97 protein-coding genes, 12 tRNA genes and 3 pseudogenes are annotated in these 114451 nt (G+C 63.2%); 26 read left to right on the top strand and 86 right to left on the bottom strand.

The features are described 5' to 3' along the window. Positions 1-311 precede the first annotated feature (311 nt). A complete protein-coding gene (locus VG556_RS20375; RefSeq protein WP_306463829.1) occupies positions 312-1607 on the top strand; it encodes a tyrosine-type recombinase/integrase in 1296 nt (431 codons plus the stop codon). A 531-nt stretch (positions 1608-2138) separates the two neighbouring features. Here VG556_RS20375 and VG556_RS20370 read toward each other — a convergent pair. The 4 genes and pseudogenes from VG556_RS20370 to VG556_RS20355 form a co-directional block, all read right to left on the bottom strand. After that, a pseudogene (locus VG556_RS20370) lies at positions 2139-2422 on the bottom strand (integrase core domain-containing protein); the annotation flags it as partial. Positions 2423-2547: 125 nt separating this feature from the next. Further along, positions 2548-2886: a cyclophilin-like fold protein gene (locus tag VG556_RS20365; RefSeq protein WP_004146590.1), complete on the bottom strand. Its 339-nt coding sequence runs from the start codon at positions 2884-2886 to the stop codon at positions 2548-2550. A gap of 186 nt (positions 2887-3072) precedes the next feature. Then, entirely contained in the window at positions 3073-4287 is a 1215-nt protein-coding gene (locus VG556_RS20360) for an MFS transporter (protein WP_004146589.1), read from the bottom strand. After that, positions 4284-5339, bottom strand: a complete 1056-nt coding sequence (locus VG556_RS20355) for an alpha/beta hydrolase (RefSeq protein ID WP_004146588.1) — start codon at positions 5337-5339, stop codon at positions 4284-4286. The genes VG556_RS20360 and VG556_RS20355 overlap by 4 nt, the downstream gene beginning before the upstream one ends. Positions 5340-5474: 135 nt before the next feature. Between VG556_RS20355 and VG556_RS20350 the strand changes: the two genes are divergently transcribed. Together VG556_RS20350 and VG556_RS20345 are read left to right on the top strand one after the other, a co-directional pair. Next, on the top strand, positions 5475-6362 hold the full coding sequence (locus VG556_RS20350; protein ID WP_032969003.1) for a LysR family transcriptional regulator: 888 nt from the start codon (positions 5475-5477) through the stop codon (positions 6360-6362). 75 nt (positions 6363-6437) lie between these two features. Continuing rightward, the gene (locus tag VG556_RS20345; RefSeq protein ID WP_004146585.1) at positions 6438-7112 is read left to right on the top strand and encodes a tyrosine-type recombinase/integrase; all 675 of its coding nucleotides are present in this window, start codon (positions 6438-6440) and stop codon (positions 7110-7112) included. On the opposite strand, the gene VG556_RS20340 is transcribed toward VG556_RS20345, so the two are convergent. After that, positions 7057-8213, bottom strand: a protein-coding gene (locus VG556_RS20340; RefSeq protein WP_087986235.1) for an IS3 family transposase whose coding sequence is annotated in 2 segments (ribosomal slippage) — positions 7057-7973 and positions 7973-8213 — 1158 coding nt in all. Because the reading frame shifts where the segments join, the coding sequence is not laid out codon by codon here. The genes VG556_RS20345 and VG556_RS20340 overlap by 56 nt on opposite strands. Positions 8214-8222: 9 nt before the next feature. Then, on the bottom strand, positions 8223-9677 hold the full coding sequence (locus VG556_RS20335; protein WP_158230173.1) for a mechanosensitive ion channel family protein: 1455 nt from the start codon (positions 9675-9677) through the stop codon (positions 8223-8225). A 691-nt stretch (positions 9678-10368) separates the two neighbouring features. Here VG556_RS20335 and VG556_RS20330 point away from each other — a divergent pair. Beyond that, positions 10369-11577 carry an NnrS family protein gene (locus VG556_RS20330; RefSeq protein WP_032968996.1) on the top strand — a complete coding sequence of 403 codons (1209 nt, stop codon included), beginning with the start codon at positions 10369-10371 and terminating at the stop codon, positions 11575-11577. 15 nt (positions 11578-11592) lie between these two features. Here the strand turns inward: VG556_RS20330 and VG556_RS20325 are convergent, their stop codons facing one another. From VG556_RS20325 to moaA, 19 genes are all read right to left on the bottom strand, one after another. Next, on the bottom strand, positions 11593-12258 hold the full coding sequence (locus VG556_RS20325) for a sulfate/molybdate ABC transporter ATP-binding protein (RefSeq protein ID WP_004146558.1): 666 nt from the start codon (positions 12256-12258) through the stop codon (positions 11593-11595). Next, positions 12248-12931, bottom strand: coding sequence for a molybdate ABC transporter permease subunit (gene modB, locus VG556_RS20320; protein ID WP_032968995.1), 684 nt, complete (start codon positions 12929-12931; stop codon positions 12248-12250). Before modB ends, VG556_RS20325 begins: the two co-directional genes overlap by 11 nt. Positions 12932-12933: 2 nt before the next feature. Next, positions 12934-13674, bottom strand: a complete 741-nt coding sequence (modA, locus tag VG556_RS20315; RefSeq protein ID WP_049450922.1) for a molybdate ABC transporter substrate-binding protein — start codon at positions 13672-13674, stop codon at positions 12934-12936. 21 nt (positions 13675-13695) lie between these two features. Further along, positions 13696-14472: a helix-turn-helix domain-containing protein gene (locus VG556_RS20310; RefSeq protein WP_099482037.1), complete on the bottom strand. Its 777-nt coding sequence runs from the start codon at positions 14470-14472 to the stop codon at positions 13696-13698. Positions 14473-14479: 7 nt separating this feature from the next. Further along, complete coding sequence (locus VG556_RS20305; RefSeq protein WP_049450920.1) at positions 14480-15691, bottom strand: coproporphyrinogen III oxidase; 1212 nt, start codon at positions 15689-15691, stop codon at positions 14480-14482. A gap of 44 nt (positions 15692-15735) precedes the next feature. Continuing rightward, positions 15736-17067, bottom strand: coding sequence for an MFS transporter (locus VG556_RS20300; RefSeq protein WP_004146542.1), 1332 nt, complete (start codon positions 17065-17067; stop codon positions 15736-15738). Between the two features lie 23 nt (positions 17068-17090). Further along, positions 17091-17981 (bottom strand): peptidylprolyl isomerase, encoded by an 891-nt coding sequence (locus VG556_RS20295; RefSeq protein WP_004146541.1) that lies wholly within the window; start codon positions 17979-17981, stop codon positions 17091-17093. Positions 17982-17984: 3 nt separating this feature from the next. Then, a complete protein-coding gene (gene narI, locus VG556_RS20290) occupies positions 17985-18689 on the bottom strand; it encodes a respiratory nitrate reductase subunit gamma (RefSeq protein WP_004146540.1) in 705 nt (234 codons plus the stop codon). Continuing rightward, positions 18686-19366 carry a nitrate reductase molybdenum cofactor assembly chaperone gene (gene narJ / locus VG556_RS20285; RefSeq protein ID WP_004146539.1) on the bottom strand — a complete coding sequence of 227 codons (681 nt, stop codon included), beginning with the start codon at positions 19364-19366 and terminating at the stop codon, positions 18686-18688. The genes narI and narJ overlap by 4 nt, the downstream gene beginning before the upstream one ends. Further along, positions 19363-20907 carry a nitrate reductase subunit beta gene (gene narH, locus VG556_RS20280; protein ID WP_049450918.1) on the bottom strand — a complete coding sequence of 515 codons (1545 nt, stop codon included), beginning with the start codon at positions 20905-20907 and terminating at the stop codon, positions 19363-19365. Before narH ends, narJ begins: the two co-directional genes overlap by 4 nt. After that, complete coding sequence (locus VG556_RS20275) at positions 20907-24662, bottom strand: nitrate reductase subunit alpha (protein ID WP_049450915.1); 3756 nt, start codon at positions 24660-24662, stop codon at positions 20907-20909. The genes narH and VG556_RS20275 overlap by 1 nt, the downstream gene beginning before the upstream one ends. A gap of 69 nt (positions 24663-24731) precedes the next feature. Then, positions 24732-26150 (bottom strand): NarK family nitrate/nitrite MFS transporter, encoded by a 1419-nt coding sequence (locus tag VG556_RS20270; protein WP_004146505.1) that lies wholly within the window; start codon positions 26148-26150, stop codon positions 24732-24734. 148 nt (positions 26151-26298) lie between these two features. Next, positions 26299-26670, bottom strand: coding sequence for a DUF7009 family protein (locus VG556_RS20265; RefSeq protein WP_004146504.1), 372 nt, complete (start codon positions 26668-26670; stop codon positions 26299-26301). Further along, positions 26627-27244, bottom strand: coding sequence for a molybdenum cofactor guanylyltransferase (locus VG556_RS20260; protein ID WP_049450912.1), 618 nt, complete (start codon positions 27242-27244; stop codon positions 26627-26629). Before VG556_RS20260 ends, VG556_RS20265 begins: the two co-directional genes overlap by 44 nt. Beyond that, on the bottom strand, positions 27222-27719 hold the full coding sequence (locus VG556_RS20255; protein ID WP_004146494.1) for a molybdenum cofactor biosynthesis protein MoaE: 498 nt from the start codon (positions 27717-27719) through the stop codon (positions 27222-27224). The genes VG556_RS20260 and VG556_RS20255 overlap by 23 nt, the downstream gene beginning before the upstream one ends. Before the next feature lies 1 nt (position 27720). After that, on the bottom strand, positions 27721-27981 hold the full coding sequence (locus VG556_RS20250; protein ID WP_004146493.1) for a molybdopterin converting factor subunit 1: 261 nt from the start codon (positions 27979-27981) through the stop codon (positions 27721-27723). Continuing rightward, the gene (gene glp, locus VG556_RS20245; protein ID WP_004146491.1) at positions 27978-29237 is read right to left on the bottom strand and encodes a gephyrin-like molybdotransferase Glp; all 1260 of its coding nucleotides are present in this window, start codon (positions 29235-29237) and stop codon (positions 27978-27980) included. The genes VG556_RS20250 and glp overlap by 4 nt, the downstream gene beginning before the upstream one ends. Further along, positions 29234-30232 carry a bifunctional molybdenum cofactor biosynthesis protein MoaC/MoaB gene (moaCB, locus tag VG556_RS20240; protein ID WP_004146489.1) on the bottom strand — a complete coding sequence of 333 codons (999 nt, stop codon included), beginning with the start codon at positions 30230-30232 and terminating at the stop codon, positions 29234-29236. The genes glp and moaCB overlap by 4 nt, the downstream gene beginning before the upstream one ends. 8 nt (positions 30233-30240) lie before the next feature. Beyond that, positions 30241-31221, bottom strand: a complete 981-nt coding sequence (moaA, locus tag VG556_RS20235; protein WP_032968965.1) for a GTP 3',8-cyclase MoaA — start codon at positions 31219-31221, stop codon at positions 30241-30243. A 196-nt stretch (positions 31222-31417) separates the two neighbouring features. Here moaA and VG556_RS20230 point away from each other — a divergent pair, with 196 nt between their 5' ends. Continuing rightward, entirely contained in the window at positions 31418-31822 is a 405-nt protein-coding gene (locus tag VG556_RS20230; protein ID WP_004146485.1) for a hypothetical protein, read from the top strand. Here the strand turns inward: VG556_RS20230 and VG556_RS20225 are convergent. From VG556_RS20225 to VG556_RS20205, 5 genes and pseudogenes are all read right to left on the bottom strand, one after another. Then, a complete protein-coding gene (locus tag VG556_RS20225) occupies positions 31816-32145 on the bottom strand; it encodes a hypothetical protein (RefSeq protein WP_004146483.1) in 330 nt (109 codons plus the stop codon). The genes VG556_RS20230 and VG556_RS20225 overlap by 7 nt on opposite strands. Before the next feature lie 136 nt (positions 32146-32281). Next, positions 32282-32845: a flavin reductase family protein gene (locus tag VG556_RS20220; protein WP_004146482.1), complete on the bottom strand. Its 564-nt coding sequence runs from the start codon at positions 32843-32845 to the stop codon at positions 32282-32284. 275 nt (positions 32846-33120) lie between these two features. Beyond that, a pseudogene (locus tag VG556_RS20215) lies at positions 33121-34026 on the bottom strand (IS3 family transposase). Positions 34027-34251: 225 nt separating this feature from the next. Further along, positions 34252-34839: a DUF488 family protein gene (locus VG556_RS20210; protein ID WP_004146479.1), complete on the bottom strand. Its 588-nt coding sequence runs from the start codon at positions 34837-34839 to the stop codon at positions 34252-34254. Then, entirely contained in the window at positions 34836-35075 is a 240-nt protein-coding gene (locus tag VG556_RS20205) for a lipocalin family protein (protein WP_141650940.1), read from the bottom strand. Before VG556_RS20205 ends, VG556_RS20210 begins: the two co-directional genes overlap by 4 nt. Between VG556_RS20205 and VG556_RS20200 the strand changes: the two genes are divergently transcribed. After that, entirely contained in the window at positions 35026-35499 is a 474-nt protein-coding gene (locus VG556_RS20200; protein ID WP_080103005.1) for a transposase, read from the top strand. The genes VG556_RS20205 and VG556_RS20200 overlap by 50 nt on opposite strands. A gap of 257 nt (positions 35500-35756) precedes the next feature. On the opposite strand, the gene VG556_RS20195 is transcribed toward VG556_RS20200, so the two are convergent. Next, positions 35757-37532 carry an oleate hydratase gene (locus tag VG556_RS20195; protein ID WP_004146476.1) on the bottom strand — a complete coding sequence of 592 codons (1776 nt, stop codon included), beginning with the start codon at positions 37530-37532 and terminating at the stop codon, positions 35757-35759. Between the two features lie 489 nt (positions 37533-38021). Here VG556_RS20195 and VG556_RS20190 point away from each other — a divergent pair, with 489 nt between their 5' ends. The 4 genes from VG556_RS20190 (at position 38022) to VG556_RS20175 (ending at position 40632) form a co-directional block, all read left to right on the top strand. Continuing rightward, positions 38022-38105, top strand: coding sequence for a DUF4113 domain-containing protein (locus VG556_RS20190; protein WP_111144187.1), 84 nt, complete (start codon positions 38022-38024; stop codon positions 38103-38105). 62 nt (positions 38106-38167) lie between these two features. Beyond that, a complete protein-coding gene (locus tag VG556_RS20185) occupies positions 38168-38404 on the top strand; it encodes a hypothetical protein (protein WP_146257710.1) in 237 nt (78 codons plus the stop codon). 197 nt (positions 38405-38601) lie between these two features. Then, on the top strand, positions 38602-39627 hold the full coding sequence (locus VG556_RS20180) for a hypothetical protein (RefSeq protein WP_146257711.1): 1026 nt from the start codon (positions 38602-38604) through the stop codon (positions 39625-39627). Positions 39628-39882: 255 nt separating this feature from the next. Further along, positions 39883-40632, top strand: coding sequence for a MobA/MobL family protein (locus VG556_RS20175; RefSeq protein ID WP_004146441.1), 750 nt, complete (start codon positions 39883-39885; stop codon positions 40630-40632). A gap of 102 nt (positions 40633-40734) precedes the next feature. On the opposite strand, the gene VG556_RS20170 is transcribed toward VG556_RS20175, so the two are convergent. From VG556_RS20170 to VG556_RS20075, 20 genes are all read right to left on the bottom strand, one after another. Continuing rightward, the gene (locus VG556_RS20170; protein WP_004146440.1) at positions 40735-42192 is read right to left on the bottom strand and encodes a YfjI family protein; all 1458 of its coding nucleotides are present in this window, start codon (positions 42190-42192) and stop codon (positions 40735-40737) included. Further along, positions 42189-42533, bottom strand: a complete 345-nt coding sequence (locus VG556_RS20165; RefSeq protein ID WP_070426734.1) for a hypothetical protein — start codon at positions 42531-42533, stop codon at positions 42189-42191. The genes VG556_RS20170 and VG556_RS20165 overlap by 4 nt, the downstream gene beginning before the upstream one ends. Beyond that, positions 42533-42838, bottom strand: a complete 306-nt coding sequence (locus VG556_RS20160) for a helix-turn-helix transcriptional regulator (protein ID WP_004146436.1) — start codon at positions 42836-42838, stop codon at positions 42533-42535. The genes VG556_RS20165 and VG556_RS20160 overlap by 1 nt, the downstream gene beginning before the upstream one ends. 319 nt (positions 42839-43157) lie before the next feature. Further along, positions 43158-44045 (bottom strand): hypothetical protein, encoded by an 888-nt coding sequence (locus VG556_RS20155; protein ID WP_004146434.1) that lies wholly within the window; start codon positions 44043-44045, stop codon positions 43158-43160. Then, positions 44039-45028 (bottom strand): YqaJ viral recombinase family protein, encoded by a 990-nt coding sequence (locus VG556_RS20150; RefSeq protein WP_004146432.1) that lies wholly within the window; start codon positions 45026-45028, stop codon positions 44039-44041. The genes VG556_RS20155 and VG556_RS20150 overlap by 7 nt, the downstream gene beginning before the upstream one ends. Before the next feature lie 122 nt (positions 45029-45150). Continuing rightward, positions 45151-45660, bottom strand: a complete 510-nt coding sequence (locus VG556_RS20145) for a JAB domain-containing protein (protein ID WP_004146430.1) — start codon at positions 45658-45660, stop codon at positions 45151-45153. Further along, positions 45660-46616, bottom strand: a complete 957-nt coding sequence (locus VG556_RS20140; protein ID WP_111144183.1) for a DUF932 domain-containing protein — start codon at positions 46614-46616, stop codon at positions 45660-45662. The genes VG556_RS20145 and VG556_RS20140 overlap by 1 nt, the downstream gene beginning before the upstream one ends. Positions 46617-46957: 341 nt before the next feature. Further along, complete coding sequence (gene brxL, locus VG556_RS20135) at positions 46958-49066, bottom strand: BREX system Lon protease-like protein BrxL (protein ID WP_032968948.1); 2109 nt, start codon at positions 49064-49066, stop codon at positions 46958-46960. Between the two features lie 5 nt (positions 49067-49071). Further along, entirely contained in the window at positions 49072-51597 is a 2526-nt protein-coding gene (locus VG556_RS20130; protein WP_070426727.1) for a PglZ domain-containing protein, read from the bottom strand. After that, positions 51594-53402 (bottom strand): DUF262 domain-containing protein, encoded by a 1809-nt coding sequence (locus VG556_RS20125; protein ID WP_111144184.1) that lies wholly within the window; start codon positions 53400-53402, stop codon positions 51594-51596. Before VG556_RS20125 ends, VG556_RS20130 begins: the two co-directional genes overlap by 4 nt. After that, entirely contained in the window at positions 53399-54946 is a 1548-nt protein-coding gene (locus VG556_RS20120; RefSeq protein WP_197584098.1) for a type II restriction endonuclease subunit M, read from the bottom strand. Before VG556_RS20120 ends, VG556_RS20125 begins: the two co-directional genes overlap by 4 nt. Before the next feature lie 380 nt (positions 54947-55326). Beyond that, positions 55327-57219, bottom strand: a complete 1893-nt coding sequence (locus VG556_RS20115; RefSeq protein WP_049450105.1) for an Eco57I restriction-modification methylase domain-containing protein — start codon at positions 57217-57219, stop codon at positions 55327-55329. A 13-nt stretch (positions 57220-57232) separates the two neighbouring features. Further along, entirely contained in the window at positions 57233-58672 is a 1440-nt protein-coding gene (locus tag VG556_RS20110; RefSeq protein WP_070426724.1) for a DUF7017 domain-containing protein, read from the bottom strand. Next, on the bottom strand, positions 58669-60759 hold the full coding sequence (locus tag VG556_RS20105; RefSeq protein WP_070426723.1) for an ATP-dependent DNA helicase: 2091 nt from the start codon (positions 60757-60759) through the stop codon (positions 58669-58671). Before VG556_RS20105 ends, VG556_RS20110 begins: the two co-directional genes overlap by 4 nt. A gap of 17 nt (positions 60760-60776) precedes the next feature. After that, a complete protein-coding gene (brxC, locus tag VG556_RS20100; RefSeq protein WP_070426722.1) occupies positions 60777-64406 on the bottom strand; it encodes a BREX system P-loop protein BrxC in 3630 nt (1209 codons plus the stop codon). Between the two features lie 28 nt (positions 64407-64434). Continuing rightward, complete coding sequence (locus VG556_RS20095; RefSeq protein WP_049450111.1) at positions 64435-65010, bottom strand: BREX protein BrxB domain-containing protein; 576 nt, start codon at positions 65008-65010, stop codon at positions 64435-64437. Next, entirely contained in the window at positions 64991-65779 is a 789-nt protein-coding gene (locus VG556_RS20090) for a DUF1819 family protein (RefSeq protein ID WP_049450114.1), read from the bottom strand. The genes VG556_RS20095 and VG556_RS20090 overlap by 20 nt, the downstream gene beginning before the upstream one ends. Before the next feature lie 2 nt (positions 65780-65781). Continuing rightward, positions 65782-66282 carry a BrxE family protein gene (locus VG556_RS20085; protein ID WP_032968954.1) on the bottom strand — a complete coding sequence of 167 codons (501 nt, stop codon included), beginning with the start codon at positions 66280-66282 and terminating at the stop codon, positions 65782-65784. 62 nt (positions 66283-66344) lie between these two features. Further along, positions 66345-67259 carry a WYL domain-containing protein gene (locus VG556_RS20080; protein ID WP_004146413.1) on the bottom strand — a complete coding sequence of 305 codons (915 nt, stop codon included), beginning with the start codon at positions 67257-67259 and terminating at the stop codon, positions 66345-66347. 388 nt (positions 67260-67647) lie between these two features. Then, positions 67648-67738: transfer RNA gene (locus VG556_RS20075), tRNA-Ser, on the bottom strand. A 165-nt stretch (positions 67739-67903) separates the two neighbouring features. Here VG556_RS20075 and VG556_RS20070 point away from each other — a divergent pair. Beyond that, the gene (locus VG556_RS20070) at positions 67904-68608 is read left to right on the top strand and encodes a PP2C family protein-serine/threonine phosphatase (RefSeq protein ID WP_014036153.1); all 705 of its coding nucleotides are present in this window, start codon (positions 67904-67906) and stop codon (positions 68606-68608) included. A 111-nt stretch (positions 68609-68719) separates the two neighbouring features. On the opposite strand, the gene dnaQ is transcribed toward VG556_RS20070, so the two are convergent. From dnaQ to VG556_RS20055, 3 genes are read right to left on the bottom strand one after another with little or no spacing between them, the layout of a single operon-like run. Beyond that, positions 68720-69451 (bottom strand): DNA polymerase III subunit epsilon, encoded by a 732-nt coding sequence (gene dnaQ, locus VG556_RS20065; protein WP_100449491.1) that lies wholly within the window; start codon positions 69449-69451, stop codon positions 68720-68722. Between the two features lie 4 nt (positions 69452-69455). Beyond that, entirely contained in the window at positions 69456-69908 is a 453-nt protein-coding gene (gene rnhA / locus VG556_RS20060; protein ID WP_100449489.1) for a ribonuclease HI, read from the bottom strand. A gap of 12 nt (positions 69909-69920) precedes the next feature. Next, positions 69921-70565 (bottom strand): methyltransferase domain-containing protein, encoded by a 645-nt coding sequence (locus tag VG556_RS20055; protein WP_041863105.1) that lies wholly within the window; start codon positions 70563-70565, stop codon positions 69921-69923. An 11-nt stretch (positions 70566-70576) separates the two neighbouring features. Between VG556_RS20055 and gloB the strand changes: the two genes are divergently transcribed. After that, positions 70577-71341 (top strand): hydroxyacylglutathione hydrolase, encoded by a 765-nt coding sequence (gene gloB, locus VG556_RS20050; RefSeq protein ID WP_032961823.1) that lies wholly within the window; start codon positions 70577-70579, stop codon positions 71339-71341. Beyond that, entirely contained in the window at positions 71338-72540 is a 1203-nt protein-coding gene (locus tag VG556_RS20045; protein ID WP_046429131.1) for a lytic transglycosylase domain-containing protein, read from the top strand. Before gloB ends, VG556_RS20045 begins: the two co-directional genes overlap by 4 nt. A 175-nt stretch (positions 72541-72715) precedes the next feature. Here VG556_RS20045 and VG556_RS20040 read toward each other — a convergent pair whose 3' ends face one another. The 18 genes from VG556_RS20040 to VG556_RS19955 form a co-directional block, all read right to left on the bottom strand. Beyond that, the gene (locus tag VG556_RS20040; RefSeq protein ID WP_032961821.1) at positions 72716-74671 is read right to left on the bottom strand and encodes a peptidyl-prolyl cis-trans isomerase; all 1956 of its coding nucleotides are present in this window, start codon (positions 74669-74671) and stop codon (positions 72716-72718) included. A 181-nt stretch (positions 74672-74852) separates the two neighbouring features. After that, positions 74853-74929 (bottom strand) — tRNA-Asp (locus tag VG556_RS20035). Positions 74930-75035: 106 nt separating this feature from the next. After that, a tRNA-Asp gene (locus tag VG556_RS20030) sits at positions 75036-75112 on the bottom strand. An 87-nt stretch (positions 75113-75199) separates the two neighbouring features. Beyond that, a tRNA-Asp gene (locus VG556_RS20025) sits at positions 75200-75276 on the bottom strand. An 83-nt stretch (positions 75277-75359) separates the two neighbouring features. Next, positions 75360-75436: transfer RNA gene (locus VG556_RS20020), tRNA-Asp, on the bottom strand. 26 nt (positions 75437-75462) lie between these two features. After that, positions 75463-75537: transfer RNA gene (locus VG556_RS20015), tRNA-Val, on the bottom strand. 11 nt (positions 75538-75548) lie between these two features. Further along, positions 75549-75821: an HU family DNA-binding protein gene (locus VG556_RS20010; RefSeq protein WP_004146343.1), complete on the bottom strand. Its 273-nt coding sequence runs from the start codon at positions 75819-75821 to the stop codon at positions 75549-75551. A gap of 219 nt (positions 75822-76040) precedes the next feature. Beyond that, positions 76041-78488, bottom strand: coding sequence for an endopeptidase La (gene lon / locus VG556_RS20005; RefSeq protein ID WP_014646100.1), 2448 nt, complete (start codon positions 78486-78488; stop codon positions 76041-76043). A gap of 143 nt (positions 78489-78631) precedes the next feature. After that, the gene (gene clpX, locus VG556_RS20000) at positions 78632-79921 is read right to left on the bottom strand and encodes an ATP-dependent Clp protease ATP-binding subunit ClpX (RefSeq protein ID WP_014646099.1); all 1290 of its coding nucleotides are present in this window, start codon (positions 79919-79921) and stop codon (positions 78632-78634) included. 126 nt (positions 79922-80047) lie between these two features. Beyond that, positions 80048-80674, bottom strand: coding sequence for an ATP-dependent Clp endopeptidase proteolytic subunit ClpP (clpP, locus tag VG556_RS19995; RefSeq protein WP_019659528.1), 627 nt, complete (start codon positions 80672-80674; stop codon positions 80048-80050). A gap of 74 nt (positions 80675-80748) precedes the next feature. Continuing rightward, a complete protein-coding gene (gene tig, locus VG556_RS19990; RefSeq protein WP_032961818.1) occupies positions 80749-82044 on the bottom strand; it encodes a trigger factor in 1296 nt (431 codons plus the stop codon). A 189-nt stretch (positions 82045-82233) separates the two neighbouring features. After that, positions 82234-82318, bottom strand: a tRNA-Leu gene (locus VG556_RS19985). Positions 82319-82457: 139 nt separating this feature from the next. Beyond that, entirely contained in the window at positions 82458-82826 is a 369-nt protein-coding gene (locus VG556_RS19980; protein ID WP_100449487.1) for a hypothetical protein, read from the bottom strand. A gap of 220 nt (positions 82827-83046) precedes the next feature. Then, positions 83047-83122: transfer RNA gene (locus tag VG556_RS19975), tRNA-Lys, on the bottom strand. A gap of 196 nt (positions 83123-83318) precedes the next feature. Then, a tRNA-Lys gene (locus tag VG556_RS19970) sits at positions 83319-83394 on the bottom strand. Positions 83395-83473: 79 nt separating this feature from the next. Continuing rightward, positions 83474-83550 (bottom strand) — tRNA-His (locus VG556_RS19965). Between the two features lie 174 nt (positions 83551-83724). Then, positions 83725-83801: transfer RNA gene (locus VG556_RS19960), tRNA-Arg, on the bottom strand. A gap of 39 nt (positions 83802-83840) precedes the next feature. After that, positions 83841-83917, bottom strand: a tRNA-Pro gene (locus tag VG556_RS19955). A gap of 180 nt (positions 83918-84097) precedes the next feature. On the opposite strand from VG556_RS19955, the gene VG556_RS19950 reads away from it, so the two are divergent. Both VG556_RS19950 and VG556_RS19945 read left to right on the top strand, forming a co-directional pair. Next, complete coding sequence (locus tag VG556_RS19950; protein WP_032961785.1) at positions 84098-84856, top strand: Bax inhibitor-1/YccA family protein; 759 nt, start codon at positions 84098-84100, stop codon at positions 84854-84856. 89 nt (positions 84857-84945) lie between these two features. Beyond that, the gene (locus VG556_RS19945; protein WP_014646094.1) at positions 84946-85566 is read left to right on the top strand and encodes a flavin reductase family protein; all 621 of its coding nucleotides are present in this window, start codon (positions 84946-84948) and stop codon (positions 85564-85566) included. A gap of 11 nt (positions 85567-85577) precedes the next feature. Here the strand turns inward: VG556_RS19945 and VG556_RS19940 are convergent, their stop codons facing one another. From VG556_RS19940 to grxC, 6 genes are all read right to left on the bottom strand, one after another. After that, complete coding sequence (locus tag VG556_RS19940) at positions 85578-86330, bottom strand: sulfite exporter TauE/SafE family protein (RefSeq protein ID WP_049407513.1); 753 nt, start codon at positions 86328-86330, stop codon at positions 85578-85580. Between the two features lie 25 nt (positions 86331-86355). Beyond that, positions 86356-87264 (bottom strand): LysR family transcriptional regulator, encoded by a 909-nt coding sequence (locus tag VG556_RS19935; protein ID WP_032961780.1) that lies wholly within the window; start codon positions 87262-87264, stop codon positions 86356-86358. 53 nt (positions 87265-87317) lie between these two features. After that, a complete protein-coding gene (locus tag VG556_RS19930) occupies positions 87318-88061 on the bottom strand; it encodes a cysteine hydrolase family protein (RefSeq protein ID WP_014646091.1) in 744 nt (247 codons plus the stop codon). Between the two features lie 248 nt (positions 88062-88309). Further along, the gene (locus VG556_RS19925; protein ID WP_014036138.1) at positions 88310-89314 is read right to left on the bottom strand and encodes an isocitrate dehydrogenase; all 1005 of its coding nucleotides are present in this window, start codon (positions 89312-89314) and stop codon (positions 88310-88312) included. A gap of 323 nt (positions 89315-89637) precedes the next feature. Next, positions 89638-90030: a carboxymuconolactone decarboxylase family protein gene (locus VG556_RS19920; protein WP_004154542.1), complete on the bottom strand. Its 393-nt coding sequence runs from the start codon at positions 90028-90030 to the stop codon at positions 89638-89640. Continuing rightward, the gene (gene grxC / locus VG556_RS19915; protein ID WP_004154541.1) at positions 90027-90317 is read right to left on the bottom strand and encodes a glutaredoxin 3; all 291 of its coding nucleotides are present in this window, start codon (positions 90315-90317) and stop codon (positions 90027-90029) included. The genes VG556_RS19920 and grxC overlap by 4 nt, the downstream gene beginning before the upstream one ends. A gap of 88 nt (positions 90318-90405) precedes the next feature. Between grxC and VG556_RS19910 the strand changes: the two genes are divergently transcribed. The 9 genes from VG556_RS19910 (at position 90406) to lpxH (ending at position 104062) form a co-directional block, all read left to right on the top strand. After that, entirely contained in the window at positions 90406-92106 is a 1701-nt protein-coding gene (locus VG556_RS19910) for a M48 family metalloprotease (protein ID WP_169410554.1), read from the top strand. 116 nt (positions 92107-92222) lie between these two features. Next, on the top strand, positions 92223-92912 hold the full coding sequence (gene phoB / locus VG556_RS19905) for a phosphate regulon transcriptional regulator PhoB (RefSeq protein WP_005408258.1): 690 nt from the start codon (positions 92223-92225) through the stop codon (positions 92910-92912). Positions 92913-93018: 106 nt separating this feature from the next. After that, on the top strand, positions 93019-94350 hold the full coding sequence (gene phoR / locus VG556_RS19900; protein WP_005415460.1) for a phosphate regulon sensor histidine kinase PhoR: 1332 nt from the start codon (positions 93019-93021) through the stop codon (positions 94348-94350). 4 nt (positions 94351-94354) lie between these two features. Next, positions 94355-96442 (top strand): polyphosphate kinase 1, encoded by a 2088-nt coding sequence (gene ppk1 / locus VG556_RS19895; RefSeq protein ID WP_032955925.1) that lies wholly within the window; start codon positions 94355-94357, stop codon positions 96440-96442. A gap of 175 nt (positions 96443-96617) precedes the next feature. After that, a complete protein-coding gene (gene ppx / locus VG556_RS19890; RefSeq protein ID WP_032955928.1) occupies positions 96618-98144 on the top strand; it encodes an exopolyphosphatase in 1527 nt (508 codons plus the stop codon). Positions 98145-98461: 317 nt separating this feature from the next. Further along, positions 98462-101386 carry a TonB-dependent receptor domain-containing protein gene (locus VG556_RS19885; protein ID WP_100449390.1) on the top strand — a complete coding sequence of 975 codons (2925 nt, stop codon included), beginning with the start codon at positions 98462-98464 and terminating at the stop codon, positions 101384-101386. A gap of 170 nt (positions 101387-101556) precedes the next feature. Further along, on the top strand, positions 101557-102702 hold the full coding sequence (locus VG556_RS19880; RefSeq protein ID WP_049407510.1) for a glycosyltransferase family 4 protein: 1146 nt from the start codon (positions 101557-101559) through the stop codon (positions 102700-102702). Then, positions 102683-103222, top strand: coding sequence for a phosphatase PAP2 family protein (locus VG556_RS19875; protein ID WP_100449389.1), 540 nt, complete (start codon positions 102683-102685; stop codon positions 103220-103222). The genes VG556_RS19880 and VG556_RS19875 overlap by 20 nt, the downstream gene beginning before the upstream one ends. A gap of 93 nt (positions 103223-103315) precedes the next feature. Further along, positions 103316-104062, top strand: coding sequence for a UDP-2,3-diacylglucosamine diphosphatase (gene lpxH / locus VG556_RS19870; RefSeq protein WP_032955937.1), 747 nt, complete (start codon positions 103316-103318; stop codon positions 104060-104062). Positions 104063-104151: 89 nt separating this feature from the next. Here the strand turns inward: lpxH and VG556_RS19865 are convergent, their stop codons facing one another. Next, positions 104152-105405 carry a M12 family metallo-peptidase gene (locus tag VG556_RS19865; protein ID WP_014646083.1) on the bottom strand — a complete coding sequence of 418 codons (1254 nt, stop codon included), beginning with the start codon at positions 105403-105405 and terminating at the stop codon, positions 104152-104154. A gap of 225 nt (positions 105406-105630) precedes the next feature. On the opposite strand from VG556_RS19865, the gene VG556_RS19860 reads away from it, so the two are divergent. Then, a complete protein-coding gene (locus VG556_RS19860; RefSeq protein ID WP_111144186.1) occupies positions 105631-107088 on the top strand; it encodes a DUF2235 domain-containing protein in 1458 nt (485 codons plus the stop codon). A 67-nt stretch (positions 107089-107155) separates the two neighbouring features. On the opposite strand, the gene VG556_RS19855 is transcribed toward VG556_RS19860, so the two are convergent. From VG556_RS19855 to VG556_RS19830, 6 genes are all read right to left on the bottom strand, one after another. Further along, positions 107156-107980, bottom strand: coding sequence for a ferritin-like domain-containing protein (locus VG556_RS19855; RefSeq protein WP_049407161.1), 825 nt, complete (start codon positions 107978-107980; stop codon positions 107156-107158). A gap of 9 nt (positions 107981-107989) precedes the next feature. Next, positions 107990-109456: an amidophosphoribosyltransferase gene (gene purF, locus VG556_RS19850; protein ID WP_005408246.1), complete on the bottom strand. Its 1467-nt coding sequence runs from the start codon at positions 109454-109456 to the stop codon at positions 107990-107992. Between the two features lie 30 nt (positions 109457-109486). Further along, positions 109487-110266 carry a CvpA family protein gene (locus VG556_RS19845; RefSeq protein ID WP_014036126.1) on the bottom strand — a complete coding sequence of 260 codons (780 nt, stop codon included), beginning with the start codon at positions 110264-110266 and terminating at the stop codon, positions 109487-109489. Positions 110267-110312: 46 nt separating this feature from the next. Further along, positions 110313-111341, bottom strand: coding sequence for an SPOR domain-containing protein (locus VG556_RS19840; RefSeq protein ID WP_100449388.1), 1029 nt, complete (start codon positions 111339-111341; stop codon positions 110313-110315). 80 nt (positions 111342-111421) lie between these two features. After that, a complete protein-coding gene (gene folC, locus VG556_RS19835; RefSeq protein WP_100449387.1) occupies positions 111422-112693 on the bottom strand; it encodes a bifunctional tetrahydrofolate synthase/dihydrofolate synthase in 1272 nt (423 codons plus the stop codon). Between the two features lie 41 nt (positions 112694-112734). Then, positions 112735-113379: a histidine phosphatase family protein gene (locus tag VG556_RS19830; RefSeq protein ID WP_014646078.1), complete on the bottom strand. Its 645-nt coding sequence runs from the start codon at positions 113377-113379 to the stop codon at positions 112735-112737. Between the two features lie 224 nt (positions 113380-113603). Here VG556_RS19830 and VG556_RS19825 point away from each other — a divergent pair, with 224 nt between their 5' ends. Continuing rightward, positions 113604-114227 carry a hypothetical protein gene (locus VG556_RS19825; protein WP_100449386.1) on the top strand — a complete coding sequence of 208 codons (624 nt, stop codon included), beginning with the start codon at positions 113604-113606 and terminating at the stop codon, positions 114225-114227. A gap of 66 nt (positions 114228-114293) precedes the next feature. Here the strand turns inward: VG556_RS19825 and VG556_RS19820 are convergent. Then, a pseudogene (locus VG556_RS19820) lies at positions 114294-114451 on the bottom strand (IS110 family transposase); the annotation flags it as partial.

Below are 114451 nucleotides of genomic sequence, written 5' to 3'. Positions count from 1 at the left end.
GGACCAAGCCCCTCTGTTGAGGGGCTGCCCCGACAGGGGCGGGGAGAGGCCGGCAAAGGGAGGGGCCCACGCGTTGCGCAGCAACGTGTGGGGCGACGCGCAGAGCGCGTCGCGTCCCGCGCCAGATAAAGAAAAAGGGCTGCCTTTCGGCAGCCCTTTTTCTTTATCTGGCGGAGAGGGGGACTGCCATAGATCCGTCCAAGGAAATCCAGCGGCATCGCAAATAACATATATTTGCCATTTATTTTCAATGGCTTACAAGTGACGTCATCCAGCACCGTCCAGCAACACCCATCACCACCCAACGCGAAATGGCATACCAGATGGCATACTGGATGGCATACCAGATGGCATACCAGACACCCATGGCACTGCTTACCGACATCAAAGCCAGAAGCACCACTCCCGGGAGCACAGCACTGCCACACGGCGGAGTCCCCGGCCTAAGCCTGCATCCTTCACGCACAAAGAAGGGGCAAGGTAAGTGGGTCCTACGCTACGTGAGCCCTACCACTGGCAAACGCCGCAATGCAGGCCTCGGCAGCTACCCGCATGTGAGCATCGCCCTTGCCGGCAAGCTGGCTCGCGAAATGCGCGAAGAGATTGCACTTGGGCAAGATCCCCTGGCGACCAAGGCGCCCGCAGTTGCTGCACCCGTGATGCCAACCTTCCAAGAGGCGGCAGAACAGGTACATGCCGAACTCAAGCCAGGGTGGAAGAATGCCAAGCACGCCCAGCAGTGGATCAACACGCTTACCGAGTACGCCTTCCCCAAGATCGGCTCCCTACCGATGGATCAACTTCAGCCTCGTCATATGGCCGATGTCTTGCGCCCGATCTGGCTGGAAAAAGCAGAGACCGCTTCCAGGGTAAAGCAGCGTTTGCATGCCGTGATGGCCTGGGGCTGGGCACACGGGTTCAACCAAGCCAACCCCGTGGATGTAGTCACCCATCTGCTACCGGTACAACCCAGCAAGACGGTCAGACAAGAGCATCAACCGGCCATGCCTTGGGCCGACATCCCGGCGTTTGTCAAAACCAGACTGGCGGATACAAACGAGCTAGATGTCACCAAACGTGCGCTGCTGTTTTTGATCTTGACCGCTGCGCGCTCTGGCGAAGTCAGGGGAATGACTTGGGATGAGTTCAATTTGCGCAACAAAGTCTGGATCATTCCTGCCGATCGCATGAAAGCCAGCCAGACCCATCGTGTCCCACTCTCTGAACAAGCCATCACTTTGCTGCAGGTACAGGCAGGGAAGCACGATCATCTGGTCTTCCCATCGATCCAGTCCCGAACAGTCCTCTCGGACATGACCCTAACTGCGCTATTGCGCCGCCTGAAGGCCCACAGCGATAGCGACAAGCGGACAGCCACCGCGCACGGCTTCCGGTCAAGCTTTCGCGACTGGTGCAGCGAGGAAGGCTATGCTCGGGATCTTGCTGAACGCGCGCTGGCCCACACTGTCCAAAACAAGGTCGAAGCTGCCTATCACCGCACCGATCTGCTGGAGCAACGACGCCCCATGATGCAGGCATGGGCTGATTTCATCCTCCCCAGACCTGCTCCGGACTGCTCCAGTCAGCCCATAGACCGACACGAATAGTGTTCAAGACATCCGGCCTCGACTCAATCTCTGGATCTCCCACGACAAGTTGAACAGGGCTCTACCCCCATCTCACTAGGATGGGGGTGGACAGACGGGCAGATGGGAAGTAGTAATATTACTAACACAACTCCCATCGCGCCACAGCTCACGGCTTTGGCCATCGACGCCCATGAAAACCTTGCCTGTGACAGTCTGGCCTGTCCGGGACGCCTCATCGTCCCTACCTCTACCCGTTCTCGGTAGCACTGCCGCCTGCGGCTTCCCCAGTCCTGCTGAAGACTTCTTCCGGGAAGAGGATCGCTTGGATCTCAATGCCAAGCTGGCACCCAACCCACCAGCAACGTTCCTGGTACAGGCCGACTGCGGCGGCGCTGCACCTTCGAACGGCAGGTAACGGAGCTGCAAGTACGGGACGCACTGATCAACCGCTCCAGCCAATTGGGCGGACCGAAGATGCAACAAAGCCTCACGTCGATGCAAAACAGGCATTGAACCGCCCCGACTTTCTTGGAGGCCATTTGGTTTGAGTCAGGCCGCTTTGGCCTGACCGGCTTGCTGCCGATAGTAAGCCGCTTCGGCTTCCGCTGGCGGGATGTTCCCGATCGGCCCCAGCAGTCATTGGTGGTTGTACCAGTACACCCAGTCCAGCGTGGGGCCAGCTCCACCTGATCGCGATTGCGCCACGAATGCCGATGGATCACCTCGGCCTTGTACAGCCCATTGGTCGTCTCGGCCAGCGTGCTGCCATAGCTATCGTGCACGCTGCCCGCCGACAGTTCGACCCCGGCCTCGGCTAGTGTAGCGACCCATCGGTTCCTGCTCAGGTCATGCTACTAACAACCAAGCAGTTGGACAGCGCCGCCAAACGAAGTGGTCACAGCAGCCAGCCAGTTGGACTCTTGGCATGGCACCGATGTCCGCTTTCGGCCAGAAGCGGTCATTCTGAAAAGGCCACTCGACTACTACGATGGCCAAGCACCCGTCCTAGATCATGGGGATCGTTCACGTGTCCCAGCGGGGTATAGGAATAGGATGAACGGAAGGTCTCGTAGAAGAGGACCACGGTCTTCGAGCCATAGAGCATCAGATCGCCGTTCCGGATCGTGCCGGGATGGCTTGCATCGGTGGGCAATGCTTGCGGCAAGTCGACGTGTTTCTCGTTGCCGTTGAGCTCGGCCATCTCAAATGTCAAGGGGAGCCGGGCCGCGAATGCCCGCGCGGCATCGGTATCCGCCAACGTGATAGAGAAGCGATGTTCGCCGATGGTCATCCACATGCGGGCTCTCTCCTGTGTGGCAGGTACTTCGATGACCTCTTGAACATTCCCGACAGGTTCCTTTCGCTCACTGGCATTGCAGCCTCCCAGTATCAACAGGCCGAGCACCAGCAGGCTCGCTTGCCGCAACAGCCGCAATGTGGAACGAGCATCGTTAAACGCGAGGGGCCGCCTATTAACCATTGCTCAAGCGGCCCGTCCGGCCGACGCGCGCGACGTCAGCAACGTCAGGAAGGCACCGAGCAGAAGAACCACTGCGCTCGCCACGAACGTGCTTCGGTAGCCGCTGCCGTCGAACAACATCCCGCCCACGGTGGAGCCCAATGCGATCGCCAACTGGATCACGGCGACCATCAGGCCGCCACCGGCTTCGGCATCCTCCTCCGGCATCGCATCCGCGATCCAGCTCCACCAGCCGACGGGTGCCGCAGTGGCCAGAAGTCCCCACAACGCGAAGAGAACTGCAACTGGCCACATCCAAGCACCCAAGGGGATCAACGCGAGCGCGATTGCCGCCATCAGAACAGGAATGACGATCAGGATGCGATACAGGCCCCCCTTGAGGAAGGTGCCAATCATCGCCGTACCGATGAAGCCGGCGATCCCGATCGCGAGCAGGATCAGGGACAGCGTGGACACATCCACGCGAGTCACCGTTTCCAGGAAGGGCCGCACATACGTGAACAGCGTGAACTGCCCCATGAAGAACGCACCGCAGGCGGCCATCCCAAGCACCACGGTGCGACGCTTGAACAGACGGAATACATTGCCGGAGCCGTCGGCGCGCTCGGCGGCCATGGACGGCAAGCTGATCCACTGCCAGATGAAGGCGACGGCAGCCACCGGGATCAGGCAGAAGAAGGCGCCGCGCCAGCCGACCACCGAACCCAAGTGACTGCCCAGCGGCGCCGCGATCACGGTCGCCAACGCGTTGCCGCCATTGAAGACTGCCAACGCGCGCGGCACCTGCGCGGTCGGCACCAGACGTATCGCGGTGGCGGCCGACATCGACCAGAAACCGCCGATCACCACGCCGATCAGTGCGCGTCCCGCCAGGTAGACGACATAGTTCGGCGCCAGCGCGACCACCGCACCGGACACGGCCATCAGTCCGGTCAGCGCCAGCAGCAGGGTTTTGCGGTTCATGCTGCCGGCCAGCGTGGAAATCGACAGGCTGGTGATCACTGCGAACGCGCCGGAGATGGCGATGCCATAGCCCGCCAGCCCTTCGCTGACGTGCAGGTCGGCGGCCATCGGCGTCAGCAGGCTCACGGGCATGAACTCCGACGCGATCAGCGCGAACACGCACAGCGTCATGGCGAGCACACCGCCCCAGTGGGCGGGGCGCGCCGTGGCCTCGTATTGGCCGGTGACTGCCGGAACGTCCATCAACGTGGTCATTGCGCGGCCAGGTTCTGCCGGAAGAAGGCCGTCAGCTTGTCAAACGGAATCACGTCCACGCGGTCGTACAGGTCCGTGTGGTTCGCGTCCGGGATGATCATCAGCTCCTTCGGCTGCGCCGCGGCCGCGTAGGCGGTATCGCTGAAGTAGCGAGAGTGGGCCTTTTCGCCATGGATGAATAGGATCGGGCGCGGCGCGATCTCGTTGATGTAAGTCAGCAGCGGCATGTTCATGAACGACAGCGGGTTGGTGACGGTCCACGAGCCGTTCGAATTGACGGACCGCGGATGGAAGCCGCGCGGCGTCTTGTAGTAGTCGTGGTAGTCCACCAGAAATTGCGCTTCGCCGCCTTTCAGCTCGTTCATGGCCGGACCATGCGCGGGAGCGCCTTTCTCCGCGTCCTGCCAACGCTGCCGGCTCAGCTGCTCCAGGGTTTGCGTGCGCTGCTCGAGGGTCACGCTGTCGTTGTAGCCCTTGGACATGACGCGCGTCATGTCGTACATGGTGCTGGTCGCGACGGCCTTGACGCGCTTGTCCACGGCGGCGGCATTGAGCGCCATGCCGCCCCAGCCGCAGATGCCGAGGATGCCGATGCGCTCGCGGTCGACGTTGGCTTGCAGTCCGAGGAAATCGATGGCGGCGCTGAAATCTTCGGTATTGATGTCGGGAGAGGCGACATTGCGCGGCTCACCGCCGCTTTCGCCGGTGTAGGACGGATCGAACGCCAGGGTGACGAAACCGCGTTCGGCCATCGTTTGCGCATACAGGCCGGACGACTGTTCCTTCACCGCGCCGAAGGGGCCACCCACCGCGATCGCCGCCAGCTTGCCGCTGGCGTTCTTCGGCTGGTACAGGTCGGCCGCCAGCGTGATGCCGTAGCGGTTCTTGAACGTTACCTTCCGGTGCTCGACCCGGTCGCTCTTTGGGAACACCTTGTCCCAGTCCTGGGTCAGCGCCATCGTCTTTCCTCCTGAGGTCGGGACGTCTTGGGCGCCGGCGGCAAGGGGTGACAAGGCCAACATCAGCGCGGCGGACAGTGCGAATGCTTTCATTTGAGTCTCCTGGCGGTGGTCGGAAGACCACCATTGCCCGGCCAGTCTGGCGCCGCGTCGCTTCAGCGACTAGGTACTGATTACTGAATGCATCCATTAGCTCTGCTAATTGATGTGTGTGGCACACTGGCTTCCATGGCCAGGAGCAACCTCAACGATTTGCTTGCCTTCGTCACCGTCGCGCGCGAGGGCAGCTTCACGCGTGCTGCCGCCCAATTGGGGGTCACCCAATCGGCCGTTAGCCAGGCGATCAGCGGCCTGGAGGCGCGGATGCAGATCCGCCTGCTTACCCGCACCACGCGCAGCGTGGCACCAACGCCTGCCGGCGAGCGCCTGATGCGGGCGATTGGACATCGCTTCGACGAAATCGAGGCCGAGCTCGATGCCATTACCGAACTGCGCGAGAAACCCGCCGGGACGGTACGCATCACCTGCGGCGACCACGTGCTGCGCACCACGTTGCTGCCGAAGCTCGCGCCGCTGATGCATCAGTACCCCGACATCCACATCGAGTTCGATGTCTCCTATGGCTTACGGGACATCGTGGCGGATCGTTTCGATGCCGGCGTGCGGATGGGCGAGGAGATCGACAAGGACATGATCGCCGTGCCGATCGGGCCCAGGTTACGCATGGCGGCAGTCGCATCGCCCGCATACTGGGAAAAGCATCCTCCGCCGAAGACGCCACGGGACCTGGTCGCGCATCGCTGCATCAATATCCGGTTCCCGACGCATGGCGGGCTCTACGTGTGGGAGTTCGAGCGGGCTGGTCGGCAGCAGAACGTGCGCGTGGAAGGGCAAGTCATCTTCAACGCCAGCCACCACATCGTCGCGGCCGCGCTGGGTGGCTTGGGCATCGCCTACCTGCCCGAAGACGAGTTCGCGCCGCACCTCGAATCGGGCGAACTCGTACGGGTGCTTGCGCGGTGGTGCCCGCCATTCCCTGGATACCACCTGTATTACCCCAGTCGGAGGCAGCCATCACCTGCGTTCCGGTTGGTGGTCGATGCGCTGCGTGCCTGAGTCCGCTTTGGGTCGCATCACGCCTTCCTTCTGGGTGTAGGAGAAGCCTGACCAACCCTTCATCAGGAGTTGGGCATGGCAATTCTTCACACATATCAGCACCACGAGCCCTGGAACAAGGGCAAGCTGATCGGGCAGAAGGCACCGCTCAAGCTGAAAGACATCTGGGCTATTCGCATTCGCCTTCAGCTCGGCCACAAGGTCCGTGACCTCGCCCTCTTCAACCTGGCGATCGATTCCAAGCTACGCGCCTGCGACTTGGTGAAGCTGCGGGTATCGGATGTTTCCCATAGCGGTCAAATGGCATCCCGCGCCATCGTGATGCAGCAGAAGACCGGCCGACCCGTCCAGTTCGAGATCACCCAATCGACTCGCGAGGCCGTGCAGGCTTGGATCACCCACGCTGAGCTCAAGCAGTCGGATTTTCTATTTAGAAGCCGTATTTCGGACTCGCCCCACCTGTCGACGAGGCAGTACGCCCGCATCGTCCATCGCTGGGTAGAAGATGCTGGCCTCGAGTCGGGTTCCTACGGCACGCACACGATGCGCAGGACCAAAGCTTCGTTGATCTACCGCCGGACGCGAAACCTCAGGGCGGTTCAGCTATTGCTTGGGCATACGAAGCTAGAGAGCACCGTGCGTTACCTAGGTATAGAGGTCGATGACGCCCTGGAGATCGCCGAGCAGATGGGTTCTACCCCGAAATCACGGACTGTTTGGAAAAGGCTGAAAACTTCTGATCCTGTTTGACCCGGCGCCGTCGCATCCTGGGATTGTGGCGGCGCTCGATGTATTCGAACACATCGGACCTGGCGGCATCGAGTGTTGGATACGTTGTGCGATATATCCGCTCGCGTTTGAGCAGGCCAAAGAAGCCTTCGCAGGCGGCGTTGTCACCACAATGCCCCACCGCACTCATCGAGCAGAGCAGGCCATTGGCGGCCAGGTAATCCTGGTAATCACCGCTACGAAATTGGCTGCCGCGATCGGAGTGCAGGATCAGCGGATGCCGCTCCTGCCGTTGCCAAACCGTCATCTGTACCGCTCTGATCACCATCTGCCGGTCCTGCCGATGATGCATTGACCAGCCCACAATGCGCTGATCAAACAGATCCAGCACGACACACAGATACAGTTTGGCCTGCTGGGTCTTGATCTCGGTAATGTCAGTCACCCACTTGGTTTCCGGCTCCAGGGCGCTGAAATCACGCTCCAGCAGGTTGCGCACGCACGGCGGCGTCAGTGCCGGTTGGGCGCACTGACCACGCCGTTTCGGGCGCGGCCAGCCTTGAAGGCCTGCCAACGCCATCAGCCGGGCAACCCGGTTCCGACTGGCCGTCAGCCCTTCCTCGACCAGATCTTCCTGCATGCGGCCGGCACCCAGCGTGCCCCGGCTGTCCTGATGCAGCGCATGGATACGGCCCAGCAAGCGCTCGTTATCGCATTGACGAGGGCTGGGCAGGCGCTTGCTCCAGTCGTAGTAGCCACTGGTCGATACCCGCAGGCAGCGGCACATCAGGCGAATCGGAAACTCATCGCGGCAACGTTCGATCACCTGATACCTCAGGATGATCCCTTGGCAAAGAACGTCGCCGCTGCGCGCAAAAAATCCCGCTCCTTGGTGATCCTGGCCAACTCGCGCTTGAGCCGGGCAACCTCCTCGTCACGCGGGCTCCCGGTACCCGCAAAGGCGGCTTTCCCCAACGTCTCCGCCTCCCGCTTCCAGCGGGTCAGCAGACTGTCGCGGATGCCCAGCTCACGGGCCACCTGGGCGCAGCTGACACCGGGCCGACTGGCTTGCTCCACCGCGCCACGCTTGAACTCGGCACTGAACTTGCGACGCTTTGACATGAACACTCCTCATGGCCTCGATCGGCCTTCTTGTAAGTGTCCGTGAAAACGGGGGTGAACCCCTACGTAGAAGTCGTTGAGCGCGGTCTGCAACACGTAGGCAGGCGGTGCGTGCTGCACATGCCCGGTCCTGCCAGCCGCGTCCAGCAGCAGCCGATGCACCTGCCGCCACGGCGTGTCATAGCCGATGGTCACGCCGGTTTCCAGCCACATGCCAGCCGCCTGCGGATCACGCGAATAGTTCAGCAGCTTGCCGCTGAGCACATGCATGTTGGGCAGGCTGACCTCCACCCCGGTAAGGGTGCGGATGCGGGTGGTGAACAAACCGATCTGTATCACCTGCCCTTCCACCTCCGCCACTTTGACCAGATCGCCGACCGACATCGTCCTTGAATACAGCAGGGTGAAACCCGCCGCCGCCTGGCCGACGATGCTCGATCCGCCCAGCGAGATCATCACGCCCAGCAGCACCGTCAGGCCCTTGAACGCATCACTGCCCGAGCCGGGCAGATAGGGATAGGCCATCACCAGCGCAAACAGCCAGATGCCCGCGACGATCAGTTTGCGGCTGGGTTCGGCCAACTGGCGGTCGATGCCGAACAACTGGAAACGCCCATGCTGCACGCCGCGGAACAGGATGCCGATGATCTGGCTGGCCAGGCGTGCCAGCAGGAAAATGATCAGCGCCGTCACCAGCCCCGGGATGGCCGCCACCCCCGCCCACAACCAGGCTTTGGCCTGGGCAGCGAGCCACAACGTCATCGTCGTTGCCCACGGCTGGGTGTAGTCGAACTGATGGAATACATAGCGCAGCCATTCCTCGGCCAGCACCAGCACCGCCACCAGCAGCAAGGCGCGCGACAACCAGTCGGCCAGCGCATTGGCCCCATGCAGCATCTGCCGTACCGGCACGCTACGCAACGTCCCGGCTTTTTTACCCACCCAGGCCAGCATCGCCGCCCGCAGCTGACGTGCCAGCCAGGCCATCACCCAGGCCAAGGCGGCGGCCAGTGCGGTGGCGACAAGGCTGTGCAGCACACCGCGAAGCACCCGTCCCGGCGCACGCTCGCGCTCGGCGGCGGCGACCGCCTCGCCAAGCCGGCTGCGCACCTCCTCGCGTACCTGGGCCAGACTCTGGCCCTGCGCGGTATCCACATCGGCAGGCGTGATGAGGGTGACGACTTCCCCGCCGAGCAGCAGGATCACACCGGCGGCGGTATCGTTGAAGGTGACGCCGGGCGTTCCCGGCTCGTCGACGATGCGCTTGATGTTGAATTCGGCAACCTGCGCCCGCTGCAAGGGCGAGCGCCCCATGAACGCACTGCGGAAGGTCAGGATGTCACGGTTGTAATAGCGCACCGTCGCTGGGGCCTGCGCCTGAGCGGTGCTTTCTTCGGTCGCAGCCAGCAGCGGCGCAGGTGCAAGCAGCAGCGAGGCGCACAGCACAAGCAGCAGCCATGCCATCAAGGTGAACCCGCGTGCCAGTGGTGCTGTTTCGAGGCTGCTCCGGAACATCTTTCTGCTTCCCCGCAAGAAGAGATGACTTGCCGCTGGCGTGTTGCGTCGACCCGCTGCCAATCAGCCCCCACAGGCCGCAGGGTACGCCAGCTACGCCCGTGCTCCATCATCGCACCGCGGCAGGCGGATTGCCTGCCATCACGATCTGGCCACTATCGTCCAGGGTGCACCACACTCGCCCGCAGCAACGTAGCCCGGGTAAGCGCAGCGCACCCGGGAAGAGCGGTCCGGGCATCCGTATCCGCGCCAACCGCCCCGGGTGCGCTGCGCTTACCCGGGCTACGGCTTTGGTTAAATCTCGCGATGTGTGCTGTGGCTCGCTCCTGCGTGAGCGCCACGCCGACGGATCTGGGCGTCCCTCCCACTCCGCACCAACTGCCCCGGGTGCGCTGCGCTTACCCGGGCTACGGGCTTTCGTTCAATCTCGCGATGTGTGCTGTGGCTCACTCCTGTGCGAACGCCACGCCGACGGATCTGGGCGTCCCTCCCACTCCGCACCAACCGCCCCGGGTGCGCTGCGCTTACCCGGGCTACGGCCAACCATTGATCTGGCGATGCTTGCCGCGGCTTTCTGCTGATGGCGCCGGCCTTGATATTGGTCAGTCCCGGCGGCGACGAAGGGGCGGATACTCGCTGCGTGGACACTTTCACGACCCGCGTGCAGCTATTCAATGCGCCACACCGGCTGCTGTTCTTCATCGGTGTCTGCAATCTCGGCTTGGCGATGGCTTGGTGGGCGCTCTGGCTGGCCGGGTTGCAGCTGGGCAGCCCCCTGCCCGTGCCCGCCGTGCCGCCGGCCTGGCTGCATGGGCTGTGGATGCAGTACCTAGTGCTGCCCAGTTTCATCTTCGGCTTCCTGTTGACCGTATTCCCACGCTGGATGGGATTGCCGGCACTGCCGCGGTGGCAATACGCAGGCGTTGGTAGCGGACTGTTCGGCGCGCAGATCGCGCTGCTGACCGCCAGCAGCGGTTGGCAACCCGGGATGTGGTTGGCCCTGTTGCTGGCGGCGCTGGGATGGGCATTCGGGCTGGTCGTACTCGGCCGCCTGCTGTTGCAGGAGAAAGGCCGCACCTGGCATGCGTGGTCATGCTGGTCCGGCTTGCTGGTGGGCTGGATCGGCCTGCTCGGTTTCGCCGCCGCTGCCACAGGCGCTGATATCCGCTGGCAGGCACTGAGCGTGTCGCTTGGCACCTTCGGGCTGTTGCTGCCGATCTACGCAAGCGTCGCCCACCGCATGTTTCCGTTCTTCGCCGGCAACGTGGTGCCGGGCTACCAGGCATGGCGGCCACCACAATGGTTGGCGATCCTGTGGGGACTGTGCCTGCTGCATCTGGCCGGGGAACAGCTGCAGCAGCCACTGGCGACGCTGCTGGCCGATGCGGGCCTGCTGCTGTTGTCGCTGTACTCGCTGTGGCGTTGGTGGCCGCGCGGACCCAAGCCGCCGCTGTTGAGCGTGCTTTTTTACGGACTGGCGTGGTGGCCGCTGGCGATGCTGCTGTATCTGCTGCAGGACATCGCCGCGCTTGCCGGCCATACCGGCTGGCTGGAACGCGCGCCACTACATGCCTTGGCGATCGGCCTGTTCGGCAGCCTGTTGGTGGCCATGGTCACGCGTGTGACCCAAGGCCATTCCGGGCGTGCACTGGTGATGCCGGTGGTCGCATGGGTCGCCCTGCTCGGCCTGCAACTGGTTGCGGTGCTGCGCATCCTCGCACCGTTGCTGGACGATCCTTGGCATTGGCATGCCGTCGCCGCCGCCGGCTGGCTGCTGGTGCTTGCACCGTGGTTGCTGCGGTTGGGGTGGATCTACTGGCGCCCACGTGCGGACGGCAAGCCGGACTAATCGTTACGCGGAGAATCAGGCCTGCACGCGGCCATCAGCCAGATGCACCACCTGCTGGCCGAACATGTCCACGTCCTCCGGATCATGGCTGATCAGCAGCAGCGGGATGCCGGTCTGGTCCAGCACCGTTTCAAGCTCCTGGCGCAGATGCGCACGCAGGGCGTGGTCGAGTGCGGCGAACGGCTCATCCAGCAGCAGTGCCTGCGGCTTGGTCACCAGCGCCCGCGCCAAGGCGGTGCGCTGACGTTGGCCGCCGGAGATCTGCGACGGCAGCAGGTCACCGAGGTGATCGATGCGGAAAGCCTGCAGCCATTGTTCCACTGCATCAACGCGGCGGGCGCGCGACGGATTCAACAGACCCTGCTGCAGGCCGAAGCCGACGTTCTGCCGCACCGTAAGGTGCGGGAACAAGGCGTAGTCCTGGAACACATAGCCGATACGGCGCCGCTGCGGCGACAGATTGATACCTGCCGCCGCATCAAACAGTGCCTGCGCGTGCATGCGGATCACTCCTGCATCCGGCTGCAGCAACCCGGCAATGGCTTTCAGCGTCAGACTCTTGCCAGCGCCGGACGGGCCGAACAACACAACGTTCGGCTGTGTGCAACGCAAGGTCGCCTGCAGCTGGAACTGCTGTCCAGCCGCACTCAGTTGGCGCTGAACATCAAGCTCAAGCCACATTGCGCGCTCCTTCCTGCCGCCGCCCGACCAGTCGTGCGGCAAGCAGCAGCACGCTGATGCAGACCAGAGAGGACAGCAGCACCAAGGCGTTGGCGCGACCGTCATTGCCGGCCTGCACCGCCTCATAGATGGCAATGGACAAGGTCTGGGTGCGGCCGGGAATACTGCCGGCGACCATGATGGTGGCGCCGAACTCACCCATCGCGCGGGCGAACGCCAGCAGCAGGCCGGCAAGAATGCCGCGCCATGCCAGCGGCAAGGTCACCCGGAAGAACAGCGCCAGCTCGGACACGCCCAGGGTACGCGCGGCCTGTTCCAGCTGGCCGTCGACATCCTCGAACGCGGCACGCGCCGGCTTGAACACCAGCGGAAACGACGCCACCGCAGCAGCAATCACCGCCGCCTGCCAGGTGAACACCAGGTTGATTCCGAAGCTGCTCTCCAGCCACGCTCCCAGCGGCCCCTTGCTGCCAATCAGCACCAGCAGGTAATAGCCCAGCACCGTTGGCGGCAACACCATCGGCAAGGTGAGTATCGTGTCCAGCAACTCCCGGCCAGGAAAGCGCCGCCGCGCCAGCAAGGCGCCAAATCCAACACCGAGCACAAGGTTGATCGCGGTCGCCCAGCCGGCCACCTTCAGCGACAACCACAACGCGCTCCAGTCCAGATCCACCATCAAGGACTGCCGAAGCCGTGCCTGTGCAGGATGGCCTGGCCCTGCGCCGAGCGCACGAAGGCGATGAAGCGCTTGGCTTCGGCGGCATTGCGGCTGGTCTTGACCATCGCCAGCGGATACGCGATGCCACCAGCAACCGGCACCTGGAATGCACGCTGCACGCGCTCGCTCATCGCCTGCACGTCGGTGGCGTAGACGAAACCAGCATCCACTTCACCGCGCGCCACATAGTCCAATGACTGGCGCACGTTCTGGGTGCTGATCATCTTGGCCTGCATCGCCGGCCACAAACCGGCCTGCTGCAGCGCGCCGCGTGCATAGCGCCCGACCGGCACGCTGTCGGGGTTGCCGATGGCAACGCGCTTCACATCGGCCCTGGCCAGTGCCGCCAACGTGGTCGGCTTGTTGCTGGCCTGCGGCGGCACCACCACCCACAGGCTGTTCTGCGCGAACACGTGCTGGGTTGCCGGATCGATCAGCCCTTCTGTGCTGGCCTGTGCCATCGTGGCCTGGTCGGCCGAGGCCAGCACATCGACCGGTGCGCCACGCGCGATCTGCTGCAGCAAGGTGCCTGAGGCCGCGAAGTTCAGGTCGATCTTCGTGCCCGGGTTGGCCTTCTCATACGCGCTGGATATCTCGCGGAAGCTTTCGGTCAGGCTGGAAGCCGCCGATACCGTCAGATCAGCAGCGCCTGCCGGCAGTGCGGCAGCCAGCAACAACAACGCCCACAGCTTGTTCATGCATGCATCCTCGGTTGGGCATCATTCGCTTGCGTCATCGGTGGCCGCCATCAGCGCCAGGCGCTCCGGTTGCAGCAGGATGATCTCGCGCTGCTTCACCGCGATGACTTCTTCGTCGCTCAAGCGGCGCAGCACCCGGCTGGCGGTTTCCGGGGCCATGCGCAGGTAGTTGGCGATCTCGGTGCGGGTCATGGTCAGGTTGAAGCGGTGTGCGGAAAATCCACGCCGCGCGTAGCGGTTGGAGATATCCAGCAGGAACGCGGCCATGCGCTCCTCGGTGCGGTAGTTGGCCGCCAGCAAGGCGGCCTTGCCGATCTCGGCGCTGAGCAGGCTGAACAGCTTGGCCTGCAAGCCAGGCATGCGACTGGCCAGCATGCTGATGCGCGGAAACGAGATGCGGCACAGATGCACGGTATCCAGCGCCACCGCATTGCAGGGATAGCGCGAACCGTGGATGGCATTCAGACCGATCACTTCGCCCGGCAGCGAAAAACCCAGCACCTGTTCATTGCCCAGGCTGTCGTCGACAAAGGTCTTGACCATGCCCGCACGCACCGCGGCGATTGCATCAAAGGGCTCACCCGCGCGGAAGATGTAATCACCCGCGTGGTAGGGCCCGACGTGGTCGACCATCACGTGCAGCTCGTTCAGCGCGGTCTTGTCATAGCCCTGCGAGCTGCAGGCATCGGAGAACGCACAGGTCGTGCAGAAATGCAGCGCGTCACCGTCGCCGGCAGCGGCTGGATTGGGCGTCGCGGTTCCCAGAGGACCGCGCGGTGGGGGGGGGGGTGACGTCATTCCGTTTTCAAGCAACAGCGGCCAAGGGGCGGAAGCACGCTGCGATCATACGCCACAGCAGCTCACCTTCGTTCTGGATCAACAACATGTCGCCGTCACGACGCAGCCAGCCGCGTTCGATGAACATGGCGACGCGGCTCCAGGCGTGCTCGAAACAGGCATCGAACGGCTGCGCGTTGCGCCATTCGAAGGCGCGCATGTCCAGCGCGTGGTCGCAGGCCAGGCTCTGCACCACCTCATCGGTCATACGTTCATGCTCGGAAAGAATAAGCCCGGACGATATGCCAGGCTGGCCAACCACCAGGCAGGCGCGCCAGTTGCGCGGCTCCGGTGCGATGCGACAGATCACATCGCCGATCTGGCTGCAGGCGCCCACACCAATACCGAGCAGGTCATGGCGCTCGCGGCGGGGGACCCCGAGCAGGTCGCAATGGCGCTGGCCGTCACCGTTGCGCAGCGGCATGGGCAGGTCCGGCCGCTGGTAGTGGTCGCCACCCAACGGGCGGTAGCTGGCTGCCCGCAGCAGCCGCCACGCCTGCAGCCAGTCCGCCGGCAACGGGTATTCGGGCAGCAAGGCAGGCGATGGCAGGATGATGCGTTCGGGTGCCAGCTCCAGCACCCGCTGCAGCCGCTGCAGGAAGGACACATCGGCGTAGCACGGCACGCGCAGCTGGTAGTAACACGCAGTGAACGCGGCCTGCTGGGCCTGAGCCAGCATCGCCGGGCCATCGACGCCGGCGTGATCGATCACCGTCATCCGGGTACAACCGACCTCCCGCAATGACGCCGGTACCACATCGCTGGCTGCATCCAGACGCACTTCGACCTGCGGCCGCGCAATGGTGCACAGCTGCTCCGGCACCGCATCCAACAAGCGGCCCAGCAGGGCGGGCGGCAGGTGCTCGACGATACCCGGCTGCAGCACCATGGCTGCCACTTCGCGGTCGCTGGCCAGCATGTTGGCATGCAGGCGCAGGCATACCAGCAGCGCATCCAGCACGTTTTCGGCCGGCTCCGGGTCATGGGCCGGTGCGCAGAAACCCAGGGTCAACGCACGCGGAATCAGATGCTCGTTGCTGGCCTGCATGGCCGCACGCCAGCCGGCTTCGGCAAAGCCAGGGCTCAGCTCAGCCGGCGTCGGGAACAACACGTGCGCGGGTTGCTGCAGCAGTGCGACATGCAATGTGGCGTCATCCATCCCGGCGGTCTCTACTGACATGCCTGCATCCTCGCGCAGTGACCGCCGGGTTTCCCTGATCTGGATCAAGCCCGACGCTGTTTCTCCACCGCGCCGGCATCGATGGCTTCGGGCAGGTCGGTCTCGCGATCGAGCTGCGGGAAGTTGCGACGCTCCATCCGGCGGATGGCGAAGTGCATCCAGGTCAAGGAAATGCTGACCAGCACGAACAACAGCATGAAGCAGCTGCTCCAGATGCCGAGCGCATCATTCAGGGCGCCAAACACGATGGGCAGGATGAAGCCGCCTAGGCCGCCGATCATGCCGACCACACCACCCACCGAGCCCACGTGCTGCGGGTAGTAGACCGGGATGTGCTTGTAGACCGCGGCCTTGCCCAGCGACATGAAGAAGCCGAGAACGAATACCAGCACGGTGAACAGGGTCACGCTGATCGCCAGGTGGAAGCTGATCTCGCCGTGTATGCCCTGCACGATATAACGCGTATCCGGATAGGCCAGGATGAAGGTACAGATCGACGACACCCCCAGCGTCCAGTACATCACCCGCCGCGCACCGATTTTGTCCGACAGCCAGCCGCCCACCACCCGGAACAGGCTGGCCGGTATCGAGTAACACGCGGCCAGCACGCCGGCCGTGCCGACGTCCATGCCGTAGGCGCCAACCAGATAATGCGGCAGCCACAGTGCCAGCGCGACGAAGCCACCGAACACGAAGAAGTAATACAGCGAGAAGCGCCACACCTGCAGGTTCTTCAGCGGTGCCATCTGCTCGGCGAAGGACATCGGCTTGACGCCACTGCGACGACGATCTTCCAGCGAGGGATCTTCCTTGCTGAACAGGTAGAACAGGATGGCGGTGACCGCCAACCCGACCGCCCACAGCTTGGCCACCATCATCCAGCCCGAGGCCACCATCACCAGCGGCGCCAGCAGCTTGGTTACCGCCGAGCCGATGTTGCCGGCACCGAAGATGCCCAGCGCGGTGCCCTGCTTCTCCGGCGGGAACCACTTGGACACATAGGTGACGCCGACTGAGAAGTTGCCGCCGGCGATGCCGACGAACAGTGCGGCCAACAGGAACTGCGGGTAGGTCTGTGCATAGGTCAGCAGCCAGGTCGCGACCGCGCCGCACAGCATCACCAGGGTCATCACCTTGCGCCCGCCAAACTGATCGGACCAGATGCCGAGAAAGACGCGGATCACCGAGCCGGTCAACACCGGGGTGGCGATCAACAGGCCGAACTGGGTGTCGTTCAAACCCAGCTGCTCGCTGATCTGGATGCCTATGATGGCGAAGATCATCCACACCGCGAAACACACGGTGAAGGCGAAGGTGCTCAGCCATAGCGCACGTTGTTGTTCGCCGTTGCTGATGTTCTGTAGATTCTGGCTCATTGCCGCTCCTGGGGGATTGCGTCTTACTCAGCCTGTGCTTCGATGTCTTCCAGCCCACGCACCGGGTAACGTTCGCGCAGTTCCAGCAGGAACTGCTGCACGTCGCGCTGGCGCACCTGTAGCTCCAGGTAGTCGCTGATCTGCGGCTGCACCTGCTCGAAACTGAGCGCCGTACCGGCTTCCAGCGCATCGATGCTGACCACGTGGTAGCCCCAGCGCGATTCCACCGGGAACCCGGCCAAGCCTTGTCGCAGGCGGAATACCTGGCGATCGAATTCCGGCGTGGTCTGGCCGCGTTGCAGCCAGCCCAGATCGCCGCCTTCGCTGCTGGACGGGCATTGCGAGTGACGCGCGGCCAGATCGGCAAACAGGTGCGGCTGTTCCAGCAGTTCGGCAATCAGCTTCTCGGCCAGGGTGCGGGCTTTCAGCCGGCCGGCGATATCGTCGGCCGGTGCCGCCAGCAGGATGTGGCGTACGCGGATGCGGTCCGGTGAGCGGAAACGCTCGGGGTTCTGCGCAAAGTAACGCTGGCAGTCGTCTTCGCTGGGCACGCGGTCTACCAGCGCCTGTTCGATCAGCTGCTGGATGCGTGCTTCCTCGCTGGTCTCCTGGCCGACGCCGGGGGCGTCAGCCAGACCAAGCCGCTCGGCTTCCAGCCGCAGCAGCTCGCGTACCACCAGCGCACGCGCCGCATCGGCACGTGACTGCTCCGGGCGCATCGCCCGATGGTATTGCATCTCGCGGGCGATATCGGCCTCGCTGATCGGCGTGTCCTGCACGTACAGGCTGCACGGTGCCGGTTGGCCGAGGCTGCGCGGGCCATCGTCGGCATCGTGATGGTGGCCGGCCTCGGCCGGCACCGGTGTTTGCGAGTCGATGACGGTGATGGGGAGAATGCGTGGCAGGCTGCCCATGGCTTACTCCCGCGGACCGTAGCGCAGCGTGGCCTGGCGACGACGTACCACTTGATATGGCCGCCACAGGTAACTGATCGGCACGCTCCACACATGCACCAGGCGGGTGAAGGGTGCGATCAACACCAGCGTCAGGCCGAGGAAGATGTGCGCCTTGTAGACCCAATGCACGCCTTCGACATAATCGGCCGCGCCGGCACGGAAGGTGACGATGTGCTGTGCCCACTCGGCCAGCATCACCATCACCCCGCCGTCCAGGTGCCCGGCGGAGACCTTGATGCTGTACAGGCCAAGACAGAGCTGGGCGAACAGCAGCACCAGCACCAGCGTGTCACCGAAGCTGCCGATTGCACGCACCCGCGCATTGGTCAGCCGCCGCACCAGCAGGATGGTGATGCCGACGAAGCACAGTGCGCCGAAGAAGCCACCCACCACCATCGCCAGCAACTGCTTCTGCGAGGAGGTGATGAAGGGCTCGTACAGCGCATGCGGGGTCAACAGGCCGACGAAGTGGCCGCCGAGGATGGCGATGATGCCGATGTGGAAGCAGTTGCTGCCAAAGCGCATGCCGCGGTCGGACAGCAACTGGGTGGAGCCGGTACGCCAGCTGTACATGGCCTTGTCATAGCGCGCCCAGCTGCCGATCAACAGCACCGCCACCGCGATGTAGGGATAGAACTGGAAGGCGAACTGATTGAGGTAATTCATGGCTGGATCTCCCGCGGCTGCGCGCGTGCCGGTGAACGATGGGGTGGATCGCAATCCTGCGAAGGTGCATCGGTGCCAAAGCGCACCGCTTCCTCTTCCCACAGGCGGTCCATGGCTTCGACGGTGTCGTCGCGCACTTCTTCGCTGGCCCGCTGGCGCAGAACGGCCAGGTTGACCTTGCCCTCGCCCGCCTCGACCAGGATCTCCAGCAGCACCGCATGCGGCAGCTGCCGCTCGGCGGCGCGTGCGGCGAGCATGCCGGCGATGTGGCCGATGTGGTGCAGCCAGTCCTTTGCCTCGGCCTGCGGCCGATGCGAGAGGTATTCCAGCAGCAGCGGCAGGTAGTCCGGCAATTCGCGCGCATCCAGCTCGAAGCCGTTCTTGCGGTAGGCATCGATCAGGTCGACCATGGCCTGGCCGCGATCACGCGACTCGCCATGGATGTGTTCGAACACCAGCAGGCTCATCGAGCGGCCACGGTCGAACGTGGCCAGCCAGCGGTCCTGCGCGTCCAGCGGGTCGGTAGCAAGCAGGTCACGGACGAAGGTCTGCAACTGCCTGCGACGGGCCGGCGACAGTGCCGGATCATCGCAGGCCTCGAGCAGCTCCTCGCCATGCTGCCAGAGCTCGTCACGCGGGTAGTCCAGCAATACGCCAATCAGCTTGAGCACACTCATTTCACCACCTCATGCCGATGTTGGCGGTTGGGATGCACCGCGAAGGTGGTGGTCTTGCGCTGAGTGAACAGGTCAGCCGGGCTGTCGCCGTTGCAACCATTGCCGAAGGTGAAGCCGCAGCCACCACGTTCGCCGAACGCATCGTTGGCGTACTCACGGTGGGCGCTCGGAATGACGAAACGGTCCTCGTAGTTGGCGATGGCCAGGTAGCGGTACATCTCTTCCACCTGCGCCGGGGTCAGCCCCACCTGTTCGAGCACGCGCATGTCTTCCACGCCATCCACGTTCTTGGCGCGGCGCCAGGCACGCATCGCCATCAGCCGCTCCAGGGCACGGATCACCGGCGCTTCGTCACCAGCGGTCAGCAGGTTGGCCAGGTAACGCACCGGGATGCGTAGCGAGGCGATATCCGGCAGTTCGCCACTCATGCCGACATGGCCACGCTCCGCCGCCGACTGGATCGGCGACAACGGCGGCACGTACCAGACCATCGGCAAGGTGCGGTATTCCGGGTGCAGCGGCAGCGCCAGCTTCCAGTCGATGGCCAGCTTGTAGACCGGCGACTGCTTGGCCGATTCCAGCCAGCTGTCGGGGATGCCTTCGGCACGCGCAGCGGCGATCACCGCCGGGTCGAACGGGTCCAGGAAGATATCCAGGTGCGACTGGTACAGGTCCTTCTCCGCCGCCACCGATGCGGCCTCGGCGATACGATCCGCGTCGTACAGCATCACCCCCAGGTAGCGGATGCGGCCCACGCAGGTTTCCGAGCACACGGTGGGCTCGCCCATCTCGATGCGCGGGTAGCAGAAGATGCACTTCTCGGACTTGCCGCTCTTCCAGTTGTAATAGATCTTCTTGTACGGGCAGGCCGACACACACATGCGCCAACCACGGCACTTGTCCTGGTCGATCAGCACGATGCCGTCTTCCTCGCGCTTGTAGATCGCGCCGGACGGGCACGCCGAGACGCAGGCCGGGTTGAGACAGTGCTCGCACAGCCGCGGCAGATACATCATGAAGGTCTTTTCGAAGGCGCCGTAGATCTCCTTCTGCACCTTGTCGAAGTTGTAGTCACGCGAACGCTTGGAGAACTCCGAACCAAGGATTTCCTCCCAGTTCGGGCCCCACTCGATCTTCTCCATGCGCTGGCCGGTCAGCAGCGAGCGCGGCCGTGCGGTCGGCTGATGCTTCAGCTCGGGCGCGTCGTGCAGGTGCTGGTAATCGAAGTCGAACGGCTCGTAGTAGTCGTCGATCTGCGGCAGGTCGGGGTTGGAGAAGATCTTGGCCAGCATGCGCCAGCGGCCACCGGCGCGCGGCACCAGCTTGCCGCTGCCGTTGCGCACCCAACCGCCGTTCCACTTCTCCTGGTTCTCCCATTCTTTGGGATAACCGATACCGGGCTTGGTCTCGACGTTGTTGAACCAGGCGTACTCCACGCCTTCGCGCGAGGTCCACACGTTCTTGCAGGTGATCGAGCAGGTGTGGCAGCCGATGCACTTGTCCAGGTTCAAGACCATCGCAATCTGGGCACGTACTTTCATCACACCACCTCCCGTGCGGCGTCGGTTGCACTCGAATTTGCGTCCTCACCGTCCAGCCAATCGATCTTGTCCATCTTGCGCACGATCACGAACTCATCGCGGTTGGTACCGCAGGTACCGTAGTAATTGAAGCCCCAGGCCAGCTGCGCGTAGCCGCCGATCATGTGGGTGGGCTTGAGCACGATGCGGGTCACCGAGTTGTGGATGCCGCCACGGGTGCCGGAGATCTCCGAACCCGGCACGTTGATGATGCGTTCCTGGGCGTGGTACATCATCGCCATGCCCGGCATCACCCGCTGGCTGACCACCGCACGTGCAGCAATCGCACCGTTGACGTTGAACAGCTCGATCCAGTCGTTGTCCTCGATGCCGGCATTGCGTGCATCGTCCTCGCTCAACCAGACGATGGGGCCGCCACGCGACAAGGTCTGCATGATCAGGTTGTCGCTGTAGGTGCTGTGGATGCCCCACTTCTGGTGCGGGGTGATCCAGTTCAGCACGATCTCCTTGTTGCCGTTCTGGCGCTTGTTGAGCAGCGGCTCCACCGTGCGTGTATTGACCGGCGGACGGTAGCTCATGAAGGCCTCACCGAAGTCGATCATCCACTCGTGGTCCTGGTAGAACTGCTGGCGGCCGGTCACCGTGCGCCACGGAATCAGCTCGTGCACATTGGTGTAGCCGGCGTTGTAGCTGACGTTGTCGTCTTCCAGTCCGGACCAGATCGGCGAGGAGATGATCTTGCGCGGCTGTGCCTGGATGTCACGGAAGCGGATCGCCTCGTGCTCCTTGCCCACCGCCAGATGGGTGTGCTCGCGGCCGGTGAAGGTGCCCAGCGACTCCCAGGCCTTGACTGCGACATGGCCATTGGTTTCCGGGGCCAGGTGCAGGATCACCTCGCAGGCATCGATGGCGGTATCAATCGCCGGCCGACCCTGGCTGATGCCTTCGCCCAGCACGGTGTGGTTGAGCTTGCCAAGGAATTCCACCTCGTGCTTGGTATCCCAGCTCATGCCCTTGCCACCATTGCCGAGCTTGTCCAGCAGCGGGCCCAGCGAGGTGAACTTGCGGTAGAGGTTGGGATAGTCGCGCTCGACCACCGCCATGCTCGGCATGGTCTTGCCCGGGATGGCCTCGCACTGGCCCTTCTTCCAGTCAGTCACGCCGAACGGCATGCCCAGTTCGTTGGGCGTGTCGTGCAGGGTCGGCACCAGCACCAGGTCCTTCTCGACACCGAGCACGCCCGGTGCCATGTCGCTGAGCGTGCGTGCGACGCCCTTGAAGATTTCCCAGTCGCTGCGCGATTCCCAGGCCGGATCCACCGCCTTGGACAGGGGGTGGATGAAGGGATGCATGTCCGAGGTGTTGAGGTCGTCCTTCTCGTACCAGGTGGCGGTCGGCAGCACGATGTCCGAGTACAGCGCGGTGGTGCACATGCGGAAGTCCAGCGTCACCAGCAGGTCGAGCTTGCCTTCCGGTGCTTCGTCACGCCACTTCACGTCCTCGGGCTTGAGCGCGCCCATCTCGCCCAGGTCCTTGCCCTGCAGGCCGTGACGCGTGCCGAGCAGATGCCGCAGCATGTACTCGTGGCCCTTGCCGGAGGAACCGAGCAGGTTGGAGCGCCAGATGAACATCATCCGCGGGTGGTTCTGCGCGGCATCCGGATCGGCGAAGGCGAAGTCCAGCGAACCGTCCTTGAACTTGGACAGCGCGTAGTCGGCCGGTGCGATGCCGGCCTGTTCGGCCTCGCGCACCAGCTGCAGCGGATTGCGGTCCAGCTGCGGCGCGCTCGGCAACCAGCCCATGCGCACCGCGCGCAGGTTGAGGTCGGCCAGGCTGCCGCTGTACTTGGAGGCATCGGCCAGCGGCGACAGCAGTTCGTCCACCTGCAGCTTCTCGTAACGCCACTGCCCGGTGTTGAAGTAGAAGAACGAGGTACCGTTCATCTGCCGCGGCGGGCGGCTCCAGTCCAGGCCGAAGGCCAGCGGCTGCCAGCCGGTCTGCGGGCGCAGCTTTTCCTGGCCCACGTAATGCGCCCAGCCACCACCGGTCTGGCCCACGCAGCCACACATGACCAGCATGTTGATCAGGCCGCGGTAGTTCATGTCGTTGTGGAACCAGTGGTTCATGCCGGCGCCGACGATGATCATGCTGCGACCATGGGTCTTGTCGGCGGTGCGGGCGAACTCACGGGCAATCTCGATCACCTCGGCGCGTGACACGCCGGTGATGCGCTCCTGCCAGGCGGGCGTACCCGGCACGTTGTCATCGAAGCTCTTGGCGACATTGCCGCCGCCGAAGCCGCGATCAACGCCGTACTGCGCCAGCAGCAGGTCGTAGACCGTCGCCACCAGCGCTTCACCGCCATCAGCCAGCTGCAGGCGGCGCAGCGGGATGTTGCGCTCCAGTACGTCCTCGGCCGGTGCGGCGGTCCAGCCGTCGCTCTCGATGCCGCCGAAATACGGGAAGCTCACCGCCTCGATACCGTCGTGGATGTCGGCCAGGCTCAGGCGCAGGCGCGTGTCATGGCCATCGCTGGCCTTTTCCTCGATGTTCCACTTGCCCTTCTCGCCCCAGCGGAAGCCGACCGAGCCATTCGGCACGGTGATCTCGCCGCTGTTCTCGTCGAACGCCAGCGTCTTCCATTCCGGATTGTTGCTTTCGCCCAGCCCGCCCAGCTCACTGGCGCGCAGGAAGTGGCCTGGCACCAGGCGACCATCGGCACGGCGCTCGATGCGCACCAGCATCGGCATGTCCGAGTACTGGCGGCAGTAGTCCTGGAAGTATTGCGAGGGCGTGTCGACGTGGAACTCGCGCAGGATCACGTGGCCGAAGGCGAATGCCAGCGCGGCATCGGTGCCCTGCTTGGGATGCAGCCAATGGTCGGTGAGCTTGGCCAGCTCCGAGTAGTCGGGGCAGATCGCCACCGTCTTGGTGCCGTTGTAACGCGCCTCGGTGAAGAAGTGCGCATCCGGGGTGCGCGTCTGCGGCACGTTCGAGCCCCAGGCGATGATGTAGCGGCTGTTGTACCAGTCGGCCGATTCCGGCACGTCGGTCTGCTCGCCCCACACCTGCGGCGAGGCCGGCGGCAGATCGCAATACCAATCGTAGAAGGACAGACAGGCACCGCCGAGCAGCGACAGATAGCGCGCTCCAGCCGCGTAGGACACCATCGACATCGCCGGAATCGGCGAGAAGCCGACGATGCGGTCGGGGCCGTATTCCTTGGTGGTGTAGAGGTTGGAGGCGGCGATGATCTCGTTGGCCTCGTCCCAGTTCAGGCGCACAAAGCCACCCATGCCGCGGCGACGCTTGTACTCACGCGACTTGGCCGGGTCCTGCACGATGCTGGCCCAGGCTTCGACCGGCGACAGGGTCTTGCGGGCCTGCCGCCACATGCGCAGCAAGGTGCCGCGGATCAGCGGGTACTTGAGCCGGTTGGCGCTGTACAGGTACCAGGAATAGCTGGCGCCGCGTGGGCAGCCGCGTGGTTCGTGATTGGGCAGGTCCGGGCGGGTGCGCGGGTAGTCGGTCTGCTGGGTTTCCCAGGTGACCAGGCCGTTCTTGACGTAGATCTTCCAGCTGCAGGAGCCCGTGCAGTTCACACCGTGGGTGGAACGTACGATCTTGTCGTATTGCCAGCGGGCGCGATAACTGTTTTCCCAGTCCCGCCCTTCGCTCTTGCTGAACCCATGGCCATCGGCGAAGGGTTGTGGATCACGCTTGAAGAACTGCAAGCGATCAAGGAAATAGCTCATGGTGAATCTCCGTTCGCAAACTGCTGCATCGTGGCTAGGGGTGACATCTGGCTGCGGTGCGGGTGTAACTCAGCAGGGTGTTTCGGCGCCCCGCCGGTAGTACCACCACCAGGTCACGGCCAGGCAGGTGGCGTAGAACGCGATGAAGCCGTACAGCGCCATGTCCGGGCCGCCGGTCAAGCTGATCGAAGTGCCGTAGCTCTTCGGGATGAAGAAGCCGCCATAGGCACCGATGGCGCCGGAGAAGCCGACCACGGCTGCCGATTCGATGCTGGCCTGATGCGCAGCGGCCTTCTTGCCTTCAGCGCCTTCATTGGCCGACAGGCGCTCGTGCAGGGTGCGGAAGATCACCGGGATCATCCGGAACGTGGTGCCGTTGCCGATGCCGCTGAGCACGAACAAGGCCATGAACGAGAGCAGGAAACCGTAGAAGTTGCCGCCCTGGCCTTTATTGGGCAGGAAGTGCAGTACGCCGAACACGGCTGCGATCATCAGCGCGAATACCCAGAAGGTCAGCCGTGCGCCGCCCCAGCGGTCGGCCATGCTGCCACCCACCGAGCGCATCAGCGCACCCAGCAGCGGGCCAATGAAGGCATAGGCCAGTGGATTCACGTCCGGGAACTGGCTCTTGACCAGCATCGGGAAACCAGCAGAAAAGCCGATATAGGAGCCGAAGGTGCCGATGTACAACCAGCACATCAGCCAGTTGTGCTTGCGGCGGAAGATCACCGCCTGCTCGGAGAACGATGAGCGGGCACTGGTCAGGTCGTTCATGCCGAACCAGGCAGCCAGCGCGAAGAAGGCGATGAACGGCACCCAGATGAAGCCGGCGTTCTGCAGGAACAAGGGCGCGCCGCCGTCCACCACAGCCTGCGGAGCGCCGCCCAGGGCACCAAACACGCCTACCGTGATCACCAGCGGTACCACCGCCTGCGATACCGACACCCCTACGTTGCCCAGGCCGGCATTCAGGCCCAGTGCCATGCCCTGGCGCTGCTTGGGATAGAAGAAGGAGATATTGGACATGGAGGACGAGAAGTTCGCGCCACCGAAGCCACACAGGATGGCGATCAGCACGAATACCCAATACGGCGTGGCGGGGTTCTGCACCGCGAAGCCCAGCCACAAGGTGGGCAGCAACAGCGAGGCGGTAGACAAGGCCGTCCAACGGCGGCCACCGAAGATCGGGATCACGAAGGAGTAGAAGATGCGCAGCGTCGCGCCGGAAAGACTGGGCAAGGCCACCAGCCAGAACAACTGATCGGTACTGAAGGCAAACCCGATTTTCGGCAGGCTGATGGTCACCGCCGAAAACAGCACCCACACCGAGAACGCCAGCAGCAGCGCGGGGATGGATATGACCAGGTTGCGGGTGGCAACGCGTTTACCGGTCTGCTCCCAGTAAACCGGATCTTCCGGCCGCCAATCGGTGATGACACCGCCGGGACCGGGCCTGCTGTTTTTTACGGCATCGCGACTGGCACTCATGCAACGCTCCAAGGCTGTTTGATACGGCGCTGGTTCTGCTGTGCTGTTGCCTGCCCAGTCGCCACGGCGTCATTAAGCCCGGCGGCCCTGGGGCCGGTATTGATCTTGATCAACCAAAGGCGGCATAACGGCGCCTACCTGACAAATATCAATCTGCGGCGACGCTGACGTCGCTTGCACGGCGCTGCACGCCACGCTGGCGCACGCTGTCACGTACATCGACATCAAACTGAAGATGCAGCGGTTGCGGTTGCAGGGGGAGTTCGTAAGAGAGTCTATCACGGCACGGCAGGCGCTGCTGCAACGCCAGCACATCCTCCTGAGGCAGCGCGAACCGCAGCGCCGTGACGCTGCCATCCAGCCGCGCCTGTTCGCCTGCATGCAGCTGCAGCGCGCAGGAAAAGCTGCCCAGTGCCCCCAGGTCGGTCCGGCTGGTCACCCACTGCCCCGCCAACAACTCGGCCAGCTCGTTTTCGTCAATGCGCAGTCGTACGGACTGCGACTGGATCTGCACTTTCATGAGGCAGAGCCTCCCATTGGATGGGGGTATTGCAGTTCAGCAGACGGGCATCGCCATCGTCGGGCAGGCGCAGCTCGATGCTGCCCAGCTGTCGCTGCAGGCGGTACAACGAGCGCGGCCCGTTCACGTCCATCACCATCGACTGCAACAGGGTGCGACAGCTGCGGTCAATGTTCAACCGCATTGGCAGCGGTTGCCCGCGGAAATGCACGCAGCGAGCGTCACCTGCGTCACGCAACCGCCAAAGAAGTTGCCGGTCGAGCAGCGGCATGTCCACCGCCACCACCCAGACAGGGCCATCCGGCAGCGTCTTCACCACGCTGTAGAGCCCCCCCAACGGACCGCAGCGCGGCACCAGGTCGGGGACCGACTCGACCCCCGGCAGCACCGGGTAGCTGCCGCTGACCCGTAGCGTCTGCGCACCCGCGGCCTGCAGCAGCGCGCACATGTGCGCCAGCAGGGACCTGCCCTGCCAACGCAGCAAGGCCTTGTCCTGGCCCATGCGGCTGGACAGGCCACCGGCCAGCACGATGCCGGCCATGGCCGGCAGGTCAGTGGGCGTGATCGTGGACATGTCCGTCGTCGGCGTGCTCGGCGCTGGGTTGGCACAGGCTGCAGCCTTCGCTCCACTCGCTGTCGCCATCCTGGTAATGCTCCTGCTTCCAGATCGGCGAGCGGTGTTTGACCGCCTCGATCAGCTGCCGGCAGGCACGGAAAGCCTCGTCACGGTGGGGACTGCCGGCGGCAACAACCACCGCCACCTCACCCACCGCCAGGCGGCCCCTGGCGTGGGCCACGTACAGCTTGATGCGCGGGCCGAACTCGGCCTCCACCTCGGCCACCAGGCGCTGGAACTCGTTGAGTACCAGCGGCTCGAACATGTCATAGGTGATGCCCTGCACCGCGCGCCCTTGGTTCAGGTCGCGCACCTTGCCGATGAATACATCGATGCCGCCAAAGCCGGGGTCGGACACAAAAGCGATGCCCTCGCCCGGATCAATCGCGGCGGCGCTGCGCTCGACCACTTTCCATAGATTTTCCGCGCTCATTTCAACCTCCGCTCACCGGTGGCAGGATGGCCACACGACCGTCCGCAGGCAGCGGCTCGCTGTCGCGCAGCACGCGCTTTTCATCGGCAAATACCGAATAGTCCACCAGCCCGGCACGGAACCGGGGGAACCGTTCCAGCAGCAACTCGCGCAATGCCCGGCGCAGGTCCACGATGTGTTCACCGTTCACCCGCACGCTTAGCTCGCGACGATGATCCAGCTCGGAAAACACACCAAACAACTGCACAACGACCTCTCTCATGCTTCCTCCTGCCGGGCCAGTTGCAGCGGCTCGCGATGCCCCCAACCCTGCACGCGAGCCAATGTGCCGGCCGGGGCCAACGCATCGTCACCTTCCAGAATCGCCCAGGCGTTGGCCTGCAGCATGGTCTTGAGCCGGAACGATTCCTGCCCGGACAACACCCGCACGCTCAGCCGCCCCCCCGCATCCAGTTCCACCCGTGCCCGTGCGTGCATGCGCAGCCCCGGTGGCTTGCGCACATCGCCCTGCAACGGCAACTGCAACTGCGCCTCTTCTTCCAAACCCAGCATGCGGCGCAACACCGGCTCCACGAAGAAGCGCAACCCCACTGCCGCGGATATCGGATTGCCCGGCAGGCCGAAGTACAGGCAACCATCGGCCAGGCGGGCGAACAGCAGCGGCTTGCCCGGGCGGATGGCGACCTTGTGGAACAGCACGGTGGCACCACGGGCACGCAGGGCATCAGGGATGAAGTCATAGCGGCCCTGCGACACCGCCCCCGTACTCAGCACCACGCGCGCGCCGGCGGCCAAGGCCGCGTCCAGCGCAGCATCAAAAGCAGCCACGTCATCGCCAACGACACCGTTCCAGACCACATCAGCACCCGCGGCGTGCAGGCGGCTGACCAGGAAGGGGCGGTTGCTGTCGCGTATCTGCCCGGACTGCAACGGCTGGGCCGCATCACTGATCAGCTCCTTGCCGGTGCTGATGACCGCCACCTGCGGCCGCTGCTGCACCTGCACCCGGGCTGTCCCGAGGGCATGCAGCAAGGTCATGGCGTTCACATCCAGCGACGTGCCAGCGGCAAGCACGGTTTCGCCCAACTCCACGTCCTGGCCGCGCAGCCGCACGTGTTGCCCGGGCGTGACCATCGCCTGCAGACGCACGCGCGCAGGACGACCCTCCACGGCATCCAGCACCTCCACCTGCTCGACCGGCACCACGCTGTCCAGGCCGGCCGGCATGCGCGCACCCGTCATGATTTCCCAGGCCTGTGCTGCCTCCCCCTGTGCTGCGGCATCGCCTGCGGCCTGCCAGCCGGCAACCTGCAATACGGCACCGGCAGGCAAGGGCTGGCCGTCCGCGCACAGGGCGAAGCCGTCCATCGCAGCATTGTCGAACGGTGGCAGGTGCTGGGCACTTACCACTGGCGCAGCCAGCACCCGGTCTGCTGCCTCGGCAACCACCACCTGCTCGGTCTTTGGCGCCGGCGCCTCGGCCAACAGGATCTGCAGGGCCTGCGCGTAAGTGATCATGCGTGGCTGGCCCCGTCGATCATCGCCAATGCATGGCCCAGCACCGGCGTGAGAATGCTCATGCACTGTGCCGCGGCACGCGGGCTACCCGGCAGGGCGATGACCAGCATGCCCCCCAGTTGCACCACCTCGGCACGGCTCAGCCATGCCAACGGCGTGTGCTGCGCGCTAAGGCCACGGAGCATCTGCGCCAGCCCGGGCACGCTGCGCCCACCCAGCGACTGCAACGCCTCTGGAGTGAGATCGCGCTGTCCCAGGCCCGTGCCGCCAGTGCACAGGCAGATGCGGATGCCGCTGGCGGCGAACGCGTGCAGACGCCCGGCCAGCGGCTCGATGCCATCGGCCAGTACTTCCGTGCTGACCACTTCGCCGCCCAGTGCACGCAGCCCCTCGGCCAGCACTGGCCCGGATTCATCCACATAGTCGCCCCGGCTGGCACGATCGCTGAGCGTGATCACCACACAGCTCGCACCTTGCAGCTGTCTTGGCGGACGCGGGCGGAAGCGCTCACGCTCCTCCGCATCCATACCCTGTGGGTGCAACCACACGCCGCTCTTGCCGCCTTCCTTGAACAGCAGCCGGACACCGCCGATCTCCAATGCGGGCTCGACCGGCTTGCTGAGGTCATACAAGGTCAGCAGGGCCGCGTTGACCCCTGCCAGCGCTTCCATCTCCACCCCGGTACGCGCTTCACTGGCGCATTCGCACCACACCCGGATGGCAAGCCGCTCCGGCGCCGGCGCGCAGTAAACCCTCACCAGTTCCAGTGGCAGCGGATGGCACAGCGGCATCAACGCCGAGGCCATTTTGGCCCCCTGCAGGCCAGCAATCTCGGCCATCACCAGTGCGTCCCCCTTGGGCAGACGTCGCTCGACGATCAGGGGATAGGCAACAGGCCCGGCGACAAGCTCACCCACCGCCACCGCGCGGCGACGGGTAATGCGCTTGTCACGTACATCGGCCATATGGAATGCCGCACTCATCTGCCCACTCATTGCTTGTCTCATCCTCCAATCGAGGCCAGATGCGGGGTCAACCCGGTCTGGCCGAAATGCAGTCCATGCCCGGCTGCCTTCAGCCCAAGCTGGGTGGTGATGCGCGCCAGCAGCGCGCCCTGGTCCTCATCTGACTGCAGCAGCGGCCGCAGTGCGATGCCGAAGTCACCGAACAGGCACAACCGCAGATCGCCGCGCGCGGTAACCCGCAGGCGGTTGCAACCTTTGCAGAAATCCTTTGAGTAAGGAGCGATGATGCCGATGCTGCCGCGATGGTCGGGATGACTGAACTCACGTGCGGGGCCCGCATCGGCAGCGCGTCTGCGCTCGCTCCAGCCAGCAGCCAGCAACTGCCCGACGATCACATCGGCGCACAGATGGTGACGTTCAAAGTAATCGCGGTTGTCACCGGTGCGCATCAGTTCGATGAAACGCACGCTCACTGGCCGGTCGCGCAGGAAGGCCATCCATTGCGGCAGTTCGTCGTCATTGAGGCCGCGCAGCAGCACGGCATTGAGCTTGACCGATTGCAGGCCCAACGCCTGGGCCAGGGCGATGCCTTCCATCACCTCGGGCAGGCGGTCATGTCCGGTGATGGCATGGAAACGCTCGCGACGCAGGCTGTCCATACTCACGTTGAGCGCAGTCAGGCCCGCACGATGCCAGCCTGGCAGGCGCCTGGGCAGCAGGCAGCCGTTGGTGGTGATGGCAACCTTGCGCACGCCCGGCACCTGCGCCACGGTGGCGATGATCTGGTCCAGGTCCTTGCGCAGGCTCGGCTCGCCACCGGTCAGGCGGATCTTGTGCATGCCCAGCGTGGCAAACGCCCGTACCAGCCTTGCGATTTCATCCACCGCAAGAAAGCGCGGCCGGCCGTCGGCCTGGTAGCCGTCGGGCAGGCAATAGCTGCAACGGAAGTTGCAGGCTTCGGTCAGCGACAGACGCAGGTATGGAAAGCTGCGCCCGAAGCCATCGGTGAGTTGGCTCATGGCTGTTTCACCTCCTGACTGCACGTATCCACGCTCGCCCGGCATGCCGGGGTTCCCTCGCCTGTAGTGACTGACCGTCAGCCTACGTGGGGCTTTGAAGCGATGGAATGACTTAAATCAATCAAGGGCACCGCCATGCCTTGCGAAGCTATGGCAGCATACCCTTTACAAAACGCCCTGTCCTGTGACCCCGATCATGATGCTGAACGATTTCAATGGCCTGCTGCAGGCAGCAGGACAGCAAACCGAGCCCCAACGCCTGTTGTTTGTGTTCGTCAAAGCCGACCTGCCCGAATCACCCACCGCCGATCAGCATGCCCGCCACAGCAACGGCGAAGGTGGCACGTTGAGCCCGGTGCTGTGTGTGGACAAGGCCCCGCAGGAAATCGCGTCCTTCCAGACCCTGGCCGCCGAATCCGCCCAGACCGGGCTGGTCTGGGACCTGGTGTTTGTTGCCTCACTGGATGGCCGTGGCGGCATTGCCCCGTCCAGCGATGAAGCAACGCAACCACTGCGCCTGATGGTCAACGCGGTCAACGACGGCCAGATCAGCCGTTTTGCCGCCTTCGATCGCGATGGCACACCGGTGCAGTTCTACTGAGCCAGCAGCTGCAGCATCAGGAAGAACACCACCAGCACCGTATTCAAGCCCCAGGCCACGGTCAGGCCGCGCGCGGCAACACCGTAATTGGGATTTTGCGCGCTCGGCGCCGCCCGCCATACCGCCGGGATGATCCAGCCCGTATACAGCAGCAGCGCCGCGAACAACGCCAGCAACAACGGGGTGCGCCCCTGCGCCAACGCCCAGAGGGCGGCGGCCCATAACAGATTGCTGGGGATCACCCCCTGCAGCCAGAACACGCGCCAAAGTCGGGAGGGCGGCAGCTTGTCACCTTGGGCGTGGAGGGAACTGACAGCGGTCATGGCTGCAACTCCTAGTCAGCGAGGCATGGGTACACTTTGCGCCGCCGAGGCGGGCGGGTCAAATCCCTGCCCGGTGTCGGCGCGCGCGGACAGAGCCCAACGCCCAGGCGAGCCGCCCGAACGGCCCGCACCATACTCACCCCAGCATGTCCGGCCGGAACAACGAACGGCGGCTGATCATCCTGCCTGCCGTCATGAACACTCCATCGCCGGTGTAATGCAGCGTACGCGGATGCCTGGGCGACACTGCCACATGCGCCTTCACCACCTCGAAGACGAAGAAGTTGTAGCGCTCCACCAGCGCATCGTCGTGCAGACGGCATTCGAGGTTGGCATGACACCGCCCCAGCAGCGGCGCACGCACCCGGGATGCCCGCACCGGCGCAAGATCGAACAGCGCGTACTTGTCCACCGACACACCACTGCAGTTGCCGATGCGCACCACCGTATCCGCCAACGGGACCGTCGGCAGGTTGATCACACACTCCCCACTACGGCGGATCAGATCGAAACTGTGGGTGGCGCTGGAGATCATCAGACCGACCAGCGACGGTGAGAACTCCAGCACGGTGTGCCAGCCCAGCGTCATGATGTTCCGCTGCTGCTGCCATTGCGACGTCACCAGCACGATGGGGCCGGGCTCAAGGTACTGACGCACTTTTTCCACGGGGAAATCCTGCTTGCGTAATGGCGAACGCATCCTGGTCTCCTTGTTTCATGTGTGATCAGCGCTGGACAGCACCACGCTCCGCGCAACAGCACACCACCTGCAGGGGAAGCATTACGTGAGCGTCCCCCATGCAGCGCGTTGTCCCGGCCCCCGCCGGCACTAACACATGCAGCCATGAATCCGTGTCCGGATTGAGCAGACCTACATGGTCGCCGGCTTCTCCTAACCTGCCGGCTTGTATCCCCGTACGCAACCACTGTGCCAAGGACAGACACATGCGACCTCGGAGGTGGAGTTCCCAGGATTTAGTGGACACCTGACCGAGGGTGGCGATGCGCTGCCTCGAACTCGTCAGGACTGGCCCCGCCCAGATGGCTGTGGCGACGTGTTGGATTTTAAAACCCATCGATGTAGTCGGATATGTCCGAGGTCGCCACGTCACGATTCGCATAGATGCGCTTCTTGATCCGTTCCTTTTTCAAACTGCTGAAGAAGGACTCAGCGACCGCGTTGTCCCAGCAGTTGGCACGTCTGCTCATGCTTGGCTCGAGGTGGTTGTCTTTGCAGAAACGCCGCCATGCATCACTTCCGTACTGTGAGCCTTGATCCGAGTGGATAAGGGTTTTGCGAGGACGTCGGCTGCGCACGGCTTTCATCACGGCATCCAGAACAAGTTCTCGATGAATCGTTGGTCTGACAGCCCAACCAACAACCCTGCGTGAGAAAAGATCCAAAACAACCGCCAGGTACAGCCAACCCTGCCACGTGCGGATGTAAGTGATATCCGTCACCCATGCCTCGTTCGGGCGCGATACGCTGAACTGACGCTGGAGCAAATTAGGGATTAAGACATGAGGTTTTGGAACAGGGATGTGCCGTATGCGGTAGCCATGCAGCGCGTGCAATCCGTTCACCCGCATCAAGCGAGCAACCCGATGTTTGCTGCATGCCTCCCCGTGCTCCCTCAGGTCGAGAAACACCCTGGGGGCGCCATAAATTCCGTGGCTGGCGGCAAACGACGCACGTATCAAGCGAAGCAACCGCGCATCTTCTTGCGCTCGATCGGAAATCGGATGTTCACGCCATGCGTAGTAGCCGGCTCGAGCAACCCCAAGCAGACGACACATCATCTGGATACTGAACTCGTCCCGATGCGCATCGATAAATTTGTAGGCTTGCCGGGTCTTGCTGGTGATCTTGCCTGCAGACATGACTGTCTCCCAATGCTACCCCCAACAGAGGCTAGCTCTGTCTAGGAAATCCTGGGAACTCCAGTTCGATGAAGCGTTTTGAATAGCAGTAGAGAAAAAGAGCCCGGCGTACCGGGCCCACGGTTCTACTCCCCAGTAGAGGCCCCGGATCATGACGACCGCCCTCAATTCAGTCAAGCATTTCTGCGAAGTCCAAGCGGAGACAGGCGGGCTTACTCTGAAGGCCTAAAGCAAACTGCGCTGCAACGGGGGATATATAAGGCCCTCGCCTAGCGCTTGGGCCATTGGATTGAGGTGGTGCGGTTCAGCCGCTCGTTTGGTCTGGATATGCAGGACTTGATGACCGCGGTATACCAAGAGATCCGAAATCAATCGCCGATGGCAGCGCCACCACAACAGTTCTGCACACATCAGCGCCGTGCGCCCTTGCGCAGCTGCAGCCAAGGCTTGCTCAAGCCCGTCCGCAAACTCTGTGCTGGCCATGTGATCCGCATACCCCTGGAATGACGAATTTCTCCACCCGCCGTTCGGCGACCCCGGCAGCACTGATCGCCGCCCTCCTAATTGAGAAATCCACTCGTAGCCAACGCCGTCCCGAGGCAACTGCTCGCTCATCGCGTCGCTACCGAACCAAGGAAACTTTCGAGAGCCAGGGAACCGCCTGACGTCAACCACAGCGGTGATCTCGTGGACTCGTAGGACTTCCCGAAAATCCTCCCAAGTGCGGGTGGAATGGCCTACCGTCCACAGCCGTGGGGACTCATCGCGAGGAGCCAGCTTAGCGCTGCCGCCGGCAGGACCCGTAGCATTCATAGGGGTCCTTCACACCCCGAATGAATCGGCCACACGAGGTTTTCTGTGTCAAAGCCCTGGCACTCAGCTATCCGCAGCCACTTGCGTGCTTCCGATGGCTCCATCACCGGACTTCGATGCAGAAGCACTAGACCTTGTCGTCGCGGCTCGCCAATTAAAACCGTTCGGTAATCAACGTCAACCTTCATCACGAACACCCTGCCGGAGAGAAAAGGCAGCCGCTGGGCGCTGCTCAAGGACTCCGAGCGCTGGAGCTACAAGCAACTGTGCACCATGCACTGGCTGCAGCGCAGCGGCCTGAAGACGGCGCGTGCCTGGCACTTGAAACAGGCACTGCGACGCCTGTACGCAGCGGGGCTGTCGCCGGAAGAAGCCGACCACCAGCTGGACCGTTGGATCAGCTGGGCACGCCGCAGCCGCCTGCCGCCGTTCAAGCGTCTTGGCGCGACCCTGCGCGAGCACAAGGCCGGGATCATCGAGCACTTCCGGAGTGGCCTCACCAACGCCAGCGTGGAGACGATGAACGCCCAGATCCAGGCGGCCAAGGCGCGGGCGAAGGGCTATGCCACCCACGAGAACCTGATCGCGATCGCCTACCTGTTGTGCGCCAAGCTCAAGCACTTGCCGCGCAATCCATGGTTGGCGCCGGCGGCGGCATGATCAGGTCAGTTCCACAGGGATCGCGACAGAGCCTGTTCTTCGCGCCAGGGCACGAACCCGCGCAAGGCCACGAGTACCAATTCAACCTCGACAGCGACGAAGGCCGGCAGACGCTGGCAGCAATGCTGGCCTTCCTGCAGGCCCACGTGCCGTCGCCACTGGCCTCGCCCACGGGGGCATCAAGCAGCGGGTAGCCATCGCCTCGCCCACCCGCCTGCATGAGGGTGCGCCGGCCTGGACCCCGGACGCCGCCACACTCAGACCAGCTTCGCCTCCCGCAGGAGATCCTCCAGATAGGTGCCCCGGGTCTTGGCGATGGCCGCACTGCTGGCGATGCGCGCAAGCCAAGGCAGCTTCACCTCGTCCAGCGGCTTGCGATCGTTGAGGTAGTACAGCGCGCTGAGCAGCACGCGCACGTCGAACATCGACGCAAAGACCTCGGGCACGCCGCGATCCACCCCCAGCAACGTGTACACAGCTTCCATCGCCGTACGCACCGAGTATTCGGTGGTGAACACCGTGTCGTGCTCGGTCTCGGCGAAATTGCCGATGAACGCCAGGTTCTGCGAGCCCTCCGGCACCACCAGCGGCCGGTCGCCGGCCGCGCGCGGCATGAAATAGGACGTGATGTAGGGCATGTTGCACGGCACGGTGCTGGCCGCGTTGTGCGCCAGCTCATCGATCTGGTCCACCGGCACGCCGATGTGGTACAGCCATTCGGCACACAGTTCCGCGCCGGTGCACTCGCGGATCGTCTTCGGCACGTAGTCGCCGGGCTTGTCGGAAAACAGCCCATACAGCCAGACCACCAGTTCCTTCTGCGGATCCTGTTCGGCGAAGTGGGGCTGCCGGCTCATGCTGAAACCGTACAGCCAGCTTGAATCCTGGATGCTGCAGGGGCCACCGGTGACGATCACGCCCGATCGCGGGTCGCGGCCCGTGATCCGTTCGAGATACGGCACGATGCGATCGTCGGTCAGCGTGACCGTCGCGGAGACCGTCCAGTTCGCCTCCGGAATGTTCTCGCAGAACTTCTCCGGACGGCCGAAGGCGGGGTCACGCTCGGCCATTCGCTTCCACAGCGACCATGCGCCGCCGCGGTCGGTCACGATGGACGCCGGCGTATCGTTGTCACCGAACGTGGAGCTTTCGGTGATCGAACCGTTGGTGACCAGCACCAGGTCCTTCGGACCCACGGCGATCTTCTCGGCGACGCCGTCGCTGGTGAGCCGGATCGCGGTCGCGAACTTGCCATTGCCGCTCGCGGTGACCAGCACGTCGTCGACCTGCGTGTTGTAGCGGAAGGTGACGCCCTGTCCTTCCAGATAGGCCACCAGCGGACGGATCAGCGACTCGTACTGGTTGTAGTGGGTGAAGCGCAGCGAAGTCAGGTCCGACAGGGTCGAAATGTGATGGACGAAACGCAGGATGTAGCGCCGCATCTCCACCGCGCTGGCCCATGGCTCGAACGCGAACATGGTGGCCCAGTACAGCCAGAAGTTCGAAGCGAAGAATTCCTCGCCGAACACTTCGTCGATGCGCTTGTCGTCCAGCTCGCTTTCGCGGGTCAGCGCCAGCGCGATCAGTTCCTCCACCGCTCCTGGAGTGAGCGTGAGGTCGGGCATCCGTTCGATCGGCTCGCCGCGGTTGTGGATCGCGCGGCAGGGGTTGCGGGATGGGTCGGTCTTGTGCAGCCAGTACATCTCGTCGAGTACCGAGGCATCGGGCGTATCGAGCGAGGGGATCGAGCGGAACAGGTCCCACAGTGTCTCGAAGTGCGCTTCCATCTCGCGACCGCCGCGGATGATGAATCCCTTGTGCCGGTCGAGGATCCCGTCCATGCTGCCGCCGGGCAGCGCAAGCTCCTCGAAGATCGTGATCGCACTGCCGGGCATCCGCGCGTCGCGGATCAGGAACACCGCACCCGCCAGCGAGGCCAGGCCGGAACCGACGAAGTAGGCACGGCGGCCCTCCACGCCTTCGGGCTTGGGGGGGCGCGAGAACGCCTCGAAGTTTCCACTGCTCCTGTACATGTCGATCTCCATGGTTGAGGGGTCGATCGCGGCCCCAGCCAGCGATCAGGGAGAACATTCGCAAAGCATCTGATAAGAATGGATGAAGAATCGAACCGACAGACGCGCCGCGCGAATGACGGGTTCGCAGTGCAGGGGCGATCGTGGTGGCGAGGGGGCGCGTCGTGGCCACCGCCCTGTCGCCCGGCAACGGGGCACACCGCGGGTTCCCGGCCGGCAGCGATCCGGTCATACAGAGCTGGCCCCGTCTGTTTGAACAGCCAAGCCGTATCCGATAAGTGGATCGCCTGCCGGTCAAGCTGCCTTCGGCAAAGGCAGCGGTTGTATGTACTCTCTTTGTACCAGAGTGTCAGGCCCGGTGAGAAAGCAGAGCGGGCCATGGCCGTGCTAGACCAGATCAACGCGAAATTCGGCAGAGGCACCGCAGGAATGGGCACCGTCGGCTAGCGGGTTGGTGCCACCAGACCTGGCGAGCAGTCCAAAGTATCTATCAACGCTCAATGGCGGCCCATATTGCATTCGCTGTCTCCCAGCTATACAACGAAGTGGAGCGACCTTCTGCCGGCGTGCTGACAAATACCGGCGAAACAGCAACCATTAAACACTAAATACAACCAAAAGGATGGCGGTTGAAAATGTCAGGCAGCAACATCGAACCAGGGAAGTGCAAGCCGCGCTTCGACTTTGAAAGACATAAAAAATCAAGCCAATCAGAGACCGGAAGCATCAAAGAGCTTTTGGAAGAGCTAAACCGCACGCCCCCACATAAGCCAAAAGGCAGCCAAAAATCCAATCCAGCCATATACAGAGAGGAAATAACTAAAGAGAATTTAGAGGGGCGATCAATTTCATCAAATCAAACTTTAATATAGAAATATCATCGATAAATTCAAAACTACCAATCACCACCATCAAAACAATCAAGCTACTCTATCTCAGCAACAGATCATTTAAGGGACAACTTTTCGAAAGAATCTCCCTCCCAGGGTCATCCCAAGCCACTTTTGAACACTGGATAGAACGTAATACACCAAGGAACGAAAAGACCATTCGAGCGGCATCTCAACTCATGTCTACACTTGAGCTTGAGATAAACGATGAAAGACTTAAACACATCCACATCAACAAATCAACACCATCAAAACTAATTGAAATATATGCAAAAAAAATAATGGAATTCATCGCCCCGATCTACGAAATATTCAAAGACGACGGGGAATACAGAGACTGGTATATAACAACCACAATAAGATTTGCATCAAGTGAAATAGAGTCATATAGGCCATCACCACTTCCAGCCAACACAGAAGCCGGCCCCATACACGAAAGGTTATACATCTATTTACTAACACTTCCCTTTCTGCACTTCGTTGGCGAGTACCAGCGGATTGTCGAATCAGAAAACGAAGAGCTGAGCAAATACCAGATAGAGCCACTCTTCACTCAAGCCCTCTCCTCACCGTCGGAGGGCGATGCCCTATTGCGTCCTGTCACATCACTCGCAGCTATTCACTCCTTCCTGCAAACCAATGCAAATGAGCTGGCACGCTTGGTTCACCAAGCCACTGGTTATGAGTTGAGATCCAGCGAGATCACAAACATAGCCGACGAAACGCAGAAGGTTCTGCATGCCTATGTCTTCCACGAATGGCACAGAACAGATCATGACGTCGTCAACATTTCAATGGCCGACTGCGTTGCAGCCCTTTTAGCCATAACGATACAAAAGAAGATCAAAACGAAGTACACGCCCTACTGGAAAGGACAGAGCTCAAGCGAGAAAACTGTATTTCGCCTACTGAGTCACCTGGACACCTCAAGAGACATCGAAGAGCTATATGAAGAGGACTACATCCCGCAAGGCGCGATGCTCACCCTCTATCATCGATATTGCATCGCCTACGCATTACTTTTCGGCCGCAGCAACCGAATGGAAGCGTTTATGAGATTCCAGATCGTATATCTGAAGCACATGACCATAGCTCACTCTCATTTCGATCTTGAAGCAGGCAACGAATACGAGACAAATATCAACATGTTTTGCGAATACCTTATTCAATACATCGAAGATCAAGCCACTTCGCGCGCAATGTAATTTTTAACTTACATCACCCTTATAAATATGTAGAAACTCACTTACATCCTTCGAAGCAACAACACGAAGAATGAAAGGAATCCAAGGGAATAGGAATCAAATAGAACTGACGATAGATTACAGGCAGGGTGTGGTACGCGCACTTACCCTTTCTATCTAATCACAACACTCTTCGATCATGAGTATCTACCGGTAGCCGACAAGAATCACTCTTGTCGGCTTTTTTATTCTCCTTAGAGAAAGGGTGATACAGCAATGGCAAGCTTCCATTACAGCATCAAAAGTGGAAAGAAAGGCAGCGCACGCAGGCACGCCAACTATATCGATCGTAAAGGATCTCATAGTGACAAGAAGGACCTTATCCAAACAGGACATGGAAACATGCCCGAATGGGCAGGAGATGATCCGAAACGGTTCTGGAGCGTTGCTGACAAGCATGAGCGTGCCAACGGAGCAGTGTACCGAGAACACGAAATCACTCTTCCGAGTGAGCTCAGTACTGAACAGCAGGTCGAACTTGCCGACCGGCTTGCAAAGAATCTCGCAGGGATCAAACCCTACCAGTACGCGCTCCATGCACCTGAAGGAAAACTCGGTGGGGATCCCAACCCGCACATCCATCTGATGTGCTCGGACAGACTGCCTGATGGCATCCCCCGTACACCTGAACAGACCTTCGCCCGCTACAACGCCAAGAATCCTTCCGCAGGCGGATGCCGCAAGGATAGTGGCGGAAAGAGCCCAATGGAGTTGAAGCAGCAGGTGACTGCACAGCGAAAACTTGTAGCGGACACCCAGAATCAGTTCCTTGAAGAAAACGGTTATTCAACCCGCGTAGACCACCGCAGCTTGCGTGATCAAGGCATTGCCAGGCCCCCAGAGCGCCACCTCGGCCAACGCTTCGTCAAGGAGATGGCAGATGCAGAGAAGTCGCAGTATGCACAATGTCGTAAAGCCGTGAAGGCAGCTTCATCAGTTGAAAATCTGGGAGAGGTAAGTGCCTAACCCAGCGATTCTGCGACAAAGTCGCAGAATCGCAATGGCACCTACTGACCACAGCAGAAAAGCCCCGGCATATCGCCGGGGCCCCCTTGGCATCAAGACCGCTTACAGTGCCCTCCGGTCAAAGTAGTGATTCATCAAGCGCAGATACATCCTCTTGTCCCGGTACCCACTGCAGACCTGAATTGCTCCCTGACCTTCAAGAATCGAGATAGCTGCATTCAGCCTTGCTCGGTCACGTACAGGTCCATAGCGCAAAACCTGGTTCTTGGGAACGTACGTATCCGAATAAATCCCTTTCCACCACTTGGCATACAGATACCGATCCAAAGCTTGAGCATCGACCTGATCCTGCGATACCACGAACGCTGGTGAGAACAGATGCTTGTACTCATCAACATGCCACCGAACGATGTCGAAGGCACGATTGATCGTATCGAGGGTGATGTCACCTCCCTCTCCACTGAAGTACTGCATCGATGCAGCGAGTCGTGCCACGATCTCCATGATCTTTGCCGCGAAGTCATTGATATCACTCAAGTACTCCCCGTCGCGCAGCAAAGACTCAGTTTCTGATGCCAACTCTACCCAGCGTGCCCTGGCATCGATGGAGAAGGACACCACTTCACGAGCAATGGCGCCCGAGGCTGACCGCTCCTTGTACTTGAACAACAGCTCCGCGATTCGCTCATGGAATGCCGGCAAATGCTCCCACACCGGTTCTACGTCCTCGATTCGCCGGTAGCCCATCATGGAGCGAGGCCACGCAACCAAATAGCGTGCCCAGTGTCCACTCCCCTTTGCAACAGAGCCTCGCCTATTGAGGAACTGCTTGAACGGTTCGTACTGGGTCATGATGCTCACAGAAACGCGCGGATTCATCGCAATCAGATGCTCGTTCTCCGCACGATCCAACGGCATCATTCCTGGCGAATCCCAGAGACGATTGAGCAGGCCCACATTCGCCATTGCCTCGCTCTTGAACAGCATATGACCTTCGTCAGTCGTGATGGCGATGGACTCACCATCACCCTGAACGGCCTCCATGATGGCCTTGGCCGTGATGTCCTGCCTCAGGAAGCAACGCAGGCGGGGCTGCAGAGGTTTCTTTTCTGAAAACTCCTTCAGCTGTGCCTCGAGTGCTTCGACAGACTTGCCAGCAGCAACTGCTTTACTGATCGCGCTCCTCAGCCCCTTCATCTTGGCCGTCCAGAGTCCATAGTCGATCTCATAAGCCTCAGTCTGCTGCTTGAACGCAGCCATCTCCTTCGTGTCTGCATCGCGGAAAGGCGCCTGCAGTAGCTCGAACACCGTGGACTTGCGCTCACCAGACTCAGCCACAAGCATCAAGTTCTGGGTTACAGGCTTGATCTGTCCGGTCGGCAACTTGACATCAATCAGACCTTGGCACGCCATCGAAATGGCATTGATAAGACCCATGCCAACCATGGCGTCGGGAACTTGAACGTTGCGAAGGAGCTCAAGGCCTGCCTCACGAGCAACATGGTGAAAGGTTTCCAGGGGATATTTGGGGGCATAACGCTGCCAATTGGTTGTCATCATGCATCCTCCTCTGTCGAGCCAACCGCGGTCTGTTCTTCAACCTCAACCAACAGATGGCCACAGCTCTGGCACCGAGCAGCATCGCCCTCCGCATGGCGACGAAAACGCTCCTCCTTGAGCAGCTTGCGGAACTGAATCAGGTTCAGATCATGCTTGTACGCAGCATTGAACTGCTCTACCAAGATCTTCTTGCTCATCTTCTTTGCGATGTGCTGTTCCAGGATCGGATAGGCCTGCCTGAAGTCCTGCTCCAGCTTGCCCTTCCCCTTGGTCGACTGTTCACTCAAAGCGTGCGTGAGCGCGTCAAGCGGCGAAGAGTGGACTGCAAAATTAGCCATCATCACTTCTCCTCCTTCGCACGACGGAACTTCACTGCACGGCCTTCTACCCATGCCATTGCCTCATGCGTCCAGTAGAACTTCGGGGACAGTTCGCTGTCATAGAGCGGAATGCCCTTCGGGAAGTCCGGATCGGTCTTCATCAGCTCGTATGCCTTGCTCCTGCTGACGCGGAGCAGCTTGATCAGCTCCTTCAGACGCAGCGTCGGACTATCCGGCCAACCTGCTTTCCCAGCACTGTTGTTCTCTTCGGCCAAAGTCATGCTTTTGTCTACGCCCTGGCGCAGACTGGACGTCATGTGCTTCATTTGTTGATTCCTTCGTTGTGTTGAACGTTTCAGGAAGGAATCCGGCCGGTTTCCTATCGAAGGTGATTGGCCTCCGACGTGATCAGTGTCGATATGCTGCTGTTGGGGGTACAGGGAAAAAAAATCCAGGTTTTTTCCAGGGACGCGCACAACCGACCAGATCAAAGAAAAATCAAACACTTACATACCAGGGAGCTTTCGCTCCCTGGCATGTCTCGTCCTTTGCGCCCACAAACCGGTCCGTTCCATCCGATGTCCGCTCAGGACCTGAACTGCCTCTTGTCCGTACCTGATACAGATCCGTACCGGTACGGCTCTCCTACGACACCAACCGAGACGCTTGCGCTTTCAGTCTGTCCTTGAGACTTCCGTTCGCTGATACCTGCACAACTTCACCCTGGCCTGATGGATAGAACTCCTCGACCACGGCCGGCACGTCTTCGTCCAGGTCCTCGAAGGCCCCGTTAGCGAAGCCCTGTCTCGCCGCCTCATCCAGTGCAGCTTGGTCGATCCCCGCTGCAGCTCTTGTTGCGTGTCGCTCAATCGCCTCTGCGACAGCCTGTTCGAGCGTCAGCCCGCTCCGAACCACCAGATCGACGTAGTAGATCGCTGATCGGTAGCTCATCGTCGTGGACTTGCCCCGCAGCTTCAGCTCGAGCGGCAGACAAGACAGCCTTCCGCCCGACACTGCACTGAGGTAGTGCAGCCGTGCTGCCAGTGTGCGGATGGTGTTGTAGGAGGTGGTGCGCAGAACAAAGCTACCCATCACATCCCCCGCCCCGTCCCCAATGACCACATTCAAGCGGGCATAGGCTTTGCAGCCCCCACTGGCAAACTGACACCCATCCGGACCAGGACAAGGCAACGTCTCCATGCCTTCAGGCCCAGCACGCCGGCAGGTGTCTCCATTGCCTACACACAGCGGTCTTCCGTTCTCGCGATTGAACAGCGAATAGTCAGCCCGGAGGTTCAGGGTTGGATCGTCGAAGAGCAGGCGCACCGGGATGGATCGCAGCTTGTTACCCTCCGATGCCTTCCGCAGCTCTTCATCCAGCGGGTGCAGCACCCAGCCATCACGGTTCTGTACCTGGCTGGTGAGGGTGAACTGGTCGTCCTTTTCGGGCAGCCGCTTGCCATTGCGCTCTACTACCCGGCCGATGGAAATACGCCCAATCACGGGCGGCGTTATGGCCAGTCCCTTCAGCATGATGTGACCTCTTTGATCGTGGTGTTGATCCGGAATCGGCGCGACCCCGGACGGACTGCCGTGTAGGCCGCAGCGATCTCCGGGTGCTCGGCTGCGAGCCGCTTGGTATCCAGTGACGTGCCATCCTTACTACGGCGGTAGATGACTTCTCCCAGTGAGCCGAACCGGGCAATGGAAGCGTCCCCCATGGCTTGCTGCAGTGTCTGCTTGAGCAGTTCTACCTGCTGTTCCTGCTCTGCAACTGCCTCAGTGAACGAGACAAGGTTGGTGAAGGTCTCGACCAATTCCGGGTCCTGACTGAAATCGACAACGGTGTCCTTGCCTGGGTACAAGCTCCGCAACGCCCTGGCCGCTGACTCCGAGCCATCGGCTGGTGGCTCGATGTCATTGATGACGTGCTCCCAGAACCGGACCTCCAATACCACCAAGCGGCTGATGATCTCTTCGTCTCGCTCAATACGGTGGATCCTCAGCGCCTGGCCACACAGCAGCACTGCCACATCTGCTGCCTGCTTCCCCGTCACTGCCAACTGATGCTGTACCTGCAGCTGCACGTACTCGGGAACCCCGTCTTTCCACAACCGAGAGCCGAACTCCCCTGCTGTCTTGCACTCAAGGATTTGGACCCCCGGGGAACCAATTACCTCTCGATCGAGGTTGGCCAGCATGTGCGGAAAGGTCGGGTGCTGCAGAACGGCGTTGACCCGACGTACCCGGTTCCCCGTGCGCTCCTGGTAGGCCGTGGCCACCATGGGTTCGAGCAGGGTTCCCCAGTACCGGGGATCCTCTTGTCCAGGGGGGATCTCTTCGATTGGCTTGCGGCCCGTCTTCTCCTGCCACAGCTCCAGCTGGCTCTTGTAAGGGTTCAACCCGACGGCGGTGGCAGCATCCGAACTACCGATGCCGCCATTGCGGACCTCCAGCCACTGCTGGCGATCCAGTGAACGCGTATCAACCAAACGCAACGCGGTGTGCTTGCTCATTGGCAATCTCCGGAATAGAAAAGGCCGCCTTGATGGGCGGCCTTGGTCAGGTCTTTCATTTCAAGCTATCGATGTGGGCAAGATGAATGGGCGAAGCGACAGCACTGATCGCTGCAGCTCTGTCAGACCATGCCTTGAGAGGCCATCGAGACCACCTCATGGCTGGTGACAACGAAATGGTCCAACAGCCTCACGTCCACGGTGTCCAAGGCAGCCTTCAGCCGCGCCGTGACTGCCCGATCTGACGCAGAGGGCTGCAAGCTACCGCTTGGATGGTTGTGAGCCATGAGTACCGCCGATGCATTGTGGGCAAGTGCCCTCTGAACCACGATCCGAGGATGGACCTCGGCTGCATCAATCGTCCCTGAGAAAAGCCGCTCAACTGCGATGAGCTGGAACTGCGTGTTGAGAAAGGCAACCTCGAAATGCTCGCGGTTTTCGCCTCCCAGACGTAGCCGGAAGAACAATGCACCCTGGGTTGCTCCTCCCAGCACCTCCCCTGGCAACGATGCCCGTTTCTGCAGGATCTGCAGCGCCCTCGCAATCGTCCTGTCCTCACGTACCCGGATCCTGCTCTCCTCCTCATTGGATCCGGCCCCTAATGTGGTCATGTGATAGGCCTGCGCTTCCATCAGGCCACCAACTTCATCACTTCATCCCACGCGCGCTGCTTGAGCTGAGCTCCAGCACCGAACCATGCCGCATCACGGCGGTGATCATCGCTACGAGCTCGTCGGTGGTGGTCAACGTACTCCGTGACGCTGTTGAGTACGCCCCAGGCCGTTGCACGGCTGGAAGGCAACAACGCGCCTCGACCGCCGCCCTCATACAGGGCACGGACACTGGCCAGCGCCTGCTCGTTGACGACCTCAGCGGTGGTGCCCTGGCCTTGGTAGGTAAGCACCCGTCGCAACAGACCATCGACCGTATCGGGGTCAACTGGACGGTCACAGATGGCTTTCATGCGAGACACGAAGTTGTCCCAGGTCGAGACGGTGATCCCCAACTGGCGCTTCACAGCATCCGGGTCGAACTGACTGCGGTGCGGGACCTTGATGGCTCCGCTGCTGTCTCCCAGAGCGATCTGTAAGGTGTTGTTGCACACCACCCGCACCGAGGTGAACTGCGCCGTGGTGGCCAACGTGCCGTCACAGGCAGTAGCAAGCAAAAGATAGCCATCCACCCGGTCACGCCCCTTCAGCGACGTGCTCTGGCCCGTACGAGCCATGGCCCAGAACTTCTTGCCACCCTTGAGCACACCCGCCGTCTCCAGTTCAAAGCCACTGTGCTGCGTCAGATTACGGTAGAACTCCAGGATCTCTCCCGGCTGGACCACCTTGAACCGCTTGGAGACGACTGCCAACGGCTCCCTGGTATCGGAGCGATAGAGCACTTTCTGCTCCGGGAAGGAGTGGATGGCACCGATGGCATTGCTACCCGTGATGAAGCGGACCTCGGAGTCCTCGATCTGCCAATCCATGCCTGCCTGACGCTTCCAGACCTCAATGGGCTGTTGCTGTTCAAGCCTATTGCCCAGACCGTGCCACGGCTTAGCACCGGCATAGGCCATTGTTTCAACCAGATGCATCGTATTTTCCTCGCTTCTTACGGCACAAACGCACAAGGCCCGGACGATGCCGGGCCTTGTGCGTATGCCAATGCAGTATCAATTAAAAGGGTCGATGTCTTCACTGCCCGAAGACAGAGCACATCGAGCAACCGCAGCGATGATGGATGCTGCGACGACCAAAACACAGTACAGACAATCGGATCTTTCTTTCATACAGCCATATCCAAAGCAGATGCATCATCGCGGAGCATCTACACGCGAAGCCAGCAGCCGCCAGCCTCATCAAAATGATATGTGCTTGAGATTTTTTACAATCATATTAATAAAATTAAACTGAATTTCTTTTATGGAAAATCAGGTCAAATATTTATTCCAACCCTGAATATATCAACCTTGGTCTCAAGACATTTACGCAAACTGAGATCATTTACGCCTACCTCGAACCACCCTCCGGGCTTTTGGAAGAAGTCCAACCCCCGGCCAATCTTGATCACCCAGCCGTTGTCGATACGAATCTCTCGGTCGTGCATGTTCGGGTTCAACTTCACTTCCAGCTCGACATCCAATTCCAGCAGGCTCTGCTTCAACTCATCGAGCTTCTCAGCGATGTCGGCCAACTGGGTCTTATCGTCGTAGCCGGTGATCAGGCTGATCTTCTTCACGGTTCCAGCCTTCAGCACCGTTTCGCAGAAGCGCACGAAATTCTGAATCTGGTGTTGCAGACGAATGTACGGATCTTCGATCACGACAGACTTCGCGCCTTGGAGGTAGGGGCCGAGGATCGACTCATAGCTGTACCCGGTGTCGCCATAGAGGATGGTGAAGTGCTGTTCCTTGAGCTCGATCGGTGACGGCCCAACCGCAATCGAAGCCGGGGCCGGTGATACCGGGGTCGGGCCCGCTGGAGTCTCCAGTGCAGCAGGTGCCGCTTGTGCAGTGGGTTGCACTTCGACTGCCTCAGTCGGCTGCCCATCCGCCTGATTCAAGCGACGGCGAGCTGGCTCCTGTGTTGCCGATGCATCTTTGGACTCAGGGCAGAAGACCACCACCTCCTCACCGCTGGCCTTGAAGTAAGACAGATTGATCCGGGCAAACTCGTCATCCGGTTTGCGCTTGTTCATCTGCTCCTTGACGCGGCGGCGGCACTCCGTGGCATAGGCCACGTATTCCTCGAACTCCTCATCCGTCGGCGGCCCGTTGGGGTGCAGCACCTTCAAGAATGCACAGACGGTCTTCTTGATACCTTTCTCGTCGCGCCCCTCGATTGATTTACCGAGCCGAATGCGCTTGCTCACTTCCTCATACCGATTCGTGTGCTTGAACTGGTAGTGGAAGGCCTCGGCCAAATAATCAGTGATGAAGCCGTAGTTGCTGGTCAGGAACTCGCTGCTGTTCTTCGGCATCTCCCAGCCTGGAATGTACGCGGCGAAACGGTCCATCACGGCCAAGTCGAGCTCTGGCGGCAACGGCTGGAAAAGATCGTGCTCGTTAGAGTTGACCACCTGCTGCACGGACACGTCGATGTTGCCAACGAAGCTCAAACTGGCATCAGCAATAACCTCAGCCCCGCGCGAAAAGCGCCCGTTGGCCATGAAGTCCTTCATGATCTGGATGGTGTCCGGATCGCGCACTTTGATCCCGCCAACCTCGTCAAAGGCAACCGTGTCCCAGAAGCCAACCAAGCCCACCTTGCGGCGCGCGTTGTTGTAGAACAGCGTTGCCTTGGTCGCTTGGCCGCCCGAGATCAAGGTGGCGTAGGGCGAGAATTCACTGAAGAAATAGGACTTGCCGGTGCCGCGTGGTCCCAGCTCGATGTAGTTGTAGTTGGGCTCAACCAGCGCAGCCAACCTGGCGATGAAGTGCATCTGCACGCGCTTCGAGAGCTTGCTGGGTTCCAGTCCCACAGAGCGTAACACCGCCGCGAGCCACTCATCACGCGTGAATGCCCCGCGCCCCTCTGCATAACGGTCGAAGTCAAAACGAGTCAGCTGGATCGGCCGCAGATCCTCAATGGAAAACGCATAGTCGTCTTCATCTATGTCGTTGTGCGCCAGGGTCACCTCCGCCCAAATGCCACCTTCCAGCAACCTGTCGTTGTCGCGGTAGAATTTTTCACCAATCGCGATGCGTTGCGAGTTGAAGTTCTCCAGCGATGCCCAGTGGCGCTTTTCTTTTTCGACGTAACGGACATGGACCTTGTCGATGAAGCGATGCTTGCCCTTGGTGGCGACCTTGGACTGCGCGGCGTTGGCCTCGTCCGGCCTAACGTAGTTCTCCTGCAGTGACGACAGCACGGCCTCCATGCCAGCATCCATCTCTGCCTGGTCATTGCTGGCGCAATACTTGGCAAGGAGGAACTCCAGGACGAACGTCGGGACGTTGGTGCCTTTTTTGATTCGATGCAGCAGGTCTTTGCGAAGCACCTTGCCGTCGAATGTGGCGTTTAGTTTTTGGTCGAGTTCGTCCATAGGGCTCATTCCGTATAGTCGGTTTCAAGCGCCAGATTGCTGTAGGCAGCCAGAGTCGTTGGGTTCAGCGCTTTGACCGAGAACTTGCCTCTGAACTCATCATCCATTCGCAGCGCAATCTGCTTGCGCTGGCCTGGCATCAGGGTCAAAGTTCTGGTCGCGGGGTTCACATCGCCACCTGGGCGCGGCTCTCCCACCACATTGCCCTTGCTGTCTTGCGCTTCCAGCAAGATCTCCACGCTCATGTCTTGCGAGAACATGTCGTCGGCCACCAGTATCACTTCGATGACCGGCAATCGCGTAGTTATTCGTTTGGCGCCGTTCTTGTAGCTCAACTCCACCACCACCTTGCGCAGTTCCGCATGAGCAGCGGTATCCAACCTGGCCACCAACACCGGCACAACGGCCTCGGCCAGGGATGCTCCGCCGTGGAAATACAGGTGCCCTGAGCGATAAGGCGCCATGCTGCGCGGTAGTGCCACTTGGGTGAAATCACCGCGAATGCCGACCTTCTCTGCACTGACAACCAAACTGTGACCATCCGCTGTGCCGTCGCCCAGCATCATGCGGTCATGGGCATTCACCGGCCACTTGCCTTGCGGTTTCACGCACACATCGCCAGCTTCTGCTTGCGCGTTCAGGAAGAAGCCGTGGTCGGTGACGATGACCGCCTCTTTGAAGCCCATGCCACGCAGCTTATGCAGTGCCACGCGGATCAGCTTCAGCGTGCCAGGGATCAGCCCGAGCGTTGTCTCTGGGTTGCTTTCCAGTTGGCTGTCGATTTCCGTGGAGCGAAGCACCAGCAGATCGACGGTCTCCGCGATCTTCGGCTTACCACGGACAAAATCATTAAGCGGCATTTCCGCGAAGCGATCTCCATACCGCTTGGCCAGCACATTCATGCGCTGCGGGACGTTGCCCACCGGCGCCCCCGCCAGCTTGGGCAGGAGTGAGTCGCTCTCCAGCGCCAGGGTCAAACCCGTGCGAGCGCCCGGCAGCAAGCTCGCCATGCCCACTAGGGTGATGGTCGGCAGCTGTGCGTAGGCCGCTTGCAACTCGACGGGACCGTCTTCCGCCAGCAGCTTTTCGAGGGCCACGCCCAACTCGTAACGCAGGGCGTCCACCATCAGGTAGGCCACTTTGCGTCCGCTTTCCTTGAGTCGATCAGCTACCAGCCGATCAAAGGCATCGGCATTGGCCAGGCGCCCAGTCGGCGGCCATCCCGTAGTCTCGACGTGCTTCACGAACACGCCCTGGACCTTTTCGGCCAGGCGCCGATAGCGCGCTCGAGCCTGGCTGATCACTTCATGCATCAAGCCGTGCTGGTCGAGGAAGTCGCCTGCGGCTTGCTCAAACTCGCGCTGCAAGCGATCTGCTTCACGCAGACTGCCCAGGTAGAAGTCAATCAGCTCCGCTTGCGAGCGGGCGTGATCCGGTAGCTGGCGCTCAAAATCGTCGCAGGCCTCAACCAGGCTCAAGCCAGACCGCACCAGCTCCCACTGGGCCTGGCTTTCGCCCTTGCCGAGCCATACCGAACTCTTGTGGCGGGTCAGCACACGGCGCGTGGCATCGGTGTCACCGCTGACAATGCCCTTGATCGCAGTGCGCAGGAAGGTCCGCTCTTCGAAGGGGAAGGTGTCGCGTTCGCCCAGGTCTTCAATCGCACCGCACAGATCGGTCAGGTTGAGCTCCGCCTCGGTGGTCTCGGCGCGCTCGATGTATATCGCGCGTGACTTCGGGTCGCTGCGCAGACGGTCGCACACATCCTCGACGATGGGTTTGGCTTCCATCGGTGCGTGCGGCACCCCCTTCAAGGTGTCCGGCAACGCCACCGGCAAATCAAACACGAACTCGCTGAACAGTACGTAGCGCCACAGCTCATCCGCCAGGGCGGACCAGGTCTTGCCGCGCGTTTTCACGCTCAGGCCCAGAGTGGCTCGGAGGAAATCAAGCGCCTCTTGCACCCAGCCCTCCTGCCCCTTGAGTGCCTCGGATTGACTGGCACTCGGGGCCAGCAGTGCGGCCAGAATCTCGCGGCCCGACTCCACCCGCAATGTGGCTCGCAACTGGGGCCAACTCACACCGCCGCCAATGGCGTCAATCACCGCATACTGCGGTCGTGGTTCGCGCACAAATAGGCTTCGAATTTCTGTCGCGTAATCTGGCTTAGCACGCAGGCACAGGCTCAGATACTCGTCCCCATCATCTTGCGGGAACACCGCGCCGCATTCTGCGTATACGGCGAATGGATCAGCTTGCTTCTGCTCGTCGGTTTCTGGGCGCTTGGTGGGCACATAGATCAACACACCTTCCAGTGGCGCCTTGGGTTGCCCCACCTCGCGCAGTGCCAGCAGCGCAGCCTCGCGACTTTCGATGCTGCTTTCAGATGCATCGATGACCCGAACCTTCTCGGCTGCTAGGTCGAAGCACTGCTCGCGGTAGCGCTTGTCGGCGTCATACACCACCAAGGCACCCGCTTGCTTAAGGCGCGGCCGCAGCACGCTTTCTCGAATGAATTCTGCAATCGTCATTTGTTCTCCCGCAGGCTCAGGATGGACATCACCTCCTTGAGCATCTTGTCTGTTCGCGCCGTAATGGCGGCCTCGTTCCAATCATCTCGGCTGGCCAAGTCGGCATTCAGGTACAAGCCGTTGCGGTAGCCAATGAAATCACCCTGATCGTTCTTGCGATCGCGCTTCTTCAAGAATTCCATCGTGCCGAGCTTGGAGTTGTAGCCACTCAGGGTCAGGTTGCCGAGCTGGTGCGCACAGCGCTCGCGAATGGCAGCCGCAGTGCCTTTCTGGTTCCCTTCGAGCATCGTCACCCAGCCCGGCCCCAAGTTTTCGGTCTTCGGCAGGATGTGTTCGACGGTAAAAACGGGGCGATCATTGGCGTCATGCACCCACAGGTCGCGTTTGTTTTCACGGGTTTGGTGTGTCTCTTCCAGCTTGCAGAGCATGAACCGCGTGGCGTCGTAATTCTCCAGGTACACATCGCCCTTGAGGCGCGACTCGCAAACATCTTGTGGGGCTGCCCGTCCCAGCAACCAATTACTGCTCTGCTGGATGAAGCCGTCCAGCGCCGTGATCTCGCCACCGCGAATCTGCGTCAGCAAGTGGCTGACCAGTTCCATGAACATCGGGTCGAGTTCGCGAGTGGGCGGCATATCGGTGAGGTTGCGCCAAAAGAACCACTTGGTGAGCAAAGCGGCCAGACGGCTCACCGCATCACCCTCAGTCCATTTCTGGCTCTGCGCCACCTGGCTGGCCCACAGCAAAAATGCGTAAGCCGGCGCGGCTCCCAGGCGCTGCAAGTCTTGCAAGGCCGCTGCGGCAGCGTCGCCCCATTCCGCACGCGCCACGGCGGGGTTGAGCAGTGCCGAGTAGGTTTTGCCCTTGGCTTGCAGCGCGCCGAACAGCCAGACCGGGCGCTTGCGCAGCAGGGTGTCGTAGATCGTGATCAGGTTCGAGCGCGTGGCGCGGGTGCAGCCTTTGACCTCGACCCGCTTGAGGTACTTGAACATGTTGTACAGCTGACGCAAAAAGCGCTCCTGCACCGCCGGGTCGGGCAACTGGTCGATCAGGTCTTTCCACTCGTCAAACGCTCGGTCAATGCCGTAGTCCGGGCGCTTGTCCAACTCGGCCAGCAGGTTGTTCTTGATGATGTCGATGGCCGAGAGCGGGCTGCCCCGGTTGTTGATCGACTCGAACAACATGAATGCGTCGGAATGGCTACGCACCTCGATCTTGACCAGCATGGCCGCTTTGAGCTTTTCCAGCAGGGCCAGTGCGCTGTCCTGGCTGAGCCATTCCAGTCGCTCACAGAAGTAGCGGTAGGCGCGCGCAATGCGGCGGTTTCCGAAATTGCTCAAGCCCTTCGGCGCTTTCACCTGCTTGGGAAACAGATCGCTCAGCACCTTCTGGAAATCTGTCTTGTTCTGCGCTTGCTCGCTGGGCTCCAGACGCCACTGGCCAGAAGTGCGGACGAAGATGCGGCTTTCCAGGTTGTCCAGCTCCACCAGCAGACGGCGATCCGGATTCGGAATGGCATTCAGCTTGTCGTAGAACGCACAGAACAACAGGCTGATGGTGGTAAACCGCTGCTGGCCGTCGATCAGCTCAAGTCGGCCGCCGGCCATGCCATCTTGCTGGGTGTTCACGCAGATGATGGAGCCCAGAAAGTGCCCACTGGGCGACTCCTCCAGGTCGTTGAACAGCGCGTCCCAGTTCTTGCCGCCCCATACATACTCGCGTTGGTACTTGGGAATGAAGAACGACGTGGTCCCATCGGGGCTGAAGTAGAAGCTGACCGGCAGCGCTTTGACATCCTGAATCATTCATCACCCCCGGCCTTCTTCTTGCCGCGCGCCTTCTTGGGTTTGGCCTCGGGCTCGATGTAGAGATCCTCCAGCCCATGCGCGATAGCCAGAGACTTGTCAGTCTTGCACTTCTCTCGAACACGATCGGGCCAGTAGTTCATGGCGAGGTGCGCCCAGTCGTAGTCGCCTTTCTCTAGCTTGGCCCAGGTGTCCTTGAGCACCTTCTGCCATGGCTTGTGCCGGAACAGCGGCCACAGCGGTGCGGCGCTGATCTGCACGCCGTCGTCGTGGTTGGGGTTGTAGGTGGGCGCCAGCTTGAGCAGGGTGTCGCGCAGCTCGATCAGTTCCAACTCGAAGGCTTGCAGCGCCTCGAACTGCTTCTCGTCGTCACGAGTGCGGGCAGAACCCATATTGCGCAGCACCGTCACGTCGCCACCGACTTGTTTGAGCTTGGGCTCAACGAAGTCATTGATGGCGGTGTACAGCGTCTGGCTGGTAAGGCTGGGGTAATAGACCCACAGGGTGTAACTGCCGGACGTCGTGGACAGCGGCCAATAGATGGGCGCTTTGCGGCGACTCTTGGAGTAGCGCTGTAGATGAAAGGCGAAAAAATCCCGTTGCAGCCAACGGCGCACGTCTTCCGGTACGGGCACCTCGACGCGAACAAGAATTTCCTCAATCAAGCGCGCGAGGTCATGCGGGTGCCCTCGGTCGTCAACCAGGATGCCCGCATACGCATGAAAAGGTGCGGTACCGTCGGGGAGCATGCCGGGGCTTTTCGCCGGTAGTGGTTCGAATGGTTCTGGCTCAGCAGGCGTAGCGCGCTCACCCGTAGCCAGGCGCCAGTCGAAGCGGCCAAAGGCCACGCCGACGGCCCAGCTCAGTAAGCCAGCCGTTTGGTCGATTGGCGTAGCGCTGTCATCGTCCTCGCTCTCCTCGTCTCTGCTGGCTTCTACATCGCCCTGGTTGGCTTCGACGTGGCTTCCCTGCACGGTAGTGCGGTCGGCTTCGCTAAAGCCATAGAGATCAAAGGCAATGGCGTCGATCTCTGACTGAATGCGAGCCAGCTCAGCTTCAATGGCTGGTGGGTCGTAATCGCCCAGGCGAGCGCGCAGTGCACCGGGCAGCGCAAACGCGTGAGACGTCTCTTCGATGGTGTCCAGGGTGCGCTTTAAGCGCCAATACTCCCTCCCCAATACAGCCAATAAGTGCTTCGAATCCGTTGAGATATCGGGTATCGGCGTCCGCTGGACTGTCCCGATTTCGTACGAACGTGCAGCCGCATCCCCCGCTGCAAGCTGCAAACCTATCAATCGCAAGAAAGGGGCTGATATACAGACAGAAAGCAAACTCAACAGATCATCGTCATTATGCTCTTCCAAGAATGCAGCCGGTCCCTTATGACCGAAAACAGCACCGGCAGGCATAGCCCGCATACCGAGTTGACTTGTTGTTCGAGCCGGCCAAGTAATGCCTGGCTGTAAGTAATAGGATTCTCGGTGAAGAACCCAGTCCGCATCACCGTTCAAATATGGGTATTTCTTGAGGACTTCCGCTTCCATTTCAGCGGCGTTATTGGCCCAATTCACGAGAAGCGGGACGTCCGAGTAAACGGGAGAGTACCCACCGCCTTTAGCGTAGGGAAACCAGAGTCTCTGATCAGCACTACACTCCCACGAAGTACGGACAAATCTGAAGTTGTCGCTAGTGGCTGCCCCTTTGAATATTCTCCGACCATTCGACTCGAAAGGAGGGGTTTGGCCGAATGCCTCTAGGAAACACTGAGCCTCCCAATACGAAAATGGAGAACTCGGAACCATCGAGAATACAGATGTGTCACGGACATAAACCCTAGCATCTAGGCCGCCAGCTCTCACTGCCCGGACTACTGAGGCCAACTCTTGCTCCTTTTCAGAGCTTGCCAATAATCTCAAGAAGATCGTCACGCGGCTTTCTCCAATACGTAAGCGGCGGCTTCGACCATCGCGTCGTCCATCACGCCATGCCCCAGGTCGGCCATGACTACTGGCTTGGCAATACCCAAGGCCACCTGCTCACGCCACTTCTGGAAACTGGAGAGGAAGAAACAAGTGCGCGAGGTGATGGCGCCGATGCGACCGCCGGGGCGCAGCAGTTCCAGGCCACGCTCCACCATAATGGCCAGCAAATCGTTCTTGCTGCGCGGATAGGCTTTGGCGAGTTGATCCTTGGTCTTGGCAGCCAGCGCGCCAAACGGTGGATTCATCACCACCACATCAAACACTTCTCGGCACAGATCGATGAGCCGCAAGCCCTGTAGCGCATCCTGCGCAAATAGGCGCCCTTGGTACGTCGACTTTGCCGCCTGGGCAAACTCAGTAAGTGCCTCGCGTAGTCGCTCCTCCGCTTGCTGCCAGTTCTCCTGCTCCTGCACAGCAAACAGGCCGGTGCCTTTGCCCACATAGACCTGCCGAATCAAATGCGGCAACTCGCGCTCGACCTGGAGCAGCACTCCGAGCTCCGGCAGGCCCTTGAGCAGTCGCAGGGTCTTCTCGAACAGCTCGGCGTCGCGCTGATCGAGGTTGGTCACGAACTGCTGGCGCAACTCACGCTCTGCCGGCGGTGCAATCGCGGCCACCACATGCCCCCGCCCGATCAGCGGGCGGTCTTTGGCTTTGACACCGGCATCGTGCCAAGCACGCTGTGCCCGCAGCCATAACGCCAATGAAGCGATTTGCGCGGCACGCGGGTCGATATCCACGCCATAGATGTTGTGTTCGATGATCAGGCGCGGCACATCTCGCAGAAATGCAGCCTCATCTTCGTAGGTCTGGCTCATTGGCTTGAGTGCAGCCTGGGGTTGGGTCGAAACATCCAGCGAGCCGGGGCCGTGCTGCTGCTCCCAGGCCCAGGCCTCGCGATAGATCTCAGCGAACAGGTCAAATGCATACAGACCAAAGTGCATGGAGCCGCAGGCCGGGTCCAGCAGCTTCAGCGTGCGCGGATCGCGCAGCTTGGTAGCGGCCTGGCGCATTTCGTCGGGCTTGACCAGCAGGTACTGACAATGCTCGCGCAGATCGGTATCGCCTCCCGTGGCGTTGAACCACAGCCGACCCAAGGTGTTGTCCACCAGGAACTCGACCACGTAGCGCGGCGTGAAGAACTGGTTGCGTACCGCCAGCTCGCGGCTGTTACGCGGCGCCTGCGACGCATCGCGCATCGCCTTGCGCTCTTCTTTGGAGTTGAAGTACTGGTAGATCCAGCCGATGGTTTCGTCCTCGCTCCATAGCGGGGCGATGTCGGCATCGTTGATCAGGTTGAGCACCTGCAGCAGCGCGGCTTCGCGCGGGAACAGGCGACCCTGCGGTGAGTAGCGGTCGAATAATCCAGGCAAGTCCTGGCTCAGCTCATCGAACACACTGAACAGGTAGGTGCGATAGGCATCGCCGGTTTCGCCCAGGCCGGTGCCAGCCAGCCGGGCGTAGAGCTGAAAGCCCTTGGCCTGGAAGCCGTTGCCGACCGACTCAACCAGTAGGCCACGCGCCTCCGCCATGCGCAGCGCCGCCAGGCGGTTGAGCACGGTAAAGGCTTGCTCGCGGACGATGCGGTCCAGCCCCTGGGTAGCATTCATGTCGCCACTAGCGGTGTAGTGGGCCAGGGTGTCGCGCAGGATGCGGGCGGATTCGCGCTGGGCGTCGTTGATATGGCGCAAGCTGGCTAGCTCCGCCACGGTGCCCGCGTTCGGGTCCATGCCATAGTCGTTCTGCAGCTGGCGGGTGAATTCCTCTTCCAGCACCCGGCGCGCATCGTTGACGAAGCGCTGGAGGCGGTTTCTTGTTGTTTGGTCGAAGGCCATGTATGCCTGTCTCTTAGAAGTCAGCGGAGAGCTGCTGCTCTTTTTTCTCGATGAATTTCACAGCACGCCAGCCGGTCTTACCCTGCTTGTTGGTACGCCGAATGGCCTGACAGGTGACGTCGTATTGCACCTCAGGAGTAAAGGTCTCTGCCATCTCTGGGGCGACGAAGACGTCATCTCGGCTGGTGCTGATGAATGCAAATGTTTTTCCCTCCTGCCTATTCAAAGTGCCGCTAAAAATTTCAAACAGGCCAGGAATGGTTTGAACCTCTGATATTCGCCAATCCAGAGCTTGGCCTTCAACCTCTGCACGCCCAATCTCCACTACAGTACCTGGCAACAAGCTTGCCACTGTGGGAAACTTTTTATGCAAAAGCCCGAGGCCGGTAGCGGCGCCGGTCGCTATATAGCTGAGCCCCTTTTCTGCATTGATGTGGTCAATGACACCGCGAGTGTAGGTAAGGTTTTGTCGGTCCAGTTGTTGAAGCAATGCACGTGCACTGGACTCAGCTTTCGGCAGCGGCTGTAGAGAGTTATTGGCGAGTGCGTCTTGATACCAGTCACTGGTAAGCAGTTGATGCAGTTCCTGGGGCACCTTATAGGCGTGCTTTTCCCTGTACTGCAGTGCCAGGTTCGCCTGTAGTGCTGCCTCATTGAAACGGCCCGCAAGCGCGAGGCGCTGTGCCAAATGGATTCGAACCCTTGCGACTTCCTGCTCCTCCCGAGCCAGCTGGGTTGCATGGGCATAACAAGTCAACGCATCCTGTGGGTGCTCAACTTCCAGGATCTCGCCTAGTAGCGCCCATGGCCAAGCCGCGCGCGACTGTCGACGTAACACTGGCGTCAATCGCTTGATCGCAAGGTCTGGCTCGCCGTTGGCCAGGTGCAGTTTGCTCTGGTAGTAGTTGAGCCATTGGTCGTTTGGCTCATTCTTTAGCGCTTGTTCCAAAACGCCAAGACCCCACTCATTCAGCGTCGGATCCGACTGAGGATCGACAGCCTTAGCCACTGTCTCACGACAGACGGCACGTATGAAGCGTTTATACAAACTATCTACAGTCTTTCCTGCCTCATTGACGAAAGGCTTCTTGTCCTCTTCTGAAAAACTTTCGTTTCCCACCCAGCGGGCAAAAAGAAGAAATTCAGACCAATCCTTGGATGCCTTCCCCGCAAGGCGAAGAAATTGTGAAAAAGCACTATCGCCACGCAGTGCGTCAGCCATGTGCGAGAACTCGCGCATGTCCGGTGACAGTTGGCCAGATAACGCCGCAGGAGATAGCTGCTTTGTCTCGTAACGATCGACGATTTCTTTTACATGGTCATACAGCGCCCATGCGTAGGCTCGAAGAAACCATACGTCAGCATTGTTTTGGGGGTACTCCGACCTGGCCAAATCCAGGGCTTCTGCATGCCGTTTTTGCTTGCGAAGTGCAAAGATTTCACTGGAGCTCACTGGTTTTCCTCTTTTTGCGCCGTCATCAAGCGCTGTACTTCCTCATAGAGGCCGTGGCTACTGCCTGGGCCGCCGACTTCCTGAGCAGCCGTCCAAGTAAAGGCGCCGTCGTAAGTGAAATCAATCTCACCTTTGCGACAAGCATCAGCAAAGCTCAATCGCAGCCGATACGGCATCGACTTTTGACCGATACGTTGAATTCCCGATTCGGCAATAGCTTTATCCAGACCATCCAGAAACTCTTGTATGAACTGGCTTGGCTGCTCCGTGCTGGATTTGGCAGCCAGCACACCAAGCGATGTGAGCGCATCCTCCGCCAATTGACTATCTGATAAGGCGCCAGGAACAGATCCAGAGCGACTGACCTGTAATTTGCCATTGTAGTAATACTGAACTACGGCGCGTTTGCCATTGCGCGAAAGGGTGTAGCGCTCGCAATACTGCAAGTGCTGCAACTGTTCAATTTCGATGCCTTGAGCCCCCCACACCAGGCGTAACTGCTGATGGGTTTTCATCAAGGGGGCAATAGCGGGTGTGAACGAAAGCCTCTGCCAGTCTGGATCAGTCATGAGCTCCTGAAGTCCAGCCTTTTCAGGTTTTTCAGACGCGCCTGATGAGCCAGTCCAGGCGATGTCACCGGTGGGTGTGAAGTCAGGGGGATTCACGATGATCAGTTTCTTGGCTGCTCGCGTGATGGCCGTATAAGCCCAACGAAAGAACGATGCATTGCGAGAGCCCCTGCCGGACCCGAAGTCAACAAGGACAGTATTCCATTCCCCGCCCTGCGCCTTGTGACAGGTCATGGCATAGCCGTACTTGACCTGGAGCGCGTTGAAGTACGGGTCGTCACGGATAACTTTGCGGAATTCAGCCGACTTTGGATGCAGGTCAGGGTGGCGCTTTCGAAAATCTACCAAAAGCGCCCGCTGCTCCAACGGGGTCAATTCACGGTTAGGCGAATCTAGCAAGTTCTCTAGTACCAGGCAGTTTGTCTGGATGACGCTGCCATCCGCATCACGAAAAGCAACGGTGATATTGCGGAACCACAACTCAACATGGTGGCCTCCCTTGAGATTTACTGGCACACGTTGTGCGTCTGCTCCCACCTCTATGACCTTGACCAGATCGCCATTGCTGAGTTCGTGCGTTGTTGAGTTTTTGTTTATTAACAGCGTTTCGCCCACCTGGATAGGCAGACTGGCATCGCCCCAACGACGATCTCTGATGTTACGGTTGTAGTCCAGCGCATTGGCGTTAGAGTGCACGACTGCGACGTTAGAAGTTTTTGTCTGCAACCATTGAACGACCAGATCGACGGCTCTTTGGGCATCTACCTGTTCAATATCCTGTCCATTGGGCTGCAGTGAAAATTTATTGAACCGCTCGGCCAGCATCGCGTCGCGCAACTCCGTCGCGCGGTCGAGAATGGCACTGCCCTGCGCCTGACGCATGACATTTTTCAAATCGAACGAATCCACCTTCAACTTGAATTGCTCACTCAGATACGCATCTGACAAGGCCGGTGACGCATTTTCTCCAACCGGAGGTAGCTGCGCAGGATCGCCGACGAAAAGCAGCTTGGTAAGGTGATTCTTTGTGCGACCTGATCTGTTCATTCGGGCAAAGGTCACGATATCCAGGAGCAATCGGCCTGAACCGAACTGCATGAAATCACCGTGATTCTCCTTATCTCCAACCATTGACGATTCGTCGATCACAAACAAGGAAACAACCGGTTCTTCCTCCTTCAACGGGAAGATCATCCGCATCCCCGGGTCGTTAGCCGTCTCGGCCCCTTCATTCACCTCCAAATTGGTAAGCATGTAAATCGCCCGATGGATAGTCGACCCTTCGTATCCAGAGTTTCCAGTGATTTGCTTGATCTTGTTGCCCAGAATTCGGGCTGCCCGGCCTGTCGGTGCCAGGAGGCTGCAGGAAAGGTTCATCTCCTCTAGAGTTTTGACCAGTTGGGCAACAAGTGTGGTCTTACCAGTGCCTGCACTGCCACGCAGGACAAAAGCATCTCGAGTGTCATCAAGAAGAAAGGTTCTAATGGCATCCAGCGCGGCGGACTGCTCTCCGGTCAATTGTATTTCCATGCAGCTCACGCGCCCTGACCATGCATCACAAAGTTGATTTCCGCCTCTACATAAAGGCCAAGCTGTGCCTTGATTTCCTGTAGCTGTTGGATCAGCGCATCAATGTCCGCAGCCGACGTCATCGTCACGGGAATCGCGATCGACTTTGTCAGCTTGGCCGGACCTTCTTCTCCGTTTTTGACGCGTTCTTCCTCCATGCGCTGGCGCAGACGTTCCTGGCCCTGCCGCTGGATCGACCGCTTAAGATCGTCGAGGGTGCTGTTGATGTCGTAGTCGCGAGCCAGCAGTTTCTTAAGTCCGGCCAGATCCTGGGTGGCTGACAGAGCAAGCCCATCCAACCGGTTCACGGCGTTGCCGCGCTCCTCCTGGGTGAGTTCTTCCCACTCAGTGATGCGCTGCAGATCCTCGACCCCTTCCTTCAAACGCAGCTTTTGCTGATCGGAGAGCGTGATGACCGCATCGCGCAAACGGCCCTTCAGATGGGTTAGCTGCGAATTGAAGTCGGTGGTGTGTTTGTAGAAGTCTTCTTTGCCCAAGCGCTCTGACAGGGTTCCCAAGTCTTCGGCAAGTTCGCGGCGCAGCTCTCCTGGCACGCCAGTGTCCGGCAAGGCTTCGATGTCGCGACGATGAGCTTGCAAGTCACGCAAGGTAGCGTCGAGCCCATTGTCGAACGCTCGCTTCACTTCCAGCGCCCACTTGAGATTGTCGTAAATGGCGGAGGTTTCGGCACCCAGACGCTGTGGAGCATCTGACGCATCTGTAAACAGAACATCGGCAATGTCCTGGTTCAAAGTACGGATGCGTTCGCTACCCGCCAGCCCAAGGCCGCTGAGCTTTTCAGCCAAGGAGCCGTAATCGTGCTGGAAGCGCGTGAAGTGCTTGGCCGCCGCCTTGCTGATCTCTTGCTCAAGCGGGATCACCATGTCACCGACCAGTTCAGTGAGCCGCTCTGCCGCCCGACCGAGCGTTTCGATGGACGGGCGCTCGTCGCGCAGGGCCACGCCGATCTGCTTGAAGGAGTTGTTGGTCTTCAGGGCATCGATGGCCTGTTGCCCAGCGGCCGTGACTTCGCGTCCCGAGACCTTGAGCTTGATCTCTCCAGCCATAAGCATGGCCGCGACGATGTAGCGCGTGGTGTCCGGCGACCAGCCGAACGGGGCGCTGCTGAAGTCGTCGAGCAGGCGCTTGCCATCGACCGTGCCGCGCTTGTCGATGTAGTCGCGGATGCTGATCATCGCTTTATGGTCGGTTTTGAACGAGGCACGACCGGCCACGGTTTGCACCAAACCGAGCGGGTCCAGCGCGCTGCTGATGGCCGCGGGGTTGGCGACCTTCAGGAATTTCTCGGCGGTGTCGGTTCCGGCACGTACTGGGGCTTCTACGTACCGGTCGAACACCTGGTCAGCAACGTCGGAGAGCAGCTTCTTGGCGGCCTCCAGCAAATCAGCATCCAGTGCCGACACCGCCGTGGCCTGGCCGCGGAACACAAACGAGCCGGCTTGCAGAGTTTGTTTGATCTTGCTCTGGAGCTGGGTCGCCAGCTTGGCAGCACGGTCGAGCTGGCCGGTGCAGTAGTCCTTTACCTCTTGGTCGGGCTCGTTGCGGTGCAGCTCGGCAATGCGCTGACAGCGATAGATTTCGTTCGCCAGATCGTCGAGTTCGGAATTTGCGCGAGCCAAGAGCCCGATGACGTTTCGACCCGCCCGGCTGCGGGAATCATCCAGCATCCGGTTCTTGGCGGTGTCGTAGTCACTGGCTGGCACCAACTCAACAACGGTTTGGATGGTGCTCTGATCACCGGCCAGGCTGGTGATGGCGCTGCCGGCCTGGACCTTCAGGCCCGTTGCGACGGCCATCGTGCCGTGGAGGCTGACGCGAGGCAGCGGATCGAAGGACTCGCGCAGCGCATCGTTGAAGATGCGCTTCACATCCACGGTGCGCAACGCAATCGCGCCTCGCTCCTGCTCGATATCCCGCAGCTTCTCGCTGAGGAACACGAGGTTGCCATCTTTCTCGCCGAGCGGCACATGCACATCGTTCAGCATCTCTTCGACGGCTTTCTTGACCGTGTCGAGCTGCGAAGGTGCCGTGACGGAGGGATGCATCAGGCTGGCGACGTTCTGCACCGAGACTGGCAAGTTGCCGAGGATCTGCAACACGGCGACGGACTTGGCGATGTCCTGATGTAGCTGTGAATCCGGGAAGCGAATCTGCACTTTGCCGACCGCCTGGTGGATGGACGTGAAGGCACGGCGAATGTCCTTTTCCAGTTCGTCGTACAGCGTCACCGTGGTGGCCAGCCAGCCCACGGGCTGATCGGCCATGGCCTTGGAACCGCCTTCACCTTTCAGGACATCCTGAATTACCTTGATCGCAGAGCGTAGACCGATGCCGCCGGTGGACTTTGCGAGCGCGCCGAGTAGGTGCAGCAGGATGTCGAAGTGCGCCGGCAGGAACGGGTAGAGATTGGTGAAACTCTCTTTGCTGAAGTCTGCGTCGTAGTACTTAGCGTCCTGCAGCTTGGTGTTGTGTCGCAGCGCCTGACCATGGGCATCGAAAAGCTTGCCAAGCTCGGTCTCGCCCGCTGGCGATTTACCGAGCAGACGGCGGTAGCAAATCTCTTTGATGTCGCTCGATTCAAGGTCGATCTGAATCGGGAAGCGGTCTTTCAGCTTGTAGAGCTTGTCGGAGTTCAGCGCGGCGCGCGGGTCGTCTTCCGTCAGCGTCTGCTGCGCGGTAGAGATGATCCAGGCCTTGCCGTCGCCCAGCCTCTTGAGGTTCTTCGCCAGGCCATCAAGGTTGAGGATCAGGTTGTCGCGTGAGGCCACGTACTGGCCGACTTCGTCGACGATGAAGATGATGTTCTGCTTACCACTCTTCTCGCGGACGATGTCGATCATCTCTTGCACGCGCTGGTCTTCGAACTGGAAGAAGCCTTCGGTGCTGGACGAGAATGACTTGGCCTCCGGGAAGAGTGCCGGGTACATCTCATGGGCGATTTTCGGGATCAAGCCGTCGATGGCCAGTGGGTTGTTCTGCACGCGAGCCCAGGTGGCACCTGGCAGCGCCTGGGCGATACGCTCATGGAGTTCGGGCGTGCGACCGTCCTTCTCGACCATGCGCTCAAAAGCGGCAACCTTCAGGTTGCGCGAGTAGCCAGCCCACTGCAGTACCTTGAAGTAGAGGACGGTGGAGACGTCTTCCATCGTGGCGCCAGCGAGCATTTCACTGGCGAGGTCCAGCATGACCACTGCAGCCGGGAAGCGCTTCGCTACAGTGCTGAGGAGCGCCTTGGTCTGTGGCTTGTGCAGGCGGTCTTGCAGGTAGTTGATGAACGGCGTGCCGTCGATGGTGCGCTGATCATCAAACGCCAAGCCGAGATACTTGGTGAACGAGCTCTTACCGGAGCCGTAGAAGCCAGAGACCCAGACGCCCACCTCATTTTCGCCACCGGACTCCATCGCAAGCTGCATGCGATCGAGGAGCTTGCGGAACTGCTCCTCAATACTCTCGGTGACCACGTATTCAGAGATCTCAGCCTTGAGGCGGCCTTCTTGCGAGGCGCCATAGGTGATGACCTTTTCGATGGTCCGGTAGATGTCCTTGCTTGGATCGAAGAGTGAGCGAATGGTCATAGGTTTGTCCCAGGGTTCTTTTGTCTGTTCAGCCGCCGACGTGGACGGAGCGGTAATTGCCGTCTTCCGGGTAGAAGCCGAGAAACTTCAGGCGTGTCTTGCCGGTTCGCACGCCGGGGTACAGAAAAATCGTCGGTACGTGAAACTTGCCCTGGAGCTGGCTTTCGATGGCGCCGATGCGCATAAACGGATGCAGTGCCTCAAGATCCGTTACCAACAGCAGCGCGTTCTGCTGGGCTTCGAGCGGCTGCAGGGCATCCTCCAGCCGCTTCAGCAGGCCGTTATCCGCCGTCAGGATGTCCGCCAGCGCCTTGTTGGTACGTGGCCAATCCAAGGGCGCTGACTTGTCCTCCATCACGCACAGCGACCAGAACGGGTCGTCTTTCAGTAGGGCCCAGATCTGTTCAGCGATGGAGAACGTGTGCACGTCCCAGCCTTCCTGGTGCAGCTTGGCCACCCAAGCGGGCGTTTGCCGCTTCACCTCGAGGATCTGCTCTGGTGGGAAGACAAGGTAATAAATCGGCTCGAAGCTCGCATGGCCAAGCTCGCGCCCGTGCCGGATGCGCTCGCGCAACTCGTCGAAATCAGCCTTGAGTGAGGACATCGCAGAGCGCCTCCATGTCTTGTTGTTTCCAGCTGATGCGGATCACGTCGCCAGCAGCCTGGACGATGAGCAAACCCTTCAGCGAGAGTCGTTTGATTTCTTCCAGCACGTCTTCGCGCGCCAAGCCAAATAACTGCCAGTCTTCGTGAGTCAGCAGGGCGTTATCACCGACACAGGAAAAATGCAGTTCGTAGGCCAAGTACGCGGCCACGGCTGGCGAAATACGGAACGGCAGGATGCGACGGCTTGAGCGCAGTCCACGTTCGAGCATTCCGTAGTCGGCGCAGCATCCGGTCAGATAGGCGGAGACACGCCGTACAGTGGTTTCCGACCAGCGCTTGATGGTCTTGCCGTCATCAATGCCGCGCTCGACAAAGGTCCGCGCGTCTTCATTGGTGATCTGTGTGTATCCACCGGCGTATCGAGCCCAGTAAACATGGCGCACGAAGTCGCCAAGGATCGGGTTGGCCCGACTCGTAAAAACGAGCATGAGCTGCGTCAGGTCAGCCGTGGATATCGTTGCGGACAGCCGCTTGAGATGTGCTGCTGGTGCACCACCTGCCACGAGATAGCGTGGAGCGAAGCATTCGACGACGATGTTGCGAAGTCGGCGCGCGGTAACGGTGGGGAATCGACCCGATTCCAGTGCGACCTGATGCAACTGGTTCGCCGACATGCCAGGCGACCACAGGTCGAGCAGCGTCTTGGTTTCGTTGACGAGCCCAAGGCCTGCTTGCAACTGAGTCGTGTAGGGCGTGTTGTCGGCCACGATCACCCCACCAGATACGGATAAGTTTTGGCGTTCTGTGTGAACGCCGATAGATAGGCCGCAGCGATAGCCTTCAGTGTGTCGGTGGAATCGAGATCCTTGATGCCCCCGACCGCCGTTGGACCCACGCTGGAAGTGCCGCCCGTGGCAGCCAATCGCTTCAACGCATCAAGCGCAGCCTCTTTGCTTTGTGGCGCCTGGCTGGCGAGTTCTTCTCCCACGCTACTTTGCACGGTCGCGTGCAGGTCTTGCTCGACCTCTTCGGGCAACCGGAACAGGTGGTAGCTACCCACGCTCAAATGCTCGTCGTGCAATCGTCTGGCTGCTTCCAGCACACCGTGGTACTGAGCGAGGCGAGACGTTTTCGAGAAGACCGGCTCCAGGAAGAGCTTGTTTGATGCCTCATAGAACGCCGTTGGCCACCAGGCGTACTGAGCACGCTCGCCAAGGAAGCCGACAAGCATCCTCATCTGCAGCAATGTCGGTAGGTAGGATTCTTTCATCTCAATTCTCGTCATTCGTTTGTTCTACCGACGCGACCGGCGCCGGCAGTGGTAGCTATTGTTCAGTCACATTCCGCTCCTGCTCGGGCCGCATCCAAGGGTGCATACCCTGGTGCCAGCACGGCGTTCTTGACGCCGTACAAGGCCAAGTGGTCCTTCAGCCATAGTCTGTACTCCGGCCCACGAAGGCTGTGGTCTGCGGTGCAGTCGACGCTCCACTTGCGCAGGATGTAGCCGGCAGTCGCTGCCCGAAGCTTCATCTTCACCATGCCGCCAGTCATGCCGTAATCCATCTCCGCGATCTCGGGACGGGGTTGATTGGGGTGCGGCACCAACTCCAGTTCCACGATCCTGGTCCACTGGATGTCCTGATCACTCATCTCGTGGGGCGCCACTAGCTGCGCCTTAAGCGCCACGGGGCACTTGATCCGGTTAATGACGAAATCCCGGAATTCCTGCGATTTGCGGTCGAAGGCGCGGACGAGCCAGCGCAAGCCGTTGTCGATCAACGCGAACGGGACGATCTCCCGCTCGGTGCGACCACTGGAGATGGAGCAGTACTCAATGCCGAGCGGACACTCCTGGTGGATCGCCCGGGTCACGCTCGCTAGCACGTCCAGATCCGGATGCGCGAGCCGTGACGGGCTCTCGCTCATCACCCATGCCTTGAGCCGCATAGGCTCACCGTCGCCAAAGCCCTGGGTCAACCACGACAGCACCCGCTCCGGAGGGAAGTCGAAGATGGGCTGGAAGTCCGGCCCCAATACGTAGGACTTGACCTTGGAGTCGTAGTCGATGTTGCCCGAGGCCAACTCCTTGTACAGCGCCAAGTCCCTGGATGCGGCGGCGGACTGGATGCCAAACCGCGTGACCAAGTCCTGACGGCGTATCTCCCCGATGAAGCGCACGCGCAATTCCACGAACGCGAGACGATCGCGCTGTGGCTGGGTCAAATCTGTGAAGCGTTCGTTCATCATCCGTGTGCACCCGGAAAGATCGCACATCCGGGTCAGCAATTCCTTGTGGATCCATCGGTGAAAGCCTGCTATCCATCAGCAACTACCCGGACACTAGCATGATGATCGCACAAGGGTTGCATTTTGATAACCATCTTCCTTCGAAGCCCATCTCTACCTGAATAAGCTCGACTAGCGGCCATCAGGCCACAACAGGTATCAAGATTAGCTGCCATAAGCACTGGCATGCGAACGCTTTGACCAGCAAGGCCGATGCGCGCCGCTTATAGGCTCCAAGATGTCCAGAATGGTCCAGCAGCAGCCAGCTTCCCATGGCATACCAGATGGCATACTAGCTAAGCCAGAAATGAAAAAAGCCCTTGAAACTCAAGGGCTTAGTTCAATTATCTGGCGGAGAGGGGGGGATTCGAACCCCCGAGGCGCTATAAACGCCTGCCTGATTTCGAGTCAGGTACATTCAACCACTCTGCCACCTCTCCGGGTGGTCCCCGGCGGACCGGGGACGCGCATCATACGAGGAAGTCAGGCCGACGACAAGTCATTCCGGTCAATGAAGTGAAAATTTCCTGGATGCATGCCTTGCCGGATGCCCGCAGCCCCCCGATGATGCCTGTCTCCCCAGCAATACCCCGCCCCTGCACACCATGATCGAATTCGGACACCTCACCCACCCCGGCCTGCGCCGCGAGCTCAACGAAGACACCTACTACGGTGACAGCGAGCTGGCCCTGTGGCTGGTGGCCGATGGCATGGGCGGCCACGCCTGCGGCGAGGTGGCCAGCGCGCTGGCGCGGGAAACCATCGTGCGCGAGATCCGCCGTGGCGCGCCGCTGGCCCAGGCCATCCGCACCGCCGACGAAGAGATCATCCGCGCCTCGCGGCGGCGCAACGACACCCTGCCGATGGGTACCACCGTGGTCGCCGCACGCGTGCAGGGCAATCGCTATGAAGTGGCATGGGTCGGCGACAGCCGTGCCTACCTCTGGCGTGACGGCCAGCTGGCACAGCTCAGCCAGGATCACAGCGTGGTGCAGGAACTGGTCGCGCAGGGCAACCTGACGGCCGAACAGGCACGCGCGCATCCACATCGCAACGTGGTCACCCAGGCGCTGGGCGTCACCGATCCGGCACATCTGAACGTGGCCACCACCAGCGGCGAGCTGCGCCCCGGCATGCAGCTGCTGCTGTGCAGTGACGGCCTGACCGAGGAAGTGGACGACCGCGGCATCGCCCGCACCCTCGCCTTCGAGGATGCAAGCGCACAGGAATGCGTGGACACGCTGGTCGCCGCCGCGCTCGACGGCGGCGGCCGCGACAACATCAGCGTGATCCTGGTGCGCTGCCATTAACCCGTAGATCCACGCCATGCGTGGAGGCGGTAGTGCCGGCCGCTGGCCGGCTCACCGGGAAACGTGTTCACGCAGATGCCGGCCAGCGGCCGGCACTACCTCTTCCAGGCATTACGCGCTGGCGGGCTCTTCCACCTTCGGCCCATCCCACAGTGCGTGGCCGGCCTTCTTGCGCAGCCGCTCCAGCCGCGCGGCATGCGCTTCCAGCTCCGACGGCGTGGCCATTACGCGCGGGCGCGGCAGCAGCTTGCTGGTATCGAAGGCCTGCAGCGCCGCACCGGCGCCACCGCCATCGTCATCCCCCAGGCCGAATCCGATCTCTTCCTGCCCCGAGGTCAGCGCGATGTACACGTCACCCAGGATCTGCGCATCGAGCAGGCCGCCGTGCAGCGCACGGTGCGAGTTGTCAACGCCCAGTCGCTTGCACAGCGCATCCAGCGAATTGCGCTGGCCCGGGAAGCGCTCGCGCGCCATCACCAGGGTATCGATCACCGTGCAGCGATCGGTGATCTTCCCGTACTGCGGGCCCAGCAGCGACAGCTCGTTGTCGAGGAAGCCCAGGTCGAACGCCGCGTTGTGGATGATCAGCTCGGCGCCATCGATGAAGGCCAGGAACTCATCGGCGATCTGCGCGAAGTCCGGCTTGTCAGCCAGGAACTCCAGGGTCAGGCCGGTGACTTCCTGCGCGCCCTGTTCGAACTCGCAGTCCGGCTTGATGTACTGGTGGTAGTTGTTGCCGGTCGGGCGGCGCTTGAACAGCTCCACGCAGCCGATTTCGACGATGCGGTTGCCCTTCTTCCATTCCAGGCCGGTGGTTTCGGTATCGAGGATGATCTGACGCATGGCCTCAGTTTACCGGGCTGGCGTCGCGGATCTGGATGGCCGCGTCGCGCGCCAGCGTATCCACCCGCTCGTTGTCCGGGTCACCGGAGTGGCCCTTTACCCAGCGCCAGTCGATCTGATGCCGCAGCGTCGCGGCATGCAGGCGCTCCCACAGCTCGCGGTTCTTCACCGGGTCGCCGCCGGCGGTCTTCCAGTTCTTGCGGATCCAGCCGGGCAGCCACTGCGTCAGGCCCTGCCGCACGTACTGCGAATCGGTATAGAGCACGATGTTGCAGGGCTCGGTGAGCGTCTCCAACCCGGAAATGGCCGCCATCAGCTCCATCCGGTTGTTGGTGGTGTGCGCTTCGCCGCCGCTCAGTTCACGCTCGTGGCCCTTGTAGCGCAGCAGCGCAGCCCAGCCGCCGGGGCCGGGATTGCCAAGGCAGGAACCGTCGGTGTGGATTTCGATGGTTTTCAATACAACTCCAGATCAGGTGGCAACGGTGCCGAGCCAACGCACCGGCAACGGTTTCGGCCCGGGCAGGGCCAGCGTGCGCTTTTCAGCATGGAACAGGCAGGCCGCGCGCAGCGGCGCCCAACCGCCCGTGCGGCGACTGCCTGCACCGCGCCAGAGCGGGCCGAGGTAACGCATATCGTCGCACTCCAGCCCGTGGCGGCCGAGCAGCAGGCGGATCCGCTGTGGCGTGCGCACCACCAGTCCGTGCTGGCGCCAATGCGTGCGGTAAGGGCTGAACGGGTTGAGGCTGCTCAGCCACAGGTGGCCGCCCGGCATCAGCACGCGCTCGCACTCGTCCAGCAGTCGCTCCGCATCGCCCGCGGTCACATGCTGCAGCACGACCGCGTTGACGCTCTCGCTGGCCAGCGGCAGCGGCAGCGCACAGCGGGTGTCGCCGGCATAGCCCTGGCCCTGCCGGAACAGCCGCAGCCCGCGCCCGCCCAGCTGCGCATCCTCCAGCCAGGCCGCACTCGGTGCGATCCACAGCCAGGGCTGCGTCGGCAGGACGGACAGCTGCGGCAGCAGCAACTGCCGCTCCAGCACGCGCAAGGAGCCCGCCGGTTCAGTGTCGAACCACGGGGCCTGGCTCGCTTGACGGGTGCTCTGCAGCGCGGGCATGGTCCAATTCTATGCGACTGACTGCCCTGCCCGCATTTGCGGACAACTACATCTGGACGTTGATCGACGACGCTGGCGCCGCCGTGGTCGTCGATCCCGGCGATGCCGCGCCGGTGCTTGCGCTGGCCGATCAGGGCCTGCGCGTGGACACGATCCTGCTCACCCATCACCACGATGACCACATCGGTGGCGTGCCCGCGTTGCAGGCACGTTTTCCCGGTGTACGGGTCATCGCGCCCGTCGAGGAGCGCATCCCTGCAGCGACCGAGCGGGTCGGCGAAGGTGAACGCGTTCAGGCACTAGGCCGGACGTTCCACGTACTATCCGTGCCCGGGCATACCCGCAGCCACATCGCGTTTCACACTGCTGAACATCTTTTCAGCGGAGATTCGTTGTTCAGCCTGGGCTGTGGACGCCTGTTCGAAGGTACGCCGTCCCAGCTGCTGGCATCGATGCGCAAGCTGGGTACCTTGCCCGCGCAACTGCTGCTTTGTTGCGCCCACGAGTACACCGTGTCAAATGCCGTCTTCGCGCGGCATGTCGACCCCGCCAACGCTGCCCTGTGGCAGCGCCAAGAGGAGGCTTTGGCCATGCGCCGCGATGACCGTTCCACCCTGCCGGTAACCCTGGCCAACGAATTCGACTGCAATCCGTTCCTGCGTGTGCACACGGCGCCGATCCGCGCGGCAGTGGCGGCGCACCTGGGCCGCGACGTCGTTGACGACGTCGACGTCATGGCCGGTCTCCGGCACTGGAAAGACGGCTTCCGCGCATGATGCGCCGAAGTCTGCCGCTGGCCCTGGGCCTGGTCCTGGGGCTGGCCGGAACCGCCGGTGCCCAGTCGCTGGGCGCGGGCATCGGCCAGAACCTGGCCGCCGCGGCGGCCCTGCCGCTGGATCCGGCCGCGTTGCCGGCCGCGTCGGTCCGCAATGGCCAGGAGATCTTCTCCAGCTTCCGCGACGGCCTGGCCGAGCCCACCTGCAATGCCGAGGCCACCAGCCCGCGCTGGCAGAAGCAGTTCGCCCACGCCCCGTCGCGCCTGGCCAACCAGGATGACGATGCGCTGGTGCTGTTCGGCTACGTGGTTGAAGAGCTGCGCAAGGCCAACCTGCCTACCGAATTCGCACTGATCCCGTTCGTGGAAAGCGGCTACCGGCCCAATGCCCGCAATGGCAGCGGCCCGACCGGCCTGTGGCAGTTCATCGCCACCACCGCGCGCAACCACCGCGTGCCCATGGCCAACGGCTACGATGGCCGCCTGTCGGCGGTCGATTCCACCCAGGCCGCAGTGCGCTACCTGAAGACCCTGCACGGCATGTTCGGCGGCGACTGGCGCCTGGCCACCATGGCCTACAACGCCGGTGAGTACCGCGTGTTGCAGTCCATGCGCAAGGCCGGCATGAACGCGCAGAACGCCAAGCCGTCGGCGCTGCCCGGCCTGTCGCCGGTCACCCATGCCTACGTCGAGAAGCTGCATGCCCTGGCCTGCGTGCTGGAAGACGTGGAAGACCAGCCGGGCGTGATGGCCTCGCTGGACCGCACCGTGCCGGTGCTGAAGGACCACACCCTGCCCGCCGGCACCAGCGTCCAGCAGTGGGCCGCACAGCGCGCCCTGGACCCGGCCAGGATCGCCCGCCTCAACCCCGCCCTGGCGGGCGGTGGCCGCGCCTCGTCGGGTACCACCCGCGTGCTGGCTCCTGTCTCGGCTGCCAATGCGACGGTCGCGGACACCGCATCCGCCCTGGTCGCCAGCGCTGCGCCAGTCGCCACCGCAGCACCGACGCCGCAGGTGGCCAAGACCGTCGCCGCGATCGCTGATCGTCCGCGCAGCCGCCGCCACACCGTGCGTGATGGCGAGTCGGCCTGGACCATCGCCCGCCGCTACGGCATGCCGGTCAAGGCCCTGTTGTCGCTGAACGGCCTGAGCGGCAGCAGCGTGCTGAAGCCGGGCGCCGTGCTGCGCGTGGAAGACTGAGTCCGGGGCGGCACCGCCGCGCCCTGCCCTGTTTCCTGCAGAGCCGAGCCCTTGCTCGGCTTTTTCATGCCTGCGCCCGGCAGACGCAGTCGAGCATGGCTCGACGCTACACATCGGCAGGCACAAAAAAAGGCCCGGCAGTGCCGGGCCTTTCTCATGGATGCAGCCGCAAGGCTTACAGGTTCGCCTCGGTGGTCTGGATCACGAACTTCTTGCGCATCGCCTCGATGTAGGCCTTGGCCGCGGCCATGCCATCGATCTGGCTCAGCTGTTCCTTCAGCTGCTTCTGCTGCTCTGCAGTCACTTCCTTGATGTCGCCCGGATTGACCTTGTTCACCGCGAACAGCAGCGCGTGGCCATTGACGTCGACCTTGCCATAGCTCGGCTTGCCTTCGGCCGGCACCGGCGCACTGAAGATCGCGCGGTTGATTTCCGGGGTCGGCACCGGCTGGCTGCGCGGCAGGCCCGGCATCGGGCTCAGCTGCAGCTTCTCGCTGGCGGCCAGCGACTGCAGGGTGGCACCCGCCTTCAGCTTGGCCAGGATGGCATCGGCCGCCTTGTCGCTGGCCTGGCGCTGGCGGTCAGCGCGGATCGCGGCGATCACCTGTTCACGAGCCTTGTCCAGCGGCAGGGCCTGTTCCGGGGTGTGCGCAGCCACGCGGATGACCACGCTGTGGTTGGTCGCGCCCCCCAGGGCGATCGGGTCACTGGCGGTGCCGTCCTGCACCAGCACGTCGGAGAACGCCGCACGCAGCACGGCCGGGTCAGCGGCAATGCCACTGGCGGTCGCGCGGGTGATCGGGCCCAGCGTCTGCAGCGGCAGGTTCACTTCCTTGGCGGCAGCGGCCAGGTCGCTCGGGCTCTTGTTGATGGCATCGACCAGGCGACCGGCCAGCTCGTTGAAGCCACGCTCACCGTCGGCCTTCAGCTGTTCGGCGGCCAGCGTGTCACGCACTTCCTCGAACGACTTGCCCTGGCCACCGCGCACAGCGGCCACCTTGATGATGTGGTAACCGAACTCGGTCTTCACCGGGCCGATCACATCACCGGCCTTGGCCGCAAACAGCGCGTCCTCGAACGGCTTCACCATCGCACCGCGCTCGACCCAACCCAGGTCCCCGCCCTGGTCCTTGGAGCCCGGATCTTCCGAATTGGCCTTGGCCAGCGCGCCGAAATCGGCACCAGCGGCCTTGGCTTCGGCAGCGATCTTGTTCGCCTTCGCTTCTGCACCGTCACCGGTGATCAGGATGTGCGAGGCCTGGCGCTGCTCCGGCGAGGTGAACTTCGCCTTCTCGTCTTCATAGCGCTTGCGCAGGGTGGCTTCATCGGCCGCCGCCGGTGCCGGCAGGTTCGCGCCGTTGATCTCGACGTACTCCAGCGACACGCTCTCGGCCTGGCGGAAATCCTTGCCGTGGCTGTCGTACCACTGCTTGATCTGCTCATCGGTGACCGGCGCGGTATCGGCCGGTACGGGCGGCAACGCGGCCAGCTCGACGTCGCGGGTTTCGCCCAGCAGCTTCAACAGGCGCTCGGTCTCTGCCTGGGTGACGAAGCCGGAGCTCTGCAGGCCCGACGGAATCACCGACTGCTGCAGGCTCTCGCGCACCAGCTCCTGGAACTGGGTCGGCGTACGCGGCGGGTTGCCGCCGGCCAGGGCCAGGCGATAGTTGTTCTCGTTGAACTTGCCGTTCGAATCGAGGAATGCGGGCATGGTCGCGATGTACTCGCGCACCGCGCCGTCGCCGATCACCACGCCCGCCTGCTCACCGACCAGGCGCACGACCTGCTCGTCGATCAGCTGATCGAGCACGGCCATCTTGTTCTCGGTGCTCTCGAACGCGCGCGGGTCGAAGTTGTCGCCCTGCTGCTGGCGCTCACGCATGCGCTCCTGCTCGAAACGCGTGCGGAAATCCTGCGAGCTGATCTCGTGGTGCTGCCACAGCATGCGCACCGGCCACCACGACGGCGCCGAACGCCACCAGGTCGGCGGCGCGGAAACCTTGGCCACGTTCTGTGCGCCAACGCCACCGAGGTAGCTGTTGTCGATCACGAACAGGAACGGAATCATCAGCAGCCCCAGGATCACAGTGACGATCCAGCCTGAGGTCTTGTCGCGGAGTTTCTGCAGCATGGTGAGGAATCACAAGGCCTTATTGGCGAGCCCGGCAGTGTAACCCGCTTCGCCGCAGGGACCAAAAGCAGCGCCAGCGCGGCCTGCGCCCACATCGGCAGGCATGCGCCATCCGCGTGTCGGCCATTTCCACCATGGCGCAAAGAAAAAGCCCGCGGCTTGCGCCGAGGGCTTTTGAAGTTGGCGGAGCGGACGGGACTCGAACCCGCGACCTCCGGCGTGACAGGCCAGCATTCTAACCAGCTGAACTACCGCTCCGCGCTTGAACTTTGCAGGCGCCCAGTATATCCGAAGACTGTCTGGAAACCCAGCCCGATGAACACTTTTTTCAAAGTTTTTTCACAGGGACTTAAGAATTCTGCAATGGCGGAGCGGACGGGACTCGAACCCGCGACCTCCGGCGTGACAGGCCAGCATTCTAACCAGCTGAACTACCGCTCCGTTCTTGCAAAAACCTTTTCGCCTTCCTTCCGAACCTGTCGGTGAGAAGACAAGGCCCCCAGCTTCAGGCCGGGGGCCTCGATGTAGTGGCGGAGCGGACGGGACTCGAACCCGCGACCTCCGGCGTGACAGGCCAGCATTCTAACCAGCTGAACTACCGCTCCGCGTTGTTACCTTTTTTGCTTTCAGCCGGCCTGGACCGGGGAGAAAACAAAGCCTCCAGCTTTTGGCCGGAGGCCTCGTTGAATGGCGGAGCGGACGGGACTCGAACCCGCGACCTCCGGCGTGACAGGCCAGCATTCTAACCAGCTGAACTACCGCTCCACACTCAAACTTTTACCGCGGTGCTGTGGTGGGTGCTGAGGGTTTCGAACCCCCGACCCTCTCCGTGTAAAGGAGACGCTCTACCGCTGAGCTAAGCACCCCAGCGAGCCGCTTAGTTTACAGCATCCTTCAGGGCCTTACCAGCCTTGAACGACGGATTCTTCGAAGCAGCGATCTTGATGGTGTCGCCGGTCTTCGGGTTGCGGCCGGTGCGGGCAGCACGGTCGCGGACCTGGAAGGTACCGAAGCCAACCAGGGTGACCGCATCGCCGTCCTTCAGCGCCTTGGTGACGGCAGCAACGACGGCATCGACAGCGCGGCTGGACTCGGCCTTGGTCAGGTCTGCAGCTTCAGCAACGGCATCGATCAATTCGGTCTTGTTCATTCTCTACAACTCCTTTGGCGGTGGGTTCCGCTTATTCGACAGGGAAGCAACCGCACGCGCTCTGCATGCGGCCGCCATGTGGAAACGGTTCGCCGAATTCAGCGATCGCCAGACTGCGATCACTCATTCGCGAGTGCTGCTTTTATACCAGTGGCCCTACCCCCACGCAAGCTGGAAAGCCAGCAACGACGCGGGTTTCGGGCCATTGGACAGCGCGCGTCAATGCTTGACGCGCGCGTTTCCACTCGGTTTGGCCTTGCTGCGCACCGTGACACGTTGCGCACTCTTGCGCGCCTTCTTCGGTGCCAACGGACGCTCCAGCGCCAGGTCCAGGACTTCTTCGATGTACTTCACCGGCACGATCTCCAGATCGCGGGTGACGTTGGCCGGGATGTCGGCCAGGTCCTTGCGGTTCTCCTCGGGAATGATGACCGTGCGGATTCCGCCACGCAGTGCGGCCAGCAGCTTCTCCTTCAGTCCACCGATGGCCGTGACGCGACCACGCAGGGTGATCTCGCCGGTCATCGCCACGTCGGCACGCACCGGCACCTTGGTCAGCATCGATACCAGCGAGGTGACCATCGCCGCGCCGGCACTCGGGCCGTCCTTCGGCGTAGCGCCATCGGGCACATGCAGGTGCACGTCGTGCTTCTGCAGGAAGTCGCTGTCGATGCCGAAGCCGACGGCGCGCGAACGCACCACCGACAGCGCCGCTGAAGCCGATTCCTTCATCACGTTGCCGAGCTGGCCGGTCAGGATCAGCTGGCCCTTGCCCGGCACCAGCGTCGATTCGATCTGCAGCAGATCGCCACCCACCTCGGTCCAGGCCAGGCCGGTGACCAGGCCGATCTCGTTCTCTTCCTCGGCACGGCCGAAGTCGAAGCGACGCACGCCCAGGTACTTGTCCAGGTTCTTGCTGGACACGCTCACCAGCGCCTTCTTCTTCGCGCCCTTCTTCGCCTTCACCGGCTGCGGGCCGGCCAGCGCGATCTCCTTCACCACCTTGCGGCAGATCTTGGCGATCTCGCGTTCCAGGTTGCGCACGCCCGACTCGCGCGTGTAGTAGCGCACGATGTCCTGGATGGCGTCACTGCCGATCTCCAGCTCTTCGGGCTGCAGGCCGTTGGCCTTGACCTGCTTGGGCACCAGGTAACGGGTGGCGATGTTGAGCTTCTCATCCTCGGTGTAGCCGGGGATGCGGATCACTTCCATGCGGTCCAGCAGCGGGCCGGGAATGTTGAGCGAGTTCGAGGTGGCCACGAACATCACTTCAGACAGGTCCAGGTCCACTTCCAGGTAGTGGTCGTTGAACGCGTTGTTCTGCTCAGGGTCGAGCACTTCCAGCAACGCCGAGGACGGATCGCCGCGGAAGTCCATCGACATCTTGTCGATCTCGTCGAGCACGAACAGCGGGTTCTTGCTGCCGACCTTGTTGAGGTTCTGCACGATGCGGCCCGGCATCGAACCGACGTAGGTGCGACGGTGGCCACGGATCTCGGCCTCGTCACGCACGCCGCCCAGCGACATGCGCACGAACTTGCGGTTGGTGGCCTTGGCGATGGACTGTCCCAGCGAGGTCTTGCCCACGCCCGGCGGCCCGACCAGGCACAGGATCGGGCCCTTCATCTGCTTCACGCGCGACTGCACCGCCAGGTATTCAAGGATGCGTTCCTTGACCTTCTCCAGCCCGTAGTGATCGGCATCGAGGGTGTCCTGCGCCACCTTCAGGTCCTTGCGAACCTTGCTTCGCTTCTTCCACGGCACGCCCAGCAACCACTCCAGGTAGTTGCGCACGACCGCCGCTTCGGCCGACATCGGCGACATCTGCTTGAGCTTGTTCAGCTCGTTGCGCGCCTTGGCCTCAACGGCCTTCGGCATGCCGGCCTCGGCGATCTTGCGCGCCAGCTCTTCCAGCTCGCCAGGCGCATCGTCCAGGTCACCCAGTTCCTTCTGGATGGCCTTCATCTGTTCGTTGAGGTAGTACTCGCGCTGGCTCTTCTCCATCTGCGACTTCACGCGGCCGCGGATGCGCTTCTCCATCTGCTGCACGTCGATCTCGCCGTCGACCAGGCCGACCAGCATCTCCAGGCGGTCACCGACGGCCAGCGTTTCCAGCAGGCGCTGCTTGTCGGCCAGGCGCACGCTGATGTGCGCGGCGATGGTGTCGGCCAGGCGCGCCGGCTCATCGATGCCCGACAGCGTCTGCAGCAGTTCCGGCGGCAGCTTGCGGTTGGTCTTCACGTACTGCTCGAACAGCGACATCAGCGAGCGGGCGATCGCCTCGACCTCGCGCGCTTCGCGCTCGTCGCTGGCGTCGATCTCCACGGCCTGGCCGTGCAGCGAGCCGTTGCGCTCGTCAACGTGGGTGACCTGCACGCGCGACAGGCCTTCGACCAGCACCTTGATGGTGCCGTCGGGCAGCTTCAGCAGCTGCAGCACCTGCGCCAGCGTACCGACCTGGTAGAGGTCGGCCGCATGCGGGTCGTCGGTTTCGGCCGACTTCTGCGCCAGCAGCAGGATGCGCTTGTCCGCCTCCATTGCCTGTTCGAGCGCGTGCATGGACTTGTCACGGCCGACGAACAGCGGAATGACCATGTGCGGGAACACCACTACGTCGCGCAGCGGCAGGACCGGCAGGTCGAGGGTTTCACTTGGGGAACGGGCCATGGGGGCTCCAGGGAAGGGGGAAAACCGCCTCCGGGAGGGCATCTTCCGGAGACAAAAAAAGCCGATGGCCCCGTTATGGGGCCATCGGCTTTCAGATGCAAGGCATTCCTTGAAAATCCTTTCCAATCAACAACCTGGAAGGATCACTCGGCGCCTGCGGCCTTCTGTTCAGGGACCGCCGGGGTCTGGTAGATCAGGTACGGCTCGGACTTGTGCTCGATCACCGATTCGTCCACCACCACCTTGCTGACGTTTTCCTGCGACGGCAGGTCGTACATGGTGTCCAGCAGGACCGATTCGACGATGGTGCGCAGGCCACGGGCACCGGTCTTGCGCTTGAGCGCCTTCCTGGCGATGGCCGACAACGCGTCCGGACGGAACTCCAGCTCGACGTTCTCCATCTCGAACAGCTTCTTGAACTGCTTGGTGATGGCGTTCTTCGGCTCGGTCAGGATCTTGATCAGGGCCGGCTCGTCCAGCTCCTCCAGGGTCGCCACCACCGGCAGGCGGCCGACGAACTCCGGAATCAGGCCGAACTTGATCAGGTCTTCCGGCTCGACTTCGGCCAGCACCTTGCCCACTTCCTGCTTGCGCTCGCTGCTCTTCACCTTGGCGCCGAAGCCGATGCTGCCGACGTCGGTGGAACGGGCCTGGATCACCTTGTCCAGCCCGGCGAACGCGCCGCCGCAGATGAACAGGATGTTCTTGGTGTCCACCTGCAGGAATTCCTGCTGCGGATGCTTGCGCCCGCCCTGCGGCGGAACGCTGGCCACGGTACCTTCGATCAGCTTCAGCAGGGCCTGCTGCACGCCTTCGCCGGACACATCGCGGGTGATCGACGGGTTCTCGCTCTTGCGCGAGATCTTGTCGATTTCATCGATGTAGACGATGCCCTGCTGTGCCTTCTCGACGTCGTAGTCGCACTTCTGCAGCAGCTTCTGGATGATGTTCTCCACGTCCTCGCCCACGTAACCGGCTTCGGTCAGCGTGGTGGCGTCGGCCATGGTGAACGGCACGTTGAGCAGGCGGGCCAGGGTTTCGGCCAGCAGCGTCTTGCCCGAACCGGTCGGGCCGACCAGCAGGATGTTCGACTTCGCCAGTTCGACGTCGTCGTTCTTCTGCCGGCTCTCGATGCGCTTGTAGTGGTTGTACACGGCCACGGCCAGGGTGCGCTTGGCGCGGTTCTGGCCGATCACGTACTGGTCCAGGACCTCGAGGATCTCGCGCGGCTTGGGCAGCGAACTGCGCGCCGACTGCGCCTTTTCCTCAAGTTCCTCACGGATGATGTCGTTGCACAGCTCCACGCACTCATCGCAGATGAATACGCTCGGACCCGCAATCAGCTTGCGCACTTCATGCTGGCTCTTGCCGCAGAAAGAGCAGTAGAGGATCTTGCCGGTGTCCGTGGAACGACCTTGGCGGTCTTCGCTCATGCTTCGCTTACCCAGTTACCCCACCCGCTGAACGGGGGTTCGATTCGAGAATAGCACAGGGCCGAGGGGACACCAGTCCCGCCCGACCCTGCAGGAACGGGGCCTCCCTGGCCCCGTGAAGGCCGGTCAACCGGCCTGGATCGACTCATCCGGACGACGCTCCAGGACCTGGTCGACCAGACCGTAGGCCTGCGCCTCGAAGGCGCTCTTGAAGTTGTCGCGCTCGGTGTCGCGGGCGATCGTCTCCAGCGACTGGCCGGTGTGCTTGGCCAGGATCTCGTTCAGGCGCGAACGCAGGGTCAGGATCTCACGCGCGTGGATGTCGATGTCGGTGGCCTGGCCCTGGTAGCCGCCCAGCGGCTGGTGGATCATCACGCGCGAGTTCGGCAGCGCATAGCGCTTGCCGGCTTCGCCCGCGGCCAGCAGCAGGGCGCCCATCGAGGCGGCCTGGCCGATGCAGGTGGTGCTCACATTCGGCTTGATGTACTGCATGGTGTCGTAGATCGCCATGCCGGCGGTGACCACGCCACCCGGCGAGTTGATGTAGATGTTGATGTCCTTTTCCGGGTTCTCCGATTCCAGGAACAGCAACTGCGCCACCACCACGTTGGCCATGTGATCGTCGATCGGGCCCACGAGGAAGATCAGGCGCTCCTTCAACAGGCGCGAATAGATGTCGTAGGCACGCTCGCCGCGGCTGGTCTGCTCGACCACCATCGGAACCAGGTTCAGGGCTTTGGTTCGGTTGTCCATTACGTGAGGTACCTATCTTGGGGGGCAACAACCCCGCGCCGGCAAAGGCGCGGGGCATCCGGTGATCCGCCGGCTTACTGGCGGATCGCGTCCTGGAACGACAGCTTCTCTTCGGTGTGCTGGGCACGCTCGGCGATCCAGTCGATCACCTGCTCTTCCATCACACGGTTCTGCAGGCCAGACATCAGCTGGGGGTCGTTGCGGTACATCTCAATGACCTGCTCCGGCTCTTCGTAGGTCGAGGCGATCAGACGCATCGTTTCGTTCAGGCGCTTGGCTTCCAGGCGCAGGTCGTTGATGCGGGCCACTTCACCGACCAGCAGGCCGACCAGCACGCGCTTGGCGGCGGCGTCCTTGAAGCCTTCGTGGGCATCGGCCGGGATCTCGCCGACGTTCTGGCCGTTGCGGCGCAGCTGCTCGACCTGCTGGGCCAGCATGGCGCGGGCTTCGTTCTCGACCAGGCGCGGCGGCATTTCCACCGACGAGTAGGCCGCGATCAGCTGCTCGCCCACTTCGCGGCGCAGGCGGTTCATCAGCGCGCCCTTCAGCTCACGCTCCAGGTTGGCGCGGATGTCGCTGCGGAACTGCTCGACGTCGCCACCCTTCACGCCGAAGCTCTTGATGAAGGCTTCGTCGACCGCCGGCACGACCGGCTCGGACACTTCGGCAACCTTGACGGTGACCTGCACGGTCTTGCCGGCCAGCACCGGCACGCGCCAGTCAGCCGGGAACTCGACGTCCAGGGTCTTCTCTTCGCCCTTGGCCAGGCCGACCAGGCCCTTTTCGATGGTGTCGAACATCATGCCCTGGCCGAGCACGATCGAACCCTTCTCGGTGCCCTCGGCCGGCAGGCGCTCTTCGCCGGCCTGCGACCAGGTTTCCACCGCGACCAGGTCGCCGTCCTGCGCGCCACGGCTGACCGGGGCCCAGGTGCGACGCTGGTTCTGCAGGTTCTCGATCATCTGGTCGATGTCGGCGTCGGTGATCTCGGCGGTGTGGCGCACGACGGTCAGCTTGCTGACGTCGATGTCGCCGAAGTCCGGCACCACTTCCACGGTGGCCACGAAGGAGAACTCACCCTCGTCGCCCTTGTCGATGCGCGGGCTGCCGACGACGCGCAGGTCGTGCTCGCGCACGGCCGCGTCGAAGGTCTCGCGCAGCAGGCCGTCCAGCGCCTCGCCACGGACCTGCGCGCCGAAGCGCTGCTCGATCACCTTGGCCGGCACCTTGCCCGGACGGAACCCCTTGATGCGGGTGGTACGGGCGATTTCGCCCAGGCGGCCGGCGATGTGGCTCTGCAGACGCTCTTCCGGCAGCGAGAAGCTCAGGCGGCGTTCCAGGTTGCCGGTGGATTCGATCGAAGCTTGCATGTTGACTCCTGCCACCGGTGGCCCAGGCCCCCGGCTCGATGATTGGGATGAAACGGTTGTTAGGACACGACGTCTGGGACGCGCCTGCTTGCCGCAGCCCTTTAGTTTCGCCCAATTCGGCCTGCACTGCCAGCGCGTGCCGGTCAAGGGGGCGCCGATGGCCCGATCAGGGCGGGGACAAGCCAGCACTGGTGCGAAAGGGGGGACTCGAACCCCCACGCCTTGCGGCACTGGAACCTAAATCCAGGGCGTCTACCAATTCCGCCACTTTCGCGTGGCCGGCACAGGTGTTCATTGTCGCAGGCGGCGACTGGAATCGGAAGGCCTGCACAAAGCTGAATCCACTACGCTCCGCGCCATCGCTGCATCGCGGCCAGCCCGGCGGGTGCGCGACCCGCCGGGCTGGCCGCAGCCTACTGCTGCGGTACCGTGCGGGCCGGCGCCGCGCCTGAGCCCGGGTCGACGGCCGCGTCCACCTTCCGGACCTCCACGCCCCCATCGTCGGTGCGACGCAGGGCCACCGACGCCGGCGCAGCCCTGCGCACATCCACCGAACCGTCCGCATTGCGCTGTACGTCCACCGCGCCGGGCAGGACCTCCCCCTCCGCGGGCCGGGCCGGCCGCAACTGCATGGCGTCGTCGATCTGGCGCGCCGGAATGCGCTCTGCGCCCGCATCACGCTCGACGGCCTGCGCGGGATCATTGCCCGGCGTGCAGGCCGCCAGTGCCATCAACGCGAAGGGAATCCACACCGTGCCGTGCAATCGAGTGATCTCAGCCATCAACATCTTCCTTCCTGCATGCGCCATCGGCGCGGAAGATCTATTGGGTGCGATGCAGGACGCCATGCGGTGAGAAGCAGTGCACAGCATTGAAAACACTGATGACGCGTATGCCCCTGATTTCAGCACTGCTTCAGTGGATCCACGCCATGCGTGGATGAAGCGCAACCCGGCGTGCGGGCAAGAAAAAAGCCACCTGGATGACCAAGTGGCTTTCGTCTGGTGGGCTGTCAAGGATTCGAACCTTGGACCTATTGATTAAGAGTCAACTGCTCTACCAACTGAGCTAACAGCCCGAAATCGGGGCGCGAATTATGACCCGATCCGCTCGGTGGGTGCAAGCACTTTCTTCAACATCGTTGAAACCAGCACTGCGATCCCGATGCGCTGCAGATCCACGCCAGGCGGGGCCCTGCAACGTGTGGCCCATTGAAACGAAAGGGTCACACCTATAAGAAAAAAGCCACCTGGCGTACCAGGTGGCTTCCGTCTTGGTGGGCCGTCAAGGATTCGAACCTTGGACCTATTGATTAAGAGTCAACTGCTCTACCAACTGAGCTAACGGCCCGTGAAACTCAGACGCACATTGTAGCGTGCTTTCTGTTTATTGCAATACCGTTTCGGCTGCGCCGATGCGGTTGAATCAGTGGGGTGGCTGAGGGGATTCGAACCCCCGACCACCGGAATCACAATCCGGTACTCTAACCAACTGAGCTACAGCCACCACTGAAACTTTCGCTCCACCGCCGATACCGCCAGCACTGGAACCTTGAAACCTTGCCTGGAGACTGTCACCGAAGTTCCGGTCCGCCGAAGCGAGTCCGATATTCTGGTGGAGTCTTTACGCTTTTGCAAGCACTTCTTCACATCCGCCGATGCGATCCCGCTGTCCCGCCAATGGCGCGCCCGACAGGAATCGAACCTGTAACCGCCGGCTTAGAAGGCCGGTGCTCTATCCAGTTGAGCTACGGGCGCCCGAACCGGAACGGTGTCCAATCCGACGTGACGTGGGATTGGTCGGGGTAGAGGGATTCGAACCCCCGACATCCTGCTCCCAAAGCAGGCGCGCTACCAGACTGCGCTATACCCCGGTCTTGCAATCCCCTCGGGTCAGGCCCGGGGAGTTGGTCATTGTCGCCAAGCGCGTTGGGAACTGTCAACGAAGGATGCGCAGTTCCGCGGCCTGCCACAACGCCGAAAGCAGTCATCGGCTATGCTCACGCCCATCGGCCGGATGGCCGTCCTGACCCTCATTCGCACGGAGAACACGCATGCGCAGCGGCAACCCGGCTCTTTCCGAGTCGACCTTCCTCGACCTTGCCAGCGGTTCGGTGGTGACCAGCCCCGACCAGGCAATGACCCTCAACGGCACCGTCAACAAGACCGGTTTCCTGCTGCTGTTGACCGTGCTGACGGCCGCTTTCGCCTGGAACCAGACCATCGACGACTACGGCCAGGTCATGGACGCGGCCAAGCTGTACGCCTTGGGCGGCGGCATCGGCGGCCTGGTGCTGGCGCTGATCACCATCTTCAAGAAGGAATGGTCGCCGGTCACCGCGCCGATGTACGCGCTGGTGGAAGGCGTGTTCCTCGGCGCCATCTCGGCCGTGTTCAACGCCAAGTTCCCGGGCATCGTGTTCCAGGCCGTGCTGCTGACCTTCGGCACCCTGTTTGCGCTGCTGTTCGCGTACCGCAGCGGCGTGATCAAGGCCACCGAGAACTTCAAGATGGGCGTGGTCGCCGCCACCGGCGGCATCGCCCTGCTCTACCTGGCCTCGTTCGTGCTGGGCTTCTTCAACATCAACGTGCCGGTGATCCACGACTCCAGCTGGCTGGGCATCGCCTTCAGCCTGTTCGTGGTGGTCGTGGCGGCGCTGAACCTGGTGCTGGACTTCGACTTCATCGAAACCGGCGTGGCCCAGCGCGCGCCGAAGTACATGGAGTGGTATGGCGCATTCGGCCTGATGGTGACCCTGGTCTGGCTGTATGTGGAGTTCCTGCGCCTGCTGTCGAAGATCCAGCAGCGCTGAGTCCAGCCACGCCGAGAAAGACAAGCCGCGATCCGCAAGGGTCGCGGCTTTTTTGTAGAGTCGAGCAAGCCCACACGTCCCCTGCCCCCATGCCCGACACCTTCCACAGCTACCGCCCGGCAGAGGGCCACCGTCTGCCGCATGACCCGTTCAACGCCATCATCGGCCCGCGCCCGATCGGCTGGATTTCCAGCCGCGACGCACAGGGCACGTTGAACCTGGCGCCCTACAGCTTCTTCAACGCCTTCAACTACACCCCGCCGATCATCGGCTTCTCCAGCCAGGGCCGCAAAGACTCGCTGCGCAACATCGAAGCCACCGGTGAATTCGTCTGGAACCTGGCCACCTTCGACCTGGCCGAGGCGATGAACGAAAGCTGCCGTGCGGTCGCGCCGGATGTCGACGAGTTCGTCCTTGCCGGCCTGACGCCACTGGCCTCAACGCAGGTCACACCGCCCCGCGTGGCACAGAGCCCGGTAAGCATGGAATGCCGCTGCACGCAGATCGTCCGCCTGCGCGATGCCGCCGGCCAGGACACCAACGGCTGGCTGGTGCTGGGCGAAGTGGTGACGGTGCATATCGATGAACGGCTGCTGGTCGATGGCATCTACGACACCGCTGCGGCGGCCCCGATCCTGCGCGGCGGCGGGCCTGCCGACTACTTCCGCATCGGCGCCGGACAGCGCTTCCGCATGTTCCGCCCGACCTGACGTTCAACCGGTTACGACCGCGCCAGCAGCGCCGGCATCGACGACGCCAGCAATGCGATGCCCGACGCGGTCAACAGGCTCAGTACGATCTGCCGGAAGCGCGCCTCGCTGATGCCGATGTAGACGCGCGCACCCAGCAGGGTCGGCACCAGCATCGCCGGCGCCACGATGGCGAAGTACGGCAGCATCTGCCGGCTCACCAGGCCGCTGCCGACATAGGTGGCCATGGTCACTGCCAGCATCGCCAGGTTGAAGTTCTGGATGACCGCGCGCTGCTCGTCCTTGCCGAAGCCACGCAGCGTGCTCCACAGCGTCGGCACCGGTCCGGCGAAACCGCCGATGCCGCTGAGCACCCCACCTGCCATGCCGGCGATCGCGTCACCGATGCGACCACCCACGCGGATCGGCGGCAATGATCGCGCCATCAGCATCACCGGGCACCACAGCGCCAGGAAGCCGCCCAGCAGCGCCTTGAACCAGTCCATGTCCAGGTGTGGCAGTACCATCACGCCGAGCGGAATGCCCGCCAGGCCGCCCAGCACGAACGGCAGCAGCAGGCGCAGGTTGAAGCCACGCCGCACGGTGAACACGGCCACCAGCTGACCGACCAGCGCGCCGAACACCGACAGCGCAGCGGCCAGTCGCGGCTCCAGCCCCCATGCCCAGAACGACATCGCTACCATCCCGAAGGCGAAACCGGACAGGCCCTGTACGAATCCGGCGACGATCGCGCCAAGCGCGACCAGCAGATACACCGACTCCATCATCACCCCGGCTGCAACCGCGCGACTACCCTGCCGCGCTCACCTGTGCAGCGTAGTGCGCCGCGAGATGCTCGACCAGCGCACGCACCTTGGGCGCCAGTGCACGTGCATGCGGGTACAGCGCGAAGTAGCGTCGCTGGCCCGCATGCCAGGCCGGCAGCACGCGGATCAAACGACCGGCGCGCAGATCCTCCTGCACGGTGAAGGCGGTGAACAGGCTGATGCCCATGCCGGCCAGCGCGGCGGCGTACAGTGCGGGCGTGGCATCCACGCGCAGGCGCTGCCCGGCTTCGATGCTCGCGGTTGCGCCGCGCGGCCCCTGCAACTGCCAGGGCGGCATTGCTGGCGTGGGACTGAAACCCAGCAGCGTGTGATGAGCCAGGTCCGCTGCCTGCCGCGGCAGTCCGTGGTGTGCCAGGTAGGCCGGTGCGGCGACCAGGATGCGCGGGCAGCTGGCCAGCTCGCGCGCGACCAGCTGGCTGTCCGGCAGAGAAGCCGCGATGCGCAGGGCCAGGTCGAAACCACCACCGACCACATCGACCAGCTGGTCATCGGCCGACAGGTCCAGCGTGACCTGGGGGTAACGCTGCAGGAATGACGGCAGCCAGTGCGGCAGCTCCTGGCTGGCCACCACCTGCGGCACGCTGATCCGCACGCTTCCACTGGGCTGCGCCTGCCCGGCACGGGCACGGTCGTCGGCTTCCTGCAGGCGGTCCAGCAGCGTTGCCGCCTCACGGTAGTAGTCGCGCCCGGCCTCGGTCAACGACAGCCGGCGGCTGTTGCGATCGAGCAGGCGCACCTGCAGGTGTTCTTCCAGCTGCCGCAGTTGCCGCGACATCGCCGAGTGGGTGGTACCGAGGCGCTCGGCTGCCGCGGTGAAGCTGCCCGCATCGACGATGGCGCGCAGTGCACGCAGGGCAGCGAAGTGATCCATCGGCGGGCAGCTCCACGTGGCGGAGCCCGCGGCATGCGGGCCCCGCCAGCTTATCAAGCGCCGTCGCCGGCCTTGCGCACCGGCAGTGCCAGGATCGCGTCAGTCGTCATGACATCGCCGAAGGCGTCCTCGATCTGGGCCAGAGCGGCTTCATGCAGCGTGCGATGGCCGATGCGCCGGCCGCCAGCCAGGTCCAGGTCACGGCTGGCGCTGGCATCGGACGAGACGATCACCCGGTAACCACGGGGCGCGGCCGCCGCGTCGCGCGCGGCACCAGCCACGCAGGCATGGGTCTGCAGGCCGGTGACGATCAGGGTGTCGATGCCGGCGTTCTTCAGCAGCGGGTCGAGCACGGTGGAGGACGCGCCGGCGAACACGCTGACATTGTCCTTCTGCACCACGGTCTCGCCCTGGCGCGGCTGCAGGTCGCGATGGAAGGCAGCATTGACGCTGCCCTGTGCGAACAGCGGCGCACCCGCCGGCAGCACGTGCTGCACATGGATCACGCGGATGCCATGGGCATCGGCGAATTCGACCACCCGCTTCGCCTGCCGCAGCGCGGCCACGCCATCGGGAATGACCATGCGGCCACCGGCAAAGCCCGGTGCGGCCGTGGCATCGAAGTACTCATTCTGGAAGTCGATGACCAGCACGGCGGTCTTTGCCGCATCCAGCGAGGTCGCGACCGGCGCGCCAGCCATGTGGCGGATGGTGGGATGGGCCGGCTCGGCGGCGGCGACCGGGGCGGTGGTGGCCATGCCGATCAGGCTGGCCAGGCCGAAGGCGGTGAGGTTCATGTTCGAGCTCCAGTGCGTTGGGAAGTGGGCACAGGATGCGGAGCGCATGACGCACGAACCAGCCGCGTAGCGGCACATGATCTGTGCAATGTACGCACAGACAATTTCCCTGTAGAGCCACCCCATGGGTGGCTGCGGACCAAGGCCCCGTCATTCCACGCACGGCGTGGATCTACCGGGCCGGCCCACAACGCAACGGGGCGCCCGAAGGCGCCCCGCTGTGGATCCAACCGAGGTCGGCCGGCCGCTTACAGGCGGCTGGCGATGGCCTGGGCAAAGCTCATGGTGGTGCCGGTGCCGCCCAGGTCGCCGGTCAGCGAATCCTTGGCTTCCATGGTCGCCACGATGGCCTTGCGCAGGCGCTCGGCGTTTTCCGGCTGGCCGACATGGTCCAGCATCTGCGCGGCTGCCAGCAGCAGCGCGCACGGATTGGCCTTGCCCTGGCCGGCGATGTCCGGCGCGGTGCCGTGCACGGCTTCGAAGATCGCCGCGTCCTTGCCGATGTTGGCACCCGGGGCCAGGCCCAGGCCGCCGACGAGACCGGCGCACAGGTCGGAGATGATGTCGCCGAACAGGTTGGTGGTGACGATCACATCGAACTGTTCCGGACGCATCACCAGCTGCATGCAGCAGTTGTCGACGATCATTTCCTGGAACTCGATCTCCGGGTACTGTGCGGCGACTTCACGGGCGACGTTCAGGAACAGGCCCGAGGTCGACTTGATGATGTTGGCCTTGTGCACGGCAGTGACCTTCTTGCGGCCAGTGCTCTTGGCCAGCTCGAAGGCGTAGCGCACGATGCGCTCGGAGCCCTTGCGGGTGATGCGGGTGCCGGAGAAGGCGGTTTCGCCGTCGGCCGACACTTCCTGGCCTTCGGCCAGGTAGGCACCTTCGGTGTTCTCACGGACGGTGATCAGGTCGACGTTGTCGAAACGCGACTTGGTGTTCGGGAAGGTGTGGGCCGGACGCACGTTGGCGTACAGGTCGAAGTGGCGGCGCAGGCTGACGTTGATCGAGGTGAAGCCACCACCGACCGGGGTGGTCAGCGGGCTCTTCAGCGCGACCTTGTTGCGCGCGATCGATTCCAGGGTCACTGCCGGCATCAGGTCGCCGTGCTTTTCCAGGGCCACCAGGCCGGCGTCGGCGTCTTCGTACTCCAGGCCAGTCTTGAGCTGGTCGAGCACGAACAGGGTGGCGTCCATGATTTCCGGGCCAATGCCGTCGCCGCGGATGACCGTAATTTTCTGCGTCATTGATCGATGTTCCGAACAGGGGGAAAAACGCCGTCCGGACGTGCCCGGAAACGCCGGCGCAAAGGAAGTTTCACCGGCAATTATGCCTGAGCCGGGGCCGAGGTCCCAAATAGACCATGGTCCCAGTGCCCGGCCCAGGCAGAATTGCCCGCGCATTCCGCCTTATCCCCGCGCCTGTCGGCGCGCCCCCTTGAACAACAAGGGGCCTCCTGGGCTGTTGGATCGTGGAGAAGGCCCCTCGCGGGTGCGGTAATGCCGGCCGCTGGCCGGCAACCCCGGCCATGCCGGATTCAGGGAATACCGGCCAGCGGCCGGCACGCCCCTCAGTGCTCGTGCGCTGCCGGGGCGGCGGCGCCACCTTCAAGCTGGTCGAGGAAGTCAACCGCGCGGCGCAGGTGCGGGATCACGATCGATCCGCCCACCACCAGGCCGACCGAGAAGGTCTCGAAGAACTCCTCGCGGGTCACGCCGGCGTCCTTGCACTGGGCCACGTGATAGCTGATGCAGTCGTCGCAGCGCAGCACCATCGACGCCACCAGGCCCAGCAGCTCCTTGGTCTTCACGTCCAGCGCGCCGGCCTGGTAGGTCTGCGTGTCCAGCGCGAAGAAGCGGCGCACCACCTGGTTCGGCTCACCCAGGATCCGCTCGTTCATGCGCTTGCGGAACTCGGTGAACTCGGCGATGCGGTCCTTGCTGCCGTCGTCGGCCGCGCTCATGCCTGGCCCTGCCCGGCCAGCAGCGGCTCGAGCTTGCCTTCACGGTGCAGGGCCATCATGTCGTCGTAGCCGCCGACATGGACGTCGCCGACGAAGATCTGCGGCACGCTGGTGCGGCGGGTCAGCGCCATCATCTTCTCGCGCTCGGCCGGGTCCAGGTCGATGCGGACCTCGGTCCACTGCTGGCCCTTGCTCTTCAGGAAGTTCTTGGCGGCCACGCAGTACGGGCAGACGGCGGTGGAATAGATGGTGATGGCGGGGGCACCGCCGGCGGTCTGGGCTGTCACGGGAAACTCCACGATGGATCGACGGTCTACATATGGTACCGGTGCGCTGGAATTTCCACGCCACGGCCGCAACACTGTGGATTAACGAATGGTTGCCCCCCGCCCTGCCACGCTTGGCGCGCCCCGCCCGAGGAACTCCTGCTTGCGAGCCCTGCTGCTGACTACCGCCGTCACCCTGGCCCTGGCCATGCCGCTGGCCCAGGCCCAGGAGAAGCTGCCCGACATCGGCTCCTCGGCCGGCGAGCTGCTGACCCCGGCCCGCCAGGCCGAGTACGGCGCGATGATGCTGCGCGAGCTGCGCAACTACGGCTACCTGCTGGAAGATCCGCTGGTCAACGACTGGCTGCAGACCATGGGCACCCGTCTCGGCTCCAACAGTGACCAGCCACGGCAGCCGTACACCTTCTTCGTGATGAACGACCGCCAGATCAACGCGTTCGCCACGCTGGGCGGCTACATCGGGGTCAATGCCGGCCTGGTGCTGACCGCCGAGCGCGAGGACGAGGTCGCTGCGGTGCTGTCCCACGAAATCGCCCACGTCACCCAGCAGCATGTGCTGCGCGGCGTCGAGCGCGCCCAGCGTGACCAGATCCCGATCCTGCTGGGCATGCTGGCAGCGGTGGTGGCCGCCCAGGCCAGCAACAGCACGTCGTCCGGCAACGCGACGATGGCCGCGATCAGCTCGGGCATGGGCCTGATGCAGCAACGGCAGATCAACTACACCCGCTCCAACGAGTCCGAGGCCGACCGCCTGGGCATCCGCACCCTGTCGCGCAGCGGCTACGACGTGGATGCCATGGCCGGCTTCTTCGAACGGATGTCGGCGGCCATGCGTGGCAACGAAGGGGGCTACAGCGTGCCCGAGTTCCTGCGCACCCACCCGGTCAACATCACCCGCATCAGCGAAGCCAAGGCCCGCGCCGAGCAGATGAAGAAGGATACAGTGCTGCTGACCACCAGCACCCCCACCGGCGAGCGCAAGGAGCGGGTGGACCCGGCCGATCCCAGCCTGGGCGAGCCGCTGCTGCGCGGCAACAACCCGCTGCTGCCCAGCAGTGTGCTGCGCCTCCCGATCGGCCAGCTCAACCGTGGCGCCAGCGGCGACTTCGACTGGGCACGTGAGCGCCTGCGCGTGCTCAGCGCGGATTCCACCCCCGAGCTGGAACGCGAGTATGCCGACCTGGCCAAGCGGCAGAAGGACGGTCTCAACGATGCGCAGCGCTATGGCCAGGCGCTGGCGGTCATGCGCGGTGGCCGTGCCGGCGCCGGCCAGGCCCGGCAGACCCTGGCCGGCCTGCTCCAGACCCATCCCGGCAACCTGTGGCTGGCGCTGGGCCTGGGCGAAGCGGAATCGCGGGCAGGCCAGGCGGCCCAGGCCAACAGCCGCTTCGAGCAGCTGCTGCGCGAACACCCCAACAGCCGCCCGGTAGCACTGACCTATGCCGAGATCCTGAACGAACAGGGCAACCGCGAGGCCGGCCAGCGCGCGCAGGCGATGCTGCGCCCCCTGTTGTCGCAAAGCGGTAACGATCCGGTCTTCCAGCAGCGCTTTGCCCGCGCCAGCGAGCTGGCCGGCGACAGCGTGCGTGCCAGCGAGGCCTATGCCGAGGCCGCCTTCCTCAGCGGTCGGCCGGAACAGGCGCTGCTGCAGCTGCAGGCGCTCAAGCGCAACCCGGCGCTGGATTACATTGGCCGCGCGCGGGTCGATGCCCGCATCGAAGCGATCACCCCGACCGTGCTGGAGCTGCGCCGCCAGGGCGTGCAGGACCCGGACCTGGACCGGCGCTGAGCGCTGCATGACCGGCCGATGGCAATCCAGGCCGGTTCCGGCCGGGCAGTCACAAACATGTCATCAAACCGTAGTCTACTGGCACCACTCCAGTAACCGAGCCCTACGGTGTCCTCGTGCAGAAACGCATCCTGATCGTCGATGACGAGCCCGCGATCCGTGAAATGGTCGCCTTCGCCCTTCGCAAGGGCGATTACGAACCGGTCCACGCCGGCGATGCCCGGGAGGCCCAGACCGCGATCGCCGACCGCGTTCCGGACCTGATCCTGCTGGACTGGATGCTGCCCGGCACCAGCGGCCTGGACCTGGCCCGTCGCTGGCGCAAGGAAACGCTGACCCGCGAAGTGCCGATCATCATGCTGACCGCCCGCGGCGAAGAGAACGACCGCGTCGGTGGCCTGGAAGCCGGCGTCGACGACTACGTGGTCAAGCCGTTCTCGGCGCGCGAACTGCTGGCGCGCATCCGTGCGGTCATGCGCCGTGCCCGCGAGGACGACGAGGACGGCAGCGTGGCAGTCGGCCCGATCCGCATCGACGGCGCCGCCCATCGCGTGTTCGCCAACGACCAGCCGGTGCCGATCGGCCCGACCGAATACCGCCTGCTGCACTTCTTCATGACCCATCCGGAGCGCGTCTACACCCGCGCGCAGCTGCTGGACCATGTATGGGGTGGCAGCGTGTACGTGGAGGAGCGCACCATCGACGTGCATATCCGCCGCCTGCGCAAGACGCTGGAACCGTTCAACGCCGAGAACATGGTGCAGACCGTGCGCGGCGCCGGCTACCGGTTCTCCACTGCCACCTGAGTCTCGTCGTGCCGGCACCGCGCACCTGCGGGTGCCGGTGCCGGCAACTCTGCTATAACCCTTGGTTCACTCCAGTGAACCGCCGCACCTCAACGACGAGACCGCAATGCCCCGCCACATCCGCTCTGCCTGGTTGAAGACCCTGGCCACCGTTGCCGCGGTACTGCTGTTCGCCGGACTGGTGGGGTGGTTCACGGGCCATCTGTGGTTGTGCATCGCGCTGGGCGCGCTGGCCACCCTGGCCTGGCATTACTGGCGCCTGCGCAGCGTGCTGCGCCGCCTGACCGCACGCCAGCGCTGGGACACCGCCGAAGAAGGCACCGGCGTCTGGAACGAACTGGACCGCCTGCTGTATCGCAACCAGGTGGAAATGCGCGTGCGCAAGCGCCGCCTGCTGGACATGCTGCGCAGCTACCGCGCCGCCGCCGCCGCATTGCCCGACGCGGTGGTGGTGCTGGACCGCAACAGCCAGCGCGTGCAGTGGTTCAACGAAGCGGCCACCGCCCTGCTCGGCCTGCACCATCCCGGCGACCTTGGCGAGGCCCTGGTCGAACGCCTGCAGCCGATGCCGCTGGCCCACTGGCTGGCCGGTGGCCGCAATGCCGAACCGATCCTGGACGTGCCCTCGCCGGTCGATCCGGCGATCCGCCTGAACCTGCGCCTGATTCCCTATTCGTCGGATTACTGGCTGCTGATCGCCCGCGACGTCAGCAAGCTGCTGCGCCTGGAACAGGTGCGCCGCGACTTCGTGGCCAATGTTTCACACGAGCTGCGCACGCCGCTCACCGTGGTCCACGGCTACCTGGACATGATGGATCCGGAGGACTTCCCCGGCACCGGCCCGATGCTGGAAGAAATGCGCAAGCAGAGCCAGCGCATGGCCCAGCTGGTGGAAGACCTGCTGACCCTGTCGCGGCTGGAATCGCAGGAGCACAGCGAGGAAGAGACCGTGGCCATGCAGCCGATGCTGGCGACCCTGCGCCGCGAGGCCGAGGCGCACAGCCAGGGCCGCCACCAGATCAGCATCGATGATCTGGCCGGTGTCGACCTGCAGGGTTCGACCAAGGAACTGCACAGCGCCTTCTCCAACCTGGTCACCAACGCGGTGCGCTATACCCCGGCCGGGGGCCGCATTGCGGTGGAGTTCCGCCGCGAAGGCGACGGCGCCGTGCTGGCGGTGCGCGATTCCGGCTACGGCATTCCCGCCACCCACCTGCCGCGCCTGACCGAACGTTTCTACCGTGTGTCCAGCAGCCGCTCGCGCGAGAGCGGCGGCACCGGGCTGGGCCTGTCCATCGTCAAGCACATCCTCGGCCTGCACCACGCACGGCTGGAGATTGAAAGCGAAGTCGGCAAGGGCTCGGTGTTCTCCTGCCATTTCGATGCCGACCACGTGCGCCCGCGCGAGTCCGCCCCCCTGACCTCCATCGAAGAATGACGCCATGAGCAGCCTCGGATCCCTCCCCCTCCCCGTGAGCCCGGACAACGATCCGTTGCGCGACCCGTCGCTGTACATCAACCGCGAGCTGTCGCAGCTGGATTTCAACTTCCGCGTGCTGGCGCAGGCCATGGACCCGCAGGTGCCGCTGCTGGAGCGCCTGCGCTTCATGTGCATCTCCTGCACCAACCTCGACGAGTTCTTCGAGATCCGTGCCGCCGCCGTGCGCCACGCGCAGGAATTCGGCCTGCCGCCGGCGCCGGACGGCATGAGCCCGCAGGCCATCCTCAACGCCATCCATGACCGCGCTGCGGAGCTGGTGGACCAGCAGTACCGCTGCTGGAACGAGACGCTGCGCCCGGCGCTGATGGAGGCCGGCATCGGCGTGCTCGGTCGCCATTCCTGGACCGACCGCCAGAGGCGCTGGCTGCGCGCCTACTTCCGCAACGAGATCATGCCGGTGCTGTCGCCGCTGGGCCTGGACCCGGTGCACCCGTTCCCGAAGATCCTCAACAAGTCGCTGAACATCGTGGTGGTGCTGAAGGGCACCGATGCGTTCGGCCGCGCCGGCCACCTGGCGATCGTGCGTGCGCCGCGCTCGCTGCCGCGCATCATCCAGCTGCCGGAGAAGCTCGGCGGATCGCAGAACTTCGTGTTCCTGTCCTCGGTGCTGTCGACCTTCGTCGATGAGCTGTTCCCGGGCATGGAAGTCCAGGGTGCCTACCAGTTCCGTGTCACCCGCAACTCCGAGCTGGTGGTGGACGAGGAGGAAGTGGAGAACCTGGCGCTGGCGCTGCGCGACGAACTGGTCGACCGCGGCTACCGGCCGGCGGTGCGCCTGGAGATCGCCCACGACATGCCGCGCGAGATCGTGCGCACGCTGCTGCAGAATTTCGGCCTGACCGAGAACGCGGTGTACCGCATCGACGGCCCGGTCAACCTCAACCGCATCATCCAGCTGTACGACCTGATCGCGCAGCCGGACCTGAAATACCCGCCGATGACCCCGCGCACACTGCGCGACAGCGACGGCATCTTCGAGACCACGGCGCGCCAGGACCTGCTCCTGCACCACCCGTTCGATGCCTTCACCGCGGTGCTGGACCTGATCCGGCAGGCGGCGATCGATCCCAACGTGCTGGCGATCAAGCAGACGCTGTACCGCACCGGCAAGGATTCGCTGATCGTCGACGCACTGATCCAGGCCGCGCGCAACGGCAAGGACGTGACTGTAGTGGTCGAACTGCGTGCGCGCTTCGACGAAGAGGCCAACCTGGGCCTGGCCGATCGCCTGCAGGAGGCCGGGGTGCAGGTGGTGTACGGCGTGGTCGGCTACAAGACCCACGCCAAGATGCTGCTGATCGTGCGCCGCGAAGGCCGCAAGCTGCGCCGCTACGTGCACCTGGGCACCGGCAACTACCACAGCGGCACTGCCCGCGCGTACACCGACATCAGCCTGATCACCGCCGATCCGGACATCGGCAATGACGTGCACCTGTTGTTCCAGCAGCTGTCCGGGCTGGCCTCGAAGATGAAGCTCAAGCGCCTGCTGCAGTCGCCCTTCACCCTGCACACCGGCATCCTCGGCCGTATCGAGCGCGAGACGCGCATCGCCGCCGCCGGCCGCCCAGCGCGGATCATCGCCAAGATGAACGCGTTGAACGAACCGCAGGTGGTGCGCGCGCTGTACGCCGCGTCGCAGGCCGGCGTGCAGATCGACCTGATCATCCGTGGCGCCTGCACCCTGCGTCCGGGCGTTCCGGGTGTCTCGGACAACATCCGCGTGCGCTCGATCGTCGGCCGCTTTCTGGAGCACAGCCGCGTCTACTGGTTCGGCAACGACGGCGCGCCGGAGATGTACTGCGCCAGCGCCGACTGGCTGGAACGCAACCTGCTGCGCCGGGTCGAGACCTGCTTCCCGATCCTCGATCCGGAACTGGCCAAGCGGGTGTACCGCGAGGTCCTGCAGAACTACCTGGACGACAACCTCAACGCCTGGGAACTGGACGCCGACGGCGTCTACCACAAGCGTGCGCCGGCGCACGACGAAGCCCCGCATTCTGCGCAGATGGCATTGATGCAGGGGCTGTAATCCTGCCCCGGTGGACCCCGACCGCTGGTCGGGATTCGATCAGCGGTCGCCCGGGGTCAGATCCCTTTCCTGCGGGAAAGGGATCTGACCCCTTGCAATCCTGCTGCACGCCTCCTTCCAAAATGTGAAGGCCGCGCGGTGACGAGCACACCACCGCTTCGGCTAACATTCGCCCATGCCGCATACCTCCACGACTCCGCCCGCATTGCAGGATGGCGACCTGCTGGCCGCCATCGACCTTGGCTCCAACAGTTTCCACATGGTCATCGCGCGCTACACGCTCGGCCAGCTGCGGGTGATCGACCGCCTGCGCGAGACGGTGCGCATGGCCGACGGGCTGGATGGCAAAGGCGGACTGTCTTCCGCCGCACGGCAGCGCGCGCTGGAATGCCTGGCCCGTTTCGGCCAGCGCATCCGCAATGTGCCGCCGCATCGGGTGCGCGCGCTGGCCACCAACACGGTGCGCCAGCTGCGTTCTCCCCAGTCGTTCCTGGTCCCGGCCGAAACTGCACTGGGACACGCCATCGAAGTGGTCAGCGGCCGCGAAGAAGCCCGCCTGATCTACCTGGGCGTGGCCCACGCGCAACCCCCCAAGCCCGGCCAGCGCCGGCTGGTGATCGACATCGGTGGCGGCTCCACTGAATTCATCATCGGCATGGGCATGCAGACCCTGGAGCGCGAAAGCCTGCAGGCCGGTTGCATCGCCAGCACCCGGCGCTTCTTCCCCGGCGGCAAGCTCAGCAAGAAGCGCTGGAAGGACGCGCTGGCCGAGATCGGCCGCGAGTTCCAGCCCTTCGCCAGCAAGTACCGCGCGCTGGGCTGGCAGGAGGCGCTGGGTTCTTCGGGCACGCACAAGGCGATCAGCGAGATCTGCGCGACGATGAAGCTGAGCAAGGGCGCGATCACCGCCGAGGCCCTGCCGCAATTGCGCGATGAGCTGCTGAAGGCCAAGAAGATCGACGACATCCAGTTGCCGGGCCTGTCCAGCGACCGCCGCCCGATCATCGCCGGCGGCATCCTGGTGCTGGAAGCGGCGTTCCAGGCACTTGGCCTGCAGAAGCTGCTGGTCAGCAAGGCCGCGATGCGCGAGGGCATCCTCTACGACATCGTCGGCCGTGCCGGCGAGAACGACCTGCGCGATGAATCGGTGGCCGCGCTCAGCCAGCGCTACGGTATCGATACGGTACAGGCCGACCGCGTGCAGGACACTGCTCTGTCACTGCTGGAGCAGGTGCAGGAACGCTGGAAGCTCGATGCCGATGATGCGCGCATGCTCGGCTGGGCCGCACGCCTGCACGAACTGGGCCTGATGATTGCCCACAGCGGCTACCACGTGCATGGCAGCTACGTGCTGGAGCACTCGGACATCGCCGGCTTCTCCCGCCAGGAACAGCAGATGCTGGCCGCGCTGGTGCGCAGCCATCGCCGCAGCGTGACCAAGACCGCCTTCGACGCCCTGCCCGAGCGACTGCTGCTGACCGCGCGCCGGTTGGCGGCCCTGCTGCGGCTGGCGGTGCTGCTCAACCGCGCGCATGAGGACGACCCGCTGCCGGCGCTGGAACTGACCGCCGACGACAACCGGCTGTCGCTGATCGTGCCGCAGGCATTCATCGATGCCCGTCCGCTGCTGCGCGCCGACCTGATCGGCGAGACCGACGGGATCGCCGGGCTGGGCATCCAGTTCCGTCCGTTCGTAGCCTGAATACGCCGTCGCCTGTTGTCCACAGGACAGCAGGAGTGACGCACTTCGCACCCCCACTTTGCGCAGTCTGGCGGTTTTTTGTGCTGCTTCGCAACACAGCGGCGGGGTACGGGGCGTCCCGACCATCACGTAAGCGCCTGCTTTTGTTCACGTTTTGTGAAGGGCGGCGGTCCGCTGTGACATAAATGGATACGAACCCTTTACAGAGCATTAACTAACGAGACTACTATCGGGTCACCGGCTCGGTCATCGACCCTGCTGGCTCCTTCGACGCCCACTTTGGCGTCCTTTGCACGACCTGAGAGAGAGAGCTCGCCATGACTTCACGCACCACCGCACTGGGGCAGGCCATCCGCTACGCCCTGGCTACCACCGCAGCGCTGGCCGCCGTGCCTGCGTTTGCCCAGGACGGCAGCAGCGCCACTCCCACCAACCTCGACCGCATCGAGATCACCGGCTCGCGCATCCGCCAGGTGGACGTGGAAACCGCCCAGCCGGTGTTCGCGATCAGCCGCAACGACATCGAAAAGCAGGGCTTCAGCTCGGTTGCCGACATCCTGCAGAACGTCACCGCGATGGGCAGCCCGACCATCAGCCGCGCCAATGCGCTGACCGCGGGTGAAAACGCGGGTGGCACCTACATCGACATGCGCAACCTGGGCACCCAGCGCACGCTGGTGCTGGTCAACGGCAAGCGCATGGGCATCAGCACCTCCGGCTACCAGGACATCTCCACGCTGCCGGTGTCCGCCGTGGAGCGCATCGAGGTGCTGAAGGACGGCGCCTCTGCGATCTATGGCTCCGACGCCATGGCCGGCGTGGTGAACATCATCACCCGCTCCAATGTCACCGGTGTGACCGCCAACGTCTATCACGGCCAGTACAGCCAGGGCGACGGCGCACGTGACCGCTTCGACGTGGTCGCCGGCTGGAGCAACGATCGCGTGTCGTTGACCTTGTCCGCCGAGCATGCCGAAGAGAAGGGCGTGTGGGCGCGCGATCGCGGCTTCAGCAAGTACGGCATGACCGATCGCCATCCGTACGACAGCAGCAACTGGACCACGATCAGCCAGTACGGCCAGTTCACCGGTCTGCGCGGCCCGGGCTGTACCGCCACTGCGGGCTGCGGCTATTCCCTCAACCGCGGCGCGGATCCCACCAACCCGGCCAATTACCACCTCACCGATAGCACGCCGTTCACCGGTGACGTGAGCAACGCCAACGACCAGATGCACGTGATGTATCCGGTCAAGCGCGACTCGGTCTATTTCGACGGCCGGTTCAAGATCACCGACAACGTCAACTTCCGCACCGAGCTGGGCTACAACCAGCGTGAGTCCACCCGCCAGATCGCGGGCTATCCGCTGCAGTCGAGCACCGCCGGTGTCGGCTCGATGTCGATCAACAGCTACTTCAATCCGTTCGGCCGCCAGCACGGGTATGCCACCCCGACCGCCGTGGCCTGGAACCGCCGCACCTGGGAAGTGCCGCGCGTGACCACCAGCGAGCTGAAGACCTACCGCGCGGTGGCGTCGTTCGACGGTTCGTTCGAGATCGGCAGCCGCTACTTCGACTGGGAAGTGGGTTACCAGTACAACCGCAATGAACTGGAATCGGTGGCGACCGGCAACCTGCACAAGGGTCGCGTCGCCGGCGGCGTCGGCCCGTCGTTCTACAACGCCGCCACCGGCAAGGTGCAGTGCGGCACCGCCGCTGCACCGATCTCCTATGACGTGTGCAAGCCGTGGAACCCGCTGGTGCCGTACGGCACGACGGCTGCCGATGGCCTGTACGGCAACGAAGAACTGCAGGCGTGGCTGTTCCCGGAAGAGATCACCAAGGGCCGTACCACCTCCAAGAACTTCTTTGCCAACATCGCTGGCAGCATCGTGACCCTGCCGGCTGGCGACCTGGGCTTCGCGTTCGGCGTGGAAAGCCGCAAGGAAGAAGGCAAGTACACCCCGGATGCCCTGGCCCAGACCGGCGCGACCACCAACCTGGCCGCGGGCCCGACCGGCGGTGACTACACCGTCAACGAGGCCTACCTGGAAGTGAACGTTCCGGTGCTGGCCGACCTGCCGGGCGCGAAGGAACTGACCTTTAATGGCGCAACCCGCTTCTCGGACTACAACACCTTCGGCAACACGCTCAACAGCAAGTTCGGCTTCAAGTGGAAGCCGATCGACTCGCTGATGGTGCGTGGCACCTGGGCCGAGGGCTTCCGTGCACCGACCATCAGCGACCTGTTCGGTGGTGGTTCGGAGACCTTCGCGCAGTTCAGCGATCCGTGCGACACCCGCTTCGGTTCCTCGGCCTCCAGCGCGGAAGTCCGTGCACGTTGCGCACGCGACATCGCCAATGCGAATACCTTCCGCCAGCTGCGCCAGGGTGGCACCCCGGTGAACACGTCGACGGACGCGACCCCGGTGCCGTTCACCTCCGGGTCGAACCCGCTGCTGACGCCGGAAACCTCGACCAGCAAGACGCTGGGCCTGGTCTGGAGCCCGAGCTTCATCCAGGGCTTCAACGCCTCGCTGGACTGGTGGAAGATCCGCATCGACAACACGATCATCGCCGACACGCCGACCCAGATCCTGCAGGACTGCTACGAATCGGGTATCGACGCGCGCTGCTCGCGCTTCCAGCGTGACCCGGTGACCGGCATCGTGACCAACCTGAAGTTCGGCAACCGCAACGCGGGCTTCATGGAAACCGAAGGCTACGATCTGGACGTGAGCTACCGTCTGGACACCCGGTTCGGCAAGTTCAACGTGAACTCGGCCACCACCTACGTGTCCAGTGCGACCTACCGCACCTCCAACGACAGCTCGATCGTCCCGATCGTCACCAACGGCATCGGCAGCGCTTTCCGCGTCCGTTCCAACCTGGTGCTGGGCTACGAGCGGGGCAACTTCGGCGCGAGCTGGACCGCGCGTTACTATTCGGGCGTGAAGGAAACCTGCTCGAACATCGCGCTGTACCCGGACGAGTGCTCGGATCCGGGTGTGTACGCACCGTGGTACAAGGGCGCACGCAACTACAACGAGCGCGGCGCGGTCACCTTCCACGACGTGCAGGTGCGTTACTCGCTGCCGTGGGACGCCACCGTGTCGGTCGGTGCCAACAACGTGTTCGAGAAGACCGGCCCGGTCATGTACAGCAAGCCGAACTCGGCCTTCTCGTACTACGGTGGCTACGATATCGGCCGCTTCGTCTACATGAAGTACCAGCAGCGCTTCTGATCCATCGCGCTGTCAGGTGAAGCACGACAACCACGGCCCTTCGGGGCCGTGGTTTTTTATTGGCCGCCGCGCCCAGGCGCTGGCCGGCGCCGCCGTCATCTGATGGTCGCAAAGCGGTCATGTCGGCTACATCGCCAGGCCCGAGCATGCCGGAAACCCGGAGGCCCGCCATGCGCTATGCCATCGTCACCGAGACCTATCCACCGGAAGTGAACGGCGTCGCCCTCACCGTGCAGGGGCTGGAACAAGGTCTGCGCGCAGCCGGGCACGAGATCGACCTGGTCCGCCCCCGCCAGTCCAGCGAAGCGCTGGATTCGGCACCCGGCACCTTGCTGGTTCCCGGCGCCGCCCTGCCCCGCTACCCCGGCCTGCGTTTCGGACTGCCGGCGCCGATCCGGCTGGGCCGCCATTGGCAGAAACAACGCCCGGATGCGGTCTACATCGCCACCGAAGGTCCGCTCGGCTGGTCGGCACTGCGCACTGCGCGCCGCCTCGGCATTCCGGTCGCCAGCGGCTTCCACACCCGCTTCGACGAGTACCTGCCCGACTACGGCGTGGCGTGGCTGCAGGCCGCAGCCATGCGCTGGATGCGCCGTTTCCACAACCAGGCCGATGCCACCCTGGTGCCGACCCGCGAGCTGCAGCAGTTCCTCGGCGAACAGGGCTTCGAGCGCGTGCGCCTGCTGGCCCGCGCGGTGGACAGCCAGCAGTTCGATCCGGGACGGCGCGATCCCGCGCTGCGCGAGGAATGGGGCGTGGATGGCAACGGCCTGGTGGCGATCTATGTCGGCCGCATTGCTGCTGAAAAGAACCTCGGCCTGGCAGTGAAGGCATTCCGCCGGCTGCAGCAGATCCGGCCCAAGGCACGCTTCGTGTGGGTCGGAGATGGCCCGGCCCGCGAGAAGCTGGCACATGAAAACCCCGACTTCATCTTCTGTGGCATCCAGCGCGGCGATGCGCTGGCCCGGCACTTCGCCAGCGGCGATCTGTTCCTGTTCCCCAGCCGCAGCGAAACGTTCGGCAACGTGACCCTGGAAAGCATGGCCAGCGGTGTGGCCACCGTGGCCTTCGACTACGGCGCCGCGCGCGAGTACCTGCGCAATGGCGAGAACGGCGCAGCCGTGGACAGCGACGATCAGTTCATCGAGGCCGCCGTGCGACTGGCCGCCGATGACGCGCAGCGCCGCGAACTGGGCGGCAATGCCGCACGCGCGATGAAGCGCCTGCATCCACAACAGGTGGTGGCCGAGTTCGATGCACTGCTGGCCGAACTGGCACAGTCGCGGAGGAACGGCCATGCGCACTACGCCGCTTGAGCTGCTGGCCGGGCGCGAAGCACGCTGGTGCCGGCGCGCAAACCACTACTGCCGGCGGCGCCGCGTGCGTCGCCTGTTCGCGGTCATCAGCCGGCTCGGCGATGGCGTGTTCTGGTACGTGCTGATGGCCGCGCTGGTGGTGCTGGACGGCTTCGACGGCCTGCGCGCCTCGGTGCACATGGCCGCCACGGGCCTGGCCGCGCTGCTGCTGTACAAGGTCCTCAAGCGCTGGACCCGGCGCCCGCGGCCCTACGCGGCCGACCTGCGCATCCGCGCCTGGGTGGCGCCGCTGGACGAGTTCAGTTTCCCCTCCGGACACACCCTGCATGCGGTGTCGTTCACCATCGTGGCACTGGCCTACTACCCGTGGCTGGCGCCGCTGCTGGTGCCGTTCACCCTCGGCGTCGCACTGTCACGGGTGGTGCTCGGCCTGCACTACCCCTCCGACGTGCTTGCCGCCACGGGCATCGCCGTCCTGCTGGCTTCGGCCAGCCTGACCTGGCTGCCGCTGCCGGTATAGCCCCGGGGTCAGATCCTTTTCCTTCGGAAAAGAGATCTGACCCCCACAATACCGGCGGCGCTACCGTCATCATTGATGGCCTAGAATGCGGGCATGACCACGCTGTTCATTTCCGACCTGCACCTGGACCCCAGCCGTCCGGAGATCACCGACCTGTTCCTGCGCTTCCTGCGCGAGCAGGCGCCCGGCGCCGATGCGCTGTACATCCTCGGCGACCTGTTCGAGGCCTGGATCGGCGACGACACGCCCTCGCCCGCCGCCGACACGGTGGCCGATGCGTTGAAGGTGCTGTCCGACAGCGGCGTGCCGGTGTACTTCATCCGCGGCAACCGCGACTTCCTGCTCGGTGAGGACTACGCGCGCCGTGCCGGCCTGCGCATCCTGCCCGACCCGTGCATGATCGAACTGTACGGCCGCGCGGTGCTGCTGCAGCACGGTGACCTGCTGTGCACCGATGACATTCCCTACCAGCAGTTCCGTGCACAGACGCGCGACCCGGTATTCCAGGCGCAGTTCCTGTCGCAGCCGCTGGCCGCACGCATCGCGTTCGCGCAGAAGGCGCGCGAAGCCAGCCAGGCGCGCCAGTCCGAGATGAAGCAGGACGATCGTGCGCAGTTCGAGTCGGTGACCGACGTGGCCCCTGCCGAAGTCGATGCCACCTTCGTGCGCCATGGCGTGGACACCATGATCCATGGCCATACCCATCGGCCGGCGATCCACACGCTGCAGGCCGGTGGTCGCGAGCGCACCCGCATCGTGCTGGGTGACTGGTACGAACAGGGTTCGGTGCTGCGCGTGGATGCCAGCGGCTGGACGCTGGATACGCTGGCGCGCGAATAACGGATCGCAAGGTGCCAACCAAGGTTGGCATCTACCAGAGCAGGTGCATGCGCCCGGGTAGACGCCGGCCTTGGTCGGCGCCTGGACAGTCAGCGGAAGGCCGCGATGGTGGCCTTGGTGTTGACCAGCACGCGCTGGTTGTCGGCGGTGCTGGCATTGCCCATCGGGATGCCGTTGTAGCTGATGTTCGGGTTGGACCAGTAGTTCAGGCGCGGGCAGCTGCGGGTGCAGTTGTAGGCCATGATCGTGCGCCAGCCGGTGCCGGTGGCGGGCTCGTAGCGATAGCCGTGGCCATAGGCATAGGGCGAGGTGCTCGAGTCGGTGGCGATGTCATGCCGCGCACTCTGCAGATGGCCGATCTCGTGCGCGAACGAGTAATAGCCGGTCGCGCAATCCCAGTACACGGCCGCGAACGCGGTCGACGCCGTCGAGCCGATGCCCGAGGCCAGGCCGCAGTAGGCGGTGTTGTTGATCAGCAGCACGCCCACATCAGCCGTGTAGGTATTCCGGCTGGTGTGGATGCTGTCCATGTAGCCATCGCTGGTGCCACGGAAACGCGCCAGGTCGGTATCGAAGCTGCCCGATTCGGTGTAACTGGTGGTTTCGTAGCGGGCCAGTTCCATGGTGATGCCGACGTTGCTGTTGACATAGCCCTGGTTCGATTCGGCCACGGCCAGCTGCACCAGTGACTGCATGTTGCCGCCATAGGCGGCGACGGCGGCATTGGTCGCCACCACCAGCACGCGGATGGTGGCCGGCGTGCCGGACGAGGCCTGCGCGATGCCGAGGCGATCGTTGTTGCCCATCGGGATCTTCGGCAGCTGGTTGTAATCGGCCGGATGGTCGGCCGGCATCCGCGACTCGTCCACTTCCACAAGCACGTGGCGGTTGCCCAGCGGGCGCAGGCGGTACAGCTTTCCATCCTTGCGGATCGAGCCGGTGATGGTATCGCCCGAGCGCACCAGGATCAGCGAATTGCCGGGGTCGTCCTGGCCGTTGGAGGTGGCCGCGGTCAGCTTGTCCGAGGGCGAACGGAACTGGCCGTACCAGATGCTGCCGCCATCGGGCAGCGCTTCAACCTTGCTGCGCACGGCCTGCACGCGCTGGCCGAGCAGTTCGAATTCCAGCTGCGGCTGTGCAGTCGCGGCTGCATCAACGCGCACTTCCTGTACCGTCGCGGTGGACGGAGTGGCCAGCAGCTTGCCCAGCGCGGGCTCACTGTTTGCCGATGCGCGGCTGATGACCGTCACCGGCTCGAACAACGGTGCCGCATGCGCGGCCGCCGCCACCGACAAACCCAACACCAGGCCACCTGCCGCTTTGCCAATCGATCTGGACAACATTGCGTCGCTCCTTGAATGATGTGAACAGCGTTGATGCAGCACGACCCGGTTTGCCGGGTTTGGCCATATGGCCTGCGCGGCTCGTGTGAATTCAATAGGCGAGTGGAATGAAAGTCAGGATTTGTGATCCACCGCATCTGCGTTCAGTCAGGTCAAAAGCGTCACTACACTTCGCCAACACACCACTTTCGCGCTACCGTGACGCAGCCACGACGGGGAATGCACATGGCACCATCGCAGGACACGGACGAAGATGTCGGCTTGCTGCGGATCGGCCTGTTCTTCGATGGCACCCGCAACAACGCGCACAACCTCGCGCGTGGTCGACCACAGCAGCCGCGACCGCGCCCGGCGCAGCTGCGTGCGGATGATGATTCGACCTACCAGAGCCGGCTGACCAGCAGCTACGACAACGGCCTGACCAACATCGCACGCCTGCAGCAGCTGTACCCGGACAGCCGCCGCGATGCGATGGCCACGCCTTCGCTGTCGATCTACGTGGAAGGTGTTGGTACCCGCGATGACGCCGACGACGACCTGATCGGACTGGCGTTCGGTATCGGCGCCAGCGGCGTCCGCGCAAAGGTGCAGCGCGCGCTGCAGGTGGTGCTGCCGGCTGCGCTTGCAGAACTGTCCACGCGTTGGCGGCAACCGCTGCGTCGCGTGCAGCTGGATCTGTTCGGGTTCTCTCGAGGCGCTGCCGCCGCACGTGATATCGCCAACCAGCTGCAGGGCTGGGATACCACGCGCTGGCGGCAACTGCTGCAGTCGTCCGGCCTGGTCTGTACGCCGGACTTCGCCCCTGCCCTTCCGGTGCTGCGATTCATGGGCCTGTTCGATACCGTGGCTGCGGTCAGTGGTGGCCGCGCCGACGAACAACCGCAGCTTGCCCTGTCCAGTGGCATCGCTGCACGCGTGGTGCAGTTGACCGCGCGCGACGAGCATCGCCAGCACTATCCGCTGACCACGGTGGCACCGCCGTTCACCGAGATCGCTTTGCCCGGCGTGCACGCCAACATCGGCGGAGGCTACAACCAGCTGGAGGAAGGCCCCAAGCTGCTCAGCCGCCCACGTCGCCAGCAGCTGCGCCGCCCCGCCGTTGCCGACTACCAGATTCCCCCGCTGGCGATGCTGCAGGCCACCACGGCTTACGCTGAAACGCAGGCCGATGCCGAACGCTGGCGGCAGCAGCTGGGCGTGGACGAAAAGGAAGTGTGGGTGGATGTCTGGCACCAGTGGCAGCAGCAGCGCCGCGCCGGCAGCCGCAGCGTGCTGTTGTCCCCGGTGCTGTACGTGACTGCCGCCGTGGTACTGCGGCGGCGCATCGACTGGCGCTACCAGTTGATCGCGCTGCAGGTGATGCAGCAGCATGCCATCGATGCCGGCGTGACCTGGCGCGCCAGCGCTGCCGAGATTCCCGGCTGGGAACTGCCGTCGGCCCTGCAACCGATCGCACGGCGGCTGGTGGCAGGGCAGGCGTTGACCCAGACCCAGGAGGCGCTGCTGCGCCGACGCTACCTGATGCAGTCGGCGCACTGGAATTTCGACGCGCTGGGCGACACCGCCCTGACCTATGCCGCCGATGCCGGCGTCAGCGAACTGCCCTACCGGCCCGGTCCCGGCCTGTTCTACATCAACCGGCCCACCGTGGATGGCAAGCGCGTGGTGCTGCCCAACGCATGAAAAAGGGGACGGAGGGGATTAAGTCGTTTGTGGCACAAACGACTTAATCCCCTCCGTCCCCTTTTCTTCAACCGGCCTGTTCGACCAGGTTGGCGAGCTCGTCGGCGTCGAAGCCGGCCAGCAGGCGCGCTTCGATGTTGAACGGCCCGTGCAGGTAGCCGCCGGCGTATTCCACCAGCAGCGCCTTGAAGCGCGCACGCGGCTCGACGCCGGCGCGATCGCAGTACCAGCGGTACCAGCGCGAACCGGCGGCAACGTGCGCCACTTCCTCGCGCAGGATCACTTCCAGTACGTCGGCGGTTTCACCATCACCGACATTGCGCAGCTTCTCGATCATGCCCGGTGTCACGTCCAGGCCGCGCGCTTCCAGCACGCGCGGTACCAGGGCCATGCGCGCCAGGCCGTCATGCGCGGTCTTTTCGCACATTTCCCACAGGCCGTTGTGCGCGGGGAAATCGGCGTAGTCGTGACCATGCGCCTGCAGGCGCTCGCGCAGCAGCATGAAGTGCCGCGATTCGTCGTCGGCACAACTGACCCAGTCGGCATGGAACGCTGGCGGGAGGCCGCGGAAGCGGTACACCGCATCCCAGGCCAGGTCGATCGCGTTGAGTTCGATGTGGGCGATGGCGTGGATGAAGGCGGCGCGTCCTTCCACGCCGCCCAGCCCGCGCCGGGGCACTTCGCGCGGATGCACCAGCACCAGCCGTGCCGGCCGGCCAGGCATGCGGATCGGTTCCGGCGGCGGCGCATCGGCAGCCACCTTCAGGCGGCCGGCACGGAACGCGGCGGCATACGCCTGGGTCAACGCGACCTTGCGCAGCGGGTCGGCTTCGGCCAGGCACCGCTGCGCCGCGCGCAGCAGGTCGCCACCAACGTCGGGTACATCGACCACGCCTGGACCTCAGGCGCGGCGCTTGTGCTTGGCGTCGTCCGAACGCAGCTGCTGGATGCGCTCGAAGTAGCCCGGCTCGATACCCGTCGGGTAGTGGCCGTTGAAGCAGGACGAATCGAAGTTGCGCAGCGCCGGGTTGCCCTCGCTCACCGCCGCTTCCATGTCCTCCAGATCCTGGTAGATCAGCCAGTCGCAGCCCAGGTGGGCCTCGATCTCTTCCACGGTGCGGTTGTGCGCGACCAGCTCTTCGGCCGCCGGCATGTCGATGCCGTAGATGTTCGGGTAGCGCACCGGCGGTGCCGCGCTGGCCAGGTAGACCTTGCGCGCGCCCGCATCACGGGCCATCTGCACGATCTGCTGGCTGGTGGTGCCACGCACGATCGAGTCGTCCACCAGCAGCACCACGCGGTTGCGGAACTCCAGGTGGATCGGGTTGAGCTTGCGGCGCACCGACTTCACGCGTTCGCCCTGGCCCGGCATGATGAAGGTGCGGCCGATGTAGCGGTTCTTGATGAAGCCTTCGCGGTACTTCACCCCGAGCACGTTGGAGATCTCCAGCGCGGCATCACGCGAGGTATCCGGGATCGGGATGATGGTGTCGATATCGTGGTCCGGGCGCAGGCGCAGGATCTTCTCGCCCAGCTTGATGCCCATGCGCATGCGCGCCTTGTGCACCGAGACGTTGTCGATCATCGAATCCGGACGCGCGAAGTACACGTACTCGAAGATGCACGGGGTGTGCTCGGCCGGCTCGGCGCAGATTTCCGAGAACAGCTCGCCGCGGGCGGTGATCACCAGGGCTTCGCCCGGCTGCACATCGCGCACGCGCTGGAAGCCCAGCACGTCCAGCGCGGCCGACTCGGAGGCCACGATGTACTCGTCGCCCTCGGCATGGCTGCGCTTGCCCAGCACCAGCGGACGGATGCCGTGCGGGTCACGGAAGGCCACCAGGCCCAGGCCCAGCACCACGCTGACCACCGCATAGCCGCCCTTGCAGCGGCGGTGCACGCCAGCCACCGCGCGGATCGCGGCTTCCGGGCTCAGCTGGCGCTGCTGTTCCAGCTCATAGGCGAACACGTTCAACAGCACTTCGCTGTCCGAATCGGTGTTGACGTTGCGGCGGTCCTGCTCGAACACCTGCTGGCGCAGCGCCTCGGTGTTGATCAGGTTGCCGTTGTGGGCCAGCGCGATGCCGTACGGCGAGTTGACATAGAACGGCTGCGCCTCGTCCATGCCTTCCGAGCCGGCCGTCGGGTAGCGCACATGGGCGATGCCGACGCTGCCTTCCAGGGTGGACATGGTGCGTGCATCGAACACATCGCGGACCAGGCCGGTGGCCTTCTGCACCCGCAGGCGGCTGCCATTGGCCGTGGCGATGCCCGCGGCATCCTGGCCGCGATGCTGGAGAACGGTCAAGCCGTCATACAACTGCCCGGCGACGTTCTGGTTGCCGACGATTCCGACGATGCCACACATGGTGCGAAGTCTCCGCTGGGCTGTGCCCAGTTACAAGGAAGGTGGCCGTACCTGGCCGCGGTGGTCGCCGCGCCTGCGGTCGACATTGGCCGGATCGCCCGGCTCGATACTGTCTGGCAGTGCTGGGGCGTCCGGGCGCACTTCGGCCGGATCGTATGCGTCGCCCTGTTCCGCTTTCGCGGGCCGCAGCCATCCGCTGCCCGCCACTACCTGGTTGAGGATGCCATTATCGCCTGCTGCGCCCGGCTTTCCCAGATCGGCGCCTGCGCTCTTCCCCAGCTCCATCAATGCAGATGGGGACAGCATGTCGGTCGGCAAGGTCTTGGGCAGCAGATCGGCGCCGGGCACCTGCCAGTGCGGCAGCTTCCCGTTCATCCAGGCCACGGCCGGGTTCAGCACCGGGCGGACCGCCGAGCGCTTCCAGGAGGGTTCGGCGGTCAGCGGGGTGAAGCCGGCCAGCAGCACCAGGATCGCCGCGATCAGGCCGCCACGCACGGCGCCCAGCACGCCGCCCAGCAACCGGTCCAGGCTGGTCAGCATGCTGCGATGGATCATCGCCTTGATGACCATGCCGATCACCGCGACCACGATCATCACGCCAATGCCCACGCCCAGGTAGCCGCCAACGAAATGCTCGCCGCCGGGTGCGGCCGGGGCCGCCCACCAGCGTGCCGCATCGTTGCCGAAGGCGAAGGCCGCCCACGCGGCCAGCAGCCACGACAGCGTGCCGATGACGATTCCAACAAAGCCACGCAGCATCCCGAGCAGGGTCGAGGCGGCGATCACGATCAGCAGCACCACGTCGATCATGGCGCCCCGCTCCTTCGGCGGCGCTGGCAACGGGCCTGCGCGTGGATCATGGGTGCGGTCGGACCATGCCGGCCACGCCGACCTTGGCGGCGACCTGCGCCTTCAGCTGCTCGGCGTCAGCGCGGTTGGCCACCGGTCCGACGCGGACGCGATGCAGCGTGCCCTTTTCAGTGCGTACCTGCTCGACGAAAGCACTGAAGCCGGCGGCGCGGACCTTGTCGCGCAGCGCGTTGGCATCGTTGGCCTGGCCGAACGCGCCCAACTGCACGGCGAAGCCGACGCCACTGGCCGCCGGTGCTGTCGGCGTGGCAGGCGCCGGCTTGTTGGCGGCGGCCTCCGGCTTCGGCTCGGGCTTGGCGTCCGGCTTCGGAGCCTCGGGCTTCGGTGCCGGCTTGGGCGGCTCTGGTTTGGTGGTCGCCGTCGGCGTGCTTGGCGGCAGGCTTTCGCTGCGCACCGGGTTGCTGGTGGCCGACGGCGCGGTGGCCGCGGCCGGGGTGCTGGTGGTCGGCGCCGGCGTGGCGGCAACCGTCGCACTGCTGCCTGCCGCCGCATCCAGGGTGATGACTTCTGCCTTCACATCGGCGCGGATCTTGACCGCCTGCAGGCGCGCGGCTTCGGCCTGGGCACGGTCGGCATACGGCCCGACACGCACACGCCACGCCTGGCGCCCGCTGATGGTGGTGGTTTCGGCGAAGCCTGGCAGCTGCGAGCGCTGCAGGTAGGCGATCACCGCATCGGCGTCGGCCTTGCTGCCGTAGGCGCCAAACGTGACGGCGAAGTTGCCGGCGGCAACCGCCGGAGACGTGTCCACGGTCGGCGGCGTAGCCGGCGCGGCCGTCTCCTGCAGCGGCTTGGCCTGCCCGGTCTGCAGGCCGGTGGCTCCACCGGCCGGAGCAACCAGCGGCAGCTCACGGGTTTCGAACTGGCCATCGGCCGGTGCGTCCGGCGCGGCGATCGGCACCGAGGCCACACCGCTGTCCGGCGCCGGTCCCTTGACCAGCATCGGCAGGAAAATCACGGCCAGCGCCACCAGCACGATGGCACCAATCAGACGCTGTTTCAGAGGCGTATCCACGTGAGGCGGCAACTGTCCGGAGGTTGCGGTCGATTATACGGGTGCCGGACCGGACGGCGTCGGCATTGGCTGAACGCGGATCAGGCGGCGCCCTGCAACCATTGCAGCGCGGCAGCGGCGGTATGGAAGGAGCCGAACACCAGTACGCGGTCACCGCGCCCGGCCTGGGCCAGTACCTGTGCCAGCGCCCGCTCGACAGTATCAGCGCGCTGGGCCTTGGCCGCCGCCGTACCGGCCAGGCGGGCCTGCAACTGGGCAGCACTCTGCGCGCGCGGGCCGTCCAGTCCGGCCAGGGTCCACTCGCCGACCACGTCCTGCAGCGCCTGCACAACGCCCACCGCGTCCTTGTCCTGCAGCGCGGCGTACACCGCCAGGGTGCGCCCGGCCGACGCTTCGGCCTTCAGCGCGCGCGCCAGCTGGCCCGCCGCCTGCGGGTTGTGCCCGACATCGACACGGACCTGCACGCCGTCACGCTCGAACGCCTGCAGGCGGCCAGAGATGCGCGCCGCCGCGACACCAGCAGCCCACGCCGCACGCGGCACCGGCTTGTCCAGCGCGCGCAGCGCAGCGATGGCGGCACCCGCGTTGGCCAGCTGGATCGGGCCGGCCAGCGCCGGGGTCGGCAGTTCCATGCGCAGGCCGACATCGCGCCAGCGCCAGCGCTGGGCATCGATTGGTTCGTAGAAATAATCGCTGCCGCCGCGGATCGCGTTGGCGCCGACCAGGTAGGCACGTGCGAGCACGCTCGACGGCGGGTCGGTCTCGCCCAGGATCACCGGCTTCCAGCCACGGATGATGCCGGCCTTCTCGGTGCCGATCGCTTCGCGGTCCCCGCCCAGCCATTCGGCATGGTCGATGTCCACGGTGGTGATCACCGCCACGTCAGCGTCGACGATGTTGACCGCATCCAGGCGACCGCCCAGGCCCACTTCCAGCACCGCCAGGTCCAGCCCGGCGTCGGCGAACAGCTGCAGCGCGGCCAGCGTGCCGTACTCGAAATAGGTCAGCGTGATATCGCCACGCGCGGCCTCGATGGTGTTGAAGGCGGCGACCAGCGCCGCATCCTCCACATCGTGGCCGTCGATGCGCACGCGCTCGTTGTAGCGCAGCAGGTGCGGCGAGGTGTACGCGCCGACCTTCCAGCCGGCAGCACGCGCGATGGCTTCGATGAAGGCCACGGTGGAGCCCTTGCCGTTGGTGCCACCGACCACGATGGTGCGCTGGGCCGGCGCCCCCAGGCCCATCGCCGTGGCCACGGCGCGCACACGCTCCAGGCCCATGTCGATGGTCGCCGGGTGCTGGCGTTCAATGTAGTCCAGCCAGTCGGCCAGGGTGGTCGGGGTGTTCGTCACGGCAGCGGTTCCAGCAGAAGCAGTTGATGCGAGGGGATGGATCAGAGTGCGCGGTGCTTGGCTTCGCCAAAGAACGGCGTGTGGTGGGCACAGTCGTTCAGGCGCACCACTTCCAGGCTGTCCAGGTCGGCGCCTTCGAGCAGGTTGAGCGTGGTCGGCGCCTGGCGGAAGGTCCACAGGCGGGAGATCGGCAGGCCCAGCACCTTGCACAGGATCACGCGGTTGACCGCGTCATGGGCGACCACCAGCAGGGTGTCGTGCTCGCCGAGGCCTTCGGTGGCGCGGGCCAGGCCGCGCCAACTGCGCTCCAGCACCAGGCGCAGCGATTCACCGCCGGGCATCAGCACGGTGTCCGGCTCCTCGCGCCACGCCTTCAGGCGCGACGGGTCCTTTTCGTTGATTTCGCTGGCCAGCAGGCCTTCCCACTCGCCGTGGGCGATTTCCTGCAGCTCCGGCTCGGTCAGCAACATGTCGGCACGGGCGGCACCGAGTGCCAGCTGCGCGGTGCGCTGCGCGCGCGACAGCGGCGAGGCGACGGCACGGGTGATGTCCACCGAGGCCAGGCGGGCGCCGAGGGCCTGGGCCTGGGCTTCACCGATCGGCGAAAGCGGGATGTCGATCTGGCCCTGGTAGCGGCCTTCGGCGTTCCACGGCGTTTCGCCGTGGCGGGCAAGCAGGATGCGCATGCGTGCAAGGGGTCCTGGGGGAGGAGGTTCCGCGTTTCGTTCACATCCTGTGAAGTACGCGGAACAGGGATGATACCTGTTCGGCGCACCGGGCCGGTCAGCCAAGCGCACAGTGCGACCAACGAGGTCGAAACGGACAGCCACGTTCACTTCTCAATTTGCAACCAATCTGATGGTATTGCTGGCAACCGATGTCCATGCTCTGGGCTTTTGCGGGCCCATCCATGTCCAATCGCTCCTACCTGTGCTGCAGCCCCTCGCCGGGCATCTATCCCAGTTTTGCCGAGGACTACGATTCCGACGTGCAGACGCTGGCAAATGATGTCTACTGCATACCGCTGCTGTGGCCTGCGCTTTTCACGCCCGAGGATTTCCAGCGGGCTGATTTCGAAGTCGATGGCGAAGTTGTGATCGGACAGGCACCTTCGGCACCCAAACAGAAAGTGCTCGAAACCCTTCGGCGCCGCCGCACAGGCGTCATCCAGGCATTCAAGGGTATCGGTGATCTTGCTCCGTACGTGAACATGCTCGAGCGGGTGATTGAAGACGCACCGTATGAGTTCATTTCAATCGAAATGGACGAAATTGCCGCCCTGAACGATCCCGAGGAAGAGTTCTATGAAGCATTCAAGCGCTTGTTGTCCGGATTGGATGCACCGGACGAAGACGTTTGCGAACAGCTGATCGCGCTGGCTGCAATGGAACACAGCTGGCCTATCCCATCCGTCCGCCTGCATCTCGACAGCCTTGAGGGCTCGGAAGATGACTACTGGAATCACTGTCGGGTGCTCGGAGCGGGCAGCGATGTGTCGGGAATGGGGCGCCCGGTTCCCTGGGAAACCGCTTAAGGCTGCTGACAAAAACCCCGCGACAGACGTCGCGGGATTTCAGGATTTGCAGTAGCAACTGTCTTGTCAGGGGCAGCCGAGGGCCACCTCGGCGTCCCGCTTACGGGCGTTGAGGATCACCAGCATTTTGCGCATGACCGCCACGAGCGCCACCTTGCTCGCTTTGCCTTTGGCCTTCAGGCCAGAGTAAAACGTGCGCAGTCTTGGCTCGTACCGGATGGCCG

Source organism: Stenotrophomonas sp. CASM106 (assembly GCF_049384825.1).
GTDB lineage: Bacteria > Pseudomonadota > Gammaproteobacteria > Xanthomonadales > Xanthomonadaceae > Stenotrophomonas > Stenotrophomonas muris.
Note: the sequence above shows the minus strand (reverse complement) of the source record. Positions and strands in the feature narration are given on the sequence as shown.

What these genes read in the sequence shown, in the direction of transcription:
- lpxH (WP_032955937.1), top strand. Translation starts at nt 103,316, where the DNA reads ATGACCACGCTGTTCATTTCCGACCTGCACCTGGACCCCAGCCGTCCG.
- VG556_RS19865 (WP_014646083.1), bottom strand. Translation starts at nt 105,405, where the DNA reads ATGTTGTCCAGATCGATTGGCAAAGCGGCAGGTGGCCTGGTGTTGGGT.
- VG556_RS20160 (WP_004146436.1), bottom strand. Translation starts at nt 42,838, where the DNA reads ATGAAGCACATGACGTCCAGTCTGCGCCAGGGCGTAGACAAAAGCATG.
- VG556_RS20335 (WP_158230173.1), bottom strand. Translation starts at nt 9,677, where the DNA reads ATGGCATGGCTGCTGCTTGTGCTGTGCGCCTCGCTGCTGCTTGCACCT.
- dnaQ (WP_100449491.1), bottom strand. Translation starts at nt 69,451, where the DNA reads ATGCGTCAGATCATCCTCGATACCGAAACCACCGGCCTGGAATGGAAG.
- VG556_RS19825 (WP_100449386.1), top strand. Translation starts at nt 113,604, where the DNA reads ATGTCCAATCGCTCCTACCTGTGCTGCAGCCCCTCGCCGGGCATCTAT.
- VG556_RS20165 (WP_070426734.1), bottom strand. Translation starts at nt 42,533, where the DNA reads ATGATGGCTAATTTTGCAGTCCACTCTTCGCCGCTTGACGCGCTCACG.
- VG556_RS19920 (WP_004154542.1), bottom strand. Translation starts at nt 90,030, where the DNA reads ATGAGCGCGGCCGACGACGGCAGCAAGGACCGCATCGCCGAGTTCACC.
- VG556_RS20355 (WP_004146588.1), bottom strand. Translation starts at nt 5,339, where the DNA reads ATGAAAGCATTCGCACTGTCCGCCGCGCTGATGTTGGCCTTGTCACCC.
- VG556_RS20125 (WP_111144184.1), bottom strand. Translation starts at nt 53,402, where the DNA reads ATGATTCAGGATGTCAAAGCGCTGCCGGTCAGCTTCTACTTCAGCCCC.
- VG556_RS20145 (WP_004146430.1), bottom strand. Translation starts at nt 45,660, where the DNA reads ATGGAAGCGCAGGCCTATCACATGACCACATTAGGGGCCGGATCCAAT.
- phoR (WP_005415460.1), top strand. Translation starts at nt 93,019, where the DNA reads ATGCCCCGCCACATCCGCTCTGCCTGGTTGAAGACCCTGGCCACCGTT.
- VG556_RS20375 (WP_306463829.1), top strand. Translation starts at nt 312, where the DNA reads ATGGCATACCAGATGGCATACTGGATGGCATACCAGATGGCATACCAG.
- glp (WP_004146491.1), bottom strand. Translation starts at nt 29,237, where the DNA reads ATGATCACTTACGCGCAGGCCCTGCAGATCCTGTTGGCCGAGGCGCCG.
- brxC (WP_070426722.1), bottom strand. Translation starts at nt 64,406, where the DNA reads ATGACCATTCGCTCACTCTTCGATCCAAGCAAGGACATCTACCGGACC.
- VG556_RS19940 (WP_049407513.1), bottom strand. Translation starts at nt 86,330, where the DNA reads ATGGAGTCGGTGTATCTGCTGGTCGCGCTTGGCGCGATCGTCGCCGGA.
- VG556_RS19925 (WP_014036138.1), bottom strand. Translation starts at nt 89,314, where the DNA reads ATGACGCAGAAAATTACGGTCATCCGCGGCGACGGCATTGGCCCGGAA.
- lon (WP_014646100.1), bottom strand. Translation starts at nt 78,488, where the DNA reads ATGGCCCGTTCCCCAAGTGAAACCCTCGACCTGCCGGTCCTGCCGCTG.
- VG556_RS20045 (WP_046429131.1), top strand. Translation starts at nt 71,338, where the DNA reads ATGATGCGCCGAAGTCTGCCGCTGGCCCTGGGCCTGGTCCTGGGGCTG.
- VG556_RS20055 (WP_041863105.1), bottom strand. Translation starts at nt 70,565, where the DNA reads ATGCCCGCGCTGCAGAGCACCCGTCAAGCGAGCCAGGCCCCGTGGTTC.
- narH (WP_049450918.1), bottom strand. Translation starts at nt 20,907, where the DNA reads ATGAAAGTACGTGCCCAGATTGCGATGGTCTTGAACCTGGACAAGTGC.
- VG556_RS20195 (WP_004146476.1), bottom strand. Translation starts at nt 37,532, where the DNA reads ATGTACAGGAGCAGTGGAAACTTCGAGGCGTTCTCGCGCCCCCCCAAG.
- VG556_RS20250 (WP_004146493.1), bottom strand. Translation starts at nt 27,981, where the DNA reads ATGAGAGAGGTCGTTGTGCAGTTGTTTGGTGTGTTTTCCGAGCTGGAT.
- VG556_RS19945 (WP_014646094.1), top strand. Translation starts at nt 84,946, where the DNA reads ATGCCCGACACCTTCCACAGCTACCGCCCGGCAGAGGGCCACCGTCTG.
- VG556_RS19875 (WP_100449389.1), top strand. Translation starts at nt 102,683, where the DNA reads ATGCGCACTACGCCGCTTGAGCTGCTGGCCGGGCGCGAAGCACGCTGG.
- VG556_RS20220 (WP_004146482.1), bottom strand. Translation starts at nt 32,845, where the DNA reads ATGCGTTCGCCATTACGCAAGCAGGATTTCCCCGTGGAAAAAGTGCGT.
- VG556_RS20085 (WP_032968954.1), bottom strand. Translation starts at nt 66,282, where the DNA reads ATGAAAGAATCCTACCTACCGACATTGCTGCAGATGAGGATGCTTGTC.
- VG556_RS19930 (WP_014646091.1), bottom strand. Translation starts at nt 88,061, where the DNA reads ATGAACCTCACCGCCTTCGGCCTGGCCAGCCTGATCGGCATGGCCACC.
- VG556_RS20155 (WP_004146434.1), bottom strand. Translation starts at nt 44,045, where the DNA reads ATGCTGAAGGGACTGGCCATAACGCCGCCCGTGATTGGGCGTATTTCC.
- VG556_RS20260 (WP_049450912.1), bottom strand. Translation starts at nt 27,244, where the DNA reads ATGTCCACGATCACGCCCACTGACCTGCCGGCCATGGCCGGCATCGTG.
- VG556_RS20345 (WP_004146585.1), top strand. Translation starts at nt 6,438, where the DNA reads ATGGCAATTCTTCACACATATCAGCACCACGAGCCCTGGAACAAGGGC.
- VG556_RS20255 (WP_004146494.1), bottom strand. Translation starts at nt 27,719, where the DNA reads ATGAGCGCGGAAAATCTATGGAAAGTGGTCGAGCGCAGCGCCGCCGCG.
- VG556_RS20175 (WP_004146441.1), top strand. Translation starts at nt 39,883, where the DNA reads ATGGCAAGCTTCCATTACAGCATCAAAAGTGGAAAGAAAGGCAGCGCA.
- VG556_RS19950 (WP_032961785.1), top strand. Translation starts at nt 84,098, where the DNA reads ATGCGCAGCGGCAACCCGGCTCTTTCCGAGTCGACCTTCCTCGACCTT.
- VG556_RS20310 (WP_099482037.1), bottom strand. Translation starts at nt 14,472, where the DNA reads ATGACGTCACCCCCCCCCCCACCGCGCGGTCCTCTGGGAACCGCGACG.
- narI (WP_004146540.1), bottom strand. Translation starts at nt 18,689, where the DNA reads ATGAATTACCTCAATCAGTTCGCCTTCCAGTTCTATCCCTACATCGCG.
- VG556_RS20010 (WP_004146343.1), bottom strand. Translation starts at nt 75,821, where the DNA reads ATGAACAAGACCGAATTGATCGATGCCGTTGCTGAAGCTGCAGACCTG.
- VG556_RS20350 (WP_032969003.1), top strand. Translation starts at nt 5,475, where the DNA reads ATGGCCAGGAGCAACCTCAACGATTTGCTTGCCTTCGTCACCGTCGCG.
- VG556_RS20120 (WP_197584098.1), bottom strand. Translation starts at nt 54,946, where the DNA reads ATGGAAGCGGAAGTCCTCAAGAAATACCCATATTTGAACGGTGATGCG.
- moaA (WP_032968965.1), bottom strand. Translation starts at nt 31,221, where the DNA reads ATGAGCCAACTCACCGATGGCTTCGGGCGCAGCTTTCCATACCTGCGT.
- VG556_RS20225 (WP_004146483.1), bottom strand. Translation starts at nt 32,145, where the DNA reads ATGACCGCTGTCAGTTCCCTCCACGCCCAAGGTGACAAGCTGCCGCCC.
- VG556_RS20265 (WP_004146504.1), bottom strand. Translation starts at nt 26,670, where the DNA reads ATGAAAGTGCAGATCCAGTCGCAGTCCGTACGACTGCGCATTGACGAA.
- moaCB (WP_004146489.1), bottom strand. Translation starts at nt 30,232, where the DNA reads ATGAGTGGGCAGATGAGTGCGGCATTCCATATGGCCGATGTACGTGAC.
- VG556_RS19830 (WP_014646078.1), bottom strand. Translation starts at nt 113,379, where the DNA reads ATGCGCATCCTGCTTGCCCGCCACGGCGAAACGCCGTGGAACGCCGAA.
- VG556_RS20080 (WP_004146413.1), bottom strand. Translation starts at nt 67,259, where the DNA reads ATGATGAACGAACGCTTCACAGATTTGACCCAGCCACAGCGCGATCGT.
- VG556_RS20295 (WP_004146541.1), bottom strand. Translation starts at nt 17,981, where the DNA reads ATGGGCAGCCTGCCACGCATTCTCCCCATCACCGTCATCGACTCGCAA.
- VG556_RS19935 (WP_032961780.1), bottom strand. Translation starts at nt 87,264, where the DNA reads ATGGATCACTTCGCTGCCCTGCGTGCACTGCGCGCCATCGTCGATGCG.
- VG556_RS20140 (WP_111144183.1), bottom strand. Translation starts at nt 46,616, where the DNA reads ATGCATCTGGTTGAAACAATGGCCTATGCCGGTGCTAAGCCGTGGCAC.
- VG556_RS20150 (WP_004146432.1), bottom strand. Translation starts at nt 45,028, where the DNA reads ATGAGCAAGCACACCGCGTTGCGTTTGGTTGATACGCGTTCACTGGAT.
- VG556_RS19910 (WP_169410554.1), top strand. Translation starts at nt 90,406, where the DNA reads ATGGTTGCCCCCCGCCCTGCCACGCTTGGCGCGCCCCGCCCGAGGAAC.
- brxL (WP_032968948.1), bottom strand. Translation starts at nt 49,066, where the DNA reads ATGGACGAACTCGACCAAAAACTAAACGCCACATTCGACGGCAAGGTG.
- VG556_RS20180 (WP_146257711.1), top strand. Translation starts at nt 38,602, where the DNA reads ATGTCTACACTTGAGCTTGAGATAAACGATGAAAGACTTAAACACATC.
- VG556_RS20360 (WP_004146589.1), bottom strand. Translation starts at nt 4,287, where the DNA reads ATGACCACGTTGATGGACGTTCCGGCAGTCACCGGCCAATACGAGGCC.
- VG556_RS20305 (WP_049450920.1), bottom strand. Translation starts at nt 15,691, where the DNA reads ATGTCAGTAGAGACCGCCGGGATGGATGACGCCACATTGCATGTCGCA.
- VG556_RS20325 (WP_004146558.1), bottom strand. Translation starts at nt 12,258, where the DNA reads ATGTGGCTTGAGCTTGATGTTCAGCGCCAACTGAGTGCGGCTGGACAG.
- ppk1 (WP_032955925.1), top strand. Translation starts at nt 94,355, where the DNA reads ATGAGCAGCCTCGGATCCCTCCCCCTCCCCGTGAGCCCGGACAACGAT.
- VG556_RS20210 (WP_004146479.1), bottom strand. Translation starts at nt 34,839, where the DNA reads ATGAATGCTACGGGTCCTGCCGGCGGCAGCGCTAAGCTGGCTCCTCGC.
- VG556_RS20070 (WP_014036153.1), top strand. Translation starts at nt 67,904, where the DNA reads ATGATCGAATTCGGACACCTCACCCACCCCGGCCTGCGCCGCGAGCTC.
- VG556_RS20170 (WP_004146440.1), bottom strand. Translation starts at nt 42,192, where the DNA reads ATGATGACAACCAATTGGCAGCGTTATGCCCCCAAATATCCCCTGGAA.
- ppx (WP_032955928.1), top strand. Translation starts at nt 96,618, where the DNA reads ATGCCGCATACCTCCACGACTCCGCCCGCATTGCAGGATGGCGACCTG.
- VG556_RS20365 (WP_004146590.1), bottom strand. Translation starts at nt 2,886, where the DNA reads ATGTGGATGACCATCGGCGAACATCGCTTCTCTATCACGTTGGCGGAT.
- VG556_RS20300 (WP_004146542.1), bottom strand. Translation starts at nt 17,067, where the DNA reads ATGAGCCAGAATCTACAGAACATCAGCAACGGCGAACAACAACGTGCG.
- clpX (WP_014646099.1), bottom strand. Translation starts at nt 79,921, where the DNA reads ATGAGCGAAGACCGCCAAGGTCGTTCCACGGACACCGGCAAGATCCTC.
- VG556_RS20185 (WP_146257710.1), top strand. Translation starts at nt 38,168, where the DNA reads ATGTCAGGCAGCAACATCGAACCAGGGAAGTGCAAGCCGCGCTTCGAC.
- VG556_RS19860 (WP_111144186.1), top strand. Translation starts at nt 105,631, where the DNA reads ATGGCACCATCGCAGGACACGGACGAAGATGTCGGCTTGCTGCGGATC.
- VG556_RS19845 (WP_014036126.1), bottom strand. Translation starts at nt 110,266, where the DNA reads ATGATCGACGTGGTGCTGCTGATCGTGATCGCCGCCTCGACCCTGCTC.
- modA (WP_049450922.1), bottom strand. Translation starts at nt 13,674, where the DNA reads ATGAACAAGCTGTGGGCGTTGTTGTTGCTGGCTGCCGCACTGCCGGCA.
- VG556_RS19885 (WP_100449390.1), top strand. Translation starts at nt 98,462, where the DNA reads ATGACTTCACGCACCACCGCACTGGGGCAGGCCATCCGCTACGCCCTG.
- purF (WP_005408246.1), bottom strand. Translation starts at nt 109,456, where the DNA reads ATGTGTGGCATCGTCGGAATCGTCGGCAACCAGAACGTCGCCGGGCAG.
- VG556_RS20275 (WP_049450915.1), bottom strand. Translation starts at nt 24,662, where the DNA reads ATGAGCTATTTCCTTGATCGCTTGCAGTTCTTCAAGCGTGATCCACAA.
- VG556_RS19880 (WP_049407510.1), top strand. Translation starts at nt 101,557, where the DNA reads ATGCGCTATGCCATCGTCACCGAGACCTATCCACCGGAAGTGAACGGC.
- VG556_RS20270 (WP_004146505.1), bottom strand. Translation starts at nt 26,150, where the DNA reads ATGAGTGCCAGTCGCGATGCCGTAAAAAACAGCAGGCCCGGTCCCGGC.
- VG556_RS20130 (WP_070426727.1), bottom strand. Translation starts at nt 51,597, where the DNA reads ATGACGATTGCAGAATTCATTCGAGAAAGCGTGCTGCGGCCGCGCCTT.
- VG556_RS19980 (WP_100449487.1), bottom strand. Translation starts at nt 82,826, where the DNA reads ATGGCTGAGATCACTCGATTGCACGGCACGGTGTGGATTCCCTTCGCG.
- VG556_RS20095 (WP_049450111.1), bottom strand. Translation starts at nt 65,010, where the DNA reads ATGTCCTCACTCAAGGCTGATTTCGACGAGTTGCGCGAGCGCATCCGG.
- VG556_RS20040 (WP_032961821.1), bottom strand. Translation starts at nt 74,671, where the DNA reads ATGCTGCAGAAACTCCGCGACAAGACCTCAGGCTGGATCGTCACTGTG.
- clpP (WP_019659528.1), bottom strand. Translation starts at nt 80,674, where the DNA reads ATGGACAACCGAACCAAAGCCCTGAACCTGGTTCCGATGGTGGTCGAG.
- gloB (WP_032961823.1), top strand. Translation starts at nt 70,577, where the DNA reads ATGCGACTGACTGCCCTGCCCGCATTTGCGGACAACTACATCTGGACG.
- narJ (WP_004146539.1), bottom strand. Translation starts at nt 19,366, where the DNA reads ATGAGTGTGCTCAAGCTGATTGGCGTATTGCTGGACTACCCGCGTGAC.
- VG556_RS20115 (WP_049450105.1), bottom strand. Translation starts at nt 57,219, where the DNA reads ATGGCCTTCGACCAAACAACAAGAAACCGCCTCCAGCGCTTCGTCAAC.
- VG556_RS20230 (WP_004146485.1), top strand. Translation starts at nt 31,418, where the DNA reads ATGATGCTGAACGATTTCAATGGCCTGCTGCAGGCAGCAGGACAGCAA.
- tig (WP_032961818.1), bottom strand. Translation starts at nt 82,044, where the DNA reads ATGCAAGCTTCGATCGAATCCACCGGCAACCTGGAACGCCGCCTGAGC.